The sequence below is a fragment of the Devosia sp. MDV22-iso42 genome (assembly GCF_058629155.1).
Window position 1 is genome coordinate 450,804 of the sequence record NZ_JBZVWR010000006.1, and the last position, 112,201, is coordinate 563,004.

The 112,201-nt window shown below is 64.2% G+C and carries 106 protein-coding genes and 1 pseudogene (1 of these 107 running past the window's edge); 40 read left to right on the plus strand and 67 right to left on the minus strand.

Features of this window, described 5'->3' with window-relative positions; genetic code table 11:
• Positions 1–56 precede the first annotated feature (56 nt).
• On the plus strand, positions 57–431 hold the full coding sequence (locus AC4NN3_RS03865; RefSeq protein ID WP_491925787.1) for a GFA family protein: 375 nt from the start codon (positions 57–59) through the stop codon (positions 429–431).
• A 179-nt stretch (positions 432–610) separates the two neighbouring features.
• On the opposite strand, the gene AC4NN3_RS03870 is transcribed toward AC4NN3_RS03865, so the two are convergent.
• From AC4NN3_RS03870 to AC4NN3_RS03890, 5 genes are all read right to left on the minus strand, one after another.
• Positions 611–943, minus strand: a complete 333-nt coding sequence (locus tag AC4NN3_RS03870) for an HNH endonuclease (protein WP_491925788.1) — start codon at positions 941–943, stop codon at positions 611–613.
• A 421-nt stretch (positions 944–1,364) separates the two neighbouring features.
• A complete protein-coding gene (locus AC4NN3_RS03875) occupies positions 1,365–2,471 on the minus strand; it encodes a nucleotidyltransferase-like protein (RefSeq protein ID WP_491925789.1) in 1,107 nt (368 codons plus the stop codon).
• Positions 2,464–3,093 (minus strand): Cap15 family cyclic dinucleotide receptor domain-containing protein, encoded by a 630-nt coding sequence (locus AC4NN3_RS03880; RefSeq protein WP_491925790.1) that lies wholly within the window; start codon positions 3,091–3,093, stop codon positions 2,464–2,466. The genes AC4NN3_RS03875 and AC4NN3_RS03880 overlap by 8 nt, the downstream gene beginning before the upstream one ends.
• Before the next feature lie 709 nt (positions 3,094–3,802).
• Positions 3,803–4,393, minus strand: coding sequence for an ImmA/IrrE family metallo-endopeptidase (locus AC4NN3_RS03885; protein ID WP_491925791.1), 591 nt, complete (start codon positions 4,391–4,393; stop codon positions 3,803–3,805).
• Between the two features lie 74 nt (positions 4,394–4,467).
• On the minus strand, positions 4,468–8,181 hold the full coding sequence (locus AC4NN3_RS03890; protein ID WP_491925792.1) for a vitamin B12-dependent ribonucleotide reductase: 3,714 nt from the start codon (positions 8,179–8,181) through the stop codon (positions 4,468–4,470).
• 752 nt (positions 8,182–8,933) lie between these two features.
• Here AC4NN3_RS03890 and AC4NN3_RS03895 point away from each other — a divergent pair.
• Complete coding sequence (locus AC4NN3_RS03895; protein ID WP_491925793.1) at positions 8,934–9,332, plus strand: NADH:ubiquinone oxidoreductase subunit NDUFA12; 399 nt, start codon at positions 8,934–8,936, stop codon at positions 9,330–9,332.
• Positions 9,310–9,774: a DUF2155 domain-containing protein gene (locus AC4NN3_RS03900; protein WP_491925794.1), complete on the plus strand. Its 465-nt coding sequence runs from the start codon at positions 9,310–9,312 to the stop codon at positions 9,772–9,774. Before AC4NN3_RS03895 ends, AC4NN3_RS03900 begins: the two co-directional genes overlap by 23 nt.
• Here AC4NN3_RS03900 and AC4NN3_RS03905 read toward each other — a convergent pair whose 3' ends face one another.
• The 9 genes from AC4NN3_RS03905 to AC4NN3_RS03945 all read right to left on the minus strand — a co-directional run bounded on the left by AC4NN3_RS03905 (position 9,775) and on the right by AC4NN3_RS03945 (position 18,964).
• Entirely contained in the window at positions 9,775–10,563 is a 789-nt protein-coding gene (locus AC4NN3_RS03905; protein WP_491925795.1) for a DUF4440 domain-containing protein, read from the minus strand.
• Positions 10,563–11,276 carry a transcriptional repressor LexA gene (lexA, locus tag AC4NN3_RS03910; protein ID WP_491925796.1) on the minus strand — a complete coding sequence of 238 codons (714 nt, stop codon included), beginning with the start codon at positions 11,274–11,276 and terminating at the stop codon, positions 10,563–10,565. The genes AC4NN3_RS03905 and lexA overlap by 1 nt, the downstream gene beginning before the upstream one ends.
• Positions 11,277–11,369: 93 nt before the next feature.
• Complete coding sequence (locus AC4NN3_RS03915; RefSeq protein WP_491925797.1) at positions 11,370–12,572, minus strand: molybdopterin molybdotransferase MoeA; 1,203 nt, start codon at positions 12,570–12,572, stop codon at positions 11,370–11,372.
• Positions 12,569–13,045 (minus strand): cyclic pyranopterin monophosphate synthase MoaC, encoded by a 477-nt coding sequence (gene moaC / locus AC4NN3_RS03920; protein WP_491925798.1) that lies wholly within the window; start codon positions 13,043–13,045, stop codon positions 12,569–12,571. The genes AC4NN3_RS03915 and moaC overlap by 4 nt, the downstream gene beginning before the upstream one ends.
• Positions 13,045–13,857: an indole-3-glycerol phosphate synthase TrpC gene (gene trpC, locus AC4NN3_RS03925; protein WP_491925799.1), complete on the minus strand. Its 813-nt coding sequence runs from the start codon at positions 13,855–13,857 to the stop codon at positions 13,045–13,047. Before trpC ends, moaC begins: the two co-directional genes overlap by 1 nt.
• Entirely contained in the window at positions 13,854–14,876 is a 1,023-nt protein-coding gene (gene trpD / locus AC4NN3_RS03930; RefSeq protein ID WP_491925800.1) for an anthranilate phosphoribosyltransferase, read from the minus strand. The genes trpC and trpD overlap by 4 nt, the downstream gene beginning before the upstream one ends.
• Positions 14,873–15,472 (minus strand): anthranilate synthase component II, encoded by a 600-nt coding sequence (locus AC4NN3_RS03935; RefSeq protein WP_491925801.1) that lies wholly within the window; start codon positions 15,470–15,472, stop codon positions 14,873–14,875. Before AC4NN3_RS03935 ends, trpD begins: the two co-directional genes overlap by 4 nt.
• Positions 15,473–15,553: 81 nt before the next feature.
• Entirely contained in the window at positions 15,554–17,059 is a 1,506-nt protein-coding gene (gene trpE / locus AC4NN3_RS03940; protein ID WP_491925802.1) for an anthranilate synthase component I, read from the minus strand.
• A 39-nt stretch (positions 17,060–17,098) separates the two neighbouring features.
• Positions 17,099–18,964 carry a peptidylprolyl isomerase gene (locus AC4NN3_RS03945; protein ID WP_491925803.1) on the minus strand — a complete coding sequence of 622 codons (1,866 nt, stop codon included), beginning with the start codon at positions 18,962–18,964 and terminating at the stop codon, positions 17,099–17,101.
• A gap of 122 nt (positions 18,965–19,086) precedes the next feature.
• Between AC4NN3_RS03945 and tpiA the strand changes: the two genes are divergently transcribed.
• From tpiA to AC4NN3_RS03975, 6 genes are all read left to right on the plus strand, one after another.
• Positions 19,087–19,842, plus strand: a complete 756-nt coding sequence (gene tpiA, locus AC4NN3_RS03950) for a triose-phosphate isomerase (protein WP_491925804.1) — start codon at positions 19,087–19,089, stop codon at positions 19,840–19,842.
• 109 nt (positions 19,843–19,951) lie between these two features.
• The gene (gene secG / locus AC4NN3_RS03955) at positions 19,952–20,449 is read left to right on the plus strand and encodes a preprotein translocase subunit SecG (RefSeq protein ID WP_491925805.1); all 498 of its coding nucleotides are present in this window, start codon (positions 19,952–19,954) and stop codon (positions 20,447–20,449) included.
• A 109-nt stretch (positions 20,450–20,558) separates the two neighbouring features.
• Positions 20,559–22,187 (plus strand): CTP synthase, encoded by a 1,629-nt coding sequence (pyrG, locus tag AC4NN3_RS03960; protein WP_193335938.1) that lies wholly within the window; start codon positions 20,559–20,561, stop codon positions 22,185–22,187.
• Positions 22,187–22,681: a GNAT family N-acetyltransferase gene (locus AC4NN3_RS03965; protein ID WP_491925806.1), complete on the plus strand. Its 495-nt coding sequence runs from the start codon at positions 22,187–22,189 to the stop codon at positions 22,679–22,681. Before pyrG ends, AC4NN3_RS03965 begins: the two co-directional genes overlap by 1 nt.
• A gap of 61 nt (positions 22,682–22,742) precedes the next feature.
• The gene (locus AC4NN3_RS03970; RefSeq protein ID WP_491925807.1) at positions 22,743–22,937 is read left to right on the plus strand and encodes a DUF4169 family protein; all 195 of its coding nucleotides are present in this window, start codon (positions 22,743–22,745) and stop codon (positions 22,935–22,937) included.
• Positions 22,934–23,905, plus strand: a complete 972-nt coding sequence (locus AC4NN3_RS03975; RefSeq protein WP_491925808.1) for an NAD-dependent epimerase/dehydratase family protein — start codon at positions 22,934–22,936, stop codon at positions 23,903–23,905. Before AC4NN3_RS03970 ends, AC4NN3_RS03975 begins: the two co-directional genes overlap by 4 nt.
• Here AC4NN3_RS03975 and AC4NN3_RS03980 read toward each other — a convergent pair.
• Positions 23,853–24,950 carry a serine hydrolase domain-containing protein gene (locus AC4NN3_RS03980; protein ID WP_491926458.1) on the minus strand — a complete coding sequence of 366 codons (1,098 nt, stop codon included), beginning with the start codon at positions 24,948–24,950 and terminating at the stop codon, positions 23,853–23,855. The genes AC4NN3_RS03975 and AC4NN3_RS03980 overlap by 53 nt on opposite strands.
• Before the next feature lie 223 nt (positions 24,951–25,173).
• Between AC4NN3_RS03980 and eno the strand changes: the two genes are divergently transcribed.
• Complete coding sequence (gene eno, locus AC4NN3_RS03985; protein WP_491925809.1) at positions 25,174–26,451, plus strand: phosphopyruvate hydratase; 1,278 nt, start codon at positions 25,174–25,176, stop codon at positions 26,449–26,451.
• 70 nt (positions 26,452–26,521) lie between these two features.
• Here the strand turns inward: eno and AC4NN3_RS03990 are convergent, their stop codons facing one another.
• Positions 26,522–28,012, minus strand: coding sequence for an AMP nucleosidase (locus AC4NN3_RS03990; protein WP_491925810.1), 1,491 nt, complete (start codon positions 28,010–28,012; stop codon positions 26,522–26,524).
• A gap of 319 nt (positions 28,013–28,331) precedes the next feature.
• Positions 28,332–28,766 carry a DUF1801 domain-containing protein gene (locus AC4NN3_RS03995; RefSeq protein ID WP_491925811.1) on the minus strand — a complete coding sequence of 145 codons (435 nt, stop codon included), beginning with the start codon at positions 28,764–28,766 and terminating at the stop codon, positions 28,332–28,334.
• 90 nt (positions 28,767–28,856) lie between these two features.
• Here AC4NN3_RS03995 and folD point away from each other — a divergent pair, with 90 nt between their 5' ends.
• Together folD and AC4NN3_RS04005 are read left to right on the plus strand one after the other, a co-directional pair.
• The gene (gene folD / locus AC4NN3_RS04000) at positions 28,857–29,759 is read left to right on the plus strand and encodes a bifunctional methylenetetrahydrofolate dehydrogenase/methenyltetrahydrofolate cyclohydrolase FolD (RefSeq protein WP_491925812.1); all 903 of its coding nucleotides are present in this window, start codon (positions 28,857–28,859) and stop codon (positions 29,757–29,759) included.
• A gap of 10 nt (positions 29,760–29,769) precedes the next feature.
• Positions 29,770–30,318: a DUF1643 domain-containing protein gene (locus AC4NN3_RS04005; RefSeq protein ID WP_491925813.1), complete on the plus strand. Its 549-nt coding sequence runs from the start codon at positions 29,770–29,772 to the stop codon at positions 30,316–30,318.
• 9 nt (positions 30,319–30,327) lie between these two features.
• On the opposite strand, the gene AC4NN3_RS04010 is transcribed toward AC4NN3_RS04005, so the two are convergent.
• Genes AC4NN3_RS04010 through metH form a run of 3 tightly spaced genes read right to left on the minus strand, consistent with a single transcriptional unit; the run spans position 30,328 to position 35,417 of the window.
• Complete coding sequence (locus AC4NN3_RS04010) at positions 30,328–31,251, minus strand: patatin-like phospholipase family protein (protein WP_491925814.1); 924 nt, start codon at positions 31,249–31,251, stop codon at positions 30,328–30,330.
• A gap of 50 nt (positions 31,252–31,301) precedes the next feature.
• Positions 31,302–31,652: a hypothetical protein gene (locus tag AC4NN3_RS04015; RefSeq protein ID WP_491925815.1), complete on the minus strand. Its 351-nt coding sequence runs from the start codon at positions 31,650–31,652 to the stop codon at positions 31,302–31,304.
• Between the two features lie 3 nt (positions 31,653–31,655).
• On the minus strand, positions 31,656–35,417 hold the full coding sequence (gene metH, locus AC4NN3_RS04020) for a methionine synthase (protein WP_491925816.1): 3,762 nt from the start codon (positions 35,415–35,417) through the stop codon (positions 31,656–31,658).
• A 239-nt stretch (positions 35,418–35,656) separates the two neighbouring features.
• Between metH and AC4NN3_RS04025 the strand changes: the two genes are divergently transcribed.
• From AC4NN3_RS04025 to AC4NN3_RS04055, 7 genes are all read left to right on the plus strand, one after another.
• A complete protein-coding gene (locus AC4NN3_RS04025) occupies positions 35,657–36,721 on the plus strand; it encodes a septal ring lytic transglycosylase RlpA family protein (RefSeq protein ID WP_491925817.1) in 1,065 nt (354 codons plus the stop codon).
• Positions 36,722–36,767: 46 nt separating this feature from the next.
• Positions 36,768–37,913, plus strand: coding sequence for a D-alanyl-D-alanine carboxypeptidase family protein (locus tag AC4NN3_RS04030; RefSeq protein WP_491925818.1), 1,146 nt, complete (start codon positions 36,768–36,770; stop codon positions 37,911–37,913).
• 121 nt (positions 37,914–38,034) lie between these two features.
• Positions 38,035–38,721 (plus strand): dTMP kinase, encoded by a 687-nt coding sequence (tmk, locus tag AC4NN3_RS04035; protein WP_491925819.1) that lies wholly within the window; start codon positions 38,035–38,037, stop codon positions 38,719–38,721.
• Positions 38,718–39,746, plus strand: a complete 1,029-nt coding sequence (locus tag AC4NN3_RS04040) for a DNA polymerase III delta subunit-related protein (protein WP_491925820.1) — start codon at positions 38,718–38,720, stop codon at positions 39,744–39,746. Before tmk ends, AC4NN3_RS04040 begins: the two co-directional genes overlap by 4 nt.
• Complete coding sequence (gene metG / locus AC4NN3_RS04045; RefSeq protein WP_491925821.1) at positions 39,743–41,293, plus strand: methionine--tRNA ligase; 1,551 nt, start codon at positions 39,743–39,745, stop codon at positions 41,291–41,293. The genes AC4NN3_RS04040 and metG overlap by 4 nt, the downstream gene beginning before the upstream one ends.
• Entirely contained in the window at positions 41,294–42,073 is a 780-nt protein-coding gene (locus AC4NN3_RS04050; RefSeq protein WP_491925822.1) for a TatD family hydrolase, read from the plus strand. It abuts the gene before it with no gap.
• A gap of 3 nt (positions 42,074–42,076) precedes the next feature.
• Positions 42,077–42,913, plus strand: a complete 837-nt coding sequence (locus tag AC4NN3_RS04055; RefSeq protein ID WP_491925823.1) for an MBL fold metallo-hydrolase — start codon at positions 42,077–42,079, stop codon at positions 42,911–42,913.
• A gap of 8 nt (positions 42,914–42,921) precedes the next feature.
• Here AC4NN3_RS04055 and AC4NN3_RS04060 read toward each other — a convergent pair whose 3' ends face one another.
• From AC4NN3_RS04060 to fgd, 6 genes are all read right to left on the minus strand, one after another.
• Entirely contained in the window at positions 42,922–43,923 is a 1,002-nt protein-coding gene (locus AC4NN3_RS04060) for a TIGR03842 family LLM class F420-dependent oxidoreductase (protein ID WP_491925824.1), read from the minus strand.
• 97 nt (positions 43,924–44,020) lie between these two features.
• Positions 44,021–44,809 (minus strand): ABC transporter ATP-binding protein, encoded by a 789-nt coding sequence (locus tag AC4NN3_RS04065; RefSeq protein WP_491925825.1) that lies wholly within the window; start codon positions 44,807–44,809, stop codon positions 44,021–44,023.
• Positions 44,806–45,819: a putative F420-0 ABC transporter permease subunit gene (locus AC4NN3_RS04070; protein ID WP_491925826.1), complete on the minus strand. Its 1,014-nt coding sequence runs from the start codon at positions 45,817–45,819 to the stop codon at positions 44,806–44,808. The genes AC4NN3_RS04065 and AC4NN3_RS04070 overlap by 4 nt, the downstream gene beginning before the upstream one ends.
• 2 nt (positions 45,820–45,821) lie before the next feature.
• Positions 45,822–46,769, minus strand: coding sequence for a putative F420-0 ABC transporter substrate-binding protein (locus tag AC4NN3_RS04075; protein WP_491925827.1), 948 nt, complete (start codon positions 46,767–46,769; stop codon positions 45,822–45,824).
• A gap of 3 nt (positions 46,770–46,772) precedes the next feature.
• On the minus strand, positions 46,773–47,615 hold the full coding sequence (cofE, locus tag AC4NN3_RS04080) for a coenzyme F420-0:L-glutamate ligase (RefSeq protein ID WP_491925828.1): 843 nt from the start codon (positions 47,613–47,615) through the stop codon (positions 46,773–46,775).
• Between the two features lie 27 nt (positions 47,616–47,642).
• A complete protein-coding gene (fgd, locus tag AC4NN3_RS04085) occupies positions 47,643–48,653 on the minus strand; it encodes a glucose-6-phosphate dehydrogenase (coenzyme-F420) (protein WP_491925829.1) in 1,011 nt (336 codons plus the stop codon).
• A gap of 184 nt (positions 48,654–48,837) precedes the next feature.
• Here fgd and AC4NN3_RS04090 point away from each other — a divergent pair.
• The 4 genes and pseudogenes from AC4NN3_RS04090 to mazG form a co-directional block, all read left to right on the plus strand.
• Positions 48,838–49,086, plus strand: a pseudogene (locus tag AC4NN3_RS04090) (hypothetical protein); the annotation flags it as partial.
• A 319-nt stretch (positions 49,087–49,405) separates the two neighbouring features.
• Positions 49,406–49,882, plus strand: a complete 477-nt coding sequence (locus tag AC4NN3_RS04095) for an Hsp20 family protein (RefSeq protein WP_491925830.1) — start codon at positions 49,406–49,408, stop codon at positions 49,880–49,882.
• Positions 49,883–49,955: 73 nt separating this feature from the next.
• Positions 49,956–50,477 (plus strand): Hsp20/alpha crystallin family protein, encoded by a 522-nt coding sequence (locus tag AC4NN3_RS04100; RefSeq protein ID WP_491925831.1) that lies wholly within the window; start codon positions 49,956–49,958, stop codon positions 50,475–50,477.
• A gap of 139 nt (positions 50,478–50,616) precedes the next feature.
• Positions 50,617–51,426: a nucleoside triphosphate pyrophosphohydrolase gene (mazG, locus tag AC4NN3_RS04105; RefSeq protein WP_491925832.1), complete on the plus strand. Its 810-nt coding sequence runs from the start codon at positions 50,617–50,619 to the stop codon at positions 51,424–51,426.
• Between the two features lie 63 nt (positions 51,427–51,489).
• Here mazG and hflX read toward each other — a convergent pair whose 3' ends face one another.
• The 4 genes from hflX to AC4NN3_RS04125 all read right to left on the minus strand — a co-directional run bounded on the left by hflX (position 51,490) and on the right by AC4NN3_RS04125 (position 57,017).
• Complete coding sequence (gene hflX, locus AC4NN3_RS04110; protein WP_491925833.1) at positions 51,490–52,866, minus strand: GTPase HflX; 1,377 nt, start codon at positions 52,864–52,866, stop codon at positions 51,490–51,492.
• Between the two features lie 9 nt (positions 52,867–52,875).
• Positions 52,876–53,127, minus strand: coding sequence for an RNA chaperone Hfq (gene hfq, locus AC4NN3_RS04115; protein WP_193335964.1), 252 nt, complete (start codon positions 53,125–53,127; stop codon positions 52,876–52,878).
• Positions 53,128–53,301: 174 nt separating this feature from the next.
• A complete protein-coding gene (gene ntrX / locus AC4NN3_RS04120; RefSeq protein ID WP_491925834.1) occupies positions 53,302–54,684 on the minus strand; it encodes a nitrogen assimilation response regulator NtrX in 1,383 nt (460 codons plus the stop codon).
• Complete coding sequence (locus AC4NN3_RS04125) at positions 54,684–57,017, minus strand: sensor histidine kinase NtrY-like (protein WP_491925835.1); 2,334 nt, start codon at positions 57,015–57,017, stop codon at positions 54,684–54,686. Before AC4NN3_RS04125 ends, ntrX begins: the two co-directional genes overlap by 1 nt.
• 425 nt (positions 57,018–57,442) lie before the next feature.
• Here AC4NN3_RS04125 and AC4NN3_RS04130 point away from each other — a divergent pair, with 425 nt between their 5' ends.
• On the plus strand, positions 57,443–58,339 hold the full coding sequence (locus AC4NN3_RS04130; protein WP_491925836.1) for a DMT family transporter: 897 nt from the start codon (positions 57,443–57,445) through the stop codon (positions 58,337–58,339).
• A 10-nt stretch (positions 58,340–58,349) separates the two neighbouring features.
• On the opposite strand, the gene ntrC is transcribed toward AC4NN3_RS04130, so the two are convergent.
• The 3 genes from ntrC to dusB are packed head-to-tail and all read right to left on the minus strand — an operon-like array spanning position 58,350 to position 61,887.
• On the minus strand, positions 58,350–59,795 hold the full coding sequence (ntrC, locus tag AC4NN3_RS04135) for a nitrogen regulation protein NR(I) (protein WP_491925837.1): 1,446 nt from the start codon (positions 59,793–59,795) through the stop codon (positions 58,350–58,352).
• On the minus strand, positions 59,792–60,928 hold the full coding sequence (locus AC4NN3_RS04140) for a two-component system sensor histidine kinase NtrB (RefSeq protein WP_491925838.1): 1,137 nt from the start codon (positions 60,926–60,928) through the stop codon (positions 59,792–59,794). The genes ntrC and AC4NN3_RS04140 overlap by 4 nt, the downstream gene beginning before the upstream one ends.
• Positions 60,925–61,887: a tRNA dihydrouridine synthase DusB gene (gene dusB / locus AC4NN3_RS04145; protein ID WP_491925839.1), complete on the minus strand. Its 963-nt coding sequence runs from the start codon at positions 61,885–61,887 to the stop codon at positions 60,925–60,927. Before dusB ends, AC4NN3_RS04140 begins: the two co-directional genes overlap by 4 nt.
• A 216-nt stretch (positions 61,888–62,103) precedes the next feature.
• On the opposite strand from dusB, the gene AC4NN3_RS04150 reads away from it, so the two are divergent.
• Both AC4NN3_RS04150 and AC4NN3_RS04155 read left to right on the plus strand, forming a co-directional pair.
• Positions 62,104–63,294 carry a bifunctional 2-C-methyl-D-erythritol 4-phosphate cytidylyltransferase/2-C-methyl-D-erythritol 2,4-cyclodiphosphate synthase gene (locus tag AC4NN3_RS04150; protein ID WP_491925840.1) on the plus strand — a complete coding sequence of 397 codons (1,191 nt, stop codon included), beginning with the start codon at positions 62,104–62,106 and terminating at the stop codon, positions 63,292–63,294.
• Positions 63,294–63,800, plus strand: coding sequence for a CinA family protein (locus AC4NN3_RS04155; RefSeq protein WP_491925841.1), 507 nt, complete (start codon positions 63,294–63,296; stop codon positions 63,798–63,800). Before AC4NN3_RS04150 ends, AC4NN3_RS04155 begins: the two co-directional genes overlap by 1 nt.
• Positions 63,801–63,898: 98 nt before the next feature.
• Here AC4NN3_RS04155 and AC4NN3_RS04160 read toward each other — a convergent pair whose 3' ends face one another.
• The 16 genes from AC4NN3_RS04160 to aspS form a co-directional block, all read right to left on the minus strand.
• A complete protein-coding gene (locus AC4NN3_RS04160) occupies positions 63,899–64,336 on the minus strand; it encodes a type II toxin-antitoxin system RatA family toxin (protein ID WP_491925842.1) in 438 nt (145 codons plus the stop codon).
• Complete coding sequence (gene lipA, locus AC4NN3_RS04165; RefSeq protein WP_491925843.1) at positions 64,336–65,289, minus strand: lipoyl synthase; 954 nt, start codon at positions 65,287–65,289, stop codon at positions 64,336–64,338. Before lipA ends, AC4NN3_RS04160 begins: the two co-directional genes overlap by 1 nt.
• Positions 65,290–65,376: 87 nt before the next feature.
• The gene (locus AC4NN3_RS04170) at positions 65,377–66,417 is read right to left on the minus strand and encodes a Gfo/Idh/MocA family protein (RefSeq protein WP_491925844.1); all 1,041 of its coding nucleotides are present in this window, start codon (positions 66,415–66,417) and stop codon (positions 65,377–65,379) included.
• A 49-nt stretch (positions 66,418–66,466) separates the two neighbouring features.
• Positions 66,467–67,906: a dihydrolipoyl dehydrogenase gene (gene lpdA, locus AC4NN3_RS04175; RefSeq protein ID WP_491925845.1), complete on the minus strand. Its 1,440-nt coding sequence runs from the start codon at positions 67,904–67,906 to the stop codon at positions 66,467–66,469.
• A gap of 42 nt (positions 67,907–67,948) precedes the next feature.
• A complete protein-coding gene (locus tag AC4NN3_RS04180; protein ID WP_491925846.1) occupies positions 67,949–68,596 on the minus strand; it encodes an SGNH/GDSL hydrolase family protein in 648 nt (215 codons plus the stop codon).
• A 14-nt stretch (positions 68,597–68,610) separates the two neighbouring features.
• Positions 68,611–69,996 carry a pyruvate dehydrogenase complex dihydrolipoamide acetyltransferase gene (locus AC4NN3_RS04185; protein WP_491925847.1) on the minus strand — a complete coding sequence of 462 codons (1,386 nt, stop codon included), beginning with the start codon at positions 69,994–69,996 and terminating at the stop codon, positions 68,611–68,613.
• An 11-nt stretch (positions 69,997–70,007) separates the two neighbouring features.
• Entirely contained in the window at positions 70,008–71,411 is a 1,404-nt protein-coding gene (locus tag AC4NN3_RS04190; protein ID WP_491925848.1) for a pyruvate dehydrogenase complex E1 component subunit beta, read from the minus strand.
• A 1-nt stretch (position 71,412) separates the two neighbouring features.
• Positions 71,413–71,808 (minus strand): hypothetical protein, encoded by a 396-nt coding sequence (locus AC4NN3_RS04195; protein ID WP_491925849.1) that lies wholly within the window; start codon positions 71,806–71,808, stop codon positions 71,413–71,415.
• A gap of 11 nt (positions 71,809–71,819) precedes the next feature.
• Entirely contained in the window at positions 71,820–72,839 is a 1,020-nt protein-coding gene (gene pdhA / locus AC4NN3_RS04200; protein ID WP_491925850.1) for a pyruvate dehydrogenase (acetyl-transferring) E1 component subunit alpha, read from the minus strand.
• 115 nt (positions 72,840–72,954) lie between these two features.
• A complete protein-coding gene (locus tag AC4NN3_RS04205) occupies positions 72,955–73,356 on the minus strand; it encodes an FtsB family cell division protein (protein WP_491925851.1) in 402 nt (133 codons plus the stop codon).
• Between the two features lie 109 nt (positions 73,357–73,465).
• Complete coding sequence (locus AC4NN3_RS04210) at positions 73,466–73,663, minus strand: hypothetical protein (RefSeq protein ID WP_491925852.1); 198 nt, start codon at positions 73,661–73,663, stop codon at positions 73,466–73,468.
• A 241-nt stretch (positions 73,664–73,904) separates the two neighbouring features.
• Complete coding sequence (locus AC4NN3_RS04215) at positions 73,905–74,102, minus strand: hypothetical protein (protein ID WP_491925853.1); 198 nt, start codon at positions 74,100–74,102, stop codon at positions 73,905–73,907.
• A gap of 107 nt (positions 74,103–74,209) precedes the next feature.
• Positions 74,210–74,500: a Dabb family protein gene (locus AC4NN3_RS04220; RefSeq protein WP_491925854.1), complete on the minus strand. Its 291-nt coding sequence runs from the start codon at positions 74,498–74,500 to the stop codon at positions 74,210–74,212.
• Positions 74,497–76,821, minus strand: coding sequence for an NADP-dependent malic enzyme (locus AC4NN3_RS04225; RefSeq protein ID WP_491925855.1), 2,325 nt, complete (start codon positions 76,819–76,821; stop codon positions 74,497–74,499). Before AC4NN3_RS04225 ends, AC4NN3_RS04220 begins: the two co-directional genes overlap by 4 nt.
• Positions 76,822–76,997: 176 nt before the next feature.
• Entirely contained in the window at positions 76,998–78,599 is a 1,602-nt protein-coding gene (locus AC4NN3_RS04230) for an EAL domain-containing protein (protein WP_491925856.1), read from the minus strand.
• Between the two features lie 151 nt (positions 78,600–78,750).
• Positions 78,751–80,547 (minus strand): aspartate--tRNA ligase, encoded by a 1,797-nt coding sequence (gene aspS / locus AC4NN3_RS04235; protein ID WP_491925857.1) that lies wholly within the window; start codon positions 80,545–80,547, stop codon positions 78,751–78,753.
• Positions 80,548–80,745: 198 nt separating this feature from the next.
• On the opposite strand from aspS, the gene rnd reads away from it, so the two are divergent.
• The gene (gene rnd, locus AC4NN3_RS04240; RefSeq protein WP_491925858.1) at positions 80,746–81,924 is read left to right on the plus strand and encodes a ribonuclease D; all 1,179 of its coding nucleotides are present in this window, start codon (positions 80,746–80,748) and stop codon (positions 81,922–81,924) included.
• 18 nt (positions 81,925–81,942) lie between these two features.
• Here the strand turns inward: rnd and AC4NN3_RS04245 are convergent, their stop codons facing one another.
• From AC4NN3_RS04245 to AC4NN3_RS04260, 4 genes are read right to left on the minus strand one after another with little or no spacing between them, the layout of a single operon-like run.
• Positions 81,943–83,478, minus strand: coding sequence for a Ppx/GppA phosphatase family protein (locus AC4NN3_RS04245; RefSeq protein WP_491925859.1), 1,536 nt, complete (start codon positions 83,476–83,478; stop codon positions 81,943–81,945).
• A 2-nt stretch (positions 83,479–83,480) separates the two neighbouring features.
• Positions 83,481–85,652 carry an RNA degradosome polyphosphate kinase gene (locus AC4NN3_RS04250; protein WP_491925860.1) on the minus strand — a complete coding sequence of 724 codons (2,172 nt, stop codon included), beginning with the start codon at positions 85,650–85,652 and terminating at the stop codon, positions 83,481–83,483.
• Positions 85,645–86,391: a P-loop NTPase family protein gene (locus tag AC4NN3_RS04255; protein WP_491925861.1), complete on the minus strand. Its 747-nt coding sequence runs from the start codon at positions 86,389–86,391 to the stop codon at positions 85,645–85,647. Before AC4NN3_RS04255 ends, AC4NN3_RS04250 begins: the two co-directional genes overlap by 8 nt.
• Complete coding sequence (locus AC4NN3_RS04260) at positions 86,369–87,487, minus strand: AI-2E family transporter (protein WP_491925862.1); 1,119 nt, start codon at positions 87,485–87,487, stop codon at positions 86,369–86,371. The genes AC4NN3_RS04255 and AC4NN3_RS04260 overlap by 23 nt, the downstream gene beginning before the upstream one ends.
• 134 nt (positions 87,488–87,621) lie before the next feature.
• On the opposite strand from AC4NN3_RS04260, the gene purM reads away from it, so the two are divergent.
• A complete protein-coding gene (gene purM / locus AC4NN3_RS04265) occupies positions 87,622–88,698 on the plus strand; it encodes a phosphoribosylformylglycinamidine cyclo-ligase (protein ID WP_491925863.1) in 1,077 nt (358 codons plus the stop codon).
• A 44-nt stretch (positions 88,699–88,742) separates the two neighbouring features.
• The gene (purN, locus tag AC4NN3_RS04270) at positions 88,743–89,285 is read left to right on the plus strand and encodes a phosphoribosylglycinamide formyltransferase (protein WP_491925864.1); all 543 of its coding nucleotides are present in this window, start codon (positions 88,743–88,745) and stop codon (positions 89,283–89,285) included.
• On the opposite strand, the gene AC4NN3_RS04275 is transcribed toward purN, so the two are convergent.
• Positions 89,286–89,678 carry a DUF1801 domain-containing protein gene (locus AC4NN3_RS04275; protein WP_491925865.1) on the minus strand — a complete coding sequence of 131 codons (393 nt, stop codon included), beginning with the start codon at positions 89,676–89,678 and terminating at the stop codon, positions 89,286–89,288.
• A 217-nt stretch (positions 89,679–89,895) separates the two neighbouring features.
• Here AC4NN3_RS04275 and AC4NN3_RS04280 point away from each other — a divergent pair, with 217 nt between their 5' ends.
• Complete coding sequence (locus tag AC4NN3_RS04280; RefSeq protein ID WP_491925866.1) at positions 89,896–90,786, plus strand: DMT family transporter; 891 nt, start codon at positions 89,896–89,898, stop codon at positions 90,784–90,786.
• Between the two features lie 143 nt (positions 90,787–90,929).
• On the plus strand, positions 90,930–91,148 hold the full coding sequence (locus AC4NN3_RS04285) for a hypothetical protein (protein ID WP_491925867.1): 219 nt from the start codon (positions 90,930–90,932) through the stop codon (positions 91,146–91,148).
• Between the two features lie 55 nt (positions 91,149–91,203).
• Here the strand turns inward: AC4NN3_RS04285 and gatB are convergent, their stop codons facing one another.
• The 3 genes from gatB to AC4NN3_RS04300 all read right to left on the minus strand — a co-directional run bounded on the left by gatB (position 91,204) and on the right by AC4NN3_RS04300 (position 93,624).
• Positions 91,204–92,703, minus strand: coding sequence for an Asp-tRNA(Asn)/Glu-tRNA(Gln) amidotransferase subunit GatB (gene gatB, locus AC4NN3_RS04290; RefSeq protein WP_491925868.1), 1,500 nt, complete (start codon positions 92,701–92,703; stop codon positions 91,204–91,206).
• Positions 92,704–92,788: 85 nt separating this feature from the next.
• Complete coding sequence (locus AC4NN3_RS04295; RefSeq protein WP_491925869.1) at positions 92,789–93,301, minus strand: GNAT family N-acetyltransferase; 513 nt, start codon at positions 93,299–93,301, stop codon at positions 92,789–92,791.
• Between the two features lie 11 nt (positions 93,302–93,312).
• Positions 93,313–93,624 carry a chorismate mutase gene (locus AC4NN3_RS04300; protein WP_491925870.1) on the minus strand — a complete coding sequence of 104 codons (312 nt, stop codon included), beginning with the start codon at positions 93,622–93,624 and terminating at the stop codon, positions 93,313–93,315.
• A 246-nt stretch (positions 93,625–93,870) separates the two neighbouring features.
• Here AC4NN3_RS04300 and AC4NN3_RS04305 point away from each other — a divergent pair, with 246 nt between their 5' ends.
• Both AC4NN3_RS04305 and AC4NN3_RS04310 read left to right on the plus strand, forming a co-directional pair.
• Positions 93,871–94,128 (plus strand): YjhX family toxin, encoded by a 258-nt coding sequence (locus AC4NN3_RS04305; protein ID WP_491925871.1) that lies wholly within the window; start codon positions 93,871–93,873, stop codon positions 94,126–94,128.
• A gap of 135 nt (positions 94,129–94,263) precedes the next feature.
• Positions 94,264–94,908, plus strand: coding sequence for a DUF998 domain-containing protein (locus AC4NN3_RS04310; RefSeq protein WP_491925872.1), 645 nt, complete (start codon positions 94,264–94,266; stop codon positions 94,906–94,908).
• Here the strand turns inward: AC4NN3_RS04310 and AC4NN3_RS04315 are convergent.
• From AC4NN3_RS04315 to AC4NN3_RS04350, 8 genes are all read right to left on the minus strand, one after another.
• Positions 94,895–95,212: a hypothetical protein gene (locus tag AC4NN3_RS04315; protein WP_491925873.1), complete on the minus strand. Its 318-nt coding sequence runs from the start codon at positions 95,210–95,212 to the stop codon at positions 94,895–94,897. The genes AC4NN3_RS04310 and AC4NN3_RS04315 overlap by 14 nt on opposite strands.
• Before the next feature lie 148 nt (positions 95,213–95,360).
• The gene (locus AC4NN3_RS04320) at positions 95,361–95,828 is read right to left on the minus strand and encodes a GyrI-like domain-containing protein (RefSeq protein ID WP_491925874.1); all 468 of its coding nucleotides are present in this window, start codon (positions 95,826–95,828) and stop codon (positions 95,361–95,363) included.
• 121 nt (positions 95,829–95,949) lie between these two features.
• Positions 95,950–97,434 (minus strand): Asp-tRNA(Asn)/Glu-tRNA(Gln) amidotransferase subunit GatA, encoded by a 1,485-nt coding sequence (gene gatA, locus AC4NN3_RS04325; RefSeq protein WP_491925875.1) that lies wholly within the window; start codon positions 97,432–97,434, stop codon positions 95,950–95,952.
• On the minus strand, positions 97,427–97,879 hold the full coding sequence (locus tag AC4NN3_RS04330; RefSeq protein WP_491925876.1) for a hypothetical protein: 453 nt from the start codon (positions 97,877–97,879) through the stop codon (positions 97,427–97,429). The genes gatA and AC4NN3_RS04330 overlap by 8 nt, the downstream gene beginning before the upstream one ends.
• Positions 97,876–98,379 (minus strand): hypothetical protein, encoded by a 504-nt coding sequence (locus AC4NN3_RS04335; RefSeq protein WP_491925877.1) that lies wholly within the window; start codon positions 98,377–98,379, stop codon positions 97,876–97,878. The genes AC4NN3_RS04330 and AC4NN3_RS04335 overlap by 4 nt, the downstream gene beginning before the upstream one ends.
• A complete protein-coding gene (locus tag AC4NN3_RS04340; protein ID WP_491925878.1) occupies positions 98,376–98,858 on the minus strand; it encodes a GNAT family N-acetyltransferase in 483 nt (160 codons plus the stop codon). The genes AC4NN3_RS04335 and AC4NN3_RS04340 overlap by 4 nt, the downstream gene beginning before the upstream one ends.
• On the minus strand, positions 98,858–99,145 hold the full coding sequence (gene gatC, locus AC4NN3_RS04345; RefSeq protein WP_491925879.1) for an Asp-tRNA(Asn)/Glu-tRNA(Gln) amidotransferase subunit GatC: 288 nt from the start codon (positions 99,143–99,145) through the stop codon (positions 98,858–98,860). Before gatC ends, AC4NN3_RS04340 begins: the two co-directional genes overlap by 1 nt.
• Before the next feature lie 97 nt (positions 99,146–99,242).
• Positions 99,243–99,776, minus strand: a complete 534-nt coding sequence (locus AC4NN3_RS04350) for a hypothetical protein (protein ID WP_491925880.1) — start codon at positions 99,774–99,776, stop codon at positions 99,243–99,245.
• Between the two features lie 70 nt (positions 99,777–99,846).
• On the opposite strand from AC4NN3_RS04350, the gene ruvX reads away from it, so the two are divergent.
• The 5 genes from ruvX to dprA all read left to right on the plus strand — a co-directional run bounded on the left by ruvX (position 99,847) and on the right by dprA (position 104,755).
• Positions 99,847–100,317 carry a Holliday junction resolvase RuvX gene (gene ruvX / locus AC4NN3_RS04355; RefSeq protein WP_491925881.1) on the plus strand — a complete coding sequence of 157 codons (471 nt, stop codon included), beginning with the start codon at positions 99,847–99,849 and terminating at the stop codon, positions 100,315–100,317.
• Between the two features lie 83 nt (positions 100,318–100,400).
• A complete protein-coding gene (locus AC4NN3_RS04360; protein WP_491925882.1) occupies positions 100,401–101,390 on the plus strand; it encodes an aspartate carbamoyltransferase catalytic subunit in 990 nt (329 codons plus the stop codon).
• Positions 101,387–102,679: a dihydroorotase gene (gene pyrC / locus AC4NN3_RS04365; protein WP_491925883.1), complete on the plus strand. Its 1,293-nt coding sequence runs from the start codon at positions 101,387–101,389 to the stop codon at positions 102,677–102,679. The genes AC4NN3_RS04360 and pyrC overlap by 4 nt, the downstream gene beginning before the upstream one ends.
• 339 nt (positions 102,680–103,018) lie before the next feature.
• Complete coding sequence (gene plsY, locus AC4NN3_RS04370) at positions 103,019–103,627, plus strand: glycerol-3-phosphate 1-O-acyltransferase PlsY (protein ID WP_491925884.1); 609 nt, start codon at positions 103,019–103,021, stop codon at positions 103,625–103,627.
• Positions 103,628–103,630: 3 nt separating this feature from the next.
• Complete coding sequence (gene dprA, locus AC4NN3_RS04375; protein WP_491925885.1) at positions 103,631–104,755, plus strand: DNA-processing protein DprA; 1,125 nt, start codon at positions 103,631–103,633, stop codon at positions 104,753–104,755.
• 61 nt (positions 104,756–104,816) lie between these two features.
• On the opposite strand, the gene AC4NN3_RS04380 is transcribed toward dprA, so the two are convergent.
• Positions 104,817–105,848 carry an aldo/keto reductase gene (locus tag AC4NN3_RS04380; protein ID WP_491925886.1) on the minus strand — a complete coding sequence of 344 codons (1,032 nt, stop codon included), beginning with the start codon at positions 105,846–105,848 and terminating at the stop codon, positions 104,817–104,819.
• 257 nt (positions 105,849–106,105) lie between these two features.
• On the opposite strand from AC4NN3_RS04380, the gene topA reads away from it, so the two are divergent.
• Positions 106,106–108,766 carry a type I DNA topoisomerase gene (topA, locus tag AC4NN3_RS04385; RefSeq protein ID WP_491925887.1) on the plus strand — a complete coding sequence of 887 codons (2,661 nt, stop codon included), beginning with the start codon at positions 106,106–106,108 and terminating at the stop codon, positions 108,764–108,766.
• Positions 108,767–108,808: 42 nt separating this feature from the next.
• On the opposite strand, the gene AC4NN3_RS04390 is transcribed toward topA, so the two are convergent.
• Positions 108,809–109,852: a dipeptidase gene (locus AC4NN3_RS04390; protein WP_491925888.1), complete on the minus strand. Its 1,044-nt coding sequence runs from the start codon at positions 109,850–109,852 to the stop codon at positions 108,809–108,811.
• 145 nt (positions 109,853–109,997) lie between these two features.
• On the opposite strand from AC4NN3_RS04390, the gene rnr reads away from it, so the two are divergent.
• On the plus strand, positions 109,998–112,201 hold the 5' portion of the coding sequence (gene rnr / locus AC4NN3_RS04395; RefSeq protein WP_491925889.1) for a ribonuclease R. 82 nt of this gene lie beyond the right edge of the window; the window shows 2,204 of its 2,286 coding nt (coding positions 1–2,204); the start codon lies at positions 109,998–110,000; its stop codon lies beyond the right edge, outside the window.

A 112,201-nucleotide genomic window follows, 5' to 3' on the forward strand; every position in this document is an offset into this window, starting at 1 on the left:
CTGCTTCAGCCCCGTGCCAGGCTGGCGGGAATGCCGGCGACAGGGGAGGAGAGGCCATGGATCAGGTGAGCGGCGGCTGCCGCTGCGGCGCGGTGCAGCTCGTGGCGCGGGGCGAGCCCCTTCGGGTCGGCATCTGCCATTGCCTGGATTGCCGCAAGCAGCACGGCGCGCTGTTCTTTGCCGCCGCCATTTTCCCGCAGAACGCGGTGACCATTACCGGGGAAACGCGGGACTATCTTGGCCGCCACTTCTGCCCGGTCTGCGGCTGCCCGGTCTTTGCCCGCTGGGAAGATGAGATTGAAGTCCATCTCGGCACGCTGGACGCGCCGGACCAGTTCACCCCGACCTATGAATGCTGGACGGCGCGGCGGGAAAAATGGCTGCCGGTGTTCGAGGGGATGACGGGGTTTGTGGGGGATCGGGAGGGGTAGGGCTGGGCCTGCTGGCCGCCGTATCTTGGTAGCAGCATAGCCCACCGGCCGTCACCCTCGGGCTTGACCCGAGGGCGTTGTACTTGCCGGACGCCCCGCCAGTACAGAGCCCTCGGGTCAAGCCCGAGGGAGACGCGCGGTGGGGGTGGAGGCGTCACCGGGTTTCCCCAGCCATCAGGTCACCCCGGCCGTCGCGTCGCGTCACGCCCGCCGGCAACGCCACCCTTGGGATTGAACCAGTTCCCCTTGGCGAGCCGGTGCCGCACGTAATCCTGGTAGGCTTGGGGGGACAGCGGGGTCTTTGACCTGTGCCGCTGCACGTTGCAGAACCAGCAGGCTGCGACGATGTTTTCCGCCACATCCTGGCCGCCGTCACATTGCGCCAGCAGGTGCTCGGCGGTGCGCCTGTTTGGCCGCTTGTCCGTCGCGGCGGTCATGCGGCGGCCACAATACCAGCACAGCCCGCTTTGGCGGTCAAAAGCCTCGTCACGGAGTTTGTTGAGTTTCGACATGGGTAACCTTCAAGATCAAGGATGATGATCCAGAAAGTTGCCGCACCCTTAGGGGCGCTCCTGCACTCGGCCGCTATGTGAGCGGGCAACGGACGGGGTGTAAGCCGACCCTGGTGTGCACGACCAGATTAGGGCAGCAGGTGCTGGTTCGCAATGCCCTGTGGCGGGCCGGAATTTAGAGGCCGTCCGGACGTAAAGCTTGCCCTGCCACTGGCGCCATTTCTCTCGGATTCTTCCCCGTTGGGAAGAGGAGGTGGAAGTCCATCTCTGCGCGCTTGACGCGCCGGACCAGTTCACTCCGACCTTTGAATGCTGGAGGACACGGCGGGAAAACTGGCTGTCGATGTTCAATAGGATCAGGGGGACGGAGGGGCAGGGGGGCGGCGCTGATGCCGCCCTTGGACCCTCAAGATCAGCTCTCTCATGACAGTTCAGGAACGTAGGAATCCCTAAGCGTTTTTAGAACTCTGTTTTGCTCGCCAAGTGTCACAGCACCGAGCTCTAAGGCAATTTGGCTAGCTATGGCGTTGAGTTCTGATAATAGAATTTCAAGGCACCTAAATTTATCAGCACTGTCCAAAATACATCTTGAGTCATCAGGCGTCCGTAACAATGCCGCAGCGGAGCGGTTCGCAATTAATATTTCGATATTGCTCTGGGCCACGGCAACTAAAGCAAGCTCGTTCCATATTTGAACCGAAAGCTCGTTGTCAGGGAAATGCCAGACAAGACTTGCAATATCATAGCTACTAAGTCGCTTGGCGTCGGCAATGTCCGCGTCAGCACTCACATTTTTTAGAAGGCGTATGACCTTCTTGGCGCCGCCGGCGCACAGGGAGTCTTTGGTGTGAATTCTGTGGATGTGAAGGAAAGGCATATTCAAAATCGACACACCATCCTTCGAATTCAGTATTTTTATGCCGCGGTCCTTTTTGTCCCCGCTGAACTGCCAAGCTAGAGTGTCATGCCAGTGGCACGGAATGACGTCGATATTCCGCCGCAGCGAGCCGCCGGACAAGGTGAGGCATTTGGCCCCACTGGCATCCACGGTAACTTCCGGAAACGCGCTCGTCAGGTGCCTCCGCGCGGCCGATCGAAGCGCAGATAAGCAGTTCACAGGATTGTCCCCGTGCCAGTCGCTATAGCTTTTTGGACCATTACGATCGATCGTGATAAAATCGGTTCGTAGAACCAACAAGTCTATGTCACTCACACCTTTTATGTGAACGTTTAGTGGGACGGACCCCTGATACTGAAACTCCGCGCGGTATTCAGCGGGAAGACGGCTGAAGAGTTGATTCTTCACCCGGTCCCCCTCTGTGTATGAGTTTTTGGTATATTCAGGATCGACCTCTTGCATCGCTCCCAGAGCATACTGAGACGCAGCATTATTCGATCGACGCTCATATGCCTCCGTGCGTGCGAAGGTATTTGCAAGGGCCTCATCAAGTTGCATATTCAGCGAAGTAGTCGATCCCTTGCGGCGGGCTTTTAGATTGTTGAGATTGTCGTAAATTGAACTAGCCACGCGATTTTCTCCTGGTCAGTTGCATACGTCCAAACGTTCCGCGGCCGCGTCCGTTGAAATAGCTTCCTTCGGCGGACATCATCGTCGGGTCAAATTGAAGCTCGGCGTAGCCAGAGTGCCTTTGCAACTCCACCTCGCCAATCTTTGGTTCATTCTGGTAGCTATAAAATAGCGTCCAAGACTTATCGGGCTCTGGCACGAAAGCGGCGATGATACTGTTCGATCCAGACGTTTCAGTTTTTAGATTGACGCGGATCTTTTCCCAGTTCTGAGAAATCGTCACGATCCCTGCCCAATTAAATCTAATGGACCCGTCTTCCGCCATTGTTTGACCTGAACACTCCCAGATTCCATTGATGTCCGGTATTTGTGAGAACCATGTGAGGGCCCTCCAGCCGTACCGGTTAAATAGAAAATGCACTATCCAGTAGGTCAGACCGGCGGACAGCGGGACAGCAAAGAGACCTTGGGCCCAAATTGGCAAACCGACAGAGCCGAACAAGTTCGAGATGCCAATTCCGGCGGCCGTTAATGCCGATACTACTACCGCCGCGACCGTACCTAGGTACCTACCTATGCTCGTTCGACTGTGTCCGACGATTGAATATTCGTGGTCCTGCATGTTCAATCCAAATTTGAACGAATAAGAGCAGCTGCTACCGCGTTAGCGACAGCATCAATTTGAGGATATTTTTGGAAATAGACAAAGGCGGCCGGACGTTTTTGCGCGTCCGGCCAACCCATAGGTCTACTTTTTAGTGTCGCCGTAACCTGGCTTGGGTACCCGTTCGACCGTGGTGGTCGCTGGTCGGCGTTCGGCCTGTTTTACCGGGATGAACTGGCCGGACTTCGAGTCCCTGCCAACGTCGAACGTCTTGCGTTCCTTAGACATGCATACTGCTCCTTTCTCTCGCATCACTTCGATGTCCGCGGCGTCTCGTCCGCTTGACATCCGTTGATCGGGAGAACAGCATGCCCACGCTTGTGAAAGCACATGGACGCAAGGGCGGCGAGTCCGCCTTGGCTGTTCTCAGGGGCGGTGTGGCTGGAACCACATCGCTCCTTATTTTTTGATCGTCTGCCCAACTCTCGTCCGAGTCCAGCAGGACGAAAATGTCCTTGTTATCCACACCCCCTTGCGCCGATACCAGAATCGGCGGTATTAAAGGGGTGTGCACTACATGCAGGCCTGATATTTGCTGCAGACCACTATAGATGGGGTGCAGACCGCATCAAGCCGAAATATACGATTCCTGTGGAATTTTATTTTTCAACAGGTTTGTCCACTTTATGGTGGTCGGCTATGGTCCTCGGACGTCGAGTTTTCTCCGTCACCGATTCCAGTTGAGAGCGTTGATTCGCATAGTGCTCATTGCATCCGCATAGGTGTCGGTATCTGGCTCAGTCTCTACTTGGCCAGAAGACCGAATGTAACGTTCCAGGTCCACCAGTCGTTTGTCTGCCTGGTCGGTGGGCAGCCCAAACTTTCCGATAAGAACAGCCACGGTTGTTGCCACCTTTGCGAATTTTAGTGGCGTGGCAAATGCCCGGGCGAATTCGTCGGCTTCAATTTCATCTGGTTCGACTGAGCGGCCAAACTGCTGCGCGGCAGCGGGCCGACGGTTGCGTGAGTTGTGTCCGAGGACAGCGTGCCCGATCTCATGAAATACGGTGAAGCGCGCGTCGGTATCGTCCGTGTCCTGCATTCGCAGCCATAACGCCGGAGACAGGAGGATTGATCGAGTTGGCGCCTCCCAGAAGGCGTCGCGGCCACTCATCAAATCTGCGTCGCCCGCCTTATAGTCCGCAATCACGCGCGAGAATTTTAGTCGGCGCAAGACATCAAGGGCACTGGGATTTTCATCGTCGGGAATACCAAGCTGCTCGCGCAGCCTGATAGCTATGTCTTCAATTCTCTTCACCGTAGTTCTCCGTACTTGCTTTGTTCGTAGAACGCCGAGGCCGCGGTGATTACTCACCGCGGCCCGATACTCGTTTAGCTACACCCAGTCGTCGTCCCACACGTATCGCACTTCAGGCACGTGCCGTTCCGGACCATGGTAAAATTATGGCACTCGGTGCACTGGTCGCCGGTATAGCCCTTCATCTGGGCTTCGGCGCGCAGGAGACCGGAGTCCTTGCTCGGCGGCGGGCTCGGGATCGGGTTGAGCTCGGCGGGGGCGAAGGCGGAAGGCGAGAGCTGGGTCTCGATCTTGAGGGCCGTGGTGGTCTTGAGCGCGGTGATGGTCGAGGTCTGCAGGGCCTGGACCGGGGCGAACTGGTGATCGCCCGAGACGATCATCAGGGACTTGTTGGTGACGCGGCCACGGGTCATGCCGCGCGAGACAAAGCGATCGGCCTGCATGGGGGCTGCCGGGGCAGGGGTGGAGCGGCCGCCCTTGCTCTCGTCATTGCCCTTGCCGAGCGAGGTCGGGCTTTCGGGATTGACGTGGGCCAGGTCGTCGCGGTCGAGATAGGACACGGCCAGTTCGCGGAACACATAGTCGAGGATGCTCGTGGCGTTCTTGATCCGGTCATTGCCCATCACCATTCCCGCTGGTTCAAAACGCGTGAAGGTGAAGGCCTCCACATATTCGTCCAGCGGCACGCCATATTGCAGGCCCAGCGAGATGGCGATGGCGAAGTTGTTCATCATGGCACGGAAGGCAGCGCCTTCCTTGTGCATGTCGATGAAGATCTCGCCGAGGCGGCCATCGTCATATTCGCCGGTGCGCAGATAGACCTTGTGGCCACCGACCACGGCCTTCTGGGTATAGCCCTTGCGGCGATCGGGCATTTTCTCACGGTCACGGATGACCGTTTCGACAATGCGCTCGACGATGCGTTCGGCGACATGGGGCACGCGGGCGGCAGCCGACAGGGCCGCCATTTCCTCGGCCTGGTCCTCGTCCTCATCGTCATCGGCCGCAGCCAGGACGGATGAGTTGAGCGGCTGGCTGAGCTTACTGCCATCGCGATAGAGCGCATTGGCCTTGAGGGCCAGGCGCCAGCTCAGCATATAGGCCTGCTTGGCGTCTTCCACAGTCGCATCATTGGGCATGTTGATGGTCTTGGAGATGGCGCCCGAGATGAAGGGCTGGGCGGCCGCCATCATCAGGATGTGGCTTTCGATCGAGAGCGAGCGCTTGCCGATCTTGCCGCAGGGCGCGGCGCAATCGAATACGGGCAGGTGCTCGGCCTTGAGGTGCGGGGCGCCTTCAAGCGTCATCGCGCCACAGACATGGATATTGGCGGCTTCGATGTCCTTCTTGCTGAAACCCAGGAAGGGCAGCAGGTCGAAGGTGAAGTCGCCGAGCTGCTCGTCGGTGACGCCGAGGCTCTTGAGGAAGTCCGCGCCCAGGGTCCACTGGTTGAAGATGAACTTGATGTCGAAGGCCGAGGCGGTCGCGGCATTGAGGGCGGCGATCTTCTCGTCGGTGAAGCCCTTGGCCTTCAATGTTGACGGGTTGACGCCGGGGGCCTGGTTGAGATTGCCATGGCCGACCGCATAGGCCTCCATCTCGGCAATGTCGGATTCCGAATAGCCCAGGGTGCGCAGAGCCGGCGGCACGGCGCGGTTGATGATCTTGAAGTAACCGCCACCGGCGAGCTTCTTGAACTTGACGAGGGCAAAGTCAGGCTCGATGCCGGTGGTGTCGCAATCCATGACCAGGCCGATGGTGCCGGTCGGGGCGATCACCGAGACCTGGGCATTGCGGTAGCCATGCTTTTCACCCAGCGCCAAGGCATTGTCCCAGGCGAGCTTGGCGCGTTCGCTCAGCGCCGCGTCGATCAGGCTGGCATGGTCGAGCGGCACCGGCATGATCGAGAGGTTTTCGTAGCCCTCGGCATGGCCATGGGCGGCATTGCGATGGTTGCGGATGACGCGCAGCATGTGCTTGGCATTGCGCTTGTAATCCTTGAACGGGCCGAGCTCCTTGGCCATTTCGGCCGAGGTCGCATAGGAGACGCCGGTCATGATGGCGGTGACGGCGCCGGCAATGGCGCGGCCTTCCTTGGAGTCATAGGGAATGCCCGAGGTCATCAGGAAGCCGCCGATATTGGCGTAGCCGATGCCCAGCGTGCGGTATTCGAAGCTTCGTTCGGCAATGGCACGCGACGGGAACTGGGCCATCATCACCGAGATTTCGAGCACGATGGTCCAGAGGCGCACGGTGTGCTCATAGGACGCGGTGTCGAAGGAGCCGTCCGTGTTGCGATAGGGCAGCAGGTTGACCGAGGCCAGGTTGCAGGCGGTGTCGTCGAGGAACATATATTCCGAGCAGGGGTTCGATGCATTGATCGGACCGGCTTCGGGGCTGGTGTGCCACTCGTTGATGGTGGTGTGATACTGGATGCCGGGATCGGCCGAGGCCCAGGCGGCGTAACCGACCTGTTCCCAGAGATCGCGGGCCTTGAGGGTTTTGGTGACCTTGCCGGACTGGCGGGCCTTGAGATCCCAGTCGCCATCGCCTTCGACGGCGCGCAGGAAGTCATCGGTGACGCGGACGGAATTGTTCGAGTTCTGGCCCGAGACGGTGAGATAGGCCTCGCTGTCCCAATCGGTGTCGTAGACCGGGAATTCGATATTGGTATAGCCCTGCTTGGCGAACTGGATGACGCGGAAGATGTAGTTCTCCGGCACCAGGGCCTTCTTGGCGGCGCGCACTTCGCGCTTGAGGGCAGGGTTCATGGAGACGTCAAAGCAGTCGTCGCCACTGCCTTCGCAGTTGACGGCAGCCTTCATGATCAGCTTGAGGTGCTTGGAGACAACCTTTGAGCCGGTGACCAGAGCGGCAACCTTCTGCTCCTCCTTGACCTTCCAGTTGATGTATTCCTCGACATCGGGGTGATCAATGTCCAGCACCACCATCTTGGCGGCGCGACGGGTGGTGCCACCCGACTTGATGGCGCCCGCTGCGCGGTCGCCGATCTTGAGGAAGCTCATCAGGCCGCTCGACTTGCCGCCGCCGGAGAGGCGTTCGCCCGAGCCGCGCAAAGCGGAGAAATTGGTGCCGGTGCCCGAACCATATTTGAACAGGCGTGCTTCGCGGACCCAGAGGTCCATGATGCCGTTTTCATTGACCAGGTCATCGCTGACCGACTGGATGAAGCAGGCATGCGGCTGGGGATGCTCGTAGGAGCTCTTGGAACTCACCAGCTTGTGGGTGAAGGGGTCGACATAGAAATGGCCCTGGCCGGGGCCATCAATGCCATAGGCCCAGAACAGGCCGGTATTGAACCACTGGGGAGAGTTCGGCGCGACGCGCTGGCTGGCCAGCATGAAGGCGAGCTCGTCAAAGAAGGTGCGGGCATCTTCCTCGGAGTCGAAATAGCCGCCCTTCCAGCCCCAATAGGTCCAGGTGCCGGCCAGGCGATCGAAGACCTGGCGGCTATCCATTTCCGAACCGTAGCGCTCATTCTCGGGCAGCTTGGCGAGCGCAGCTTCGTCGGGGACGGAGCGCCACAGCCAGGACGGGACGGAATTTTCCTCGACCTTCTTGAGCGCCTTGGCGACGCCGGCCTTGCGGAAATACTTCTGGGCAATGATATCGGCCGCCACCTGGCTCCAGGAAGCGGGCACGGCAATGTCTTCGAGCTTGAAAACGACAGAGCCATCGGGATTGCGAATCTCGCTCGTGGCCGAGCGGAAGTCGAGACCGGCATAGCGGTCCTGATTGGCAGTCGTGAACCGGCGTTCAATGCGCATAGTCGTCTTAGTCCCCAATGTGACGGGCACATGCCCGCGAGCCGAAAAACCCGGCTTCTAACCCAAATCTGTTTTGACGCGTCACCAACCGAGCCCGTGGCCGGGCCCGACAAACATGCCTGTGCCCCCGAATGGCGCCGGTCTGATGCCAGCGCTCCGAGCAGGGGACTTTGGCCCCCGGCAGTCGGTGCTGCGGGCCTCCTCCAAAACATCTGCCGATTCAAACCACGCGTCAACGCAAGAAATCACAAGGTCTAGTGGTGGAGTGGGCCACCAAGACAACCACTAGTAGGCTCAATATGTGGATAGCGGGGACAAAGTGCAAGATTTTCCGGCCCTTGCCCGGCTGTATTTACCCATCAAGCAGTGTCACATGAGGGCCGCAGACGTGAGGCCAGCAAGTCGCGCTAAAGCGCCGTGATTCCTCATGCTTCCGGGCTCTGTCATCAGTCAGTCATATCTGGTTAACCATAGCAGAAAAACCCAGAATCATGGGGGCTGAAATCCTGTCAAGCGGAGAAAATTTGCCCAAAAAACGTTGGCACGTGACACACCAGCGCTTGTGCCCATCGCCGCGCGCGGCCACCCAGATGCAGTATGCAGGGCAGGGGCGCGCCTACCGCATTGCCGGGTGGCAAATGAAGCGCCGGAACGGCAATTTGGCGCGCCGAAAAGGCCGCGCGAGACTAGGCCGCGTGCCGAACCCATGGTACACCCGGCCCAACGCAAAGCTCCGACGGCGGAATCGACAAGTGGCAAAATCGGGTATCAAGCAGTTCCTGAGTGAAATCTTCTCCTGGTGGGGTGGTCAGACCTGGGGCACCCGCCTGTGGATCTGGCGCTTCGGCGACTATGTCGGCAGCGACGAGTTCGGCAACCAGTACTATCAGGACAAGAAGGCCGACCGGCGCTATGTGACCTATGCCGGTCCCGCCGACGCCTCCACCATCGGCAATGGCTGGCATGGCTGGATGCATCACCGCACCGACGTGGTCCCCACCAAGGCCAATTACGTGGCCAAGAGCTGGGAACTGCCGCACCAGGAAAACCTGACCGGCACGGCGGCAGCCTATCGTCCCGATGGCAGCCTGCTCAACAAGGGCGAGCGCCCGCGCGTCACCGGGGATTATGACGCCTGGTCGCCTGAATAGAGCCGGCGCCTTGCGCCATCCCCGTTTTCTGCGCCGCACAATACTGGCGCTGCCGGTGCTGGCAGCGTCCGTTTCTGCTGGCCTGGTGGCTCCCGCCCAGGCACAGCCGATTGCCAATCCGGTGGCGGCCTTTGCCGGGCTCGACAAGATTACCGGCCGCATCACCCGCTTTGACGTCTATATCGACGAGACCGTGCTGTTCGGCGCGCTCGAGATCACCCCGCGCGCCTGTTACAGCCATCCGGTCACCGAAGCGCAGCGCGTTTCGGCCTTTCTCGAGGTCGACCAGCGCAGCCTGACCGGCACGTCCAAGCGCATCTTTACCGGCTGGATGTTTGCCGACAGCCCGGCGCTCAATGCCGTGGACCACGCCGTCTATGATGTGTGGCTGGTCGAGTGCAAGACCAGCACCGATATCCCGCCGCCCGACGCACGGGACTGATCAGCGCGCCGGGCTGAGGTGCTCGTGCACGATCTGCCATCGGCCTGCTTTGTTGGCCAGCACCGTGGTGCCTCGACCCGAGCCGGATTGGTACTCACCATCAATCATTGCCTGCCAGTGGAACGCATAGATGCAGCTGGCAGCGGTATCCCCCACAGCAATCCAGCGCAGCGACTCAATCCAGTACAGCTCATCGGCCAAGGCGCCCCAAGTTGCTTCGAAAGCGGCCTGAATTGCGGCAATACCGCGATGGGATCCATCGCTGAACCAGAAGACCGCATCTGCATCGATCAAAGGCGCGACGTCGGCAAATTGGTGCGTATTGATACGCTCGGCATAGTCCGCCATTACCATGGCCGCATCCGGCATGGGCGCAGCGTCGATATGGCGGACCACATCGAGGGCACGCACGAAGCTGGGATGCCAGTCCTCGCTCGGCACTGCGTCGAGGGACCACCAAAAGAAGTCAAACTTCTTCCCGCCATCATCCTGGGCAAAGAACGACCAGTGTTCCGGTAAATCGGGGCACTGCACTTGGACAAAATGCCAGAGCTGCCCGGCCATTATCGTCGAGCTGGAGCAGGCGAGGGCGCCTGAAACACTTTCCGCGACCCCGGACTCTTCGGCCAATTCGCGCAAGGCTCCAGCGACCGCTGTCTCTCCACGTTCCCGGGTGCCCTTGACCACCTGTATGCCGGCCTGCGGATGACGAAAAACCAGAACCTCCCGAGCCCCGGTCGCTCCCCGAAGAATGACCGGACAGAGCTTCTCGAGAAGGCGCTCAGCCATCAATATTTCCGCAGCAGGCCTACCAGGCGGCCCTGGATCTTGACGCGGTCAGGCGGGAAGATGCGGGTTTCATAGGCCGGGTTGGCGGCTTCGAGCGCTACCGTATTGCCCTTGCGGCGCAGGCGCTTGAGCGTGGCTTCTTCATCATCCACGAGAGCGACGATGATCTCGCCGGTGCTGGCTGCGTCCTGCTTCTTGATCAAGACGGTGTCGCCATCAAAAATGCCGGCATCGATCATGGAATCGCCACGCACTTCGAGCGCGTAGTGTTCACCGCTGCCCAGCATTTCAGGCGGGACCATGATGGTGTGGGAATGGTTCTGGATGGCCTCGATGGGCGTACCGGCCGCGATGCGGCCCATGACCGGAATGGCGATCGGCCTGGCATAGTCCTCGGCCGCCGACATGCGCGAGGGGGGACTGGCCACCTTGCCCAGATTGCCCTCGATGACCGAGGGCTCGAAGCGCGCCTTGCGACCGCCCAGCGAGGGGTTCATGGAATCGGGGAGCTTGACCACTTCGAGCGCCCGGGCCCGGTTGGGCAGGCGACGAATGAAGCCGCGCTCCTCAAGTGCGGTGATCAGGCGATGGATGCCCGATTTGGAGGCCAGATCCAGCGCATCCTTCATCTCGTCGAAGGAGGGCGGAATGCCGCTTTCCTTCATCCGTTCGTGGATGAACATCAACAGCTCGTGTTGTTTGCGCGTGAGCATGGGCCCCTCGGGATTAGAATCGGAACATAGACAGAACGACTATAGGTGTTCCGGTTGTGTTCTGCAATATCCCATGCGCGGCCCCGTCGGAACCTAGAAGGCGTCGATGCTGAGAGCCGTGGCCATGGTGCCGCTGGCCTGGCCGGGATCGTTTTCCGGCTGGATGATCAGCATGTCGGCATGGGCCAGCGAAGAGGTATGGCCGCTATCGGTCTGGGCGATCGGCAGCAGGAGCGGCCCGGTGGCGCTGTGGAGCAGTCGGGCCCGCATGAAGTGGCGGCGCGCCGTGTTGGCCGGGGTCGGGGCGGCCAAAGGCAGGCGCCAGTTGCCGGGTTCGGCATGGCCCAGCCAGGCGCGCAGGGCCGGCTTGATGAAGACGATGGCGGTGACCATGGCCGAGACGGGATTGCCCGGCAGGCCAAAGACCAGGGTCTTGCCGCGGGTGCCGAACATCAACGGCTTGCCTGGCCGCATGTTGATTTTCCAGAAGTCCAGCGTCACGCCGAGCTCAAGCAGGATTTCCTGGACGATATCATGATCGCCGACGCTGGCGCCGCCGGTGGTGATCAGGATGTCGGGTTCATCGGCAAAGACAGCAACAAGCTTTGCCCGCAGCTGATCCCGGTCGTCGCGGGCAATGCCGTGATCGGTGACGGTCTGGGCATAGGGGGCCAGGAGCGGCGCGAGGCCGAAGCTGTTGGAGGCGATGATCTGGTCGGGGGCCAGCACGGCGCCGGGCAGTTCAAGCTCATCGCCGGTGGCCAGCAGCGCCAGGCGCGGCCGCCGGGCGACGGTGAGGGCAGGGGCATTGGCCGCGGCGGCGACGGCCAGCTGCATTGGCGTCAGTCGCGTGCCGGGCTCGACCAGGGTCTGCCCATTAGCAAAATCATTGCCCTTGGCCCTTATGCTGCGGCCCGGCGGCGGCGTGCTGGAAAAGCGTACCAGATTGCCCTCGACCATGGCGTCTTCCTGCATGATCACCGCATCGGCGCCGGGTGGTACCGGGGCACCGGTAAAGATGCGGACGGTCTGGTCGGGACCGACCGAGCCGGCAAAGCCGGCGCCGGCCTGCGAGGTGCCGATGATGCTGAGGGCATGGCCCGGAACGATGTCGGCCGCGCGCACGGCATAGCCGTCCATGGCGCTGGCAGGAAAGGGCGGCTGGTCATGCGTCGCGACGATGGGCGCAAACAGCACCCGGCCGGCGGCTTCGGCCAAAGGCGCGCTCTCGCCAGTCGGTGCCGGTACGCGGGCCAGGATGGCGGCAATGGCGGCCTCGACCGGAAGCAGGCTCATGCGCGGACGAAGTCGCCGGAGGCACCGCCCGATTTCTCCAGCAGGCAGAGGTCGGTGACGACCATGGCGCGATCAATGGCCTTGGCCATGTCGTAGAGGGTCAGCGCCGCGGTCGAGGCGGCGATCAGCGCCTCCATTTCCACCCCGGTTGGGCCGGTGGTTTCGGCGCTAGCCAGAATCAGGATGGCGTCTTCGCCAAACTCGGAAATCTCGATGGCGACCTTGGTCAGGGCGATCGGGTGGCAGAGCGGGATCAGCTCGGACGTCTTCTTGGCGGCCATGATGCCGGCAATGCGGGCCACGGCCAGGGCGTCGCCCTTGTTGAGCCCGCCGGCCATGATGGTGGCAATGGTCTGGGGCTGGCCGACCAGCCTTGCCTGGGCCACGGCGCGCCGGCGCGTTGCCGGCTTGTCGCCGATATCGACGATATGGGCCTCGCCCCGGTCGTTGAGATGGGTGAGTTCGCTCGCCATCAGGCGGGGGCTCCGACGGTGCCATGGAGCAAGGCCCGGGTGGCGGCGGCGACATCGTCGTGCCGCATCAGGCTTTCGCCGACGAGGAAAGTGCCGATGCCGGCATCGTGGTTGAGCTTGACCAGGCTGGCGTGGTCGAGGATGCCGCTCTCGCTGACCAGAAAGGTGCCCTTGGGCACGCCCACGGCCAGGTTGACCGAGGTATCCAGCGTCGTCTCGAAGGTGCGCAGGTTGCGGTTGTTGATGCCGATGAAAGTGGCGCCCAGGGCCAAGGCGCGATCCAGTTCGAGCTGGTCATGCACCTCCACCAGCGCGTCCATCTTCCACTCCTCGGCGGCGTCGAGCAGGTAGCGCGCCACGTCGTCGCCGACGGCGGCCAGGATGATCAGGATACAGTCGGCGCCCCAGGCGCGGGCCTCGGCGACCTGATAGGTTTCGAACAAAAAGTCCTTGCGCAGCACCGGCAGGCTGACGGCAGCGCGGGCTTCGATGAGGAAGCGCGGCGAGCCCTGAAAGCTCGGCCGGTCGGTCAGCACGGAGAGGCAGGCCGCGCCGCCCTGCTCATAGGCGCGGGCAATGGCGGCTGGGTCGAAATCGGCGCGGATCAGGCCCTTGGACGGGCTGGCCTTCTTGACCTCGGCGATGAGGGCAAACTCGTCATTGGCCCGCTTGGCCTTGAGCGCGCGCAGAAAGCCGCGGGTCGGCGTCTGGTCATGCGCCTGGGCCACCACTTCGGCCCAGGGCCGCATGGCTTTGGCGGCGGCGATTTCCTCGCGCTTATAGATTTCGATCTGCTTGAGAATGTCGCTCATTGCTGCCGTCCGTTCGATACCGCCACGAGGCGGGCGAGTGTGTCTTTGGCCTTGCCGCTGTCGATGGCGTCGCGCGCCAGGGCAATGCCGTCCTCGATGCTGGTTACCTTGTCGGCGACCAGCAGGGCGGCGCCGGCATTGAGCAGCACGGTGTCGCGATAGGCGCCCGGGGCGCCGTCAAACAAAGCCAGCATGGCGGCGGCATTGTCGGCCGGGTCGCCACCCAGCAGATCCTTTGGATCGGTCAGCGACAGGCCCACCTGTTCGGGATGCAGCTCGAAGCTGCGCAGGTCGCCATTGGCGATCTGGGCCACGAAATTGGGGCCCGAGGTCGAGAGCTCGTCCAGTCCCTCGCTCGAGTGCACCACCCAGGCCTTGATGGCGCGGTTGGCCAGCAGAGCGGCGGCCACGGGTTCGACCCATTCCTGGGCGTAGACGCCCAGCAGATAGCGTCGCACGCCGGCCGGGTTTGACTGCGGCCCGAGCAGGTTGAATAGGGTGCGCACGCCCAGTTCGGCGCGGGCGGGACCGACATGGCGCATGGCGGGATGGTGGCTGGGGGCAAACATGAAGCCGATGCCGGCTTTGGCGATGGTGTTGCCGATTTGCTCGGGCGTCAGGTCGAGCTTGACGCCCAGGGCTTCGAGTACCTGCGAGGCGCCCGAACGCGAGGAGAGGGCCTTGTTGCCGTGCTTGGCCACCGGGACACCGGCGGCCGCGACGACCAGGGCCGTGCTGGTGGAGATATTAAGGCTGCCGAGCCCGTCGCCGCCGGTGCCGACAATGTCGATGGCGCCATCGGGGGCGATGACCGGCACCATTTTCTCGCGCAGGATGGAAACGGCGGCGGCGATTTCGCCGACGGTCTCGCCCTTGATGCGCATGCCCATCAGGAAGGCGCCGATCTGGCTGGGCGTGGCCTCACCGGCCATCAGGATGCGCATGACGTCGCGCATCTCTTCGCCGGTGAGGTCCTTGCCGTCGGCAATCTTGCTTAGTGCCTGCTTGATATCCATCACGCGGCTCGCTGCTGGTTGAAGTCGCGGGCGAGGTTGAGAAAGTTCTGCAGCAGAGCATGGCCATTCTCGGAGGCAATGCTTTCGGGGTGGAACTGCACGCCATGCAAAGGCAGGGTGCAATGCTGCATACCCATGATCAGGCCGTCATCGGTGGTGGCGGTGACTTCGAGCGTGGGGGGAAGGGTGTCCTGCTTGACGATCAGGGAGTGATAGCGCGTGGCCTCGAAATCATTGTTGAGGCCGCGGAACAGGCCCTTGCCAGTGTGGTGGATTTTTGAGGTCTTGCCATGCACCAGATGGGGCGCGCGGATGACGTCGCCGCCCATGGCCTGACCGATGGCCTGATGGCCCAGGCACACGCCCAGGATGGGGATCTCGGCCTGGAAGCGCTCGATCAGCGCCAGGCAAATGCCGGCCTCATTGGGCGTGCAGGGACCGGGCGACAGCACGATGGCCTGCGGCGCCATGGCGGCGATCTCATCAAGGGTAATCTTGTCGTTACGCATGACGGTGATGTCGGCGCCGAGTTCGCCCAGGAAATGGACGAGATTGTAGGTAAAGCTGTCGTAATTATCGATGACGAGGGTCTTGGTCATTGGGCCTGTCCCTGAAAGCTGGTTGGGGTGAACTGGTTCAGCACCAGCCCCGCCATCGCATTCCCACTGTGCCTCTGCGTGTCATTGCCCGATCCTCGCCTCGCCAGCATAGCGTAGCGCTTCCTCGGCGGCGCTGAAAAGGGCACGTGCTTTGTTTTCGCATTCCATCTGCTCGAGTTCGGGCACGCTGTCGGCGACAATGCCGGCGCCGGCCTGCACATGCAGCTTGCCATCCTTGATGATGGCGGTGCGCAGCACGATGCAGGTATCCATGGTGCCGTCGGCGCCGAAATAGCCGACGCAGCCGCCATAGATGCCGCGGCGCGAGCTCTCGAGCTCGTCGATGATCTCCATGGCCCGCACCTTTGGTGCGCCCGAGACGGTGCCGGCCGGGAAGCCGGCCGAGAGGGCGTCGACAAAGTCATATTGCGGATCAAGCACGCCCACCACATTGGAGACGATGTGCATGACGTGGGAATAGTATTCGAGGAAGAACTTGTCGGTCACCTTGACCGTACCGATCTTGGCGACGCGGCCGACATCGTTGCGGCCGAGGTCGAGCAGCATCAGGTGTTCGGCCAGTTCCTTGGGGTCCGATAGCAGTTCGGCGGCCAGCTCGGCATCGCGGGTCGGCGTGGCGCCGCGCTTGCGGGTGCCGGCAATGGGGCGAATGGTCACTTCGCCATCCTGCACCCGGACCAGGATTTCCGGGCTCGAGCCGGCAATGGCAAAGCCGCCGAAATCGAGGAAATACATATAGGGGCTGGGATTGGTGCGGCGCAGGGCGCGATAGAGCGCCGTCGGCGGCAGGCTGAAATCGGCCGAGAAGCGCTGGCTCAGCACGACCTGGAAGATATCGCCGGCGGTGATGTAGTCCTTGGCCCGGGCGACCATGGCGAAATAGGCGTCTTTGGACGTATTGCTGGTGACGGCGATGGTCTGCAGGTCGGGCAGAGCCGGGGTCGTCGGCATGGCCCGGCCCAAGCGGGCAATGGCGTCGTCGATGCGGCTGCGGGCGGCCTCATAGGCCTGGCGGGCCGAAACCCCGGTACGCACATAGACCGGGGCGGTGAGGTAAAGCTCGTCCTTGAGCGTGTCGAAAATGGCCAGCAGCGAGGGGCGCATCAGCACCGCCTCAGGGGTCTGCAGATGGTCCGGATTGCTGTTGGGCAGCACTTCCATGTAGCGGACCATGTCATAGCCGAGATAGCCGTAGACGCCGGCGGACTGGGGCGGCAGGCCGGCCGGGACCTCGATCTTGCTGTCGGCCACCAGCGCCCGCAGGGCATCGAGCGGCAGGGCCGTGACCGGCTCGAATCGGTTGTCGTCAAGCTGGGCCGAGCGGTTGATCGCGGCCGATCCGGCCTCGACCTTGAGGATCACGTCCGGCTGGGTGCCGATGATCGAATAGCGGCCGCGCACCGTGGCGTCCTGCACCGATTCGAGCAGGAAGGTGTTGCGACGGCCCTCGGCCAGCTTGAGATAGGTGCCGACCGGCGTTTCGAGATCGGCCACGATGCGCCGCCAGACGATCTGCGATTTCCCGGCCTCATAATGGTCAGAGAAGCGCTGAAAATCGTCGTCCATCGGGATCGTGTCCAGTTAGGTCTTCGTTGCGGAACGGCCCTAGAGGCCGGTGTCGAGGGTCTGCTGCAGGGCCTGCTGGTTGATACGCAGGCCGGCGTCGTCGCGGATGGCGGTGACGAATTCGCCGTAGAGCCCGACGCGGGCCTCGTTTTCGAGGCTGGCCTGTGCATCGGTGGCGAGCGACGTGGCGGCGGGCAGGATATCGACCACCTGGAAGACGATATGCTCGCCCGCCTGGTTCTGCACGGCGTCATGGTGCGTCTCGTCGCCGGCAAAGGCAGCACCGGCCACGACGTCGTCGATGCTGGAATCCGGCGCGCCGAAGCGGGTGAACGGGGCGCTGAGCTGGGGGAACACATTGTAGCCGGCGGCCACGTCGGCAATGGGCGTGCCGGCGTCGAGCTTGGCCAGGGCCGCGGCGCTGGCGGCCAGCAGGGCATCGTTGATGCGCTGGGCGGTCAGGTCTGCGGCGACCGCGTCGCGGACTTCCTCGAGCGTCTGATCGCGGGCCGGGGAGATGGCGGTGAGGTCGAAATAGAGATTGCCGCTGCCGGCCAGCGGGAGCGCTGCGGTCAGCTGGCCCTGCTCGGCGCGGAAGATGGCCTGGCTGACGCGGCTGGCGTCTTCGGGGGCCAGATCGGGCAGCACGCTCAGTTCGGCGCCACTGGCGCTGACATCGGCCTCGTAAAGGTCGAGACCGAAGCGCTCGGCGATTTCGGGCAGCGGCCGGAAGGCGGCGCGCAGCTCTTCGACCTGGTCCTGGACCTCAGCGATCTCGTTGCGGGCTTCAGCGCGGGCCAGGCTGTCGGCAATCTGCGCCCGGGCTTCTTCGAGGCTCGGCACGCCGCCGGCTTCGATGGCCGAGACGTGAACCGCACGCTTGCCGGCGACGCCGTCGATGATGGCGAAGTCGCCATTGGCGAGGGCGAAGGCGGCCGTGGCGAGATTGGCATCATTGATGTCGCTCTGGGCCAGATTGCCCAGATCGGTCGGGGTCAGCGCATTGTCGGCAAGCAGCGTTTCGAACGGGGTGCCGGCGGTCTTGCCCGCCTCGAAGGCGGCGACCTGGGCGTCGTTGAGCACGACCTGCTGGATGGTGCGGCGCTCCGGCTTGTTCAGGCTGGCCTTGGTGCGCTCATATTCGGCCGCAATGGCAGCGTCGTCGATGGTCTTGCTGGCGGCCAGATCGGCGGGCGACAGGCGCAGCATCTGGACGGTGCGCGTCTCGACGGTGCGGAACTCGGCCTGGTGCTCGGCCAGATAGGCGACCAGTTCGGCCTCGGTGGGTTCGGCGGGCGTTTCGATATTGGTCTCGCCCAGCACGAAATAATCGATGGTGCGCTGGTCGGCAACATAGCGGTTGATCAGCTCAGCGGCCGTGGCGGGCAGGGCGGTATCGGCGAACAGGCTCAGGATCAGCTGCTCGCGGCGCGCGGCATTGCCCTGGTCCTCGAAATATTCAGCTTCCGTCAGGCCGCTCTGGCGCAGCACCTGGGTGAAGGTGGAGGGATCAAAGGCGCCCAGCGTGCCCTGGAAGGACGGATCGGCGCGCAGCATCTCGCTCAGTTTCTGCTCGGAGACACCCAGGCCAAAGCGGTCGGCAAGTTGGTCGAGAGCGGCGTCCTGGGCCAGGTTTTGCAGCACCATGGAGGGAATGCCCAGATTGATGGCCTGCTCGGCGGTCGGCAGCGAGCCCAGTTGCTGGGCCACCTGGTTGATCTGTCCCTGATAGGCGCGCAGGAAGGTGCGCGAGCTGATCTCGGCATCGCCGACGCGGGCCACCGTGCTGGAGCCCAAATCGGTAATGACGTTGTTGATGCCGAATCCGGCTACACCAACCAGCAGGAACGCCCCCAGGATCTTGCCGGGCCAGGATTTCGCGAAAAGACGCAAACTATCGAGCATTTCAGACGTTCCGTTCAGAGACTTGCGCTTTACCGCATGTGCGGCCGAGCATTAGTAATCCATATCGACAGCCGGGGTTAGGGCAAAGCCCGTCCCGGTGCAAGAGGCAGGAGTAGCATAGAGTGACCACGACAATCTCGCCGCTGATCGCAGGCAACTGGAAAATGAACGGCACACGCTCGTCGCTCGATGAACTGGCGGCCCTGGCCGGGATGCTCACCACGGGCGAGGCGCCGCGCGCCATTGTTGTGGTCTGCCCTCCCGCCACGATGCTGGCCGCCGTGGCCCGCCAGGGCGCCACAGCCGGCATCCAGGCCGGCGGCCAGGACTGCCACGCCGCCGCTTCCGGCGCCCATACCGGCGATATTTCGGCCGGCATGCTGGCCGATGCCGGGGCACAATATGTCATTGTCGGCCATTCGGAACGCCGGGCCGACCACGGCGAGACCGACGAGCAGGTCCGCGCCAAGGCAGAGGCGGCCATTGGCGCCGGGCTCAAGCCGATCATCTGCGTCGGCGAAACCGAATCCCAGCGCGACAGCGGCGCGGCGGAGACTGTCGTGTCGGCACAGCTGGCCGCCTCGATCCCCGATGCCGCCGAGTTGCACGAGGTCATCGTCGCCTATGAGCCGATCTGGGCCATCGGCACCGGGCGTACCCCGACCGTGCAGGAAATCACTGAAATGCATGCCAGCATCCGGGCCCAGCTGGTCGCGCGCTTCGCCGACCGGGGCCCCGGCATCCGCATTCTCTATGGCGGCTCGCTGAAGCCACAGAATGCGCGCGAGATTCTCGAGGTGGAAAACGTCAATGGCGGGCTGGTTGGCGGCGCCAGCCTCTTGGCAAGAGACTTCTACACCATTATCTCGGCCGTATAGCGACGCCGATGGCCAAAGGCAGGACGGAAATTCCGCCCGGCCTCTGGCATTTGCGAAGCGGGGCGTGTATGACGCGCCATCTTTTGACAGACCAATAGACTGAGACACGATGGCGAACGTCCTGATTGTGGCCTATCTGCTGATCGTCCTCGCGCTGATTGCGGTGATCCTGCTGCAGCGCTCAGAGGGCGGCGCGCTGGGCATTGGTGGTGGCGGCGGCGGTGGCGGCCTGATGACGGCCCGCGGCTCGGCAAACCTGCTGACCCGTACCACGGCCATCCTGGCGACGCTGTTCTTTGCCACGGCCATTGGCCTGACGGTGCTGAGCGAACTCGATCGCGGCACTTCGAGCATCCTTGACCGGGCCGTGACCAGTGATGGCGAAGCGGCGCCGACAAGCGTGCTGGATGCGCTCAACTCGCTGCAGGGCGAGACGCCAAGCGATCTGCCGGTGCCGGTCCAGGCACCTGCCACCGATGCCGCGCCGGCTGCCGAAACGGCACCGGCTGCAACCGATGCGCCGGCCACCGAGGCTGCGCCCGCCAATGACAATCTGCCGGTGCCCGATGCACCCGCTGCAACGCCGGCTGCGCCGGCGAGCAACTAACCGCCGCAAGGCAGGATGATGGAGGGGATGGCAACATCCCCTTCTTCTTTTGTGTAGAGCCTCAAGCGGGCTCTGCGAATCGATGCTGAAATGATTAAGGTGAGCGCCCATGGCTCGGTACGTATTCATCACCGGAGGCGTGGTCTCCTCATTGGGTAAAGGTCTTGCATCGGCGGCGCTCGGCGCTGTCCTGCAGGCGCGCGGCTACAAGGTCCGCCTGCGCAAGCTCGACCCCTATCTCAATGTCGATCCGGGCACGATGTCGCCCACCCAGCACGGCGAGGTCTTCGTGACCGACGACGGGGCCGAGACCGATCTCGATCTGGGCCATTACGAGCGCTTCACCGGGCGCGCCGCCAACAAGCGCGACAATATCACCACCGGCCGCATCTATTCCGATATCCTGGCCAAGGAGCGCAAGGGCGAGTATCTGGGCGCCACCGTCCAGGTGATTCCCCACGTGACCGACGCCATCAAGAACTTCGTGCGCGAAGGCAATGACGACTTCGATTTCGTGTTGGTCGAGATCGGCGGCACGGTCGGCGATATCGAGGGGCTGCCGTTCTTCGAGGCGATCCGCCAATTGGGCAATGACCTGCCGCGCGGGGATACCTGTTACCTGCACCTGACGCTGATGCCCTATATTTCCTCGGCCGGCGAACTCAAGACCAAGCCGACCCAACATTCTGTCAAGGAGTTGCGCTCCATCGGTATCGCGCCGGACGTGCTGCTGGTGCGTTGCGACCGTCCGATTCCGGAAGGCGAGAAGAAGAAGCTCAGCCTGTTCTGCAATGTGCGCGAAAGCGCCGTCATCCAGGGCCTCGACGTCAGCTCGATCTATGACGTGCCGCTGGCCTATCACCATGAGGGCCTCGACCGCGAAGTGCTCGCCACCTTCGGCATTACCGATGCACCGGCGCCCGATCTGGCGGCCTGGCAGGAAGTGTCCAACCGGCTGCACAGCCCCGAGGGCGAGGTCAATATCGCCATTGTCGGCAAATATACCGGCCTCAAGGACGCCTATAAATCGCTCAGCGAAGCGCTGACCCATGGCGGCATCGCCAACAAGGTCAAGGTCAACCTGCAGTGGATCGATTCGGAAGTGTTCGAACGCGACGACCCTGCGCCGTATCTGGAACATGTGCATGGCATCCTGGTGCCCGGCGGCTTCGGTGAGCGCGGCTCGGCCGGCAAGATCGAGGCGGCCCGCTTTGCCCGCGTCAAGGACGTGCCCTATTTCGGCATCTGCTTTGGCATGCAGATGGCCTGCGTCGAGGCGGCCCGCAACACGGCCGGCATCAAGAATGCCTCGTCAACCGAGTTCGGCCCGACCAAGGAGCCGATCGTTGGCATGATGACCGAGTGGGTCAAGGACAACGATACTGAAAAGCGCGCCAATGACGGCGACCTGGGCGGCACCATGCGCCTGGGCGCCTATCCGGCCCAGCTGACTCGCGGCAGCCGCGTCGCCGACATCTATGGCACGACCCGCATTTCCGAACGCCATCGTCACCGCTATGAGGTGAACATGGATTATCGCAAGCTGCTGGAAAAGAACGGCCTGCTGTTCTCGGGCGTCTCGCCCGATGGCAAGCTGCCCGAGATCGTCGAGCGGACCGACCACCCGTGGTTCATCGGCGTGCAGTTCCATCCCGAGCTCAAATCCAAGCCCTTCGAGCCGCATCCGCTGTTTGCCAGCTTCATCGCGGCAGCCATGGACCAGAGCCGTCTGGTCTGATGCAGCTGCGTACGGCGCGCCTGCTGCTGCGCCGCCCCACAATGGATGATCTCGAAGCCTTCTTCGGGATCATGTCGCACCCGTCAGCCATGCGTTACTGGTCGACGCTGCCGCATGCGGATATCGACGTGACTCGCGTCTGGCTGGAGCGGATGGTGGCCCGCGAGGGTACCGGCGGCCAGCATTTTGCCATCGAACTGGACGGCGTGGTCATCGGCGAGGTCGGGGCAGGGCGCCTGCCCGAATTCGGCTTCATCCTGCATCCGGACCACTGGGGCCATGGCTATGCCACCGAGGCCTCGCATGCCGCAATCGACCATATTTTCTCGGCGACCGATGCGGCCGAGCTCAAGGCCGATGTCGACCCGCGCAATGCCGGCTCGCTGAGGACCCTGGGCAAGCTTGGCTTCGTGCAGACCGGCAGCGCCAGCAACACGTTCCTGCTCGGCGATGAGTGGTGCGACAGCGTCTATCTGGCGCTGCCACGGCCGTGATCGACTTGGCCGGCTTATGCCTGCCATGTTAGCCATGGAGCAGGAACCGCTGGAGCCCGCTATGGCCGAGATCATCAGCCTCAAAACCGTCCGCAAGCAGAAGGCCCGCGCGGCCAAGGAAGCCCATGCCGAGCAGAACCGCATCAGCTTTGGCCGGACCAAGGCGGAAAAGCAGCTGACGGCCGCGGAGAAGGCGCTGGCGGACAAGCGCATTGCCGGCCACCAGCGCGACGACAAGGATCAGGAAACGCCATGAGCAAAATCGTCGTCATCGGCGCCACCGGCCATATCGGCACTTTTCTGGTGCCGCGCCTGGTCATGGCCGGGCATGAGGTGGTCGCGGTCAGCCGGGGCAAGGCGCAGCCCTATCAGCTCGGCCCGGTCTGGAACCATGTGCAAAGCGTGTCGCTCGACCGCGACGCCGAGGAGGCGGCCGGCAGCTTTGGCAGCGCCATTGCCGCGCTGGGCGCCGATATCGTGGTCGACTGCATCTGCTTTACCCCGGCCAGCAACAATCAGCTGGTCGAGGCGCTGGCCGGCAAGGTCAGCCACTTCATCCATATCGGCACGATCTGGACGCATGGCACCTCTGCCGTAGTGCCGACGCTGGAATCGGCCGCCAAATACCCCTTCGGCGACTATGGCGTGCAGAAGGCGGCCATCGAGGCCGACCTTTTGGCGCGCGCCAGGGGTCAGAACTTTCCGGTGACCATCCTGCATCCGGGCCACATTGTCGGTCCGGGCTGGGCGCCGCTCAACCCGGCCGGGCATTTCAATCCGGCGGTGTTCAGCGCCATTGCCCGCAATGAAACGCTGCTGCTGCCCAATTTCGGCATGGAAACCGTGCATCACGTCCATGCCGACGATATTGCCCAGCTGGCGGTCCGCGCCATCGACCATCGCAGCGCGGCGCTGGGCGAAAGCTTCCACGCCGTGTCGGAAGCGGCGCTGACGCTGCGCGGCTATGCCGAGGCGATGTATCGCTGGTTCGGGCACCCGCCCAACCTGGTCTTTGCCGATTATGCCGACTGGGCCAAGGCGCAGGTGCCCGCAGAGGCCCAGGCGACCTGGGAACATGTCGCGCGCTCGCCCAATTGCTCGATCGAGAAGGGCCGGCGCCTGCTCGGCTATGCGCCGCGCTATAGTTCGCTCGAGGCGGTGCAGGAATCGGTCAGCTGGCTGGTGGCACAGGGTCAGGTGGAAGCGCCGCGTCCGCGCGACTAGGCGCGTCGGTCTGCCCGGTTGGTGGTGTGGCTGGCGCCTCTGTCGGCGCAGCGTCGTCGCGCACGGCGGTGATGATCTCGGCCAGCAGGGCGTGCAGGGCGTCTCGATAGCCATTGCCGGCCGAGGGTGAGTTCTCGTCGGAGGTCATCACCACGCTGAGTTCGAGCGCGGGAACGATATAGAGCATCTGCCCGCCATAACCCCAGGCATAGCGGACGTCTTCGCCGCCGATATGGCTGAGGAACCAGCCATAGCCATAGCCGTCGCCGGTATGGCGTGACCTGGTGCGCCTGACCCAGGACTGGTCGATCCAGTCCTGCGACAGGATGCGGCTGCCATCGGGGGCGAGGCCGCCGCTGCGGAACACCTCGCCAAAGGCGAGCAGCGAGCGCGGGCTCATGGCCATCTGGTTGCCGCCAAGATAGATGCCCTGCGGGTCGCGCTCCCAGCCGCCGATGGCAAAATCGTCGACCTTGGCAAACCAGTCCCGGGCATTGGCGAGGCTTGAGACGCCGGTGGCCTGGGTCAGGATGGCCGAGAGCAGATGCGTCGAGCCGGTGGAATAGAGCATGGGGCCGCCAGGGTCGGCGGTGAAGGGCTGGTCGAGCGCCGCGCGCACCCAATTGCGGCTGGCCACCCAGCGCCCGTAATTGGGGCCGGAGGTGGGGCGCAGGCCCGCCTGCATCGACAGCAGATTGCCCAGAGTGACCTCGGCCAGGCGCGGATCAGGGTCCGCCGGCAGGTCATCGGGGAGCAGGTCGACGAGCTTCTGCTCGACCCCGTCGAGCTCGCCGCGTTCGATGGCCATGCCGATCAGCGCCGACACCACGGTCTTGGAGGCCGATTTTATATTGGTCGGATCGGTGAGCTCATGGCCATCATAGCCGCGCTCGGCGAGGACATCGCCGTCGCGCGCCACGATCACCGTTTCCAGGGCGTCGAGCCCGGCGGCGGCGTCCAGGAGGGTGGCTAGGGCCGCTTCCTGGGCGAGGCTGGGGACCGTCAGGGAGAGGAGGGCGGCAAGTAGTAGCGGGCGCATGATCATGCCCCGTGCCTCGGCAAAACTTGCGGCGAAATCAAGGGCATGGAAGGCAGTTTCAACCACAAGCGCGTGAGGGAGCTGCATGAAGGCTCGCTGCGACAGTGCCCGCGGCGCCGCCCGGCCGTGCCGAAAGTCGGATTTTTTGCTGGTGCCCTCTTTTCCTTGTCATGGGGGGCGTCTAACAGAGAGCCAGCAATCGCGAGAACCGATACCGGAAGGGCTTTCCATGTCTTCAATCATCCATGTCACCGGCCGCCAGATCTATGACAGCCGCGGCAATCCCACGGTCGAAGTTGACGTGGTGCTGGACGACGGCAGTTTCGGCCGCGCGGCGGTGCCATCGGGCGCCTCGACCGGCGCGCATGAAGCCGTCGAACTGCGCGATGGCGGCAAGAAGTACAATGGCAAGGGCGTGACCCAGGCCGTCGAGAACGTCAATTCGGTGATCTTCGACGAGATCCAGGGCATGGACGCACTCGACCAGCTCGGCGTCGACCAGGCCATGATCGAGCTCGACGGCACCCCCAACAAGAGCCGTCTCGGCGCCAATGCCATTCTGGGCGTGTCGCTGGCCGTGGCCAAGGCCGCTGCCGAGTCGAGCGAACTGCCGTTCTACCGCTATATCGGCGGCCCCAATGCCCATGTGCTGCCCGTGCCGATGATGAACATCATCAATGGCGGCGAGCATGCCGACAACCCGATCGACATGCAGGAATTCATGATCCTGCCCGCCGGCGCGGAAAACCTGGCCGATGCCGTCCGCATCGGCTCGGAAATCTTCCATACGCTCAAGAAGAACCTGTCGGCGGAAGGCTTCAACACCTCCGTTGGCGATGAAGGTGGCTTTGCTCCCAATCTCAAGTCGGCCGACGAAGCGCTTGGCTTCATCATGCGCTCGATCGAGAAGGCCGGCTACAAGCCCGGTGAAGACGTGTTCCTCGGCCTCGACTGCGCTGCCACCGAGTATTTCAAGAACGGCAAATACGAGATGGTCGGCGAGGGCAAGTCGCTGTCTTCGGACGAAAACGTCGCCTTCCTCGCCGATCTGGCAGCCCGCTACCCGATCATCACCATCGAAGACGGCATGGGCGAGGACGACTGGGAAGGCTGGAAGGCGCTGACCGAGGCCATCGGCGACAAGGTGCAACTGGTGGGCGATGATCTGTTCGTCACCAATACGGCCCGCCTCGTGTCGGGCATCAAGATGGGCGTCGCCAATTCCATCCTGGTCAAGGTCAACCAGATCGGCTCGCTCAGCGAAACCCTCAATGCCGTCGATACCGCGCATCGCGCCGGCTACACCTCGGTGATGTCGCATCGCTCGGGCGAAACCGAAGATTCCACGATTGCCGACCTAGCCGTGGCGCTCAACTGCGGGCAGATCAAGACCGGCTCGCTCAGCCGCTCGGATCGCCTGGCCAAGTACAACCAGCTGATCCGCATCGAGGAGCAGCTGGGCTCGTCGGCCAAATATGCCGGCTATTCGGTGGTCAAGGGCCGCTGATCGCCGAAATGAATGCAAAAGCCCGGTGGTGACACCGGGCTTTTTGTTTTCTGAACGGAAATGACGAGCCCTACTGAAACGCCGTCTCGGCAAAGCTGCGCAGCTTGCGCGAGTGGAGCCGCTCGGGGGGCTGGTCGCGCAGGATTTCCATGGCGCGCAGGCCGATCAGCAGGTGCCGGTTGATCTGGGTGCGGTAGAAATCCGAGGCCATGCCGGGCAGCTTGAGCTCGCCATGCAGCGGCTTGTCGGAGACGCAGAGCAGCGTGCCATAGGGCACCCGGAAGCGGAAGCCATTGGCGGCGATGGTGGCGCTTTCCATGTCGAGCGCCACGGCGCGCGACTGGCTCAGCCGCTGGGTGATCTCGGTCTGGTCGCGCAGTTCCCAGTTGCGGTTGTCAAACGTCGCCACGGTGCCGGTGCGCATGATCTTCTTGGTCTCCAGACCTTGTGTCTGGGTAATCTCGTGCACGGCCTGTTCGAGGGCCACCTGCACCTCGGCCAGAGCCGGGATCGGCACCGAAAGCGGCAGGTCGGCGTCGAGCACGTGGTCCTCGCGCACATAGGCATGGGCCAGCACGTAATCGCCCAGTTCCTGGGAATTGCGCAGGCCGGCGCAGTGGCCCAGCATGATCCAGGCATGCGGGCGCAGCACGGCGATATGGTCGGTAATGGTCTTGGCGTTGGATGGACCGACGCCGATATTGACCATGGTGATGCCACGGCCATTGGGACCGGTCAGGTGATAGGCCGGCATCTGCGGCGCCCGGGCCGGCGAGGTGCCCGCCACCTTGCCACCGGCGAGCGCATTGTCGGTCACGACATTGCCAGGCTCGATGAAGCTTTCGTAATGGGCATGGCCATCGGCCAGGTACTGCTTGGCGACGCGACAGAACTCGTCGATGTAGAAGGCGTAATTGGTGAAGATCACGAAGTTCTGGAAATGGGCCGCATCCGTGCCAGTATAGTGGCTGAGGCGGAACAGCGAATAATCCACGCGCGGCGCGGTGAACGCGGCCAGCGGGTAGGGGCCACCGCGGGGCGGCACGAAGGTGCCATTGGCGATTTCGTCATCGGTATTGCCCAGGTCGGGCGCATCGAAGACGTCACGCAGCGGGATATTGAGGGCGTTGAGCGCCTCGCCATCGATCCGCTCATTGGCGGGGACCGCGAAGTGCAGCGGAATCGGGGTATCGGATTCGCCGATGTCGATGGTGCCGCCATGGTTCTTCAGGATGACGGTGAACTGCTCGATGAAGTAATTGCGGAACAGGTCGGGCGCGGTCACCGTGGTGCGATAGATGCCCGGGGTGTGCAGGAAACCGTAGGGCAGGGTGCTCTCGCTCCGGCTGTAGCTGGTGGAGCGCACCTCAATCTGCGGATAGCAGGCGCGCACCTGGCCGGCCGGGACGATGCCCTTGGTCAGGGCGGCCAGATGCCCGCGAATGAAGCCGGTATTGCGGTGATAGATTTCGGCCAGATAGGCCCATGCCTGCTCGGGATCGGTGAAGGATTGCGTCTCGGCGCGCGGCGGGCTGATCGGGGTCATTTCTTGCTCTTTCATGTCGCGGATTCCGGATTGAATCCGCCCTCGGCTGAATCGCGTTGCATATCCGGCAACGTCTAGCTCCTCCTGATGACAGCTTCTGTGCGGCGCTTCAACTGCGGGCCGATTTTCGCGCGTTTTCACATCGGAGTGATGGGCACTTTTATCGCCGCAATTGGCCACCATCTTCTTAGCCAGTTCACTGGCATCGCAAACGACCCCATGCAACCGGTGAGCGAGGAACGTCGTGCTGGCCGCTTGTCCCCCAAGCCCTCAACAGTGCGGTAGGCCGATGGTCCCGAGGGCTGCCAGGACAGAGATGTCCTGGCAGCCCTTTTTATTGGTCCGGCCAAGCGGCGCGCAGTTGCTGCACGGATAGCGCGGCCAGTTCGCCCAGGGGATCGAGGTCGATGTCGCTCAGGCGCTTGACGTAAAGACAACCCTTGCCCAGCCGGTGCTTGCCCAGGCGCGCCAGCAGGGGCTCGCGCTGTTCGGTCGCTTCGGGGAAGTCGCATCCCAGCAGATAGAGACTGAATGCGGCCTTGCGCGGCGCAAATCCGATAAGGAAGGCGTCACCTTCGTGGCCGCTGGCATAGCGGTAGTGATAGTGGCCAAAGCCGATCATGCTGCCCCAGAGCACCGGCATTTCTCCAGAAACCTGCTGCATCAGTGCCAGCAGCACCAGGCTGTCGGCGCGCCTGACGGGATCCTCCAACTGGTCGAGAAAAGCGTTGACGTCGCCGGTTCCGGCTCGGGTTTTCTGCGCATACATGGCTGACCTCCCCGTTATCGAGACGAAGACGGTAGACGAACCGCATGGTGTTTTCTATTGCTGTCCCGCCCATTGCATCAGGAGTTTCCCATGACCGCCCGCATCATCGACGGCAAGCGTTTCGCCGAGGGCCTGCGCGCCCGCATTGCGGGCCATGTCACGCGGCTCAAGGCCGAGCATGGCATCACGCCGGGCCTGGCCGTGGTCATTGTCGGCCATGATCCGGGCAGCCAGGTCTATGTGGCGCAAAAGGCCAAGCAGACCGTGGAAATGGGCATGCATTCGGAAAAATACGAACTGTCCGAGACCGCCAGTGAGGCCGAAGTGCTGGCCCTGGTGCAAAGGCTCAATGCCGATCCGGCCATTCACGGCATCCTGGTGCAATTGCCGGTGCCCGACCATATCGACTCCAAGAAGATCATCGAAACCATCGACCCGGCCAAGGATGTCGACTGCTTCACCCCGGCCAGCGTCGGCAAGCTGGTGATCGGCCTGCCGGGGCCGGTCTCCTGCACGCCGCTGGGCTGCCTGATGCTGCTGCGCGACACGCTGGGAGACCTCTCGGGCCTGCATGCCGTGGTCGTGGGGCGCTCCAACCTGGTCGGCAAGCCGATGGCCCAGCTGCTGCTGCGCGAGAACTGCACGGTCACCATGGCGCATTCACGCACCAAGGACCTGCCCGCCATGGTGCGCCAGGCCGATATCGTCATTGCCGCGGTCGGCCGGCCCGAAATGATCAAGGGCGACTGGATCAAGCCGGGCGCCACCGTCATCGATGTCGGCATCAACCGCATCGACGCGCCCGAGCGCGGCGAGGGCAAGACACGCCTTTTAGGCGATGTCGACTTCGCCTCAGCCAGCGCGGTCGCCGGCGCCATTACCCCGGTACCTGGCGGCGTCGGTCCCATGACCATTGCCTGCCTCCTGGCCAATACCGTCACGACGGCGAGCCTGATCAATGGCCTCGTGCCGCCCAGCGACCTGACGGCCTAGGACGGCCTTGATGAGCCCAGACGCCCATGACCCCGGCGGAAAGGTGCGCCTGGCGCTGATGCCGGGCGTCCGCGGCGATGCGACCTTCAGCGCGGATGGCCGCTATCGCCAGCTGATGCGGCGCTGGACCGGCGAGACGTTTCCCGGCCGCTACATTCTCTTCATCGGCATGAATCCGAGCACTGCGGATGCGTCGGTCAACGACCCGACCTGCGCCCGCGAATGGACCTTTGCCTGCCGCGAGGGGTTTTCCGGCATGGTCAAGGCCAATGTCGGGGACTATCGCGCCACCGACCCGAAAAATCTGCTGGCGCCGGGCATTGCGGCGGTGTCGCCGGACAATCTGCCGGCCATCCGAGCGGCCGCGGCCGGGGCGGACCGCGTGGTGCTATGCCATGGCAAGCTCAACAAGGCACTGGCGCCAGCCGGGCGCATGCTGGTCGAGGCCCTGCGGGCCGACGGCATTGTCCTGTGGTGCTTTGGCACCAATGGCGACGGCTCGCCCAAGCATCCGCTCTATCTGCGCGGCGACACGCCGCTGCAGCCGTTTCCCGGCTGAGGGCGACGTTCAGTCTGGCCTGATGCCCCGCAGGCGGGCTTCGATCACCGGCAGGGCCTGTTCTGCCGCCGCCCGGCCGGCGGCGATGGCCTCGGCGGCGCGGTGAAATTCCAGCAGGCCGATGCCGCTGACGGCGGGCAGGATCATGGCATGGGGCGGCTCACCGGCCAGGCGCGAGCGGGTGATGTGGTTCTGCATGATGTCGACCGAATTGGCCAGCACGTCGAAATAGCCCGGCGTCTGGCTGGCGCCAAAAAAGCTGAGCGATGACATCTGCGCCTGCACCGAGGCCGGGATCGAGCGGATCAGGTCGAGCAGGCTTTCCGGCCGGGGCGGCGCGGCGGGGGCCGGCTCAGCCGGGCTGACCAGGGGGCGTCCGGACAGTTCGTCATTGAGATTGATGGCAATGGTGAAGTCGGCGCCCATGGCGCGGCACAGCGAAACCGGCACCGGATTGACCAGACCACCGTCGGCGAGCCAGCGCCCGTCGATACTGGTGGGGCTGAACAGGCCCGGCATGCCGATCGAGGCCCGGACCGCCGCTGCCAGCGGGCCGGAACGCAGCCAGATCTCCCGGCCGCTGGTGATGTCGGTGGCGACGGCGGCGAAGGGCAAAGGCAGGTCCGCCATGGTGGCGGGCAGGCCCAGGCCGGTGAGCCAGTTGACGATATTGGTCCCATCGACGAGGCCGCCGGCCAGCACATTGACGTCGACCATGGCGGCCACGGCACGCCAGTCGGCGCCCATGGCCCAGTCGCGCAGCGCCTCGAGCCGGCCGCTGGCATGCACGGCGCCGACCAGTGCGCCCATGGAGGTGCCGCAGACGATGTCGGGCTTGATGCCGGCCTCGGTCAGCACGTCGATGACGCCGATATGGGACCAGCCCCGGGCGGCGCCGCTCCCCAGGGCCAGGGCAATCGTGGTCTTGGCCATACTCGGTCTCCCGCTGGTAACCGTAACCTGTTGGCTAGGCGGGAGGAAGTTTACGCTGCATCGGCCAGATAGAACAGCCGTGCCACGCTGTGGTCACGCAGGGCCTGCGCCGGCAGCTTGCCGGTCAGCGCCGCCACCACCACCGAGGGATCGGGCAGGGCGCTGGCATCGACGATCACCCGGGTGAAGGCCGGGCGCAGGCCGCGCTTGACCTCTTCGAGCAGGTCATAGAGCAGGGCCCGCACATCGGTACGCGTTGCGCAGGCCAGGCAGTGCTGGCCATCGGGGTGGCCGTGCCCGCTATTGGCCGGCAGGCGCAGCAGCACGGTGCCGGCGTCGAGCGCCAGCAGCTTGCCGGGCTCCGATACCAGCACCACGGGGATGGGTTCCACTTTGGCCATGGCTCACTCCGCCGCCGCGATGGCGGGACCGGGAATGTAGTTCAGGATCGGCCCGAGCCAGCGTTCCACTTCGGCCACGCTCATGCCCTTGCGCCCGGCATAGTCGAGCACCTGGTCGCGCTCCACCTTGGCCACGCCGAAATAATAGGCTTCGGGATGGGCATAATAGAAGCCCGAGACCGAAGAGCCGGGCCACATGGCAAAGCTCTCGGTCAGGGTTACCCCGGCATTCTTCTCGGCATCGAGCAGGCGGAACAGGGTGGTCTTTTCCGTATGGTCGGGCTGGGCCGGATAGCCGGGGGCCGGGCGGATGCCGCGATAGGTTTCGAGCGACAGCTCGGCCGGGCTCTGCGTCTCGTCACTGGCATAGCCCCAGAACTCGCGGCGTACCCGGGCATGCATCATCTCGGCCAGGGCCTCGGCGAAGCGGTCGGCCAGCGCCTTGACCAGGATGGACGAGTAGTCGTCATTCTGCTTTTCGAAACGTTCGGCGATGGCCACCTCTTCGAGGCCGGCTGTCACCACAAAGGCGCCGAGATAATCGGCCACGCCGCTTTCGACGGGCGCGACGAAATCGCTCAGCGCCATGTTCGGCTTGCCGTCGCGCTTGCTCAGCTGCTGGCGCAGGGTGAAGAGGGTTGCCAGTTCTTCCTGGCGGCCCTCGTCGGTATAGAGCCTGATGTCGTCGCCACTGGCATTGGCCGGCCAGAAGCCGACCACGGCGCGCGGCTTGAACCAGCTTTCGTCGATGATCAGTTTGAGCATGGCCTGGGCATCGCCGAAGAGCTGGCGCGCCGCCTCGCCCTGGCGTTCGTCCTCGAGAATGGCCGGGTAGCGACCCTTGAGCTCCCAGGTCTGGAAGAAGGGCGTCCAGTCGATATACTCGGCCAGAGCGGCCAGGTCGAAATCCTCGAACACTTTGGTGCCAGTAAAGCTCGGCTTGGGCGGCGCATAGGCGTTCCAGTCCGCCTTGAAGGCATTGGCGCGCGCCGTGGTCAGCGGCAGGCGCTTCTTGTCCTCTTCGGCGCGCAGATGGGCATTGGCGGCCTTGGCATATTCGGCCTTGATGTCGGCGATGAAGCTGACCTTGGTATCGGCGGACAGCAGATTGCCCACCACGCCGACGGCGCGGCTGGCGTCGTTGACATAGACGGTCTGGCCGCGCTCGTAGCGCGGATGGATCTTGACGGCCGTATGCACGCGACTGGTGGTCGCCCCGCCGATCAGCAGCGGAATGTCGAAGCCTTCGCGCTCCATCTCGGCGGCCACATGCACCATTTCGTCCAGCGAGGGCGTGATCAGGCCGGAGAGGCCGATGATGTCGACATTCTGTTCCCGCGCGGTCTGCAGGATCTTGGCCGTCGGCACCATGACGCCGAGGTCGATGATCTCGTAGTTATTGCAGGAGAGGACCACGCCGACGATGTTCTTGCCGATATCGTGCACGTCGCCCTTGACCGTGGCCATCAGCACCTTGCCGGCGCTCTGGCGGCCGGTGGCATTGCCGTCGGCATTCTTCTCGGCTTCCATATAGGGCAGCAGCAGCGCCACGGCCTGCTTCATCACCCGGGCGGATTTGACCACCTGCGGCAGGAACATCTTGCCCGAACCGAAGAGGTCGCCGACAATGCTCATGCCAGCCATCAGCGGGCCCTCGATGACATGCAGCGGCCGCGCCGCCTTGAGGCGCGCCTCGTCGGTATCGGCGTCGATATATTCGGTAATGCCGTTGACCAGAGCATGGGCGATGCGGTCCTCGACGGACTTTTCGCGCCAGCTCAGGTCCTTGGCGGCGGCTTCCTTGCCGGCCGTGCCGCGATAGCGCTCGGCGATCTCGAGCAGGCGATCGGTGCTGTCGTCGCGCCGGTTGAGGATCACGTCCTCGCAGGCGTCGCGCAATTCAGGGTCGATGCTCTCATAGACCGCGAGCTGGCCGGCATTGACGATGCCCATGTCCATGCCGTTCTGGATGGCATAGTACAAAAACACCGCATGCATGGCCTCGCGCACCGGCTCATTGCCGCGGAACGAGAAGCTGAGATTGGAGATGCCGCCCGAAACATGGACGTGGGGCAGGGTGTCGGTGATGATCTTGGTCGCCTCGATGAAGGCAACCCCGTAACCATTGTGTTCCTCAATGCCGGTGGCCACGGCGAACACATTGGGATCGAAAACAATGTCTTCGGGCGGAAAGCCGACTTCTTCGGTGAGGAGCTTGTAGGCGCGGCTGCAGATCGCCACCTTGCGCTCGAGCGTATCGGCCTGGCCCTGCTCGTCAAAGGCCATGACCACGACGGCGGCGCCATAGGCGCGCACCAGGCGGGCATATTTGAGGAAGGACTCCTCGCCCTCCTTCATGGAGATGGAATTGACCAGCGCCTTGCCCTGCACGCATTTCAGGCCCGCCTCGATCACGTCCCACTTGGACGAGTCGATCATCAACGGCACCTTGGCGATATCGGGCTCGGCGGCGAGCAGGTTGAGATAGTCGATCATCACCTGCTGGCTGTCGATCAGGCCCTCATCCATGTTGATGTCGATGATCTGGGCCCCGTTGGCCACCTGGTCGCGCGCCACGTCGAGCGCGGCATGGTAATCGCCCGCGGTGATCAGCTTGCGGAAGCGGGCCGAGCCGGTGACATTGGTGCGCTCGCCGATGTTGACGAAGGGGATTTCCGCCGTCAGCGTAAAGGCTTCGAGCCCGGACAGGCGCAGCTTGCGCTCGATCTCCGGCACGACGCGCGGGGCATATTTGCTGACCGTCTGGGCGATGGCGCGGATGTGGTCGGGTGTCGAGCCGCAGCAGCCGCCCACGATATTGAGCAGGCCTTCGCTGGCGAACTGCTCGAGCTGGCTGGCCATCAGCTCGGGCGTCTCGTCATAGCCGCCGAACTCGTTGGGCAGGCCGGCATTGGGATAGGCGCAGATCAGCGTATCGGCGACCGATGAGAGCTCGGCAATGTGTTCGCGCATCAGGTCGGCGCCCAGGGCGCAGTTGAGGCCGATGGTGAAGGGCTTGCCGTGGCGCAGCGAATACCAGAAGGCCGTCGGCGTCTGGCCCGACAGGGTGCGACCGCTGAGATCGGTGATGGTGCCCGAAATCATGATCGGCACATCGATTCCACGATCCTCAAAGAGCCGCTGGGCGGCAAAGATGCCGGCCTTGGTGTTGAGCGTGTCGGTGATGGTCTCGAACAGCAGCAGGTCGGCGCCGGCATCGACCAGGCCGCGAATGGCCTCGCCATAGGCGATGACCAGCTCGTCAAAGGTGATGGCGCGGTGACCCGGACTGTTGACGTCCGTCGACATGGACGAGGTCTTGTTGGTCGGCCCCAGCGCCCCGGCGACGAAGCGCCGGCGGCCGTCTGCCGCCTGCGCCCGTAAGGCGGCGCGGCGGGCCACGACCACGCCCTGGAAATTGATGTCATAGACGTCGCCTTCGCAGCCATAGTCGGCCTGGGCGACCGAGGTTGCCGAAAAGGTATTGGTCTCGGCAATGTCGGCGCCGGCCATGTAATATTCGAAATGTATGTCCTCGACGGCCTGCGGCTCGGTCAGCACCAGCAGGTCATTGTTGCCCTGCAGCGGCAGCGTCCAGTCCTTGAAGCGGGTACCGCGGAAATTCTCCTCGGTGAATTTCAGCCGCTGCAGCATGGTGCCCATGGCGCCGTCGAGGATCAGGATACGCTCCTGCGCGGCCTCAGCCAGCGCGGCGCGCACTTCGGTCCAGTCAGGGATAGCGGGCAGCTGCTCGGAAAGGCTCATCGCCATTCACCTCGGTTCATCAGTCATCTCAATTGACATAAAGATATCTTTATATCCGCTCGGGCGCAAGCTTTGCCCAATCCAGGGTGCCTGGCTGGAAAATGGCGCGCATTCGATCCAAATGCCACGGGCGGCGATAACAATCTGTTCGCCTTAACCTCCTCTAAACCAGAAATCTGTTCTTAGCGGGCGTCGGCCGGCCAATGCGTTACAATCGGCAGTCGCAGTTAGGTAAGCGTATGAGTATGAGTATCGTGACGACACCATGGCGCCGTGCCCTTAATTTCGTCGCCCTGGCGGCCCTGATCGCCCCGATGATCGCTGCCTGCGGCGGCGGCGGCCTGGGTGCCACGGTCAAGCGGTCGGCGTTCAGCTCCAAGGAATATGGCGTCACCTCGTCGCCGCGCGTTACCAACAATCCCAATCCGCCCAAGGGTGGCGGCCGCTATCAGGTCGGCAAGCCCTATACCGTGCGCGGCAATGTCTATGTGCCCAAGGAAGATCCCAACTACGTCGCCAGCGGCGACGCGTCCTGGTACGGCTCGGATTTCCATGGCCGCCGCACGGCCAATGGCGAGATCTTCTCGGCCAATGCCATTACCGGCGCGCATCCGACGCTGCCGCTGCCCAGCTATGTGCGCGTCACCAACCAGGCCAATGGCCGCTCGGTGGTGGTCCGGGTCAATGACCGCGGCCCCTATATGCCCGGCCGCATCATGGACCTGTCGCATCGCGCTGCCGAAATGCTGGGCTATGTGAACAATGGTCATACCCAGATCCAGGCCGAATATGTCGGCCCGGCTCCCCTGGAGGGCGACGATACCCGCATGCTGCTGGCCAGCTATTCCGGTCCGGCCGATTTCGGCGGCACAGGCAACAGCAATACCCGTTACGCCTCCAATGACGGCACCAACAGCATGGTCGACATGGCCGGCAATTTCTTTGGCAGCCTGTTCTCTTATGCCGATACAACGCCTGAGGAGCAGGACCTGGCCATTGGCAGCGCCCATGCGGCGGTGACGGCCATGGCGACCCGCTCGACCGCGCTCGATACCTGGGTGCAGTCGATGGATGCCGACGCCCGCTCGATCAAGCTGGGCCTGGGCGTGTTCTCGAACCAGGACAATGCCATTGCGCTGGTCGAAGAGTTCGCTTTGCTGGGCGCGGTCGACGAGGAACCGGTCACGGTCAACGGCAAGGCGGCAACCCGACTGACGCTGACGCAGCTCAAGCCAGGCGTGTCGCGGGTCGATGCGCTCGATCTGGCCCGCCAACTTGGCCTGAACGACATAATTCTCTATTAGTCATGTTTGCCGGCAGCAGTGCCGGCAAACAGGGGAGAAGCGGCGCGTGAAACGGCTCGGCACTATTCTGGCAGTCCTCGTAGCGCTGACGTTTCCGGCCTGGGCCCAGGCGGACTTCGACACCCAGGCCAAGTTCGCCATTCTGATGGATCAGGAGACCGGCACGGTCATCTTCCAGAAGGATGCCGATCTGCCCATGGAACCGGCCAGCATGGCCAAGCTGATGACCATTGCGGTGGTGTTCCACGAGCTGGCTGACGGCCGGCTCAAGATGAGCGACGAGTTTTTCGTCTCCGAACACGCCTGGCGCACCGGCGGCGCTTCGTCCGGCGGCTCGACCATGTTTGCCGAACTCAATTCCAAGATCTCGGTCGAAGACCTTGTCCGCTCCGTCATCATCCAGTCGGGCAATGATGCCGCCATCATCCTGGCCGAAGGCATTGCCGGCTCGGAGGCCAGCTTTGCCGCGATGATGAACGAGCTGGGCGAGGAGATCGGGCTGACCGATTCCAACTTCACCAATCCGACCGGGCTACCGGACCCGGACATGTATGTCACCGCGCGCGACCTGGCCGATCTGGGGCGCTATCTGATTGGCGAGTTTCCGCAATATTACCACTACTTCTCCGAGCCGGAGATGGAGTGGAACGGCATCAAGCAGCCCAACCGCAACTCGCTGATCGAAATGGGCATCGGCGTGGACGGGCTGAAGACCGGTCACACCGAGGCGGCCGGCTACGGCTCGGTGATCTCGACCGCGGAGGGCGGGCGGCGCCTGATCGCCGTGGTGCATGGCCTCACCTCCATGTCGCAGCGCGCCGAAGAGGGGCGCAAGCTGGTCACCTGGGGTGCAAGGGCATTCGAACGGGTGGCGGCCTATGCCGACAATGCCGTGGTGGCCTATGCCGATGTCTATGGCGGCGAAAGCGGCAGTGTTGGGCTGATCGGTAACGGCGAGATTGCGCTTTACCTGCCGCGCGGCTCGCGCAAATGCCTCAGCGCCGAGGTGCACTATACCGGGCCGCTGCTGCCGCCGGTGGTGGAGGGAGATCAGGTCGCCGAACTGCAGGTGTTCTGCGATGATCGCCTGGTGCAGGTGGCGCCGCTCTATGCTGCCCAGAGCGTCGACAAGGGCGGCATCGTCCGCCAGGCCACGGACGCGCTGCGGCAGCTGGCCCTGGGCTGGCTCTAGGCGTTTCAGCGTTTGCCGAAACGATGCAGGCACCTTAGCTCTTTGATTTGTCGCGTTTTCGCAGCGCATAAGTGGCGACACTTTTGCTGAAAACGCTCCAGGACTCGGATACAACGCTCCCATGCTCGATGCGTCCAAAGCCACCCATGCCCGCTTCATCACCTTCGAGGGTGGCGAAGGCGTCGGCAAATCCACCCAGGTCAAGCGCCTGCTGCAGAACCTGCAGCGGCACGACATTGCGGCCGTGCGCACGCGCGAGCCGGGCGGTACGCCCAAGGCCGAGGCCATCCGCTCCTTCATCCTGCAGGGGCGCTCGGAGAGCTGGGGGGCAGGCGCCGAGGCGGTGCTGTTCGCCGCCGCGCGGCTCGATCACGTCAACCAGCTGATCGCCCCCAACCTGGCCAATGGCACCTGGGTGCTGTCCGACCGCTTCCATGATTCCACCCGCGCCTATCAGGGGCTGACCGGCGGCGTCGACGACAAGCTGATCGATGCGCTCGAAACCCTGGCCCTGGACGGCCATACGCCGGACCTCACCATCATGCTCGACATGGACCCGGTGGCCGCCTTCAAGCGCGTGGCCGACCGGGCCGTCGAGGATGGGCTGGCCGTCACCGGCGACCGCTTCGAAAAGGAGGAGCTCGACTGGCATATCCGCCTGCGCGAGGGTTTCCTCGCCATTGCCCGCGACAATCCCGGCCGCTGTGTCGTCATTTCCGCCGCCCAGGACGAGGATACGCTCGAAGCGGCCATCTGGTCCGCAGTCAGCCGGCGCTTTCCCGAACTGCTGCGGGGGTCGCAGGCGTGATCGACCCCAATGCTCTTGACGGGGTGACAACGCCCGAACGGCGCCAGCGCGCCCGAGGCCATCAGGCGGCACGCGCCGCTATTGCCAGCCAGGTCGCCGAGCGCCGCCTGCCGGGCGCGATCCTGCTGCATGGGCCGATGGGTGTCGGCAAGGCCACCTTTGCCTTCGAGATGGCCGCCGCCATGCTGACGGCTACCGGCGACGAGGATGGGCACCGGGTCGAGGAGCAGGTTGCGGCGCTGTCGCATCCCAATATTTCCCTGCTGCGCCGCCGGCCCAAGGATGCCAAGGGCTATTACACCGTCATCCGCGTGGAGGATGTGCGGCAGCTGCGCGACAGCCTGCACCATACGCGCGGCAGGGCAGGGCACCGCGTCGCCATCATCGACAGCATTGACGACTGCAACCCCGCCGCGGCCAATGCCCTGCTCAAGACGCTCGAAGAGCCACCGGCGGACACCACCTTCCTGCTGGTCTCGCACCGGCCGGGCCAGTTGCTGCCCACCATCAAGTCGCGCTGCCACAACCTGGCTTTGCGGCCGATCGCGGCAGACGATGTGCGCGCCATCCTGCTCGAGCACGATACGGCGCTGGCCCCAGCCGAGCTCGACCGCGCCATTGCCCTGTCCGGCGGCCGGCCGCGCCGCGCCTTCGAGACCCTGGCGCTGGAAGCGGATTCGGCGCTGGGCGCGCTGCAGAACTGGCTTGCCGATCCGGGGCATCACCCGGCCGGGGTGGCGCTCAGGCTGGCCGAGGTGCTGGGCGCCGACAGCCAGAGCCCGGAACTGTCCTTTGCCCGCGAAATGCTCGACGACTGGATGGCCGACGAGGCGCGCAGTGCCGCCATGCAGCCGGGCGCGCGGATGCGTCTTGCCTCGGCCAACGAGCTATGGGACAAGGCGCACAGCCTTTTTGCCGATGCAGACGCTATCAATCTGGACATGAAACAGACCCTTGTCGCCATCTTCGACGCGATCAGGAAGCACGTATCGACAACCATCCCCGTTTCCGCCGAGACCCTATGACCGACAAGCCCTTTTACGTCACGACCGCGATTTCCTATCCCAATGGCGTTCCCCATATCGGCCACGCCTATGAGATGATTGCGACGGACGCGATCGCCCGCTTCAAGCGGCTCGAGGGGCGCGCGGTATATTTCCTCACCGGCACGGACGAGCATGGCATCAAGATGGTGCAGACGGCTGCCGCGCAGGGCGTGACGCCGCGCGAACTGGCCGATGCCAATGCCGCCCAGTTCAAGGCGCTGGCCGGCGCGCTCAACGTCTCCAATGATGATTTCATCCGCACCACCGAGCAGCGCCATTTCGAGTCCAGCCAGGCGATCTGGAAGAAGATGGAAGCCAACCACAATGGCGATATCTTCCAGTCCACCTATAAGGGCTGGTACTCGGTGCGCGACGAGGCCTATTTCGACGAGGAAGAACTCAGCGAAAAGGACGGCAAGCGCTTTGCCCCGTCAGGCGCCGAGGTCGAATGGGTGGAGGAGCCGACCTATTTCTTCCGCCTCTCGGCCTATCAGGACAAGCTGCTGGCGCTCTACGAGGCCAATCCCGATTTCATCGCCCCCAAGGAACGCCGCAACGAGGTGATTTCCTTCGTCAAGGGCGGGCTCAAGGATCTGTCGATCTCGCGCACCACCTTTGACTGGGGCATTCCGGTGCCCGATGCGCCGGGCCATGTGATGTATGTCTGGGTCGATGCGCTGACCAACTACATTTCCGGCCTGGGCTTTCCTGACGAGACGGCCGAACTGTTCACCAAATTCTGGCCGGCGGACCTGCATGTCATCGGCAAGGACATCATCCGCTTCCACACCGTCTATTGGCCCGCCTTCCTGATGAGCGCCGGCATTGCGGTGCCGCATCGCGTCTTCGCGCATGGCTTTCTCACGGTCGACGGCCAGAAGATGAGCAAGTCGCTGGGCAATGTCATCGACCCGTTTGCGCTGATCGAGGAATTTGGCGCCGATGCGCTGCGCTATTTCCTGTTGCGCGAGGTCTCCTTCGGCAATGACGGCGACTATAGCCGCGACAAGCTGGTCAACCGGGTCAATGCCGACCTCGCCAACAATCTGGGCAATCTGGCGCAGCGCTCGCTGTCGATGATCAACAAGAACTGCGAGGCCAAGGTGCCGGCTTTGGGTGCCCTGACCGAGGCCGACACGGCGATCATCGCCGAAGTGGGCGCGGCCATCGATGCTGCGCAGCAGGCCATGGACGAGCAGCTGGTGCATGAGGCCAGTGGCGCCATCATCGCGGCGCTGAGCTCGGCCAATAACTATTTCGCCGGCCAGGAGCCCTGGGCGCTCAAGAAGACCGATCCGGAGCGCATGGCCACCGTTCTTTACGTCACCGCCGATACGGTGCGGCGGCTGACCATTCCCATGCTGGCCTTCGTGCCCGCATCGGCGGCGCGCCTGCTCGACCAGCTGGTGGTGCCCGAAGGCGAGCGCACTCTGGCAGATGCCAAGACGGCCAACCGCCTCGTGGCCGGCACCGAACTGCCGGTGCCACAGGGCGTGTTTGCCCGCATCGAGCGCAAGGCCGAATAGATGCTGATCGACAGCCATTGCCACCTCGATTTCGAGGCGCTGGCCAATGATATCGACGGGGTGATGGCCCGCGCCGCCGCTGCCGGGGTGACCGGGATGGTGACGATATCCACACATGTGGAAAAGTTTTCCACATACACGGCCATTGCCGAGCGCTTCGACAATGTGTGGTGTTCGGTGGGCACGCATCCGCACCATGCCGACCAAGAGCTGCATATCACCACGGATGAGCTTGTCCGCCTAAGTGCCCATCCCCGTTGCGTTGCCATCGGCGAGGCGGGGCTGGATTATTTCTACGACAATGCGCCGCGCGAGGCCCAGGCCATCGGGTTGCGGCGGCATATCGCGGCCGCAAGGATCACCGGTCTTCCACTGGTTATCCACAGCCGCAAGTGTGATGACGACATGGCGGCGATCCTGACCGAAGAAGCCGGGCAGGGGAGCTTTCCATTCCTGCTGCACTGCTTCACCGCCACCCCGGCTCTGGCCCGCACGGCGCTCGATCTGGGCGGTTATATCTCGTTTTCGGGCATCATCACCTTCAAGAATGCCGAAGAGATCCGCGAGGTCGCGCGTTTCGTGCCGGCAGATCGTTACCTGGTCGAGACCGACGCGCCTTATCTGGCGCCGATCCCGCATCGCGGTGAATCCAATGAACCGAGCTTTGTGCGCCACACGGCCGAGAAGGTGGCTGAAGTGCGTGGCATCAGCCTCGAGCAGCTGGGCGCCGAGACCACAGCCAATTTCGCCCGCCTCTTTGCCAAGACCGGGTTGGCCTGATCCATGCCGGCGGCGCAGCGCATCATCGCCACCATTCTGGGATGTGGCTCGTCGGGCGGGGTGCCGCGCATCGGCAATGACTGGGGCGCCTGTGATCCGGCCGAGCCGCGCAACCGGCGCCGCCGCTGCGCGCTGCTGATCGAGGGCTGGAGCGCGGGCAGCGACCAGCCTACCCGCGTGCTGATCGATACCGGCGTCGACCTGCGCGAACAGCTGCTCGACGCCGAGGTCGATCGCGTCGACGCCGTGCTCTATACCCACGAACATGCCGATCATACGCATGGCATTGATGACCTGCGCGTGCTGGCGCTGCACAATCGGCAGCGCGTCGACGTGTATTTTGGCGCGGCAACAGAAACCCGGCTACGCGAGGCGTTCGGCTATTGCTTCGAGAGCCCGCCGGGCAGCGACTATCCGCCCATCCTCAATGGCCACAGGATTGCCGCCGGCGACCAACTCGACATCGTCGGGCCCGGCGGCTCGCTGCTCATTTCGGTGTTCGAGCAGGAGCATGGCAATATCAGCTCGCTGGGCTTTCGCCTGGGCGGGTTCGCCTATAGCTGTGACCTGTCGGGGTTTCCGCCAGCTTCGCATGCCGCCATATCCGGGCTCGACCTCTGGATCATCGACGCCCTGCGGATCACCCCGCATCCGAGCCATCTCAGCCTGGCCGAAACGCTGGACTGGATCGGCCGCTTTGCGCCCCGCCAGGCGGTGCTGACCGACATGCATGTCGACCTGGACTATGCCCGGGTGGAAGCGACAACGCCGGCGCATGTGACGCCGGCATTCGATGGCATGCGGATCGACGTGCTGACCGGGACGATCCTCAACAAGTAGCCGCAGGCTTACCGGAAAGCCGGGATCACGTGGCGGCCATAGCCGGCGATGATCTCTTCCTCGTCGCCGCTATCGAGATAGATGTTGAACTGGGTCACGCCGGCGGCCTTGAGCGCGTGCATCTTGGCGATGTGCTCGTCAGGCTCGCCCAGCACGCAGAAATTCTCCACCACATCGGGCGTGATGAAATCCAGGAACGGGTTATCCGCCTGGCCGTGCTTGGAATAATCGTAACCGCGGCGTTTCTCGATATAGCTGGTCAGGCTTGCCGGCACCTTGTCGCTGTCGGCGCCGTATTTCTCGACAATATCGGCCACGTGATTGCCCACCATGGCCGGGAACCACTTGGTGGCTTCGATGGCGCGGGCCTTGTCGCCGAAATAGGCGGGCGCCGCAGCCATGACGCGGAAGCCGGACATGTCCTTGCCAGCCGCGTTGCCGGCGTCGAGGCACTGGTCGGTGAACCATTTGCAGAGGCCCGGATCGGCCAGCTGCAGCACCACGCCATCGGCGTGTTCGCCGGCGGTCTTGAGCGCCAGCGGGCCATAGGCGGCAATCCAGCTGGGCATGTCATGGCCGACAGCCCAGGGGAATTTCACCGGGGCAGGAATTTCGCCGTAGGAGACTTCTTCGCCACGCACCATGGCCTGGGTCTTGGCGATGAAATCGGCGACGCGGGCCAGGGTCGCCGGCTTCTTGCCCATGACGCGCATCGAGCTGTCGCCGCGGCCGACGGCCAGATCGAAGCGCCCGCCGCTCTGCTTGGAGAGCGAGCCGAAGATTGAGGCCGCGACCGACCAGTCGCGCACGTCGGGATTGGTCACCAGCGGGCCGAAGCGCATCCTGGTGGTGTGCTCCATGCACATGGCAATGGCGGCGTAGCAATCGCGCCAGAGAATGTGGGAATCATAGAACCAGCAATAGCTGAAGCCGGCATATTCTGCGGCGCGCACCAGATAGCGCGCCCGTTCGGGTTCGATGAAACCCTTGAAGGTAATGCCGAATTCCATGGAGCCCTCCGCCTGTCACTCGGTCATAAATTTGACCAGTCGATCAAAATTCTGGTTCCGCGCCGCGCCAATGTCAATTGCCTTTCAGTGCCGAACGTCATTCGGAGGGCATGTCATAGGCGATCATCGGCCGGCCCGTGCCGGGATGGCGCAGCAGGCTGGCCCGCACGCCATAGACATCGTGCAGCAGAGCCGGGGTCAGCACGGCTTCCGGCGCACCCTGCGCCACCACGCGACCATGCTGCAGCACCACCAGTTCATCGCAGAACGCCGCGGCCAGGTTGAGGTCATGCAGTGCCAGCAGCACAGTAGCACCCGCGCGGGCCCGGCGTCGCAGCAGGTTCAGTATGCTCAACTGGGCCTGCACATCGAGATGATTGGTCGGTTCGTCGAGGATCAGCAGTTGCGGCGCCTGCGCCAGGGCACGGGCCACCTGCAGCCGCTGTTGTTCGCCCCCCGACAGCGTGTGATAGGCCCGCTCGGCAAAGCTTCCCATGCCCACATCCGCCAGGGCCGCGTCGACGGCCATATCGTCGGCGGGGGAGGGGGCTGCCTGCCAGATCGACTGGAAGGGAATGCGCCCCAGGGCAACGACCTCGCGGGCGGTCAACTGCACCTCTGCTGCGCCGCTCTGCTCGACAAAGGCGCTGAGTTGCGCCCGGACCCGCCGGTTCATCCCTGGCAGGTCGGCATTGTCAAAGGTGATGCGTCCTCGCTGCAATGGCAGCAGGCCCAGAGCGGCCCGCATCAGTGTGGACTTGCCGGCGCCATTGGGGCCGATCAGACCGGTCAGCCGGCCACTATGCGCCTGGCAACTAACGGCGTCGAGCAGCACGGCCAGACCGGCGCGCAGGGTGACGGCGTCGACCTGCAGGCCCGCGCTCATGTGGCCCGCCGGTAGCGCAGCAGGACCAGCAGGAAAATCGGCGCGCCCAGCAGCGCCGTGATGATGCCTACCGGCAGTTCGCGCGGCGCGAACAGACTGCGCGCCGCCGTATCGGTCCAGATCATGAAGCTGGCGCCCAGCAGCATGGCCACCGGCAGCAGCAGCCGGTGGCGCGAGCCGGTGCCCAACCGCACCACATGGGGAATGATCAGGCCGACAAAGCCGATGGCGCCGCCGACGGCAACCAGGGCGCCGGTCAGCAGCGCCGTCGCGCCCAGCAGCAGCCAGCGCAGCCGCACGACGTCGATGCCCAGCGTTGCGGCTGCATTGTCGCCAAAGGCAAAGGCGTCGAGCGCCCGTCCGGCCAGCAGCATGGGCAGGCCGAGCAGCAGCACCGCTGCTGTGACGATGCCCGCATCGGCCCAGGTGGTGCCGCTTAGCGAGCCCATCAGCCAGCTCAGGATTTCCCGATAGGAATCGCCCGTCGCCGACCAGAAGATCAGGAAGGATGTCGCCGCTGCCGCCAAGGAGGAGACGGCAATACCGGCCAGGATGGCGCGCGACGGCGTGGCGCCGCCCAGCAGCCGCGTCATCAGCAGGGTCAGCGCCATCGCCGCGCCGGCGCCGAGAAAGGCCCCGACCGGCATCAGCAGGGCGGCGCCGGCCAGCAGGAAGGTCACCGCGCCGAAGGAGGCGCCGGACGAGAGGCCCAGCAGATAGGGATCGGCCAGCGGGTTGCGGGTCAGCGCCTGCATGATGGCGCCGCACAGCGCCAGGCCCGCGCCAATGCCGGCGGCGACCAGCACGCGCGGCAGGCGCAGCTCCCAGACAATGGCATCGCGCAGCCGGGTGACCTCGGATTGCAGCGGCAGGCCGAGATGATGGGCGATGGTCTGCCAGACTTCATGCGGGGCAATGTCGGCGGGACCGAAGGTCACCGCCAGCACAATGGAGGCAGCCAGCAAAGCCCACAGGCCGACGCGCAGCGCGATCTGTGGGCCTCGCATCATGGTCACTGGTCGAAGGTCAGCGCCGCCAGTTGCGCCGCCATGTCCGCCGTGGCGCCGACATTGCGTATCCCGGCTTCGGAAGCGGGAAATGGCACGACCAGATAGCGCTCATGCAGGACAGCATCGAGCTGGCTGGTGATGGGGTTTTCGGCCAGCAGGGTCTTTTTCTGCGCCGCCGAATTCCAGGCGGCGTCGACCAGCACGATGACGTCGGGATTGGCGTCGACAATGGCTTCCCAGCTCGCCGAGATCCAGCCGTCATCGACGTCGCCCATGATATTGTCTAGACCGAGCGCTGCCATCATCATGGCCGGCGCATTGCTGCCGGCGCCGACATAGGGCGCCTTGGTGCCCGAGGAATACCAGACGGCGGTCAGGCCGCGGCTGTCTGAAGCGATGGTAGCCAGTTCTGCCTTCTGTTCGGCGACCAGTGCCTCGGCGGCCGGCCTGACATCAAAGATGGTGCCCATTTCGGCAATGTCGGCGAAGAGACCGTCAAAACTCAGCTTGACCGGTTTGATGGACCGACAGGCCGCTGGCGAGACATAGCTGGCAATGCCCAGTTCGGTAAGGCTTGCGCGTTCGCCGACGCCGTCAGCGGCAAAATTGCTCTCCCAGCCGCCATAGACGAAGTCCGGCTCGGCTTCGAGCACCACTTCCTGGGAGGGCAGCTTTTCCTCCAGGACCGGCAGGCCGGCGCCCGCCGCCGCCCAGGGCTCGGGCACCGGGCCATCCTGGAAGCCGACGCCGACAATGCGGTCGCCGAGGCCGAGCGCCAGCAGCATTTCGGTCGCGGTCGACTTGATGGTCACCACGCGCTGCGGCGCGGCCGGCAGGGTCAGGTCGACCCCGCAATTGGCGATGGTCAGGGGATAACTGGTCTGGGCCCAGGCCGGGGCGACGGACAGGGCCAGGCCGGCAAAAGCGACCAGATGGAAGGAGACACGCATGGATCAATCCTGCTGTTGTTTGACGCGGGGCGCGGCAGCGGCGATCTGGCCGCCATCGCGCGTTTCGGCAAGCGCGGCGTCATAGCCGAGCCGGTAGGCCTCGGCCGAGCCGAAGCGGAACATGTCGTCATCGACCGAGCGCACCAGCGAGCGGGCGCCGGGCGTGGCCTTGTCGGTGACGAGGCGCGCCAGGCCGCGCACCACGGCCACCGGGATGCCGCTGACCTTGCCCTTGACCAGGTCGGCAGCACCGGCAAGCTCGTCGGCCAGCACGGTAATGGTCACCTGCAGCGGCCTGCCATTGGCGTCGACGCCGCCGCGCATGTCGTCGGTGACGACGACGCCGGCCGCGCCGATGGCGACATCGGTCTGCCCGACGCGCCACGGCCGGCCGAGCGTATCAGTGATGATGATGCCCAGGCGCCGGCCAAGCCGCGCCTGCAGGCCGTCACACAGCGCCCGCGCCGAGGCATCGGGATCGACCGGCAGCCGCAGCGCCACGCCCTCGGGCACATTGGAGGTATCGATGCCTGCCGCCGCCATGATCAGGCCGTGCCTTGTCTCGACGATCTGCGTCACACCACCCGGATGCACCCGTTCGGCCACGACGCGCACGGTTTCCTGGGCGATCATCTGCTCGCGCTGGCTGGCGGGAAACTGCTGCCCCTCAGCCTTGGAGACGATCTTGCTGGTGACGACGAGAATGTCGCCATCGCGCAAAGCCGCCTCTGCATCGTCCCGGGCCTGCGCTGCAACGGCGTCAACGATCAGGCCGACCAGATCGTCGCCGGCGGCGACTTCGGGCAACCCCGGAATACCCCACACACTATATCGCGGCACATGCATGGCTCAGATCCGTATCAGGGGAGGGGGCTAGTGCCCGGCCGGCGCCAGGGCCCGCAGGCGCGGCAGGATTTCCTGGGCATAAAGCGCGAGAAACCGGCTCTGGTCGTCGCCCGGCGCGTGGAACACCAAGTGGTCGAAGCCGTAGTCCATATAGGTCTTGATCGCCGCCACATGCTCTTCGGGATCGCTCGAGACGATCCAGCGCTTGGCGATGCGCTCAATCGGCAGCTGCGCCGCCAGTCGTTCCATTTCGGCCGGGTCCTCGATCGAATGCTTTTCCTCGGCGCTCAGCGACAAGGCCGCCCAGCCGCGGGTATTGTTCAGCGCCGCTTCCGGATCGGTATCGAACGAGACTTTGACCTCGATCATGCGCTCGAAGGGCTTGTCCTTGAGCGGCGAGTCGGCGCGGCCCAGCGCCACATTGGGCAGCAGCTGGTCGACATAGAGCTCTGCGCCCTTGCCGGAGGTACAGATGAAGCCGTCGCCGGCGCGGCCGGCATATTTGGCGTTGAGCGGCCCGCCGGCGGCCAGATAGATCGGCACCATGTCGTCGGGCTTGTCATAGATGGTGGCGTTCTGCGTCCTGTAGAATTCGCCGTCGAAACTGACGCGATCCTCGCTCCAGAGCTGGCGGATCAGCGCCACGGCCTCGCGCAGCCGCGCCGAACGTTCCTTGAGCTCGGGCCAGACCATGCCGGTCGATGGCACTTCATTGAGCGATTCCCCGGTGCCGACACCCAGGATGACGCGGCCGGGAAACATCGCGCCCAGCGTGCCGAAGGCATGTGCCACCACCGACGGATGCAGCCGGAAGGTCGGTGTCAGCACGGATGTACCCAGCACGACGCGGTCGGTCTTGGCCAGCACCGCGGCCATCCAGGCCGGCGCGAATGGCGCATGGCCATCGGTATGTTTCCAGGGCTGGAAATGATCGCTGACAAAGACCGAATCGAAGCCGGCCTGCTCGGCCTCGATGGCAAATTTGAGCAGATTATTGGGTGAAAACTGTTCGGCCGAAGCCTTGTAGCCAAAGCGCACGTCTTCCTCCAAAGTCAGTGACAGGCTGGTCAGTCAGGTGAGTTTTGACCAAACGGTCAAATCTGTCCATCGGATTCTTGTGCCGGACGGCGGCAAGCTGGCAAAGGCGCGCGCGGCTGCGCTTTTGGGCCCTCTGGATTGAATGGATGGCGGGCTGCCCGCGACGGAGGCTGACCGGCGCCGCGTCGCCGAGCGCGTGGCACTGATCGACTGGGATGAGGCCCATGTCGACGTGGCCGATCTCGACCTGGTCCTGCCGCACAATGCTGCGGGTCTGGACGGTGCCAGCAATGACATCGCAGCGCAGGCTTCCGCCGCATGGGAGGCAGCCGTGTGCTGGAAAGACGACTATGCCGTGCAGCGGCTCGCCGAGGTTCGTGCTAGGTCGTACAGGCAAAACCCAGCTTTTCTGCCAGTTTCACGCATCCGATAGTTCCATAATATATATTATGCGAATTGCGGATATGGGTATTTGGGGGAGCGGTGAGTTGGATTGGTCTGCTGCCCACCGTCCCCTCATCTTGTTTTGCCTGGCCCGTTGTGCGGCGATCCGTCACCACCTGTTCGCGCCGGTGTTGAACGGCGTCTCCACCGACCACCGCCGTGACGATTTTTTGCGCGACCCCTCTTGAAACGGCCTGAGGCCCGCCAAAATCAAGTGTGCCGGTGGCCCGGATGGGCCCGGCGGTAAAACTGGGAGGCGCGAGTCCATCCCGCCTCTCAAATCCATGTTGCTCAAGGAGGATGTGGTTATGAGGACGAACCTCGATTTTTCACCCCTGTACCGGTCGAGCATCGGCTTTGACCGGCTGTTCAACCTGCTCGACAATGCCAGTCGTGTGCCGGTGGTCGATACCTGGCCGCCCTATGACATCGTCAAGCTCGGCGACGACGACTACCAGATCGTCATGGCGGTTGCCGGCTTTGCGCCGGACGAGCTGACGGTGACGCATGAGCCCAACCTGCTGATGGTCAGCGGGCAGAAATCCGGTGAGGACAGCGCGCAATATCTGCATCGCGGCCTGACCGGCCGCAGCTTCCAGCGCCGTTTCGAACTGGCCGACCATGTCAGGGTCGCCGGCGCCACGGCGATCAATGGCCTGCTGACCATCGATCTCAAGCGGGAGATCCCCGAGGCCAGCAAGCCGCGCCGTATCGAGATCGGCACAGCTGCGGCACGCACTGCCGCCAGCCCGCTCCAGCTCGCGCCCGAGCCACAGGCCGCTTAGACCCGCGTCGGGCCAGCATGACAACGGCGCCGGAGGATCGCTCCGGCAATTCCACGACAAAAGGAGAAATCAGATGAGTGTACGTGATCTTATTCCCTGGGGCCGCAACAGCAACCAGGCCCCCGCCCCCTATCGCGGCAGCGACGACAATCCTTTCCTGTCGCTGCATCGCGAGGTCAACCGGCTGTTTGACGATGTGTTCCGCGACTTCGACGCGCGGCTGCCCGGATTTGCCCCCATGGCAGCGTTCGGCGCGGCCTGGCCGAGCGTGGAGATCGCCGAGACCGGGAACCAGATCACGGTAACAGCCGAAATTGCCGGTCTGGAGGAGAAGGATATCGAGGTGCTGCTCGACGATGGCGTGCTGACGCTGCGCGGTGAGAAACGCGCCGAGAGCCAGGACCAGGCGCGGCAATTCTCCGAACGCTATTATGGCCGCTTCGAGCGCCGCATCCCGCTGCGCGTCGAGGTGGAAGAAGACAAGGTGGAGGCGGCGTTCAAGAACGGCGTGCTGACGGTGACCCTGCCGAAATCGGCAGATGCGCAGTCCAAGGTCCGCCGCATCGCCGTCAACGGCCAGAAGCAGATGCACTGACAAACCGGGAGCCGGGCCCCCTCGCCCGGCTCCGCCCCTGGGCTCCCCGAGTTCTCTGGAAAAGCCCGGCAATTGCGGGACGCGCGGCCACCGGGCCTGTTAGGCTGAGGGCATTACTTCTCCAGAACCCGAGCCCGTCATGCAGCCCTCACGCGACATTTCCCGCCTCATCGAGATCATGGCCGCCTTGCGCAATCCCGATGGCGGCTGTCCCTGGGATCTGGAGCAGGACTTTGCCTCCATCCGCCACTATACGATCGAGGAGGCTTATGAGGTGGCCGACGCCATCGAGCGCAACGACATGGGCGATCTCCGCGAGGAACTGGGCGATCTGCTGCTGCAGCCGATCTACCACGCGCAGATGGCCAGCGAGGCCGGCCATTTCGACATTGGCGACGTCATCTTCGGCATTACCCAGAAGCTGATCCGCCGCCATCCACACGTCTTTGGCGCCGATGCGGCCCAGAATGCCGAGATGGCCAAGGGGCGCTGGGAGGCCATCAAGGTCGAGGAACGCGCCGCCAAGGCCGCCCGACGGGGCGACGCCACCCCTTCCCTGCTCGACGATGTGCCTCAGGTGCTGCCGGCTCTGGCCCGGGCCGAAAAGCTGACCAAGCGTGCCGCCAAGGTCGGCTTCGACTGGCCCGATCTGGCCTCGGTCGTGGCCAAGGTGGAGGAAGAGCTGGGCGAGGTGGCCGAGGCCCATGCCAGTGGCGACCAGGCCGCCGTGCATGAGGAAATCGGCGACCTGCTGTTTGCCGTAGCCAATCTGGCGCGCAAGGCCGGTGTCGATGCCGAAGGCGCGCTGCGCGACGCCAACCTCAAGTTCACCCGGCGCTTCCACCATGTCGAGGCGCGCTGCCGCGAAGACAACATTGCCCCGGCCGAGGCCGGCCTCGAGCGGCTCGATGGCTATTGGAACGAGATCAGGGCGGCAGACAAGGTGTAATCAGACGGCATCACCCAGTAGACCTCGTGGTTATGAGGTCTACTGGGTGATTGATTGATGCCACTAGGCGTCCGAGCTGTCGATGCGGCCGTTGAAGCGTTCGAGGAAGGCCGTCTTGTGCCGCGGTTCGACCCGCACCTCAAAGCCGGTGCCCTGCTCGGTCGGTTCGTCGCGCGCGATCACCTCGGTATGCGAGTGCAGCCAGCCGATATCGCCGCCAGCCGAATGCGGCACATGCACGTGATAGGTGCGGCTTTTCTCGCCCAAAGCCGTCTCGATGGCCAGCAGCAGCTCATCCATGCCCTGCCCCGTCACCGCGGACACCGGCACCACCTTGGCCACCTTGCCGGCCGGGGTCACATTGGCCAGCGCATCTTCGAGCGCCAACGGCCCCTGCCCCAGCAGGTCGATCTTGTTCCATACTTCGATAATCGGCGTGGTTTCCGGTGAGACGCCCAGATCGGCCAGCACGCCGATGACGTCATGCGCCTGCGCCAGATGGTCGGGATTGGCGACGTCGCGGGCATGCAGGATCACGTCAGCATCCAGCACCTCTTCCAGCGTGGCGCGGAAGGCGGCCACCAGGTCGGTCGGCAGGTCGGCGACGAAGCCCACCGTATCGCTGAGCATGATCTCGCGGCCATGCGGCAGTGTCAGCTTGCGCACCGTGGTGTCGAGCGTGGCAAACAGCAGGTCCTTGGCGAAGACTTCGGAATGCGTCAAGGCATTGAAAATGCTGGATTTACCGGCATTGGTATAACCGACCAGCGCGACGATCGGCGTGCCGCTCCGCTGCGCCCGCTGCTGCATGCGGGTCTTCTTGACCTTTTCCAGCCGGTCTTCGAGCAAGACGATGCGATCCATGATCTGGCGTCGGTCGCTTTCGATCTGGGTTTCGCCGGGGCCGCCCATGAAGCCGCTGCCGCCACTGCCGCGCTGGCGCTCAAGGTGGGTCCAGGACCGCACCAGGCGGCCCTTCTGATAGTTCAGATGCGCCAGTTCGACCTGCAGCACGCCTTCACGGGTGGCGGCGCGGTCGCCGAAGATTTCCAGGATCAGCCCGGTGCGGTCGAGCACCTTGGCGCCGGTCTCGGTTTCAAGGTTGCGCTGCTGGATCGCGGTCAGCTGGCAATCGATCAGCAGCAGGTCGATCTTGTCTTCCTTGACCCGCGCCTTGAGCGTCTCGGTGTGGCCGCCGCCGATAAAGGTCGCCGGCTTGATCTCGCGCACCTTGACCACTTCGGAAAAGATCACATCGAGGGCAATGGCGGCGGCGAGGCCCTCGAACTCGGCCTGCCGGGCGTCGATGGCGTGGCGGGACTGCTGGCCGCGCGTGTCCGGCACAACGATGCCAACCCGGAACGGCTGGTCGCGCTGATCAATAAACGCCTGCGGGCCGCCCTTCTGGACGGCCCCGTCTTCGTCGTCGAATTCGTTCATGAAAACTCGTTAGTCGCTGTCTTGGTTCTGCTCGGGATCGAACAGCTGGATGGGGGCCCCTGGCATGATCGTGGAGATTGCATGCTTGTAGACCAGTTGCGACTGCGCATCGCGGCGCAGCAGCAGGCAGAAATTGTCAAACCAGGTAATCACGCCCTGCAGCTTGACGCCATTCACGAGGAAGATCGTGACCGGCACCTTCTGCTTGCGAACGTGATTGAGGAAGGAGTCCTGAAGGTTTTGTTGCTTTTCGTTCGCCATTTAGGCCTCTTTTTCGCGGCATTGTCTGTCGCTGTTGTCGTGGCGCCGGTGCGCCTGCGGACTGCCGCCCAGCCCGCCATGTGCATTCACCACACAATGTTGACTATTGCACACAACCCGTTTCGTGCCTACCCGCCCCGGCTGCATGGTAGATCGGTAATATTGTCCTTTCTTCTAGAGCCCAAGCGACTTTATCTTGCGATGCAGGGCGCTGCGCTCCATGCCGACAAATTCGGCGGTCTTGGAAATATTGCCGCCGAAGCGCTCGATCTGGGCCAACAGATATTGCCGCTCGAACACTTCGCGGGCGTCGCGCAGCGGCAGACTCATCAGATGGGCCGAGGCATCGGTGTCGCCCACGGTGGGCAGCACTTCACCGATATCGGAGGGCAGCATGGCGGCGGTGATGACGCCGTCCTCGGGCTGCTGATCCTTCATCAGGATCAGCAGGCGCTCGATGGAATTGCGCAATTGCCGCGCATTGCCAGGCCATTCCTGCGCCTGCAGCACCGCCATGGCATCCGAACCGACCGCCAGCCGCTGCAGATTGTGCATGCGGGCCACCTGCTCGATGAAGACCTGGACCAGAGGCGGCACGTCTTCGCGGCGTTCCTTGAGCGGGCTGAGCGGCAGCGGCACGATGGAGAGGCGATGAAACAGGTCCGAGCGGAATTCCCCACTCTCGACCTGTGCCGCCACGTTCTGCGAGCTGGAGGCGATGATGCGCACGTCGATGGGCACGGCCTGGGTGCCGCCGACGCGGTTGAAGCGGTTTTCCACCAAGGTGCGCAGCAGCACGGCCTGCGTCGCCGGCGGCAGTGTGGTCACCTCGGACAGGTAGAGCGTGCCACCATGGGCCTTTTCCAGCGCCCCGACCTCGACCTTGAGAATGCCGGTCTTTTCGCGAACTTCGCGGCCGAACAGCACCACCGAGACCTCCTCGGGGGCGTAGAGCGAGGCATTGATCTCGACAAAGGGCGAATCGGCGCGCGGACTGCGCTGATGGATCATCCGGGCGACGAGGCCCTTGCCAGCGCCCGAGGGGCCGGAAATGAAGATGCGCGAATTGGTCGGCGCCGATTTCTCGATGATGCCGCGGACGGTCTGCAGCGCGCCCGAGGTGCCGACCATGTCGATGTTCTTGCTGGCCGAGCGCTCGCGCAGTTCGGCGACTTCGTTGCGCAGCCGGGTGGCCTCCATGGCGCGCTGGGTGATGTGCAGCAGCCGGTCGATCTTGAAGGGCTTTTCGATATAGTCATAGGCGCCGCGCCGGATCGCCGAGACGGCGGTCTCGACATTGCCATGACCGGAAATCATCACCACCGGCATGTCCGGATGCTGGCTCTGCAGCACATCGAGCAGTTGCAGCCCGTCGAGGCGCGAGCCCTGCATCCAGATGTCGAGAAACACAAGGCTGGGCCGACGCCGGGCGATTTCGTTGAGTCCACTGTCGGCGTCATGCGCCTGGCGGGCTTCAAAGCCCTCATCTTCCAGGATGCCGGCAATCAGGTCGCGGATGTCGTCTTCGTCGTCGATAATGAGAATATCAAGAGCCATTACTTGTGAACCGCCGCTGCAACCAGCGGCTCCTTCTGTTGGGCGATTTGGACGGCCGGTTCGGCCGACGCCTCCGCCACTGATGGTTTGTTGGGAGCCTGCAAAGGCAGCGTGAAGGTGACGCAGGCGCCGATCCGCCCGCTGGCGTCCGGCTCGGCATCGACCAGTTCGACGATGCCGCCATGCTGTTCGATGATCCTGGCCACGATGGCCAGGCCCAGTCCGGTGCCCTTTTCGCGTGTGGTCATATAGGGTTCGAGCAGGCGCTGCCGGTTTTCCTTGGGCCAGCCCTTGCCATTGTCCGATACCGAAATGCGCGCATGATTGCCCTCGATATGGCCTTCAACGGTGATGCTGGGCTGCAGTTCCTCGCTGCGGTCGACCGTCTCGAAGGCCTCCACGGCGTTCTTGATCAGATTGGTCAGGGTCTGGGAGATCAGCCGTGTGTCGCACCAGGCCAGGATCGGCTCGTCCGGCAGGATGGTGGTGATGGCAATCTCGGGCAGCCGTACGCTTTCGAGGAACACCGCCTGGCGCACCGTGTCGGAGAGATCGGCGATTTCCGGCGCCGCCTCGGGCATGCGGGCAAAGGCGGAGAACTCGTCGACCATGCGGCCGATATCACCCACCTGCCGCACGATGGTATTGATGCATTTGTCGAAAATCTCGCGATCGTCCTCCAGCCGGCTGCCGTAGCGGCGGCGCAGGCGCTCGGCCGAGAGCTGGATCGGCGTCAGCGGGTTCTTGATCTCATGGGCGATGCGGCGCGCCACGTCGGCCCAGGCGCTGGTGCGCTGCGCCGATTCGAGGTCGGTAATGTCGTCAAAGGTCAGCACATAGCCCTTGGATTCGGTGATCGAGCCCTCGCGCGTCAACTGCACCTGATAGGTCCGGCGATCGGTCTCGTTGCCAAGGTGGATCTGGTCGCGCACCTGGCCGCGGCGGGCCGAACGGGCGCGTTCGAGAATGGGCGCCAGCTGCGGCATGACCACCTCGATGCGTTCGCCCATCAGCCCGATCTCATCGCGCTCCAGCATTTCGCAGGCGCGCGCATTGACCAGCGTCACCGTACCGAAGGGATCAAGCCCGATAATGCCCGCCGACACGCCCTCCACCACTGCCTCGGTGAACTGGCGGCGCTTTTCGTTCATTTCATTGGCGGCCAGCAAGGCTTCGCGCTGATGTTTAAGTTGCTGCGTCATCCGGTTGAAACCGTTAGACAAGTCACGCAGGTCGCCACGACCCTCCTGCACCGGCACCTGCACGTCGAGATCGCCGCCACGCACGCGGGTCGAGGCAATCATCAGGTTGCGGATGGGATCGACGAAGCGATTGGCCAAAGCGATGCCGATCCACAGGGCAGCCAGCAGCAGCACCACGGCGAGGCCGACATACATGATGGTGAAGGTGATCTGGAAGACCAGCCGATTGGAGGCATATTGGCGGTATTCGGTGATGTTCTCGTCGGTCAGCCGCATATATTCGAGCACTTCGGCTTCCACCGGCCGCGCCACGAAGAGATAGGTGTCGTCATAGCCGCGCAGCTTGATCACCGAGCCGACCAGGTTCACCCGTCCGGGCGCAATGGCGGCCGGCACGCCCTCCACCAGCCCGGTGGTAATGCCCTCGGGCAGCGCGGGATAGGCGCCCTGCACGGCGATCTGCGCCCGCATCAGGGTTTCGCCATCGGCCTTGACCAGCGAGGTGAAGGGCAGCGAGCGGGTTACCGCAAGGGCGGTGAGAATGCCCTGGAAGCGGGCCGGGTCGGTGTCATAGGTGGCCTTGGCCTGTTCGAGCTCGGTGGCGGTCCAGATGATGTCGTCGCGCAGCACCTGGGCGTGTTCGAGCATGTAGGAGCGGGCCACCAGGCGCGAACTCTCCACCATGGCCCTGGTGCGTTCGCTGAACCACTGGTCCAGCCCCTGGTTGAGCGCGATAGTGGCCACCACGGCGACGATGGCGGCCGGAATCGCGGCCACCAGGGCAAACATGGTCACCATGCGGATCTGCATGCCCGCGCCCGCCTGCTTGCGCATGCGAGCCTGGAAAAGCAGCATGGCCTCGGTCAGCACCAGGGCGATCATCAGCAGGACCAGCAGGCCGGTGACGATCCAGATCACCGTCCACATGGTGGTGGATGGTTCGATATTGGTGGTGCCCGACAGGATCAGGAAGGAGATCGAGGACATCAGCACCGAGGCGACGACCACGACAAAGCCGAGCACGCGCAGGGGAGCATTGCTGTGCATGCTGAACAGCGGTACGCGCGCAGGTTTGCCCGCATCGCCCTGCACCCGCATCGGCTCGTCTTCAATCGCTGTTACTTCACTCATCAATGCCCGAGGGCACTCCATCTCCGCCGCAGGCGGCGAGCCTGCCGTAATTCGGCGGACCCTTCAAGACAAATGTTGCCAAAATGTGACACTGATGACCGGCGCTCCGCGCCAAATCGCGCCGGTGGCGCGATTTTAGGTCGTCAGGCCCGAAGAGCTATGCTCGCAGGGCCCAGGTAGGTCACAGGCACAATCCATCCGCCGGCTGCGCCGCAAAAACGTGCCGGTGACGCGTTTTGACGGGTCGGACGCCCGAACAGCTACGTTCGAAGGGTTCCCGGCCATCGGGCTTAAACCACTCTGAGCGCTTAGGTTCAAGCTCTGGGGCCGAAGAAGCGAGATTGACCGCGTCGCCTGCCTATCCCCCTCGACAACGGCGCCGCCACCGGGCACATCTTGTGCGTCCTTCAGCACAGAGTCCCCCGGTGTCCGCCCCCGCCCCTGCCCGCGTCGAAGCTGCCAGCCTGGCCGGCATGACATTGGGTATCGCCGCCTATTCGCTGTTTGCCCTGCATGACGCCATGGTCAAGGCCGTGGTCTTCACCCTGCCCGCGCCGCAGATCCTGTTCTTCCGCAGCCTGGTCATCATCGCCATCTGCCTGGCCATCGGCCGACGACAGGTCGTGGTCGATCTCTTGCACTCGGGCAACCGCATGCTGGGGCGTGGGCTCATGACGATGTCGGCCTGGGTGATGTATTACAGCGCCGGCCGCCACCTGCAGCTGGCCGAGATGACGACGCTCTATTATCTCGCGCCGGTGCTGACCACCGTGCTGGCGGTGATCTTCCTGCGCGAACAGCTGACGCTGGCGCGGGTCGGGGGCGCCGCGATCGGCTTTTTCGGCATCATCGTGGCCGCCAATCCGAGCGGCTTTGCCATCGGCTGGCCGGTGCTGATGGTGCTGGCGGCCGCTCTGTGCTGGGCCGTGGCCATGATCCTGATGCGCACCATATCGCGCAGCGACCGCACCCTGGTGCAGGTGCTGGCGCAGAACGGCATCCATTTCGTGCTGATGGGCGCGATTTCTCTGCCGTTCTGGCAGGCCATGGGGCCGCGCGAGATCGCCCTCTGCATCGCCGCGGGCCTCGTGGGTGGCCTGGGCCAGTTCACCGTGGTCGAAGCGGCCCGCGCCGTGCCGGCAAGCGTGCTGGGCACGGTGGAATACGGCGCGCTGATGTGGAGCTTCGTCTTCGGCTATCTGTTCTGGGGCGAAATGCCGGCACCCACGGTCTATGTGGGCGCCTTCTTCGTGGTGGCCGCGGGCCTGATGCTGGCGCTGAGCGAGCGTCGCCGCCGGCGGGACATCATCGACGCCGCCTAAGGGGCGGGTGTCAGCTGCGCCGGCTGTGCTTGACGATCTCGATGCTGTGGGTGCGGATCTTCTTGCGCAGCGTATTGCGGTTGAGGCCGAGCAGGTCAGCTGCCTTGATCTGGTTGCCGCCACAGGCATTGAGCGCCATGGCGATCAGCGGGGCCTCAACCTTGTCGATCACCCGTTGATAGAGCCCCGGGGGCGGCAGGTTGGGCTCATATTCGCGCAGCACCTGCCCGACATGGGTTTCGACCGCCATGGAGACGTCTACCGGCCCGGTGGAGCCGTTGGAGGACGGCCGCTCGACGATGTTGAGCTCGTTCTGCACGATCTCGGCCGAGATGCTTTCGTCGGCATAGAGGGCCGACAGGCGCCGCACCAGGTTCTCCAGCTCGCGCACATTGCCCGGCCAGGAATAGTTCTGCATCAGCTTGATGGCTTCGGGCGAGATCGACTTGATCGCCTCGCCTTCGCGCTGCGCCACCTTGAGGAAATGCTGCGCCAGGTCGCCGACATCGTCGATGCGCTCGCGCAGCGGCGGCAGGCGGATCGGCACGACGTTGAGGCGGTAGTAGAGATCCTCCCGGAACAGGCCCTGGCGGATCATCTGGCTGAGGTCGCGATGGGTGGCGGCGACGATGCGCACATTGGTCTTGATCGAGGATCGCCCGCCGACCATGGTATATTCGCCCTCCTGCAGCACGCGCAGCAGGCGGGTCTGGGCATCCATGGGCATGTCGCCGATCTCGTCGAGGAACAGCGTGCCGCCCTCGGCCTGCTCGAAGCGGCCGGACGATCGGGTATTGGCGCCGGTAAAGGCCCCCTTTTCGTGGCCGAACAGCTCGGCCTCGATCAGGTCGCGCGGAATGGCGGCCATGTTGATGGCCACGAAAGGCCCGTTGCGGCGCTTGCCGAAGTCGTGCAGCGCCCGCGCCACCAGTTCCTTGCCGGTGCCGCTCTCGCCGGTGATCATCACCGTCAGGTCGGTCTGCATCAGCCGCGCCAGGGCGCGGTAGATGTCCTGCATGGCGGTCGAGCGGCCGACCAGCGGCATGGTCTCGCCCGGCTCTTCGGCCTGGCGGTCGGCATTGGTGGGCTTTTTGGCATCGGCCAGCGCGCGCGCCACCACCGAAAGCACCTCGGTAATGTCGAAGGGCTTGGGCAGATATTCATAGGCGCCCACTTCAGACGCCCGGATGGCCGTCATAAAGGTGTTCTGCGCGCTCATCACGATCATCGGCAGCTCGGGGCGCAGCTTCTTGATCTTGGGCATGACCTCGAAGGCATTGCCGTCGGGCATGGCCACGTCGGTGATCAGGATGTCACCTTCGCCACGGCTGACCCAGTTCCACATGGTGGAGATATTGCCGGTGGGGCGAACCTCATAGCCGGCGCGGGTCAGTGCCTGGTTGAGCACCATGCGGATGGCCGCATCATCATCGGCGAGCAGGACAACATGGCTCATTGTGCCATTCCCTCTTCTTCTGGAATTTGAAAGACCCCGCTCGCAACGGGAAGGAGTATGCGGAACTTGGTGCGGCCCGGCCGGCTGTCGCAATCGATGACGCCGCCATGGTCGCCGACGATCTTGGCCACCAGAGCCAGGCCGAGGCCCGAGCCGTTCTGTTTGGTGGTGACGAAGGGATCAAACAGGAAAGGCAGGATATCGGGCGGCACGCCCGGACCATTGTCCTCGATGGTGATCTCGAGCGGCAGCGAAATGCGCTCGGACACGCCCGTCACGGCAATGCGGATGCCCGGCCGGAAGGCAGTCGAGAACTTGATCTCGGGGTTCTGCGTCCGGTCCAGCGATTCCGAGGCATTCTTGACCAGGTTGAGAAAGACCTGGATCAGCTGGTCGCGGTTGCCATAGACCGGCGGCAGAGACGGATCATATTCCTCGGCAAAGGCAATGCCGCGGGCGACGCCATTGCGCGCCAGCAGTTTCACCCGGTCGAGGATGACGTGGATATTGATCGGCTCGCGCTCCATCGGGCGCTCGTCGCCGAACACTTCCACCCGGTCGATCAGGTGGACGATGCGGTCGGTTTCCTCGCGGATCAGCCGGGCCAGCGGCACCTCGTCGCTGGTGACGGTCTGCTCGAGCAACTGCGCCGCGCCGCGAATGCCCGAGAGCGGGTTCTTGATCTCGTGGGCCAGCATGGAGGCCAGGCCCGTTACCGAGCGGGCGGCGCCGCGCGACACCATCTGGCGGTCGATCTTGTCGGCCATGGTGCGCTCCTGGATCAGCAGGGCAATGCGGCCATCGCTGTCCGAGAGCGGACTGGCAAAGACGTCGGCGACCCGCTCGTCGCCGAAGCGGGACGAGCCGACCCGGACGCGATATTCGGTCATCGGCGCACGCCGCAGCGCCACGGTTTCCACCAGGCTGATGATGGGCGAGCCAAAGGCGATCAGGTCATCGAGCTTCTGGCGGACCAACACGCTCAGCGAGGCGCCGAAAAACGCCTCGGCCGCGTAGTTCACGAAAACGATCTGGCGGTCTTCGCCACAGACGATGATCGGCTGCGGCAGGGCCTGCAGCACGGCCGACGAGGCCACTTCCGACACGCCGCGCTTGGCCTGTTCCACACTCATGCTGCCGCTTTCCGGTCATCGGCAAAGATCGAGCGGATCATGCTCAGCACCTCGGCCGGGGTTTCACTGTTGAGAAGGGCCGTGCGTGCCGGCTTGTCGAGCCCGACGCCGGCTGCCTCGGCATACCAGCCCAGATGCTTGCGGGCGGCCCGCAGGCCGACGGCAATGCCATATTCGCCCAGCATGTCTTCGTAATGCTCGCAGATCAGCGCCACCAGCGCCGCGCCCTGCGGCGGCGGTGCCGCCAGCTGCCCGGCCAACCCGGCGCCGATCTGGCCGACCCGCCAGGGCTGGCCCTGGGCCCCGCGCCCGAGCATGACGGCGGCGGCACCGGACAGCAGCAGCGCCTCGCGCGCGGCCGCCAGGTCGGTGATGTCGCCATTGACCACGACGGGTACGTTGACGGCGTCCACCACGGCGCGCACCAGCTCCCAGCGGGCACTGCCCTTGTAGAATTGCTGGCGCGTGCGGCCATGCACGGAAATCATCTGCACGCCGGCATCGACGGCCCGGCGCGCCATATCGGCGGCATTGAGGCTGTCATCGTCCCAGCCGAGCCGCATCTTCACCGTTACCGGCAGCGGCGTCGCCGCGACCACGGCGTCGACCAGCCGCATGGCCTGGTCGGGCACGCGCATCAGCGCCGAACCGGCAAAGCCGTTGGTCACCCGCTTGGAGGGGCAGCCGAAATTGATATCGATGATGTCGGCGCCGGCGTCATAAGCCAGCTTGGCCCCGCGCGTCATCCACTCGGCCTCGCAGCCGGCCAGCTGCACCATATGCGGCAGCCGCGCGGGCTTGCCCAGCCGGCGGGTCATTTCCTTGTTGCCGGTGGCCAGGGCATTGCTGGCGATCATTTCTGATACAACCATGCCGGCGCCGTGCCGTTCGGCCTGCTTGCGGAAGGCCAGGTCGGTAATGCCAGCCATCGGGGCGAGGAAGGCGCTGTTATGCGCCACATGGCTTCCGATGCTTAACTTGCAGGCACCTTCAGACACAAAACTGCCCCAGAAATGGTCAACGACAAAAATATGCCCGCACAATAGTCAAAAGCGCTTCAGGCGCAATCCCCTTTATGGGCATTGTGCGCGTTCGGCAGCCCTGCACTTGCCGCATAAGTAAGCCAGCGCTAGACCAGCTTTATGTGACTGTTTCTTGTCCGAGTGCGCCGCTCCATGTCTGAAAAATCCATTGCCGTGATCATCGTGGCGGCCGGCAAGGGAGAGCGCGCCAGCGCGGATGCGTCGGCCGATCCCAAGCAGTATCGCCCGATTGGCGGCGTGCCCGTGCTGAGCCGCACCATCGGCGCCTTCCTGGCTCATCCCCAGGTCAGCTCCGTGCTGACCGTCATTCACCCTGACCACGGCCAACGCTATGCCGCGCTTGGGCTTGCCGATGCGCGCCTGCTGCCACCCATCGCCGGGGGTAGCGACCGGCAGGCTTCGGTGCTGGCGGGCCTGCAGGCACTGGCCCCGCGGCGCCCCGATCTGGTGCTGATCCAGGATGCGGCGCGGCCCTTTGCATCCCCAGCGGTGATCGACAATGTCATCGCCGCGCTTGAACACCATGATGGCGCCCTGCCCGTGGCGCCGGTCACCGATACCATCAAGCGCTCGCTCGATGGCCAGCGGGTCGCCACGACCGAGGATCGTGCCCAGCTCTTTGCTGCCCAGACGCCGCAGGGCTTCCGCTTCGGCCAGGTATTCTCGGCGCATATGCGCGCCTCGACCATCCGCCGTCAGTTCACCGACGATGCCGAGATCGCCGAATGGGCCGGCCTGCGCGTCGCCATGGTTGGCGGGCACCGCGACAATATCAAGATTACCCATCCCGAGGATTTCGCCCGGGCCGAACGCCTGCTGGCTGGAGACGTGACCATGGAGACCCGCATCGGCACCGGCTTTGACGTGCACTCCTTCGAGCCGGGCGACCATGTCTGGCTGGGCGGGGTGCGCATTCCCCATAAATTCAAGCTCAATGGCCATTCCGATTCCGACGTCGCCCTGCATGCGCTGACTGACGCGCTGTATGGCGCCATCGGCGCCGGCGATATCGGCGTGCACTTCCCGCCCAGCGATATGGAATGGAAAGGTGCGGCTTCCACCCTCTTTCTCAAGCATGCCGGCGAACTGGTCGCCCAGGCCGGTGGTCGCATCGTCAATCTGGACGTGACAATCGTCTGCGAAGGACCCAAGATTGCCCCGCACGTGCCGGCAATGCGGGGGATCATTGCGCAGACATTGGGCATTGCGCCTGCCCGCATCGCGGTCAAGGCGACAACAAGCGAGAAGCTCGGCTTCACCGGGCGCGAGGAGGGTATTGTGGCCATGGCGAGTGCAAGTATCGAAGTGCCGAGGGTCGATTGATGGCCCTCAAACCAGCGACTACAGACCAAACCGATCCCGCCCAGCAGGTGATCACCCTGCTCGGCGCGGCCGGCAAGACCATCGTTACCGCCGAAAGCTGCACCGGCGGCCTGATCGCCGCGGCGCTGACCGACATTCCCGGGTCATCCAAGGCGTTTTTCGGCGGCTATGTCACCTATGCCAATGAGGCCAAGTCGCGCATGATCCATGTGCAGGCCCGGCTGATCCGCGACTATGGCGCGGTCAGCAACCAAGTGGCCCGCGCCATGGCCGACGGCGCCCGCAATACCGCCCATGCCGATTACGCCGTGGCAGTCACCGGCATTGCCGGCCCGGATGGTGGCAGTGACAAGAAGCCGGTGGGACTGGTCTATGTGGCGGTCTCGACCGAACTGGCCACCGTGGTCATCGAGCACCAGTTCGGCGATATCGGGAGGGCGGAAATCCGCCAGGCCAGCGTCAAGGCAGCGCTTGATCTGGTGCTGCAGGTGCTGACCAGCGCCTAGAGCAGTTCACCGTTTGTCTGAAACGGTTCAATGGCTCTAGCTCTTTGGATTGTCGCGTTTTCGAACCGCAAAGTGGAGCCACTTGTGCTGAAAACGCTTTAGCCAAACCGCCGGTCGGCCTCGTCGCTGAAGGCCTGCATGATTTCTTCCTGCTTGGCGGCAAAGGCCGGCTCGGCAATGGCGGCGACGAAGGGGTTGGAGATCTTGAAGTCGATCTCGAAGCGCACCCGCGTGCCCATGCCCTCGGGCTCGAAGCGCCAGAGGCTGTCGAGATAGGCAAAGGGACCGTCCACGGCCTTGGCGGCAATGGTCAGCGCCTGCGCATCGGCCGTCACCCGGCTGGTATAGGCCTGGGTGATCGGGCCAAAGCTCAGGGTCATCCTGGCCAGCTGCGTCTTGCCGTCGGCGGCTGGATCGGGACGGACGTCCATCGCCTTGCAGTTGGCAATAAAGCGCGGATAGTCCTTGAGATCGGCGACGATCTCAAACATGCGCTGGGGCAGATGCGGCACGTGCCGCTCGAAAAACCGTTTCATCAGTGACCCAATTTGGCCAATCGAGCGGCCTTGAGCGCGGCGAAATCCTCGCCAGCATGGTGTGACGAGCGCGTCAGCGGGCTCGAGGAGACTAGCGAAAAGCCCTTGGCCGTGGCGACAGTGGCATAGGACTTGAACTCGTCGGGCGTGACGAACTCGATCAGCGGCGTGTGCTTCTTGGTCGGCTGCAGATACTGGCCGATGGTCAGGAAGTCGACATCGGCGGTGCGCAGATCGTCCATCAGCGCCAGCACTTCGTTACGCTTCTCGCCCAGGCCCACCATGATGCCGGACTTGGTGAACATGGTAGGGTCGAGTTCCTTGACCCGCTGCAGCAGCCGGATCGAGTGGAAGTAGCGGGCGCCGGGGCGCACCTTGAGATAGTTGGACGGCACGGTTTCGAGGTTGTGATTGAACACGTCCGGCTTGGCCGCCACGACGATTTCCAGCGCCCCCGGCTTGCGCAGGAAGTCGGGTGTCAGGATCTCGATGGTCGTGCGTGGATTGCGCGCCCGGATGGCCAGGATCACATCGGCAAAGTGCTGCGCCCCGCCATCGGCCAAATCATCGCGGTCGACCGAGGTGATCACCACATGCTGCAGGCCAAGCTTTTCGACGGCCAGAGCGACATTTTCGGGTTCGCGCGGGTCGAGAGGCCCCGGCATGCCGGTGCGCACATTGCAGAAGGCGCAGGCGCGGGTGCAGATCTCGCCCATGATCATCATGGTGGCGTGCTTCTTGCTCCAGCATTCCCCGATATTGGGGCAGCCGGCCTCCTCGCAGACGGTTACCAGGCCGTGCTCGCGCACAATGGCCTGGGTTTCCTTGTAGACCGGCGAGCCCGGCGCGCGGACGCGGATCCAGTCGGGCTTGCGCAGCACGACGCTGTCGGGCCGGTTGGCCTTTTCAGGGTGCCGGGGCTTGAGCGCGGAATTGTCTATGAGCGTAACCAATTGAGGTCCTGACTGGGCAGTGTGCCCGTTATATCGCTCCCGAGGGCGGCCAGTTCAACCCGGCCTTTTTGCTTAGAGTGCCTTCGCCTATTGCATGATCTCGGCGATTTCGACCCAGTCGCCGCCGCGCGAGGCCGACAGAATCGTCGCCTGGACCAGCGCCAGCGAATGCAGGTTGTCGGCGCCCGAGCTGAAGCGGGCCGGCACGGTGCCGGTCTCGATCACCTTGGCAATGGCGCCCAGCGTGCCCCGGCGGTCGGCCAGCCCGATCGGCGCGAGATCGGTGGGCAGCAGCGCCTGGCCGCGCTCGCGCAGCGCCAGCCGGTCCGGTCCGGCCACGCCCATGAAATGGTCGCGCGAGCTCCAGATGATCTCGCCCTCCGAGCAATCCATGGTCCATTCGCCGGCCCAGGGCGTCACCGGGCCAGAACTCATCCAGGAGCCGCGATAGGAGACGATGGTGCCCTTTTCGAATTCCAGCGTCGCCACCCCGATGGGGTGGAAGTTGAACGGGCTGCCGACCGGGTTCCAGGTGCGGCAGGAGACGCGCTTGGGCTCGTCGCCCAGCACCATGCGCATCAGGTCGAAATGGTGGATCGACATGTCCGCCAGCAGCGGATCGGGCATGTCCCAGTAGCGATAGCCCTGGCTGGGCGCGTGGCGACGGAAATCGATCGATACCAGGTTGACCGGGCCGAACTTGCCGGCCCCGACCAACTCGGCGGCCGCGATCGGCGCCGGCTGGAAGCGATAGTTCTGGCTGACCATCAGCACCCTGCCCCGTTCCCGCGCCAGAGCCACCAGTTCCTTGGCCTGGGCAATGGTTGAGGCAAAGGGTTTTTCGACGATGACGTTGAGCCCCAGCTCAAGGCACTGCTTGACCACCGGGTAATGCGCCTCGGTGCGCAGGGTACAGATGGCCAGGTCCGGCTCGACGGCCTGCATCGCAGCGTCCAGGCTCAGAAAGCACTTGGACTCGGCAATGCCGAGTTCGGCCTGGACCCGGGCCAGCGCCTCGGGGTTGGAATCCACATAGCCCACCATCTCAACAGTGGGAACATTGGGGATAACTTCCTTGGTCCAGCTGAATCCCCAGTGTCCCAGCCCAACCTGAATAGCTTTGACCATGTGGACAACTCCTTGAAAATCTGTGGAAGCAGTGTGGATAAACCGGCGACTACATGTTCAGCGCGCGGCCATAGGCGTCCAGCACGCTTTCCTTCATCGTCTCGCTGAGCGTTGGATGGGGGAAGATGGTGTGCATCAGCTCTTCCTCGGTGGTTTCGAGGTTCATGGCGATGACAAAGCCCTGGATCAGTTCGGTCACTTCGGCACCCACCATATGGGCGCCGAGCAGTTCACCGGTTTTCGCATCAAAGATGGTCTTGACCAGCCCGTCGGGCTCGCCCAGTGCAATGGCCTTGCCATTGCCGATGAAGGGGAAGCGGCCGACCTTGATCTCGCGCCCGGCCTCCTTGGCCTTGGCCTCGGTCAGGCCGACGCTGGCCACCTGCGGCTCGCAATAGGTGCAGCCGGGGACCAAAAGCTTGTTGAGCCCATGCACCTTCATGCCGGCGATCTTTTCGACGGTGATCACCGCCTCATGCTCGGCCTTGTGCGCCAGCATGGGCGGGCCGGCGACGTCGCCAATGGCCCAGATCCCGGCAACATTGGTCGCGCCATAGCCGTCGATGACGATGGCGCCGCGCTCGGTCTTGACGCCGACATTCTCAAGGCCAATGCCCTCGATATTGCACATCACGCCGACGGCCGAGATCAGCTTGTCGCCGGCGATCTGCTGCTTGCTGCCATCCTTGAGCACGACATGGGCCACGACGCCGGCGCCTGACTTGTCGACCTTTTCCACCTTGGTGTCGGTCAGGATCTTGATGCCGCGCTTTTCCAGCCGCTTGCGCGCCAGGGCGGAAATTTCCGCGTCTTCCACCGGCATGATCTGCGGCAGCAGCTCGATAATGGTCACCTCGGCGCCCATGGAGCGGTAGAAGGAGGCGAACTCGACGCCGATGGCGCCCGAGCCCATGACCACCAGGCTTTTGGGCATTTCGGCCGGCTTCATCGCCTCGAAATAGGTCCAGATCTTGTCGCCATCGGGCTCGATGCCGGGCAGCACGCGCGGCCGCGCGCCGGTGGCGATGATGATGTTCTTGGCCTTGTAGGTGCCCGCGCCCAGCGGGTTCTTCGGCACCGGGCCCTGCGGCTGCACAATAGCCTTCTTGGTCGGCGCGACGGTGACCTCACCCGGCTTGGTGATGACAGCCTCGCCCCAGATGATGTCGATCTTGTTCTTCTTCATCAGGAACTGCACGCCATTGTTCATCTGCGCCGCAATGGCGCGCGAACGCTTGACCACGCCGTCAATGTCGAAGCCGAACTTTTCCGCCGTCAGGCCATAGTCCTTGGCATGGGTCATGTGGCCATAGACTTCGGCCGAACGCAGCAGCGCCTTGGTCGGGATACAGCCCCAGTTGGAACAGATGCCGGCCATGTGCTCGCGCTCGATAATGCCTACCTTCATGCCCAGCTGCGCGCCACGAATGGCCGCAATATAGCCGCCGGGACCGGCGCCGATAACGAGAAGATCGTATTGGTCAGCCATTTGGGCCTCCAGAAAAGTCACAGGAATAATTGGTTGCGTAGGTCAAAGGCCCAGCATGGATGTGACGACAGGCACCAGGGCAACCCCGATCGCCCGGGTATTGCTGGCGTCAAGGTGGACGCCGTCTTCCGGATCGGCCTGGGCCACGGTGGAGGCGTCAAAGAAGCCGGTGTCCCACTCCTCGGCGCGGCGGGCATAATGGGCGGCGAACTGGCTCGACTGCTCGAGGCCATGGGCCAAGCCGCCAAAGTGGCCCATCATGTCAGTGTTCTCGCTCTGGCAGAGCAGCGGCGGGGCGATCAGCAGGATCCTGGGCGCCGTCTCGTCCTTGCCGGCATAGTGGCCGCGGATGATCTGCACCAGCCGGCGCATGCCGAACGAGGCCTCCAACGCCGAGCCGCAGATGGCCGGCTTGATGTCATTGGTCCCCAGCATGATGATGACGAGGTCGAGCGGGCTGTGGCTTTCGAGCAGCGTCGGCAGAATGCGGGCGCCATTGCGGTCGGCATTGGCATACCAGTCGTCCGACACCGTGGTGCGGCCGCCCAGCCCCTCGGCAATGACCCGCGCCTTGCCGGCGAGCCCGGCTTCGAGCGCGCTCGGCCAGCGATCTTCATAGGCGTGGCGCATGCCGCCGGTCGGATTGGCCCCAAAGGTCAGACTGTCGCCATAGGCCAGAATGGTTTTCATGGAGCCAGGCCCTCCTAGGCCAGCATCATCACGGGATTTTCGATCAGCCCCTTGAACACGCCGAGCACTTCGGCGCCCAGGGCGCCGTCGACGGCACGGTGATCGCAGCTGAGCGTCACGGTCATGAACTGACCGATCTTGATCTCGCCCTTGTCGGCGAAGACGCGTTCTTCACCCACGCCGACGGCCAGGATCGTGCCATGCGGCGGGTTGATCACCGCCGAGAAGCTGGTAATGCCGAACATGCCCAGATTGGAGACCGAGGAGGCCCCGCCCTGATATTCATGCGGCGCCAGCTTCTTGGACTTGGCGCGCGTCGCCAGGTCCTTCACGGCTTCGGAAATCTCGCGCAGGCTGAGCGTATCGCAGGCCTTGACCACGGGGGTGAAGAGGCCACCCGGCACGGCCACGGCAACCGCCACGTCACTGCGCTTGTGGTAGAGGATGCTGTCGCCGGCCCAGGTGGCATTGGCCAGCGGCACGCGCTGCAGGGCGACGGCCCAGGCCTTCATGACGAAGTCATTGACCGAGAGCTTGTAGCCCGGCTTGCCATCCTTGCCCTTGGGCGCGGCGGCATTGATCTGCTCGCGCGCCGCCATCAGGGCGTCGATGCGGCAATCGAGGTTGAGATAGAAATGCGGCACGGTCTGCTTGGATTCGGTGAGGCGTGCGGCCACCACCTTGCGCATGCCATCGTTCGGCACGAGGTCGTAGCTGCCCTCTTCATAGAGCGCCAAAACCTGCGCCTTGGTCATGCCGGTGGCGGCAGCACCACCCGATGCCGGAGCACTCGCAGCGGCGGCAGCGGCCTTGAGCGGGGTTGCGCCCGACTTGGCAGCAACCACGTCGGACTTGACGACGCGGCCCTTGGGACCGGTGCCGGAAATGGCGGCGACATCGATGCCGGCATCCTTGGCCATGCGCCGGGCTAGCGGCGAGGCAAACACCTTGCCACCCTCGGCCTTTGGCGCAGGCGCCGCAGCCGGCTTGGCCGGTGCAGGGTCAGCCTTGGCGGTCTGGGCCGTCTGCGTTGCCGCATTGGCTTCCTTGATCGCGCCAGCATCGGCCTTGGCCGGCTCGGCAGCTTTGGGCGCCTCAGCCTTGGGCGCTTCTGCGGCAGGCGCGGCCTTTGGGGCACCCATGTCGCCGGCGCTTTCGCCGTCCTGCAGCAGCACGGCGATCACGGCATTGACCTTCACATTCTCGGTGCCTTCGGGCACCACGATCTTGCCGATCTTGCCCTCGTCGACGGCCTCGACTTCCATCGTGGCCTTGTCGGTTTCGATTTCGGCGATCACGTCACCGGAGGAGACGGTGTCGCCCTCCTTGACGTGCCACTTGGCAAGCTTGCCCTCTTCCATCGTCGGAGAGAGCGCCGGCATGGTGATATCAATTGGCATCCCGGTTCTCCTTACGAGCGATAGGTCACGGCATTGACCGCGGCGATGACGTCATCGACATGCGGCAGCGCCAGCTTTTCGAGATTTGCCGCATAGGGCATGGGCACGTCCTTGCCGGTCACGCGCATCACCGGCGCATCGAGATAATCGAAGGCCTGTTCCATGACGCGGGCCGACAGTTCGGCACCAATGCCGCCCTGCGGCCAGCCCTCTTCCACCGTGACGAGGCGGCCGGTCTTCTTGACCGACTCGATCACCGTATCGCTGTCGAGTGGCCGCAATGTGCGCAGATCGATCAGTTCGACATCGACGCCGGCAGCGACCAACTTCTCGGTGGCCTGGGTGGCGTAGCGCATGCCCATCGAGAACGAGACGATGGTGACGTCGGCGCCCTTGCGGGCAATGCGCGCCTTGCCGATCGGCAGCAGGAAATCGTCCATCTTGGGGACGAGGCCGGTCGAGCCGTAGAGGATTTCGTTTTCGAGGAAGATGACGGGGTTGGGCGAGCGGATGGCTGCCTTGAGCAGGCCCTTGGCATCGGCCGCGCTATAGGGTGCGATCACGGTCAGGCCCGGAATGTGGCTGTACCAGGCCGAATAGTCCTGGCTGTGCTGGGCGCCGACGCGCGAGGCGACGCCATTGGGGCCGCGGAACACCATGGGTGCCGTTACCTGGCCGCCCGACATATAGAGCTGCTTGGCCGCCGAGTTGATGATCTGGTCGATAGCCTGCATGGCAAAGTTCCAGGTCATGAATTCCACGATCGGCTTGAGGCCAGCAAAGGCCGCGCCGACCGCCAGGCCGGCAAAACCGTGCTCGGTGATCGGGGTATCGATGATGCGCTCGGGGCCGAATTCCTGCAGCAGGTTCTGGGTGATCTTGTAGGCGCCCTGGTATTCGGCGACTTCCTCGCCGATGACGAAGACGTCCTTGTCGCGGCGCAGCTCTTCGGCCATGGCCTCGTTGAGCGCCTGGCGCACGGTCATCTCGACCATTTCGACGCCGGCGGGCAGGTCGGGATCGCTCTGCGCCACAAATTTGGGCGCTTCGGCAGCAGGCGCCTTGGCCTCGGCCGGCACGCTGGCGGCGGGAGCCTCTGCGGCAGCAGGCGACTCGGCGGCCGCGGCGCTGGTCGTCTGCTCGGCAACCTTGGGGGCGGTCTCGCCGGCCGTTTCGCCTTCGGCCAGGACCATGGCGATCGGGGTATTGACCTTGACGCCCTCGGAGCCCTCGGCCACCAGCAGTTCGGTGACCACGCCCTCGTCGACCGACTCGACTTCCATGGTCGCCTTATCGGTCTCGATTTCGGCCAGCACGTCACCGGACTTGACGGTATCGCCGACCTTGACGAGCCACTTGGAGAGTTTCCCCTCTTCCATCGTCGGCGACAGTGCGGGCATCAGGATTTGAGGCATATCAGCTCTCCACAAGAGGGGCGCCGGGCATAGCCACACGGCGAAGATGGGTATTGAAGGCAAGGTCGGCTGGCGCGCCGGCCGGATTGACGAGCAGCCCGGAGGTCACCGGTGCCGGTGGCATGGCGGCCTGGTTGACCGCCCAGCCGCTGAGCGTGACGCCCAGCACGATGAAGACGAGAAAGGCGATGGCAGCCCGCTGGTAGATCTGGACATGCTGTGCCGCCGCCGGACCCGCCTTGGCCGCAAGCCGGTGGAATTTCCACCAGCCCAGCAGCATGAAGGGGCCCAGCTCTTCGCGGGCGGGTGCCAGCTGCACCATCTTGACGGCCTGCATCACTGCCACGACCAGTGACAGCAAGGCAAAACCGGCAATGACCCCAAGCAACATGCTCATTATTGAGCCTCTCAGGCGCTGATGGTGATGTCAGTCCACAGCTCGGCCGGATCGGGCTCGGGCGCATTGGTGGCAAAATCGGCTGCTTCGGTGACGATAGCGCGGATTTCGTTTTCGATGGCCTTGAGCGATTCCTCGGTCTGGGCGCCGGATTCCAAGAGGCGCGCCTTGACCTGTTCGATGGGGTCGCGTTCCTGGCGGTACTTGGTCACTTCATCCTTGCTGCGATACTTGGCCGGGTCGGACATGGAGTGACCACGATAGCGATAGGTCAGCATTTCGAGGATGTAAGGCCCCTTGCCGGACCGGGCATGCTCGATGGCGCGCTGGGCGGCGTCATGCACCATGCGCACATCCATGCCGTCGACCTGTTCGCCGGGAATGTCGAAGGAGGCGCCGCGCATCGAGAAATCGGTGGTTGCCGAGGCGCGCTCGGTCGACGTGCCCATGGCGTATTTGTTGTTCTCGATGATGAACACAACCGGCAGCTTCCACAGCTTGGCCATGTTGAAGCTCTCATAGACCTGGCCCTGATTGGCCGCGCCGTCGCCGAAATAAGCCAGCGATACCGAGCCATCGCCGCGATATTTCGAGGCGAAGGCCAGGCCATTGCCCAGCGATACCTGGGCGCCGACAATGCCATTGCCGCCGTAGAAGCGGTGTTCATTGGAGAACATGTGCATCGAGCCGCCCTTGCCGCGGCTGAGGCCAGCCTCGCGACCGGTCAGTTCGGCCATGACGCCCTTGGGGTCGAGCCCCATGACCAGCATGTGGCCATGATCGCGATAGCCGGTGATCTGGGCGTCCTTGCCCTTCTCGCTGGCCATGGTAACGCCGGTGACCACGGCTTCCTGGCCGATATAGAGGTGGCAGAAGCCACCGATCAGGCCCATGCCATACATCTGGCCGGCCTTTTCCTCGAAACGCCGGATCAGCAGCATTTCGCGATAGGCCTCGAGCTCCTGCTCGGGCGTGAATTCGGGGATATTGGATTGCGTCTTGGCCTGGGTGGCCACAGCTTTACGCGCCATTAAGAACGCTCCGCATCGGATTGGAATTGCCGCTTCGGCCGGTTTGGCCACAGTCCGCTACCATAACCCCGGCGACTGGCGAAAAGCAATGCTCATTCAAACTGGAAGATAAGCTTTAAAGCGTTGAATCCGCTTCAATAATTGCACTTAACTCGTCTGTGGTTAATTCTTGAAATTTACTGGAAATAGGTTGACCGGTGGTCTTGTCGACCATGACGATGACGTCGTCGGCATTGGCCATGTTGAGCAGCGCGCGGGCCCGTTCGGTGACGATATCGGGGTCCAGACGACGCGGATCCATCAGCGTGGCGCGGTGGCGATAGTCATCGATCTCGGCCTGCAGCGCCGCCGATCTGGCCTTGAGCTGGTCGATGTCGAGCAGGATTTCAGTGCGGTTATCGATGCCGAACTGCCCGCCAATCGCGGAGAATCCCAGATAGCCCTGGAAGCCAAGCAACGCGACGGTCAATGCGAGAGGGCGCCAGATGGCAGGGCGTTTGAGACGGGTGGTGGGCATATGACTGGGCAAACCGGAACTTGACCGTTCCAGTGTGCCCGAAAGGACTTAACGTGGGGTTGCGATGCGCTCTGCCAACTGCCTGGCGCCAGAAGCCCCCTGCGCCCGCTCAACCGACCATCAGGGAATAGAGGGCGATAGCGAGTGCAAGCAAACCTGCCCAGCTGGCGGCCGCCAGCACAATTATTGTCAACAGCCGGTGCCTGCGCAGCCAGTCTATTGCCGGCTTGGGATAGCCCCAGGCCTCAATGCGCTTCAACAGGTTTTCCAGAACTGGATTCCTTGCGGTCCATTGCAGCTTTTTCACGAGGGCGTTGCCCCCAAGTCAAACCGGCACGGCCGAGTCAGTGGGGCCAGGCCAGGGACAGGCAAGGTCATCGCCTCGAACCAGACTCATCGTTTCTGGTAGCCGATTTCCAGGCGGCGCTCAACATTGGGGGCCTGGGGCCGCGCCGACGGTATCATGCAGCCCAGGCATGGCCGAGAATTCGGCAGCCACATGGCCAGGGACCCCAGAGCCATCTCGAGGATGCCAGCCCGCCGCACGCCTATCGGGCAGCGACACCACCGCCGAGGGGAAACCACAGCTGCGTGGCGATAGCGTGCAGACCCATGCCAATGGCGACAACGCTGACCCAGCTCAACAGCGCCAGCACGACAATGACGAGGAGACGCCGGTTGCGGAGCCAGTCGATCGCGGCAAGGGGACAGCCCCATGCCTCCAGTCTTCTATAGATTGTCTCCACCCGGCATGCTCCCCACCCTCACCTTAATATATGCTGGAGAAGAATTTGATGGAAAGCCGTGTTTGCAGTTCATTAGCCAATTTGGTTCGGCGTGGCATCCAGCTCGCTTAGAGGGCCTCGTAGTCGAGCTCCATGAAGCGGGTGACTTCGGGCACCCAGCGCTCGGCGACGAAACCGGCATGGAGCGGATGGGCATCATAGGCGGCATAGGCCGCCGCATCGGCAAAGGTCATCGAGAAACCGAAGGCAAAGTCGGTCTTGGGACTGACCTGACGGCGCTGTTCGAAGTGCTCGACGCCGGGTATCTCGGCCAGCACCATGGCACTGCGCAGGAAGTCGTGCTCTTCCGGCGATCCGGGCGCATGCTTGAGGCTGAAGGCCACGGTATGAATGATCATGCGTCGGTCCCCATCGCCTCGGTGGCGGCAATGGCGGCCATGTTGACAATGCCACGACTGGTGGTCGAGGGCGCTAGGATATGGGCCGGCGAGCTGGTGCCCATCAGGATCGGGCCAACGGAAAGCGCGTTGTTCATTTCCTTGAGCAGCGTCATCGACAGGTTGGCGGCGTCCAGATTGGGGAACAGCAGCAGGTTGGCTTCCCCGCCCAGCACCGAGTCGGGCACATAGCGCTCGCGTAGTTCCTGGTTGAGCGCCAGGTCGCCCTGCATCTCACCCTCGACGATCATCTCGGGGGCGACCAGCTTGAGCTTCTTGTACACTTCGCGCATCTTGTAGGCGCTGTCGCCGTCGCGTGAGCCGAAGTTGGAATAGCTCAACAGCGCCACCTTGGCCTCGATATTGAAGCGCTTGAGATGGTCGCGCGCCTGCAGCGCAATGCCGACAATCTCGTCGGGCGACGGGTCGATATTGACATAGGTGTCCGCCAGGAAGAAGGCGCCGCGCGGCATCAGCAGCAGCGACAGCGCCGAGACGTCCGCCACCCCATCCTGCAGGCCGATCACCGAGCGGATGTCGCGCACATGGCGGATGAACCGCCCCTGCAGCCCGCAGATCAGCCCGTCCGCCTCGCCGCGGCGCACGGCCAGAGCCCCAATCACCGTGGTATTGGTGCGCACCACCTGCCGGGCCGTATCGGGGGTCACCCCGTCGCGGCCCACCAGCGAATGGAAGAGGCTGACATAGTCGCGATAGCGCGGATCGTCCTCGGGATTGATCACCTCGAAATCGATGCCGGGGCGCAGGCTGAGGCCGAAGCGCTCGATGCGCGCCTCGATCACCGAGGGGCGACCGATCAGGATGGGCCGGGCAATGCGTTCCTCGAGCAGGACCTGGGTGGCGCGCAGCACGCGTTCATCCTCGCCATCGGCAAAGGCGATGCGCTTGTTCTGCCCCTGCGACCGGTCGATGATCGGCTTCATGACGAGGCCGGAGCGGAAGACGAAGCGGTTGAGCCCGTCCATATAGGCCGGCCAGTCGGTGATCGGATTCTTGGCGACGCCCGATTCCATGGCGGCGCGGGCGACGGCCGGCGCGATGCGCAGGATCAGCCGCTGGTCGAAGGGGTTGGGAATGATGTGGTCGGGCCCGAACACGGCCGGCGCGCCCGAGGGCGAGACTTCGAGGCCCGGCTCATGCGCCAGCTTGGCGATGGCCCGCACCGCAGCCAGCTTCATTTCCTCATTGATCGTGGTAGCGCCGACATCGAGCGCGCCGCGGAAGATGAAGGGGAAGCACAGGACATTGTTGACCTGGTTGGGGAAGTCCGAGCGCCCGGTACACACCATGGCGTCCGGCCGCGTGGCCTTGGCCAGTTCGGGCAGGATTTCCGGGTTGGGATTGGCCAGCGCCAGCACCAGAGGCTTTGGCGCCATCCTGGCCAGCATTTCCGGCTTCAGCGCCCCGGCGGCCGACAGGCCGAGGAAGATGTCGGCGCCGTCAATGACTTCGGCCAGTGTCGTCGCGTCGCTGACGCGGCGGAACTGGCCGCGCCACTTGTCATTGATGTCGTTGCGCTTGTGGGTGACCAGGCCATCCTTGTCGGCGACCCAGATATTCTCGTATTTGGCGCCGAGCGCCACGAGTACGTTGAGGCAGGCAATGGCCGCGGCCCCTGCCCCGGAGGCGCAGATCTTGACGTCCTCGATCTTCTTGCCCTTGAGCTCGAGACCGTTCAGCACGGCGGCGCCGACGATGATGGCGGTGCCATGCTGGTCGTCATGGAATACCGGAATGGGCATGCGCTCGCGCAGCGTTTCCTCGATCTCGAAACAGTCGGGTGCGCGGATATCTTCGAGGTTGATGCCGCCAAAGGTCGGCCAGAGCGGCGCCACGGCGTCGATGAACTTTTGCGGGTCGATCTCGTCGATTTCGAGGTCGAACACGTCGATGCCGGCGAACTTCTTGAACAGGACAGCCTTGCCTTCCATCACCGGCTTGGAGGCCAGCGCGCCGATATTGCCCAGGCCGAGCACGGCCGTGCCGTTGGAGATCACGCCGACCAGGTTCTGCCGCGAGGTATAGCGGGACACCGCCTCGGGATTGGCGGCGATTTCCTCACAGGGGGCGGCGACGCCAGGCGAATAGGCCAGCGCCAGGTCACGCTGGTTGCCCAGAGGCTTGGTGGCCTGGATCTCGAGCTTGCCGGGCTTGGGGAACTCGTGGAAATGCAGCGCGGCGTCGCGCAGGGCTTTCCGCTGTTCATTGACGTCAGTGGACACCTGGTTCTCCTCTGCAACACGCGCTCGCAACGAGCCCATGCACCGGTATGGGTCCGCGTTCGTGCCACCAATTGCCGGCCTTGAAAAGGGGCTAGCGGCCGCGGGCAAACATCCATGGGCGGTTTTCCGCCATGCGGATGCAGCGGTCGCGCCGCAGAGACCGGCCTGCCCCCTCCAGGGGCAGGCTTGGACCAGCCGAAAAGCGCCCGCAGCCCCTAGGCGGCGCTGGCGACAACGGCAGCAATCGTGGTCGGCTCGGCCTGATTGGCGTGCAGGGCCAGAGCCAGCTCCTTGAAGGCGCCATGCTTGAGCGCGGGGGCAAAGATGAAGCCCTGCGCCTGCACCACGCCGCGCGCCCGCAGATAAAGCGCCTGAGTCTCGGTCTCGACGCCCTCGGCGACGATCTCGCAGTCGAGGTCCTTGGCCATGGCGATCAGCCCGTCGAGCACCGGCACCTGGGTGGTCCCCGGTTTGATCATGTCGACGAAAATCCGGTCGATCTTGATGATGTCGATGCCCAGAGTGCCCAGATAGGCCAGGTTTGAATGGCCGGTGCCGGCGTCATCCATGGCGAGGCGACAGCCCAGCGCATGCAGGCCGGCGATCACGCTATTGGCCACGGCCGAATTGGCCAGCGGGTGCCGCTCGGTGATTTCAAACACGAGCTGACGGAAATTGACCGGCGAACCGCCAAAGATGGCCTGCACGTCCTCGACGATGCTGTCGTCGCGGAAATGCCCCTCGAACAGGTTGATGGCCACCTTCATCTCGGGCATCAGCAGGCACAGGTCGCTGAGGTCGAACTTGACCTGCTGCATCAGCGACAGCGTCATCGGGATGGCCAGACCGGTCACCTCGGCATAGTCGATGAAGGCGCCGGGCGGCACGATCTCGCCATTCTTCTTTTCCCAGCGGCACAGCACTTCGCAACCCACCAGTTCGCCGGTGCGCAGGTTGATGATGGGCTGGTAATACGGCTTGATCTCGCCGCGCGCGATGCCGCGCTCCAGATCGAAGGCCGGCACGCGGGAGCGCCGTACATAGTTCAGCGCCAGCACCAGGAAGGCTGCGCTCATCAGGCAGGCGACGATGGTGAAACTGACGTCGAGGTCGGCATAGCCGGCCCGCGCCACGGCAAAGGGCATGGCATATTCGACCTTGAGCGGCAGCTCGCCGGCAAAGGCCTGCCCATAGACGAATTCGGTCGACTCGGCGCGGCGGTCAAAACTGGCGGCGTCACCGATGGTCATGATCGAGGTGCCGTCAGTGAGCAACACGCGCAGCATGGAGCCAGGAGCGATGCCTTCGCTCAGCGTGCCCTTGGTCTGGCCGAGGATCGGCACGAAGGCCGAGACCCGACGCAATTCCCCAAAAGCCTGGGTGATCTTGAGCGCCGGCATGTCCATGCCGGCGAACTGCACCAGGGTGATGGTTTCGATATGACCGGGCACCGGCAGTTCGCGCGACAGCGGCGAATAGCTGACATTGCGCCCGAAGGCATCGCAGTATTGAACACCATCGGCGTTCTCGACCAGCACCTGCTTGAGGTTGAGGCTGGATTCGATGGCCACCTGCACATTGGCCACGAAAGTGGGCGTGCAGAGCGAGGGACTGTCGGCCAGGATGCGCCGCAGGGCGGCTATGGCATCGTTGGAGCCGATCGAGATCTGCGAGGTAATGGTTCTAACATATTGCTGAGAAATGTCTTTCTCTCGCACCCGGATATAGGCGTCGAGCAGATAATCCACCGCCACGATGGGGACGAACGCCAGAATGGCGCCCAGCAACATCAGGATATTGGAGTATCGGGTCTTCAATGGACGAATCCGAAACGGCGAACGACACCATCATCGGTAACAACCAGCCTTTAACGGATCATTAACGCTGGTTAATTTCCAGCAAACTCCCGGCCAATACAGTGACGGCCCCCGCTTGCGGGGGCCGTCTATGCTCGGTTTCGGCAGCGGCCTATTTCTTGTCCTGCACGTTCAGGCGGATGCTCAGCTCGCGCAGCTGCGCGGCCGAGGCCTGGCTGGGGGCGCCCATCAGCAGGTCTTCGGCCTGCTGGTTCATCGGGAAGGCGGTGATCTCGCGCAGGTTCTGCACACCGCAGAGCAGCATCACCACGCGGTCGACGCCAAAGGCAGCGCCGCCATGTGGCGGGGCGCCATACTGGAAGGCGCGGTAGAGGCCGCCGAACTGCTCCTCGACCTCGTCCCTGCTCTTGCCGGTCAGCTCGAAGGCCTTGACCATGGTCTCGGGCAGCTGGTTGCGGATCGAGCCGGAGGCGATCTCATAGCCATTGCAGACCGCATCATATTGATAGGCCTTGATGGTCAACGGGTCCTGGCTGTTGAGCGCCTCGATCCCGCCCTGCGGCATGGAGAAGGGGTTGTGCGCGAAGTCGACCCGCTTGTTCTCTTCGTCCCATTCGTAGAACGGGAAGTCGACGATCCAGCACAGCGCGAACTGCTCGGTGTCGATGACACCCAGATCGGTGCCGACCTTGGTGCGGGCGTCGCCGGCAAATTTGTAGAACTTGCCCGGGCGGCCGCAGACGAAGAAGACGGCGTCGCCATCCTCGAGCCCGAGCTCGGCCTTGATTGCGGCCGTGCGTTCTTCACCGATATTCTTGGCGATCGGGCCGGAGCCCTGCCCTTCCTTGAAGAAGATATAGCCCAGGCCCGGCTGGCCCTCGCCCTGCGCCCAGGCATTCATGCGATCGCAGAAGGCCCGGCCAATCGGCTCGGCGCCGGCCTTGTTCCTTGCGGGAATGGCCCAGACCTCGACCTTGTCGTCGGCCTCGATCTGATTGGCAAAGACCTTGAAGCCGGAGCCGGCAAAGTGCGCGGTCACGGCCGACATCTCGATGGGGTTGCGCAGGTCGGGCTTGTCAGAACCATATTTGCGGATCGCCGTGTCATAGGGAATGCGCGGCCAATCCTTGGTGACGCGCTTGCCCTCGGCGAATTCCTCGAAGATGGCTGTCATGATCGGCGTCATGGTGTTCCAGACGTCTTCCTGGGTGACAAAGCTCATTTCCAGGTCGAGCTGGTAGAACTCGCCCGGCAGGCGATCGGCGCGCGGATCCTCGTCGCGGAAACAGGGTGCGATCTGGAAATAGCGATCAAAGCCAGCCACCATCAGCAGCTGCTTGTACTGCTGGGGTGCCTGCGGCAGGGCAAAGAACTTGCCGGGATGAATGCGGCTGGGCACGAGGAAGTCACGTGCGCCTTCCGGCGAGGACGCGGTCAGGATCGGGGTGGAATATTCACCGAACCCGGCTTCACCCATGCGGTTGCGCATCGAGGTGATCACCTTGGTGCGCTTGACGATATTGGCGTGCAGTTTTTCGCGGCGCAGATCGATGAAGCGGTACTTAAGGCGGACATCCTCTGGGTAGTCCTGCTCGCCAAATACCGGCAGCGGCAGTTCCTTGGCGGCCGAGAGCACCTCGATCTCGCGGATGAAGACCTCGATCGTGCCGGTCGGCAGGTTTGGATTGACCACCGAGGCGTCGCGCAGCTTGACCTCGCCATCGATGCGGATGACCCATTCCGAGCGGACCTGTTCGGCGGCAGCAAAGGCCGGCGAATCGGGGTCGACCACGGCCTGGGTCAGGCCGTAATGGTCGCGCAGGTCGATGAACAGCAGCCCGCCATGGTCGCGGATACGGTGGGCCCAGCCACTGAGGCGGACGGTTTTACCAGCGTCAGCGGCGGTCAGGGCCCCGCAGGTGTGCGAGCGGTAGCGATGTAGCGTCATGGTGAAAAGCTCTGCAAAAGGCCGGAATCTTGGGGCGGAAAAGCGCATGGGAGCCCCCAATTGTCAAGGCGAACACCCAGCCGCGGCCGGATTGCCCCTGCCCGCGGCTAAGGCCTTGCTGCCGGGGCAAATCCGGTCTGGAGTGGGCCTGCCGCACCTGCTAGTAACAATCTTGACGATTTTGAGACGGGCGCTCGTATGGACCTGATAGTTTCCACAGACGTTCTCGCTGCCTTTTGCGAGCGCGCTGCAAAGTTCGATTTTGTAACGGTCGATACCGAGTTCCTTCGGGAAACCACCTACTGGCCCAAGCTCTGCCTGGTGCAGGTGGCCACCGATGACGAGGCGGTACTGATCGATCCGCTGGTGCCCGGTTTCGACCTCGACCCGTTCTACGAACTGCTGGCCAACCAGGCCGTCACCAAGGTGTTCCACGCCGCCCGGCAGGATATCGAGATCTTCGTCAAGGCCACCGGGCAGGTGCCCGAGAACATCTATGACACCCAGGTCGCTGCCAGCGTGTGCGGCTTTGGCGACAGCGTCTCTTACGACAACCTGGTGCGCGCCGTCACCAATGTCGAACTCGACAAGTCGAGCCGCTTCACCGACTGGTCGGCGCGGCCGCTGTCGGAAAAGCAGCGCCTCTACGCCATCGCCGACGTCACCCATCTGCGCGACATCTATCGCGAACTGGTCAAGCAGGTTGCCGCCACGCGGCGCGGCGATTGGGTCGAGGATGAAATGGCCATCCTGCGCAGCGTCGATACCTATGTGGTGCAGCCCGAACAGGCCTGGGAACGCCTCAAGATGAAGATCAGCCGGCCACGCGACCTGGCGGCCCTCAAGCAGCTGGCAGCCTGGCGCGAACAGCGCGCGCAGGACAGTGACCAGCCGCGCAGCCGCGTGCTCAAGGATGACGTGCTGTTCGAGCTGGCCATGCAGCGCCCGCTGACCGCGGATGCCTTCGAGCGTCTGCGGGCCGTGCCGCGCGGCTTCGGCCGCAGCTCGGCTGCCGCCGAGATCATGGCCCTGCTCAAGGATGTCGAGTCGCTCGGCAAGGCCGAGTTGCCCATCATGCCCGAGCGCTATCGCGGTCCCTCGCCCAAGGGCGCCGTCGGCGACCTGGTGCGGGTTCTGCTCAAATCGGTGGCCGAGCAGCATGGCGTGGCCGCCCGCATCATTGCCACTTCCGACGAGATCGATGCCCTGGTGCTCGATGACGCGGCCGAGGTGCCCGCCCTCAAGGGCTGGCGGCGCAAGCTGTTCGGCGAAAAGGCCCTGGCCATCAAGCATGGCCGCATCGGCCTTGTCGCCACGCGCAAGGGTATTGTCGAATTTGCCATCAAGGATCACGAGGACGTGGCCGCCGCCGAATAGCGGCGCGGCGCCCTGGGTCTAGAGCACGCGGACCGTGGCGGTCTTGTAACCGACGATGCCGGCAAAGGTCTCGAGCCGGTTCTGCAGGTGCTCGCCGTCGAGAAAGGCCAGCTCGCTGGGCAGGACCAGCGACAGGCCGTCACCCACCAGCTCGAAATGGATGCGCGGCAGCACGCCGGGCATGGCCGCCGTCATCGGATAGGCGACGCGGAACAGCGCCCCGATCACCCGCGCCCGCTGCGTCAGCGCCGCATTGCCCAGCGAGACCAGCGAGGCCGCCGCCTTGCTCTTGGGGCCGTCATAACGAATGGCGATGACCTGCGCGAGGAAGGCCCGGCCGGGATGATCAACGCCGCTGAGCGAGCCATAGGCGACGGCGTCAATGCTCTGGGAGCCGCGATAGTCCGGATGGGTGCGCCAGCCGATATCGGAGAGCAGGCACGCCACGGTGCGCAACCGGGCCTCGTCAGCGCTTTCCGCGACGCCAGCAACGGCGAGGAATTGGCCGGTAAAGGCGATCAGGTCATTGGCATGGGCCGGCGAGCGCGACCGCAGCACCGAGAGTTCCTCGGCGCCCTGGATCAGCGGGTCGATGGCCTGTTCGCGCGGATCGAGCATGCCGTAGAGGAAGCCCTCGCGCACGCCCAGGGCGGAAAATACCACTTCCTTGAACCGCCCGGCCTTGAGCACCTCGCCCAGCACCGCGGCGCCATAAGGCACCAGCTCGCGCCGGGAGGAGCTGACCTGGTCAGCGCCGTCATAGCCCTTGGGGGAATTGGCGGCGACGATGCCGGCGCAGAAGGCGATCATTTCCTCGGCCGGCACCACATAATGCTGCACCATGTGCAGCGGATATTTCGTGACGATCTGGTGCAGCTTGGCCAGAGCGCGCCATGTGCCGCCAATGGCGGCAAAGGCGCTGCCCTGGTCGGCGCTGGCCAGAATGGACTGGGCCAGGCGCGCGCCGACGATCTCGGCGGCCTTGCTGGGCGAGCCATTGCTGTCATCCTGCAGCCGGATCACGCCAAGCTCGAACGACTGCCCGTCGGTATCGCTGCCATTGGAGATGCTGGAGAGTTCAAGGCTGCCGCCGCCCAGGTCACCCACCAGGCCGTTAAAGCCCAGAATGCCGGCAACCGCACCGAGCGCGGCGTAATGGGCCTCCTGCTCGCCGCTGAGCACCTGTACGCTGCTTTGCATCAGCGCTTCGACCGCGCCGACGAACTCGTCGCGATTGGCCGCGTCGCGGACGGCCGAGGTAGCGAGGATGAAGACCTTGCCCACCCGCATCATCCGGCTCACCAGGGCAAAGCGTTTGATGGCGTTGAGCGCCTGGGCCATATTGGCCTCGGCGAGGCGGCCGGTCTGGCCGACCCCGCGCCCCAGGGCGCAGGCGGATTTCTCGTTGTAGAGCGGCGTCAGCGCGCGGGCATGCCGCTCATAGACCACCAGACGCACCGAGTTGGAGCCGATATCGAGCACGGCCACGGGCTTGGCGCCCTTGATGCGGCCCTGGGCCGTCGGATCGGCGTCAACGCCCCAGAACTTGTTCAAGCCTAGTCCTCGTCTGCTTCGACCGGGCCGGCGCTGCCGCGGCCCGACAGCGATGGATTGGTCATGAAGTAGTCATGCGCATTGAACGGCTCTTCGCCGTCGGCGACCCGCATACGATGTGAACTGCCATCCGGCAAGACTTCCCAGCTCTGCTGGTTGTCACGCAGATAGGCAACCAGAATCCGGTCGAGGATCTGCTTATGCACGGTGTTGTTGAGAATGGGCACCATGACCTCGACCCGCCCGTCCAGGTTGCGGCCCATCAGGTCGGCCGAGGAAATATAGACCTTGGCGCGACTGTTGGGCATGGCCTGGCCATTGCCGAAGCAGTAGATGCGGCTGTGCTCGAGGAAGCGGCCAACCACCGACTTGACCCGGATATTGTCCGAGAAGCCGGGGATGCCGGGGCGCAGGCAGCAGATGCCGCGCACGATCAGGTCCACCTTCACGCCGGCCTGGCTGGCATCATAGAGCGCATCGATGATGGGTGGATCGACCAGCGAGTTCATCTTGAGCAGGATGCTGGCGGGCTGGCCATTGCGGGCAAACTCGATCTCGCGATCGATATCGTCGAGCAGTTGCTGGCGCAGGTTGACCGGGGAGACGGCGATGGATTCCAGCTCGGTGGGGCGAGCATAGCCAGTGATGAAATTGAACACCCGTGCCACGTCGCGCGTGATGGCGGGGTCGATGGTGAAGTAGCTCAGGTCGGTATAGATCTTGGCGGTGATCGGGTGGTAATTGCCGGTGCCGATATGGCAGTAGCTGACCAGTTTGCCCTTTTCGCGCCGCACCACCTGGCTGAGCTTGGCATGGGTCTTGAGCTCGATGAATCCGAATACCACCTGCGCCCCGGCCCGCTCCAGGTCGCGGGCCCAGCGGATATTGGCCTCCTCATCGAAGCGCGCCTTGAGCTCGACCAGACACGTCACCGACTTGCCCGCTTCGGCCGCCAGCACCAGCGCCTTGATGATCGGGCTGTCAGCGGAGGTGCGATAGAGCGTCTGCTTGATGGCCACCACGTCGGGATCGCGGGCGGCCTGCATCAGGAACTGCGCCACCACGTCGAAGCTCTCGAAGGGGTGGTGCACCAGGATATCCTTGGCGCGGATGGCGGCAAAGCTGTCGCCGTTATAGTCGCGGATGCGCTCGGGGAAGCGCGCGTGATAAGGGGTGAACTTGAGGTCCGGGCGGTCGACATCGCAGACCTTGCTGGCATCGGCGAGACCGAGGAAACCGTGCACTTCGAACACGTCGGCGTCCTTGACGCCCATCTGCTCGCCGATCTGCCGCTTGAGGGCGCGTGGCATCGAGCTTTCGATCTCGAGCCGGATCACCTGGCCGCGGCGGCGCTGGCGCAGGGCGCTTTCGAACTCCACCACCAGGTCGGCGGCCTCGTCGTCGATTTCGATTTCGCTGTCGCGGATCACCCGGAAGGCGCCCGAACCGGCCACTGAATGGCCGGGAAACATCTTGTGGAAGAAAATCTTGACCAGCGTGTCGATGGTGACGACCTCGCTGCGGCCTTCAGAGACCAGCGCATTGGGCAGGTTGATGAAGCGGTCCAGATTGCCCGGGATGCGCACCAGCGCGGTCAGCGGCAGGTCGCTGTCGGGGCGCTTGAGCTCGAAGGCGAGCGCCAGGCCCAGATTGGGAATGAAGGGAAACGGGTGCGCCGGATCGACCGCGATCGGCGTCAGCACCGGGAAGATTTCCTCGCGGAACAGCTTTTCCAGATACCCCACCTGATCGGGGGTCAGGTCGTCCTGTTCGTGGATCACCACGTTCTGGGCGAACAGTTCCTCGCGCAGGTCCTGCCAGTGATCCTGCTGCTCGAGCTGCAGGTGCTGGGCAAGCGTGGCGATTTCCTCAAGCTGCTCGGCCGGCGTCAGGCCGTCAGCGCTCTGCTTGGAGAGGCCGGCGCGCAGCTGGCCCTTGAGGCCGGCCACGCGGACCATGAAGAATTCATCGAGATTGTTGGCCGAAATCGAGACGAAGCGCAGGCGCTCCAGCAGCGGGTGATGCACATTGCCGGCCTCTTCGAGCACCCGCATGTTGAACTGCAGCCAGCTGACCTCGCGATTGACGAAGCGGGCCGGGCTGGTGCGCAGCGCCTGGCTGTCCGGAACGGCGGCATCGGCGTCGGTTTCGGAAAACTCGCTCATGTCATTCATCGGCTAGACCATCCCCATCCTGTTCATCGCGCGCTTCTCCCCGGTCGATGCGGCGGCGATCGAGCGCATCGGCAGCAATGGTGCGGGTAATGGCACTACCCTTGGCCAGAGCCAGTCTATCCATCAGATCGGCAAGAAGCACGGCCTCTTCCGTCGAGCGCTCCATGCGGGCCACCAGATAGGCGATGATGCGCGGATCGACCTTGATCTGCCGGTCGCCGAACAACTTCACGAACATCTGTGACAATTGAATGTCGTCGGTCAGCTCCAGGGCAAAGGCCGTGGCCCGGCGGGCCCGCGAGCGCACATCATCGGTCAGCAGCGGCCAGCTCGCAATGTCCTCGCGCGCCGTCAGCAGGATCGGCCGCTGCTCGCGCAGCGACTGGTTGAGCAGGTGGAACAGCCCGGCCTCGTCATAGCCCAGCCTGTCGACATCCTCGACGATCAGGGGCAGCCGGCCGCCCTGGGTCGCCAGAGCAGCCAACTCATCGACCCGCGCCAGCCGCGCTTGGCTGCGGTCGGCAAAGATGCGCGCCAGGTGCGATTTGCCGGACTTGGCCGGCCCGACCAGCAGGGTTACCGGTTCGGACCAGTGCGGAAAGGCCATGATGCGGGCATGGGCCAGGGCATTGCCCTCGCCGACGAGGAAATCGGCTTCGCCCTGCGCCGGCGTGTGGTCGAGCTCGAGCGCCAGCTGCCGTGTGGTTCCCAGATCTTCAGGGGGCACGGAGTAGGTCATTGCTCGCATCAGGCTGGGTGGTCGCGACCGCCTCGCCGCCATAACCCTGGTACAGGCTGCTGGCCTTGTACTTGCTCACCCCATAACGCACCAGCACGCCGACAATGGCCGCCAGCGGCACGGCCAGCAGCAGGCCGACAAAGCCGAACAGGGCGCCAAAGGCCAGCAAAGCAAACATCAGCCAGACCGGGTTGATGTTGATGCTGGAGCCCACCAGCTTGGGATAAAGGATATTGCCCTCGATGAACTGCCAGCCGAGGAAAATCCCGGCAACCGCCACGACCATCCAGTAATTGGGCCAGAACTGCACCAGAGCGATACCGATCGACAGGCAGAAGCCGAAGGCAAAGCCCATGAAGGGCACAAAGCTCAGCAGGCCGCTGATCAGGCCGACGGCCAGGCCGAAATTGAGGCCAACCAGGCTCAGCGCCGTGGCGTAGAACACCGCATCGATCAGCAGCACGCCGCCCTGCCCGCGGATCACCCCGGCCATGGACTTGTCGATATCGCCCAGAATGCCGTTGATCTCGGTCTTGTGGTCGCGCGGCAGCAGGCCCTGCAACCCGCGCACCATGCCTTCCCAGTCGAGCAGCAGATAAAAGGCCACCACCGGCGTCAGCACGGTCAGGCCGATCACGGCTGCCCCGGTATAGCCGATATTGACCAGTTCGGCCGGCAGCGTGGCGATGAAACCGAGCACCTGGCGCGTCAGATCGTTGATCGAGGTCTGGAACTGCGCCGCCCGCTCGGGGCCGAGCCACTCATAGAAAGATGGCGACCATTCGGTGACCAGCCCCTGCAGGTCCGACACCAGGCGCGGCAGGCGCTGGATCAGCTCGATGAGCTGCTGGCCCACCATGGGCACGAAGAGAAAGAACATGCCGACAAAGATGGTGATGACGCTGAGCAGCACCACGGCGGTGGCCCAGCCGCGGCTGAAGCGCCAGCGCTGCAGCTGGTTGACCAGCGGGTTGAGCAAATAGGCCAAAGCCGCGCCGATCACGAAAGGCAGCAGTACGCCGCGAAACAGCCAGAGCATCAGGACCAGGACCACCAGGAACGCGATCCAGATCAGCACTTGATTTCGCAGCGTCATGGTGGCGGGCGGCCCTTGCATGGATGAAGTGGAGAAGCTATCAGGCCCTCTAGCTTCCGGCCCTGGAATTGGCAACTGCCTTGCTCTCCCGGTGACGGCTTTACCCACGCTTTCCCCATCGAGGTTCTAGGCCCATGTCCGACCCGCAAAACCTGACATCAAACGGCCTGTCATACAAGCAGGCTGGTGTCGACATCGATGCCGGCAATGCCCTGGTGGAAGCGATCAAGCCAGCGGTCAAGTCCACCCGCCGGCCTGGCGCCGATGGCGAGATCGGCGGCTTTGGCGGCCTGTTCGATCTCAAAGCCGCCGGTTTTGTCGATCCGGTGCTGGTGGCGGCCAATGACGGGGTCGGCACCAAGCTCAAGATCGCCATCGACACCGGCAATCACAGCACCATCGGGCAGGACCTGGTGGCCATGTGCGTCAACGACATTATCGTGCAGGGCGCCGAGCCACTGTTCTTTCTCGATTACTTCGCCACCGGCAAGCTCGATGTCGAACAGGGCACCGCCATCGTCACCGGCATTGCCGAGGGCTGCCGGATTGCCGGCTGCGCCCTGATCGGCGGCGAGACCGCTGAAATGCCGGGCATGTATCACGGCAAGGATTATGACCTGGCCGGCTTCGCCGTGGGCGCCGCCGAGCGCGGTACCCTGCTGCCCCGCCCCGATATCGCCGCCGGCGACACGCTGGTGGCCATCGCCTCCTCGGGCGTGCATTCCAATGGCTATTCGCTGGTGCGCAAGATCGTCGAGCTCTCCGGCCTCGACTGGTCGGCCGATGCGCCCTTCGCGCCGGGCACACCTTTGTCGGCGGCCCTGCTGACCCCGACCCGCATCTATGTGAAACCGCTGCTGGCCGCACTCAAGGCGGGCCTGGCCATCAAGGCGCTGGCCCATATCACCGGCGGCGGCTTCATCGACAATATTCCGCGCGTCCTGCCCGACCACCTGGCTGCCCATGTCGATCTTGATGCCGTGACCGTGCCCAAGGTCTTCGGCTGGCTCAGCCGCACCGGTGGCGTCGACCAGCATGAAATGCTGCGCACCTTCAACTGCGGCGTCGGCATGCTGGTGGCCGTCGCCCCCGCCGATGCGCAGGCCCTGGTCGATCACCTCAATGCAGCCGGTGAAATCGCCGCCATTGTCGGCAGTCTCACCGAGCGTACGGGCGAGGCCGTCACCTTTGCCGGCAAGCTGGCGCTGTGAGTCGCAAGCGCGTCGGTATCCTGATTTCAGGCCGCGGTTCGAACATGTCGGCATTGATCGCGGCCGCAAAGGCGCCCGATTATCCGGCCGAGATCGTCGGCGTGCTGTCCAACCGGGCTGCCGCGCCGGGCCTCGAGGTCGCCGCCAGCCACGGCATTGCCACAGCCTCGCTGGCGCAAAGCAGGTTCCTCAGCCGCGACATGTTCGAAGACGTCATGACGCAGATGCTGGAAAGCTGGGCGGTCGACATTGTTTGCCTCGCCGGCTTCATGCGCATCCTGGGCGATGATTTCGTCGACCACTGGGCCGGCAGGATGATCAATATCCACCCGTCCCTGCTGCCGCTCTACAAGGGCCTGCACCCGCACCAGCAGGCGCTGGACGCCGGCGCGACCGAGCATGGCTGCTCGGTGCATTTCGTCACCCGTGGCATGGATGAAGGTCCGGTGATCGCCCAGGCCAGGGTGCCGATCGTGCCGGGCGACACGGCCGAGAGCCTGGCCGCCCGCACCCTGGTCGCCGAACACCAGCTCTATCCCGAAGCCCTGCGCCTGCTGGCTTTGGAACAGGTCACCGCGCCGGTCTGATCAGCCGCTCTTTTTGGCATTCTTCTTGAGCTTGGTCTGATTGTGCACGATCGCCGTGCGCACCAGCGCCGTCAGTTCGGGGCCCCGCACCGGGTCACCCTCGAGATAGTCGATCACCCGCCGTGCATTGCCTTCGAAGCCGGCATTGAACAGCCTGTCCGGATCGGCCAGCTGCGCGCCATGGGCAAAGGTCAGCTTGACCTTGGCCTTGTGCGCATTGCCGACGGCGATCATGCCGTCGCGCGACCAGACCGGGCTGCCCATCCATTTCCACTCCTCGACAATGGCCGGATCGGCGGCGAGAATCGCGGCGCGCACGGCAGCCAGAGTGGCGCCGCGCCAGTCGGTCGTCTCGGCAATCAGCTGGTCGATGCGGTCGGATGCCTCTGACATGTCGCCAATCCTGGAGTTCGGTTTCGAGGCTGGCGCGTGGTCATGCCGCCTGCTGGGGCGGATCCGCCAGGGACCTGATGGTGACGGCAAATTTAGCCCGGCAGCGGCGGCGGCGTCCAGTCCAGGCATCACCAATATTGATCCGGCCCATTGTCAAAATCGGTTCGACCTTTGTTCTACAGAGGCCTAGTTTCCCCCTCTTGAAAAGGAGTCCCGCATGGTTCGCCGCGACTGGTTCTGGATTATTCTGCTCGGCGCCATTTGGGGCTGCTCGTTCATTTTCAACGCTGTGCTGATCCGCGAAATCGGCCCGCTCTGGGTCACCTCCTTCCGCGTCGGCATTGGCGCGCTGGGCTGCTGGGCCGTGCTGGTGGCTTTGCGCAAGCCGGTGCCGCGCGACCCCGTGCTGTGGTTCAAGCTCGGCGCACTGGGCGTGCTGGCCTATGCCATTCCCTTCGCGCTGTTCCCTCTGGCCCAGGCCAACCTGGCCAGCGGCGTCGCGGCCATCATCAATGCGCTGACCCCGCTGATGACCGTCATCGTCAGCCATTTCTGGCTCGGCGGCGAAAAGGCCAGCCGCATCAAGGTCGCCGGTGTTGCCGTGGGCTTTGTCGGCGCCTTCATCCTGGCCTGGCCGGCGCTGTCGAGCGGCGGCGATTCCCATCTCTGGGCCATCGGCGCCTGCCTTCTGGCCACGCTCTGCTATGCGCTCTCGCTCAACATCACCCGCAGCTTCAAGGCCATCGAGCCGACGGCACTGGCCGCCATTGCCCTGACCGGCGCTGCCGTGGTGTCCATTCCCATCGCCCTGCTCGCCGAGGGCGTGCCGGTCATGGTGCGGCCCGAGACCTGGATGGCGGCCCTGGCCATCGGCCTGATCTCCACGGCCTTCACCTTCCAGATCATGTACCGCATCCTGCCGCGCGTCGGCCCGACCAACTTTGCCACCACCACTTTCATCGCGCCGATCTCGGCGGTGTTCCTGGGCGTCACGCTGCTGCGCGAAACCGTGCTGCCGATCCAGATCCTGGGCATGCTGGTCATCTTTGCCGGCCTGCTGCTGATCGATGGCCGCATCGGCAAGCTGTGGCGCCGCGTCGCGGTCTGAGCGTTTTCAGCGAAAATGGCTTAATTTTGCGGTACGACGACGCGACAATCCAGTTCACGGGGCGTATCACCGTTTCAGCGGGGCAATGCCCCGGCGGAACAAGCCCGGCGCTGGGACGTTCCTGTAAGCAAAGGAGCGTCCCCATGTCCGTATCGATCACCGAACCCGGCCCCGATATCAATCCGGTGGCCCCGCCAGAGATCATTCCCCAGCCCGAGCCGGCGCCGCCCCAGCCGGTCGATCCGGTGCCACCCGGCCCCTCCGAACTGCCCGATGTGCCGCCGCCGGTAGAAGATCCCACCCCCGGCCAGCCGGCACCCACGCCCGGCCCTGGCGGCGACCAGCCGCCGACCTGGAGCTAAACAAAAAAGAACGGCGCCCGCGGGCGCCGTTCTTTTTGATTTTGATCGGCGCGGCCTACTCGATGCCGAGCTTTTGCTTCATCAGGTCGTTCAGCGCCTGCGGATTGGCCTTGCCGCCCGAGGCCTTCATGGCCTGGCCGACAAACCAGCCGATCATGGTCGGCTTGGCCAGGACCTTGGCTACCTGGTCGGGATTGGCGGCGATGATCTCGTCGACAATAGCCTCGATGGCGCCCATATCGGTCACCTGGGCCATGCCGCGGCGTTCGACGATCTCGGCCGGCTCGCCCTCGGGCTCCTCGGCAATGATCACCTGCAGCAGATCCTTGGCGCCCTTGGACGAAATCGTCCCGGCGGCCACGAGATCGACGATCCCGGCCACCTGGCGCGGCTGCAAATGGGTCTGCCAGATGGCCAGGCCCTGGCTATTGGCAAAGGCGGCGACGTCGGCATTGAGCATATTGGCCACGGCCTTGCCATCGCGCTTGACCCCGCCAAAGCCCACGACAGCCTCGAAATAGTCCGCCGTCTCGCGGTCCAGCGTCAGCACCATGGCGTCATAGGGCGTCACGCCGAAATCGGCGATGAAGCGGGCGGTCTTTTCGTCGGGCAGTTCGGGCAGACCGGCAAGCAGTTCGGCCACAAAGGCATCGTCGAATTCGAGCGGCAGCAGGTCTGGATCGGGGAAATAGCGATAGTCCTGCGCATCTTCCTTGGAGCGCATCGAGCGCGTCTCGCCGGCCTTGGGATCATACAGCCGGGTTTCCTGCTCGATGGACCCACCGTCCTCAAGAATATCGATCTGGCGCCGGGCTTCGAATTCGATGGCCTGGCCGGCAAAGCGGATCGAGTTCACATTCTTGATCTCGCACCGCGTGCCGAATTCGCCGCCCGGGCGACGTACCGAGACATTGACGTCGGCGCGCATCGAGCCCTGCTCCATATTGCCGTCGCAGGTGCCCAGATAGCGCAGGATGGAGCGCAGCTTGGCGAGGTAAGCCTTGGCCTCGTCGGACGAGCGCAGGTCGGGCTTGCTGACGATCTCCATCAGCGCCACGCCGGCACGATTGAGATCGACAAAGCTCATGTTCGGGTGCTGGTCATGCAGCAGCTTGCCCGCATCGGTTTCCAGATGCAGCCGTTCGATGCCGATCTCGACATGGTCGCCATTGACGTCGAGCGCCACAACGCCTTCCCCGACGATCGGGTCCTTGTACTGGGAGATCTGGTAGCCCGGCGGCTGGTCGGGATAGAAGTAGTTCTTGCGGTCAAAGACGCTGCGCTTGTTGATCTTGGCCTTCAGGCCCAGCCCTGTCCGCACAGCCTGGCGCACGCATTCCACGTTGATGGTGGGCAGCATGCCGGGCATGCCGGCGTCGACAAAGGACACATTGGCATTGGCCGGATTGCCGAAGGCCGTCGACGAGCCCGAGAACAGCTTGCTCTCACTGGTCACCTGCGCATGCACTTCCATGCCAATGACGATTTCCCAGTCACCGGTGGAACCGGCGATGAAGCTTTTCGGATTGGGCGTGCGCGTATCGATAAGGGTCACTGGAGCATCCTGCGAGGCAAGGCGAAATGATGCCAAACGCATAGAGCGAAGGGCTGGACGATGCAATGGTTTGAGCAGCTAGCGCCTAATCCTCGTGGCCGATATCGCCGGCGAAGGGCATCAGCCGTTTTTCCAGGTGCACGCTCATGAAGGGTTGCGCCGCGTCGCGGCCGTCGGGGCGCAGGGCCAGTATGCGATAGCCCTGCTTTTCATAGAAGCGCACCGCCGGCACATTGTCAGCAGGCGTCTCGAGAAATACCCGTTCGGCGCCGGCCAGTTCGAGCATGGATTCCATGCGCCGCAGCAGGATCGAGCCGAGGCCGTTGCGCTGCAGTTCGGGCATGACGAAGAGGTAGGGGATATAGGCGCGCCGCGCCGCCCGCGAGCACCAGCCCACCACGATGCCGTCGACTTCGGCCACGATGATGCGGCTGAGGGTTTCGGCCACCACCTGGGTCAGCCGGTAGCGCTCGGCCTCGCGCAGGCCGGGTCGCGGGGTCAGCAGTGGGTAGATACCGTGTTCCCAGGCACTATAGGCAATCACGGCCAGCCGCCGTGCATCGGCACTTTCCGCCTTGCGAATGGTGATGCATGGCATGTTGACCTCCGCTATTCGCGGCGCCGCGCCGCGATGATGCCCTTCTCGTAATTGATGTTCCAGTCGATCAGGGTCCGCCACACAAGTTCGGCCTGATCTTCGTCAAGATCAAGAGCCAAACTGCGGTCGCGGACCTTGTTGATCACGGCCTCGATGCGTACCGGATCGCGCGCCTCGTGCGGATCGGTTTTGATCTGCGCCATGCGCGTCACATAGCGGTGCCGCTGGGCGAACAGAGCCAGCAGTTCGGCGTCAAGCCGATCGATTTCGGCGCGGACATCGTCCTTGGTCTGGCAGTCGGCGGGGGTCTTGATGGCGGTCACTTCAGCTTCCAGTCAGCAGGTCATGTTGCAGGTTTGCACCGGGTGGCGCGCGATTTCAACCGCCCGGCTTGCCCAAATGTGCGCAGCTGCGCTATCAATTGCCCATGTTGAGCCAGCCGGAAACCGCCTGACGCCTCGTCCAACTGCGACGAGGCATGAATGAACCATCGGCCGCCCTGCGTCTGCGGGCCGCCGGTCTTGTTTGTTCGCGGGCTCGTGCCCGCCGCTCAGGCTTTCGACATTTCCATGGACATTTCACGCGACGAACAGCGTGTGCTGCACGCCCTCGCCCAGGGCGGCCGCATCGCGCTCATCCGCAACCCGGCCGGCAAGGTCACCGACCTTGAATTTTTCAACCGCGACGGCTGGCTTACGCCTGGCTGCACCCTGCTGCTCTTCCGCAAGCTCAAGGCGAAGAAGGCCATCAAATCGGCCAATGGCCAGCCTTATCGCATCACGCGTCGCGGGCTCGAGCTGGTGCGCAGCGAGTATGACAACCGGTAACCGGGCACTGACGTATAATGCCGGGCCGCCATGCTTCCGCCCGTCGGGGAGCATGGCGGCCCCCCGGTCGCGCCCGCCTCGTGATTTGACAAAGCAGGCCCGGCCCCGCCCATTCCTGCCATTGGGGAACCATCGATGACCAAGCAGATTCGCATGGGCGCCATCTTCTGGGTGCTGACTGCCGAATTCTTTCTCGCCCAGTTCCTCGCCCAGGCGGCCTGGCCGGGCTATTCCATGGCCGTGGAAGACATCAGCCTGCTGGGCGTCACCAGTTGCGGCGCCTATATCAATCCGGCGCCGGGCGGCATCATGCCGGTCTGTTCACCGCTGAGCCTGGCCTTCAATATCGGCATGACCCTCAACGGCGTGCTGGTTGTGCTGGGCGTCTGGTTCACCCGCGATCTCTGGCCGCAGACGCGGCTCAAGGTGGCCGCGCTGTGGCTGCTGGCCCTGGGTGGCGACGGCACCATGCTGGCCGGGATTTTTCCGCTTGATACCAATCCAGTGCTGCACCTCATCGGCGCGGTGCTGGCGCTGGGGCTCTCCTGCTTTGGCTTTATCGCCCTGGCCCGCGTGGTCTGGCACAGCCATCGCGGCTTTGCCGTTTATAGCCTCGCCACGGGTGTCCTGGCCCTTACCGGCTTCGTGCTCTACGCGGCGGAAATTTATCTGGGCGGGCGCGGCACCGTCGAGCGGCTTGCCGCCTGGCCGCAGACGCTGTGGTATGTGGTGACGGGCGTGCTGATCCTGCGCGGGCACTTCAAGCCTAGTGCTTGGTAATGCCGCTCAGGGCCGCCGCGATATGTTCCCACTCGCTGGCCACGCTGGCCGTGGCGCGCTTCTTGCCGGCGCGGCGATACCAGTAATCGGCATTGCCCATATCGGCCTCGATCCAGTGCATCAGCGCGTGCACCCAGTCAAAGGCCTGCACGCCCTCCATGGCCTGGACGATGTTGTGCGCCTGCTCCCATTCGGGCCCGACGCGCATTTCGCCCTTCTTGAGCCACCACAGTGCCTGCAGCGGCATGCTCATGTCCTTGGGCGGCTCGGACCAGTCCTGGGTGGTGAAAATATCAGTGGCCATGGGAGATACTCTAGTCGGCCCGGACGCCGCCCGCGGCGACGTCACAACCAGTTTCAACTTGTGCATGCCCGCCAAATAAGGCGGATCGCCGCCGCGATCAAGTGGTGAGCACGATGCCGCGACCATATCACCCTGACCGCCGGCATGCCTACTTCAGTGCGGAATAGACATCCGTCAGCAATTCGGCTTCCGTTACCTGGTCGGGGTCGTTGAGATAGACCTCCCAGGTCGGCGCCCCGATCTCGCGGCCAAGCGTGGCGATATGCGCCATCATCAGCCCGTAATCGTCGCGCAGGCTGGCATAGGAGCCCTTGTGCTGGAAGTAGATGACCTCCGCGATGGGAGTCGTGTCAGCCTTGACCTCGCCCTCGGCTTTGGCAGCGTCCCGCGGCGCGATGATGAAGCCGGCCCGGAAGGTCATCTTGTCAGGACTGTAGTCATAGTAGACCGACAGTGCACCGCCCGCCGGCTGGATGGAATTGGCCTGCATGAAGGCCCAGACCTCTTGGAAGGCGGTACCCATATTGCGCGAAATGTCCTGCGGATCCATCGAACAGGTCCGCGTGACATAAAGGTAGGTCGTGGCTGGCGCCTGGACGAGCTTGAAATCGGTCATGCCATTCTCCTCTCAGTGAACAGCACCGGGATAGCGGATGGCGGCAGATTGCACTTTGATCGCGATCAAGCAGGCAGGAGCAGCCGGCAGCGGCAGCGCCTGTGGCGCCGCCGCCCTGCCTTTACCACCAGGGCTTGGGCGAGAAGTCCATATTGGCGCTGCGCTCGATGACGCGGGCGGCGGCAAACAGCGTCTCTTCGTCGAACGGCTTGCCGATCAGCTGCAGCCCCAGCGGCAGGTTCTGCCCGTCCTTGCCGGCCGGCACGGCGATACCGGGCAGGCCCGCCATGTTGACCGTGACGGTGAAGACGTCCTGCAGATACATGGCCACCGGATCAGCGGCTAGAGCCTCGTCGCCGATGCCGAAGGCAGCCGAGGGCGTGGCCGGGGTCAGGATGGCGTCGACGCCGGCATGGAAGGCGTCCTCGAAATCCTTCTTGATCAGCGTGCGCACCTGCTGGGCCTTGACGTAATAGGCGTCAAAGTAACCGGCAGACAGCACGTATGTCCCGATCATGATGCGGCGCTTGACCTCGCGGCCGAACCCGGCGGCGCGGGTCAGCTCATACATGTCGGTAATGTCCTTGCCGGTGACGCGCAGCCCATATTTGACGCCGTCATAACGCGCCAGGTTTGACGAGGCCTCGGCTGGCGCCACGATGTAATAGGCCGGCAGCGCATATTTGGTGTGCGGCAGGCTGATATCGCGCACCGTGGCGCCCTCGGCCTTGAGCCATTCCAGCCCCTGGGCCCAGAGCTTTTCGATCTCCGCGGGCATGCCGTCCTGGCGATATTCGCGCGGCACGCCAATGGTCAGACCCTTGACCCCGCGTTCGACCGCGGCGGCAAAATCGGGCACCGCCACGTCGACGCTGGTGGAATCCTTGACGTCAAAGCCCGACATCGAGGTCAGCATCAACGCCGCGTCTTCCACCGTGCGGGCGATCGGCCCGGCCTGGTCGAGCGAGGAGGCAAAGGCCACCGTGCCCCAGCGCGAGCAGCGACCATAGGTGGGCTTGATGCCCACCGTGCCGGTCAGTGCCGCCGGCTGGCGGATCGAGCCGCCGGTATCGGTCGCCGTTGCCGCAGCGCAGAGCCAGGCCGACACGGCTGCGGCCGAACCACCCGACGAGCCGCCCGGCACGAGGTTGGCATTGCTGCCCTCGGCGCGGAACGGGCTGATCACCGGACCATAATAGGAGGTCTCGTTGGACGAGCCCATGGCGAATTCGTCCATGTTGAGCTTGCCCAGCATGACCGCGCCGTCGCGCCAGAGATTGGCGGTGACGGTGGATTCGTATTCGGGCTTGAAGCCGTCAAGGATATGGCTGGCCGCCTGGGTATGGACGCCCTTGGTGGCGAACAGGTCCTTGATGCCCAGCGGAATGCCTTCCAGCGTCCCACCCTGCCCGCTGGCAAGCCTCTCGTCGCTGGCCTTGGCCATGCTCAGCGCCTGCTCACCGGTCACCGCCACATAGGCGTTGAGACTCGGATTGGCCTTGTCGATGGCGCCCAGATAGGCCCCGGTCAATTCGCTGGCGGTAAAGCTCTTGTCGGCAAGGCCCTTGCGGGCGGCGGCCAGGCTCAGTTTGGTCAGGTCAGTCAACGGGGATCTCGCTCAGATTATCGCAGCGGTGATAGAGGGTCGTTCCCACGGGATTGTCCGAGGGTGGCGCGTCGCTGCTGGCCAGGGCCAGCGTCGTGTCGGCGCCGGAGACGACAAGGATGGAATCTGGGCCATTGGGGGCAATGGCCAGGATATCGGGGTAGAGCGCGCCGGGAAATTCGCAGACGGCATCGACGAACAGCAGCGGCGTATTGGGGCGGCTCTTGATATCATAGAAGTTGCAGTGGAATTCCATGGACTGGATGCCGCTGGTAAAGCTCAGGCTGAGAAAGTCCAGGTCCAGCCAGGCATCGACCCCCTGCTGTTCCAACGCCTGGCAGGCCGATGGCTCGGTCACATAGAGCTTGCTCTGGTCGATGGCCATGTCTTCCTGCGCCAAGACGGGCGTCGCCATTATCGCAATGGCCAGCGCCAGGCGCCTCATGGAATGAAATCCTCGGCCGTCAGCGCCTCGCACAGCGTATAGATGCCGTCATAGCCGTCAGCGGCGGCCAGATCCTCGCCGCCGAGATCGGCGCGCATGGAGATGATTTCAACCGTCGGGGGAATCGGCTGGTCGGCATCGCCATAATGCAGGTTGATGTTCTGGCTGACATTGGTGATGACCAGATGGTCCAGATAATCCTCATAGGGTGCGTAGCAGCGGGCCGTGGCGAGGATTTCGGTATCGGCGGGATCCCAGTGCATGGCCGAGGGCATTGTGCGCACATCCACCAGATCGCAGCTCATTTCGCCACCCACCCAGATCGCCTGGCGCGGCGACGCCGCCGCCGCCTGCAGCTCGAACAGCACCAGGTTCATATCGGCTTCGCCGGCCCGCGCGCAGACCGCCGGATCGGAAACATAGAGGGCGTCATAGGCATCGGCCGCCATGGCGGAACCGATCGAGGCCAGCATGATCACCGTCGCCAGAGCAAGTTTCATGCGGTCTGCTCCACGCGCAGTGGCATTTCGAAGAATGCCGACCACTGGCTGTCAGGATAGTCCAGAAACGGCCCGCGCCCCACAAAGCCGGCATTGGCATAAAGCCGGTGCGCTTCAGGCATGTCGGCGCTGCCGCCGGTTTCCAGCATCAACATGGGCAGATTTCTATCACGCGCCAGCGCCACGATGGCTGCCAGCAGCGCCGAGCCCACGCGCTGCCCGCGTACTTCGGGCAGGGTGAACATGCGCTTGACCTCGCCCAGCTCGGCAAAGTGCACCTTGAGCGCCCCCATGCCGACGGCGCGGCCGGTGTCATCGCGCGCGACGAAGACCGTGGTGTCGTCGCCGGCCATCTGCTCGACGGTCATCTTGAACTGGAATTCGGGAGGCGACAGCGGCAGCAGATGCGCGTTGAGCTGCTCGACGAGGAAGCGCACGTCGTCCTGCAAAGCCGTCTCGATGGCGATGCTGACGCCCATTATTCGATCACCTTGGGCACCATGAAGAAATTGTCCTCGCTCAGCGGCGCATTGGCGACGATCTGGGCGGGATAGTCACCATCGCTGACCACGTCGTCGCGCAGCCGCAGCGTCATCGGCATGACCGAGGTCATCGGCACCACGCCGGTGACGTCGACCTCGCCCAGCTGCTCGATGAAACCCAGAATCGCATTGAGCTCTTCCTGGTAGCCGGCAACCTCGTGCTCCTCGATGCGAATGCGTGCCAGGCTCCCGATGCGCTTAACGGTCTTGGCGTCGACGGACATGGGTAACTCCACAAAGATCGGCTGAAAGGTTGGTTATTGGCCGCTTCATTAGCAATTGCAGCCCGCAAAAGACAATAAAAAGCTCTGATGCGCCCGATCAGATTTCCAGCGCCAGCCCGGCCTCGAGCGCGACGAGGCTCGTGCCATCCAGTCCGTCGCGCAGGATGGCGATCGCCACATCGACCGCCGTCTCGTCGCCGGCCAGCGCCAGCAGCCGCGGCGCCCGCTGCGCCAGCGCCGCCAGGCCGATCGCCGCCAGCCCGGCGCCATCGCCGAACAGCACCACCACGGCCCCCTCGGCCCAGCGCCCCAGTGCCGGCACGGTGCCGCGCACCAGCAGCAGCGGCGCCTCGCCCATGGCATCCACCAGCACGGCGTCGGCGCCCGCCGACCAGCAGTTTACCACCGGCGCGTCGCCATCATCGTCCAAGGGTCGCGCCGGCTTTTGCGGCTTCCAGCTCGCCGTCTCGACAGCCGGCAGGCCGGCGCCAAAACCGGCGACAACGCTGTCGGCGCCGGCGACCAGTTCGGCCGCATCGATTCCCGCCGGCGCCCCGCCCGGGTCGAGCACCACGATCATGCCGCCGATATAGATGCGCAGCGTCGTGCCGCCGAACCAGGTCAGTTTCATGCCAAGCTTTCCAGTCGCCAAATCCTGCCGCACCCTATAGGACGGCTCCATTGTGGCAAGCGAGCAACCCATGACTGAAGAAACGGAAGACTTCGCCAATCCGCTGGCCGGCATTCCCGCCACCGGGCGCATCATGGGGCTCGACCTGGGCACCAAGACCATTGGCGTCGCCATTTCCGACGGCATGCGCTATTCGGCTACCCCGCTAGAAACCATCAAGCGCACCAAGTTCACCGCCGACGCCGTGCGCCTCGACGAGCTGATCGCGCAAAACGCCATCGTCGCCGTCATCCTGGGCCTGCCGCTCAATATGGATGGCTCGGAAGGCCCGCGGGTGCAGTCCACCCGGGCCTTTGCCCGGAGCCTGGCCCAACGCATCACCCTGCCCATCGCCTTCTGGGACGAACGTCTGTCCACCAGCGCGGTCACCCGCATGATGATCCAGGCGGACATGCGCCGCGACCGCCGCGCCGAGGTCGTCGACAAGCTGGCCGCCAGCTATATCCTGCAGGGTGCGCTCGACCGCCTGCGCCACGCCTGAACTACGGCGTGGAAAATTCAACAAGATGTTGAATGGCTGGCCCCCCTCCGCTACACCGCTGCAAACTTAGGGAATGGGAGCGCATGGCCCAAGCTCGCGCCAGCACAGCCTCGACTTCGCCCGCCGGCTCCTCCGGCGATTATCCCCCGTTCAATCAGCGCCATCTGCTCTCGATAGCCGATCTCCAGCAACATGAGATCGTGGATCTGCTCGATCGCGCCGAAGCCATGGTGCCGGTGAGCCGGCAGGAGCGCAAAAGCCTGCCCACCCTCAGCGGCAAGACCCAGATCAACCTGTTCTTCGAGCCCTCCACCCGCACCCAGGGCTCGTTCGAGATTGCCGGCAAGCGCCTGGGCGCGTTGGTGATGAACATGTCGGTCAAGACCAGCTCGGTCTCCAAGGGCGAAACCCTGATCGACACCGCCGCGACGCTCAACGCCATGCGCCCCGACGTGATCGTGGTGCGCCATTCGGCGGCTGGCGCCGTGGAACTGCTGAGCCAGAAGGTTGGCTGCGCGGTCATCAATGCCGGCGATGGCGCCCACGAGCACCCGACCCAGGCCTTGCTCGACGCCCTCACCATCCGCCGCCACAAGGGCCGCATTTCCGGGCTGACCGTCGCCATCTGCGGCGACATCGCCAATTCGCGCGTCGTCCGCTCCAATCTCCTGCTGCTCGGCGCGCTCAATGTGCGCACCCGGGTCATCGCCCCGCGCAATCTGCTGCCCGCCGGCATCGAAAACCTCGCCACCGAGGTCTTCACCGACATGCACGAGGGCCTCAAGGGCGCCGACGTGGTGATGATGCTGCGCCTGCAGCACGAGCGCGCCCAGGGCCGCATGATCCCCTCGGTGCGCGAATATTACCGCTTCTATGGCCTCGACGCCGAAAAGCTCGCCTATGCCAAGCCCGACGCCATTGTCATGCATCCCGGTCCGATGAACCGCGGCGTCGAGATCGATCCGGCCATTGCCGATGGCGTGCAGTCGGTCATCAACGAGCAGGTGGAAATGGGCGTCGCCGTCCGCATGGCCGTGCTTGATGCCCTGCTGCCGACGAGGAACGAGGCATGACCGCCCCCCTGCTGATTGAAAATGCCCGCATCGTCGACCCGGCCTCGGGCACGGACGCGATTGGCGCCGTGCTGGTCGAGAATGGCCTCATCGCCGAGATCGCCATCGGCCGGCCCATCGGCGTGCCCGACGGCGCCGAGGTGATCAATGCGCATGGGCTGATGCTGGCGCCGGGCCTGATCGACATGCGCGTCTTTACCGGCGAGCCGGGCAAGGAATATCGCGAGACCCTCGCCTCGGCCGGCGAGGCCGCCGCTGCCGGCGGGATCACCAGCTTCGTCATGATGCCCGATACCACCCCGGTGGTTGACGATGGCGCCCTGGTGGATTTCCTGATCCGGCGCGCCAAGGCGACGTCCAAGGTCAATGTGCTGCCCGCCGGCGCCATTACCAAGGGCCTCAACGGCACGGAAATGACCGAGTATGGCCTGCTGCAGGAGGCCGGCGCGGTCTGCCTCACCGATGGCCGCCATTCCATCCAGTCCACCTCCATGCTGCGCACGGCGATGAGCTATGCCGCCAATTTCGGCCTCACCTTCGTTCACCATGTCGTCGATACCGACCTGGCCGGCCCCGGCGTGATGAATGAGGGTCTGTTCGCCACCATTCTGGGCCTCAAGGGCATTCCGCGCGAAGCAGAGACCATTCCGCTGGCGCGCGACCTGCAACTGGCCGCCCTCACCGGCGTCAAATACCACGCCGCCCAGATTTCCTGCGCCGCCTCGGTCGAGCTCGTCGCCGCCGCCAAAAAGCGTAACACGTCAGTTACCGCAGGGGTTTCCATCAATAACCTCGCGCTCAACGAGAACGACATCGGCCGCTACCGCACCTTCTTCAAGCTCTCGACGCCCCTGCGCTCGGAAGATGATCGCCAGGCCATGATCGAGGGCCTGCGCAGCGGGGCCATTGACACCATCCATTCCGACCACGATCCGCAGGATACTGAGGTCAAGCGCCAGCCCTTCGCCGAAGCCTCGGACGGCGCCATCGGCCTTGAAACCCTGCTCGCCGCCGCCCTGCGCCTGGTCCATTCCGGCGATGTCGATATCCTCACCGTGCTGCGCGCCATGACCAGCCGCCCCGCCGAAATCCTCGGCCTCCCATCCGGCCGCATTGCCGCGGGCGCGCCGGCCGACCTGATCCTGGTCGATCTCGACTATCCCTGGCAGGTCGACGAAACCGCGCTGCGCTCCCGCTCGCGCAATACCAGCTTCGAGGGCGCGCGCCTGGCCGGCAAGGTCATGCGCACCATTGTCGGCGGCGAAACGGTCTACGTACACGCGGACTGAAGTTCACGCTCTTCATCCTCTCCCGTTCACGGGAGAGGGGGACCACGCTTCGCGTGGTGGAGAGGGGAGCCCCACACGCCAGCCATCGCCTGTCCACCCTGTCGGACCGTTATCCTCGTGGATGCTGCCCCCCTCCACCGCCTGACGGCGGGCCTTTCGAGCTTAGCTCTCAAGGCCTCCTCACCTAAAATCGCTCCACCGGAGCGATTTTGCCTTCGGCCGGCTCGAAGCCCCTCCCCCGCAAGCGGTGGAGGATAGGCGGCGGCTCGACACTCCCCCCTTGCGGTGCAACAGGGCGTCGGGGTATTTTCTTCCCATGCCCGCAAAGGATTGCCCGTCATGCCGTTCGACTTTCTCCCCCTGCTCTACGCCACCGTCCTGGGCTATCTTTGTGGCTCGGTCCCGTTCGGGCTGCTGCTGACACAGGCCGCCGGCCTGGGCGATATCCGGGCTATCGGCTCGGGCAATATCGGCGCTACCAATGTGCTGCGCACCGGCAATCGCTGGCTTGCCGCCGCGACCCTCGTGCTCGACGCCGCCAAGGCCGCCATGCCGGTGCTGCTGGCGCGCGGGCTCTGGGGCGAGGAAGCCGCCATGCTGGCGGGCCTGGGCGCCTTTGTCGGCCATTGCTTTCCGGTCTGGCTCGGCTTCAAGGGCGGCAAGGGTGTTGCGGTCTTTATCGGTTCGCTGCTGGCGCTGAGCTGGCCGGTCGGGCTGATCTTCTGCGCCGTCTGGCTGTTCATCGCCTTTGCCCGCAAGTTCTCCTCGCTGGCCGCGCTCACCGCCGGCGCCACGGCGCCGATCTTTGCCTATGTCGTGGTCGATGAGCGCCTCGCCGCAACGGCCGCTCTCATGGCCCTCTTGCTGTTCTTCCAGCACCGCGAGAACATTGTCCGCCTCATCGCCGGGACCGAACCGACGATCGGCGGCGGCAAGAAAACCGCCTAAGCGATGGCGCCTGACCCGGGTGCCACAATCCTGTCTCCGGCGCAGCGCCTCTGCTGGCTGCGCCTGATCCGCACCGAAAATGTCGGTCCGGCCACGTTCAACCAGCTGCTCAGCCGCTTCGGCTCGGCCGAGGCCGCTCTTGATGCCCTGCCCGCGCTGACGCGCCGCGCTGGCAAGCCCGTCCGCATCACCACAAAGGCCGAAGCCGAGGACGAAATGGCCGGCCTTGCCCGCTATGGCGCCCGCCTCGTTGCCCGCAGCGATGCCGATTACCCGCCGCTGCTGCGCTTCATCGCCGGCGCCCCGCCACTGCTGACCCTGGCCGGCGGCGATGCACTCGATTGGCAGCGCACCGTGGCCATTGTGGGTGCCCGCAATGCCTCCTCGGCGGGCATCAAGATGACCCGCCTGTTGGCCAGTGATCTGGGCGGCGCTGGCTATACCATTGTCTCGGGCCTGGCCCGTGGCATCGACGCCGCCGCCCACGCCGCCAGTCTCAGCACCGGCACCGTTGCCGTCCTCGCAGGCGGCTTCGACAAGATCTATCCCGAGCAGAATATCGGCCTGGCCCATGACATTCTTGACGCTGGCGGGGCGCTGCTCAGCGAAATGCCGCTCGGCTGGGAGCCCCGCGCCCGCGACTTTCCGCGCCGCAATAGGCTGGTCTCGGGACTTTCATTGGGAGTGGTGGTGGTCGAAGCGGCGCAGCGCAGCGGGTCGCTGATCACCGCCCGCCTGGCGCTGGAGCAGGATCGCGACGTCTTTGCCGTGCCCGGCTCGCCGCTCGATCCGCGCGCCGAAGGCGGGAATCTGCTGATCCAGCAGGGCGCCAGGCTCGTCATCAGTGCCGCCGACATCATCGAGACCCTGGGCAGCGCCGACCCGGCCCGGACGAGTCTGTTTGAAGGCGACTGGCAGCCCGACCTCGCCGCCGACGTCTCGCCGCCCAGCGACAGCGACAAGTCCCGGCTGCTGTCGGCGCTCAGCGCCACGCCGATCGACGTCGACGAACTGATCCGCCAGTCCGGCCTCTCTGCGGCCGCCATGCAGATGCTGCTGCTTGAGCTCGACCTGGCCGGACAGATCGAATGGTCGAGCGGGCAGTTGGTGGCGCTTCGATACGCCTAGCAAGCAACGCAATACCGCGTAGAAAGATCAGGTGGGGGCTTACCCCCACCTGTTGTTAGCCCTACCGCCCGCCCCCGATGTTCCGGTTGCGCTGGCCGATGCCGCCGGGGCCATAGGGATAGTCGCTCATTTCAGGCTTGCTGACATCGGTCAGCGCGGCGATCTCCTCGGCGCTCAGCACCAGGTCGGCCGCGCCGAGATTGTCCTTGAGCTGGTCGGTCGTCCGCGCGCCCAGGATCACCGAGGTTACGGCTGGCTGCGCCGCGACCCAGGCCAGGGCCACCTGCGCCATGCTGGCGCCGCGTGCCTTGGCCAGGTCTTCCACGGCCCCGATCACATCCCAGGTGATCGATTTGCTGTTCCGCTTGTCGAAGGCCTCCATGCCGCGCTTGGGGTCTTCGCCCAGCCGCGTCGCCCCAGTGGGCATCTGATCGCGCTTGTACTTGCCAGAGAGCCAGCCGCCTCCCAAAGGCGACCAGGGCAGCAGGCCAATTTCGGCATCGAGCGCCGCCGGCACGATCTCGTGCTCGATGTCGCGCACCAGCAGGTTATATTGTGGCTGCAGCGTCACCGGCGGGGCAAAGCCTTTGGCCTTGGCGGTCCAGACCGCCTTGGTCAGTTGCCAGCCGAGGAAGTTGGAAAAGCCGTAATAGGCAATCTTGCCGCTGGTAATGGCGTCGTCGAGAAAGCGCAGCGTCTCCTCGATCGGCGTCAGCGCGTCCCAGGCATGCATCTGGTAGAGGTCGATATGCTCGACGCCCAGCCGCTTGAGCGAGGCGTCCAGCGCCTCGCGCAGGTTCTTGGCCGAGAGGCCGAGATGGTTGGGCCCCTGCCCCATGGGAAAGCGACCCTTGGTGGTGATCACCAGGTCGCGCAGCACGCCAGGCTTGTTCTTGAGCCAGCGGCCGACGATCTCCTCGGACACGCCGGCGCTATAGACATTGGCGGTGTCGATGAAATTGCCGCCGGCCGCGACATAATCGTCCATCAGCTGAAATGAGGTGGCTTCGTCCGATTCCGCACCAAAGGTCATGGTGCCCAGGGCATAGGCCGAAACGACGGTACCGCTGTTACCGAGCTTGCGGTATTGCATGGTCAATATCTCCTCTTGATCGACCCGGCGCGCGAGCCGACACCGCGCCAGGGGCGCAGGCAATCGAGGTCGGTCGCGATGGCATTGGGTCCGGCGCAGAAATGCGCGCCGGCCAAGTCTGCACCGGCTCTATCTTGTATGCAAGATTTCTCTCCCCTTTGGGGAGCCGGCGGCGGTCACAATGTGCCCGTTGACACTTTGTTCTGGCTTGACCATGTTGCGCCACTTCTCACAAAGCGGTTGCAGACAGGTATTCCATGAAGGTCGTTGTCGTTGAAAGTCCGGCCAAAGCCAAGACAATCAACAAATATCTGGGCTCGGACTACCATGTCCTGGCCAGCTTCGGCCATGTCCGCGACCTGCCGGCCAAGGATGGCTCGGTCCGTCCCGATGAAGATTTCGCCATGTCCTGGGAGGTCGATACCGCCTCCAGGAAGCGCATTGCCGACATTGCCGCAGCCCTCAAGGGCGCCGATGAACTGATCCTGGCAACCGATCCGGATCGCGAAGGCGAGGCCATTTCCTGGCACGTGCTCGACGTGCTGCGGCAGAAAAAAGTCATCAAGAAGGACATGATTGTCCGCCGCGTGCTGTTCAACGCCATCACCAAGGACGCCATCCTGGCGGCCATGCAGGTGCCGCGCGAGATCGACATGCCGCTGGTCGATGCCTATCTGGCCCGCCGGGCGCTCGATTACCTCGTCGGCTTCACCCTCTCGCCCATTCTCTGGCGCAAGCTGCCCGGCTCGCGTTCGGCCGGCCGCGTGCAGTCGGTGGCCTTGCGCCTGGTCTCGGATCGCGAAACCGAGATCGAAAAGTTCAAGCCCGATGAATACTGGTCGGTCGAGGCCAAGCTGGCCCAGGCCGGCAAGAGCTTCCTGGCGCGTCTGCTGTCTGTGGATGGCAAGAAGACCGACAAGCTGGCGATCAAGGACGGCGAAAACGCCGCCGAGCTGAAAAAGCTCATCGAAGCCGGCCAGTTCAATGTCTCGGCCGTCGACAAGAAGCCCACCAAGCGCAACCCTTATGCGCCCTTCACCACCTCCTCGCTGCAGCAGGACGCATCCTCGCGCCTGGGCCTCTCGCCCAACCGCACCATGCAGATCGCCCAGCGCCTCTACGAAGACGGCCTCATCACCTATATGCGTACCGACGCCGTGCAGATGGCGCCCGAGGGCATTGCCATGGCCCGTTCGGTGATCGAAAAGTATTTCGGCGAGGAATACCTCCCCGACAAGCCGCGCATCTACCAGACCAAGGCCAAGAACGCCCAGGAGGCGCACGAGGCCATCCGGCCCACCGACATGTTCAAGCGTCCGGAAAGCCTGAGCCTTGATGCCGACCAGGCCAAGCTCTATGGCCTGATCTGGCGCCGGACCCTGGCCAGCCAGATGCGCTCGGCCGAGATCGACCGCACCACGGTCGATATTGCCGTCAATGTCCCCGGCCGCCATGTCGAACTGCGCGCCGTCGGCTCGGTCGTGACGTTCTCTGGCTTCCTCAAGCTCTATGGCGTCGAGGTCAAGTCCGACGAGCCCGATGACGAGGACGAGGAAAGCCGCGAACTGCCGCCCATCGCCGTCGGCGACAAGCCGGCGCTCCAGGCTGTCGATATCGAGCAGCATTTCACCCAGCCGCCCAGCCGCTATACCGAAGCCAGCCTGATCAAGAAGATGGAAGAGCTCGGCATCGGCCGGCCCTCCACCTATGCCGCGACCCTGACCACGCTCAAGGACCGCGACTATGTGCGGCTTGAGGGCAAGGCCCTCCACCCCGAGGATCGCGGCCGCATCGTCACGGCGTTTCTGGAAAACTTCTTCAGCCGCTATGTCGAATATGGCTTCACCGCCGGCCTCGAGGAACAGCTCGACGAGATTTCGGCCGGGACGCTGGACTACAAGCAGGTGCTGCGCGATTTCTGGAAGGATTTCTTCGCCGCCACCACCGAGATCAAGGACCTGCGGGTCTCCGAAGTCCTCGACGTGCTAAACGAATCGCTGGCCAGCCGCATCTTCCCGCCCAAGGAAGATGGCTCCGACCCGCGCCGCTGCCCCACCTGCGGCACCGGCCAGCTCTCGCTCAAGCTGGGCAAGTTCGGCGCCTTTATCGGCTGCTCGAACTATCCCGAATGCAAGCACACCATGCAGCTGTCGGACGCGGCCACCGGCCAGTCTTCCGAGGCGGCGCCGGGCGATGGCGTCCTCGGCACCGATCCGGAATCGGGCGAGGAGGTCTTCCTCAAGACCGGCCGCTTCGGCCCCTATGTGCAACTGGGCGATGCCGGCGGCAAGGAGGCCAAGCGCAGCTCCATCCCCAAGGGCTGGGATGCCGCCACCATCAATCTCGAGGGGGCGCTCAAGCTGCTGTCGCTGCCGCGCGATGTCGGCCTGCATCCAGAAACCGGCCTGCCGATAACCGCGGGCCTGGGCCGCTATGGCCCCTTCATCCTCAGCGACGGCAAATATGCCAACCTGCCCGACGTGGAAGAGGTCTTTACCGTCGGCCTCAACCGGGCCGTCGACCTGCTGGCCGAAAAGGCCAAGGGCGGCTTCAAGCGCGCCGGCAGCGTCGCCGCCATCCAGACGTTCGAGCATGACAATGGGCCGATCACCGTGCGCGGCGGCAAGTATGGCCCCTATGTCAACCAGGGCAAGATCAACGCCACCATCCCCAAGGATGTGCAGCCCGAGGCCGTGACGCTGGAACAGGCCCTGGGCTGGATCGCCGCCCGCGCCGAAGTCACCGGCACCAAGATCAAGAAGGCCCCGGCCAAGAAGGCCGCCGCGAAAAAGCCGGCCGCCAAGAAGCCTGCCGCCGCCAAGGCGACAGCGACCAAGGCGACCGCTGCCAAAAAGCCGGCAGCGAAAAAGCCCGCCGCCAAAAAGACTGTCGTCGCCGACGAAGACGTGCCGTTCTAGGCACCTACCCTGCCCACCTTCTCCCCCGGGGGAAGGTGGACCTTACCCGATCGTCTGCTCGATCATGCCCAGCCAATTGCCATAGGCAATTTTGCCCACGAGCTCATCCCCATAGCCCTTGTCGAGCAGCGCCTGCAGCAGCTTGGGCACGCCTGTGACGTCGCCGATCTCGGCCGGCAGCATGGCCCCGTCGAAGTCGCTGCCCAGCGCCACGCCATCCTCGCCCAATGCCGCGACCAGCGCATCGACATGGCGCACCACCACGTCCATCGGCGTATCCTTGAGCCACTGCCCGTCCGGCCGCAGGAAGCCGGCGGCAAAGTTGACCCCGACGATCCCGCCGCTCTCGGCGATGGCCGCCAGCTGCCAGTCCACCAAGTTGCGCGAATTGGCGCAGATGCCATGCACATTGGAATGGGTCGCCACCAGCGGCTTGTCGCTGAGCGCCGCCACGTCGCGGAACCCGGCAGCGTTGAGATGGCTGAGGTCGATCATGATGCCGCGGCCATTGCATTCGCGTACCAGCGCCTTGCCCGCGTCGCTGAGCCCCGGGCCGATTTCGGCATCGGAGGGAAAGCGGAACGGCACGCCGCTGGCATAGGCATTGGCGCGGCTCCAGACCAGGCCGATCGAGCGCAGCCCGGCGGCATAGAGCACCTCCAGCGCGTCGAAGCGGGTATCGATGGCCTCGGCCCCCTCGATATGCAGCACCGCTGCCAGTGTGCCGGCGGCGACTGCTGCGCGAATTTCCGCCGCGCTGCGGCAGATCGCCATGCCGCCGGCACGCTCGATCTGCAGCGCAATCGCCGTCATCGCCAGCGTCGAGGCCTGCGCATCGGCCAGGCCCAGTTCGGGCGGCAATTCGCCCTTGGCATTGCCGGCGCCGGCCACCACCGATCCCAGATTGCCCTTGAGCGGCGGCGGGAACATCGCAAAGAACCCGCCCGCCATGCCCGCCGCTTTGGCCCGAGGCAGGTCGATATCGGCCGCCGGCATACCCTCGATGAACAGCCGCGCCTTGTCCCCCTCGGCCTCCAGCAGCTTGAGCAGGGTATCGTTGTGGCCGTCGAAGAAGGAATTGGTCATGGCAGGGAATCGCTTTCTGTTGGCCTGATAGCAGCACGAAGCAGGCGCGCTTGCGACCGGCTTTGGTTGCCGCATGGCCATCCTGGCGATGTGCAGCCGGACGGCATTTGGCAAACTGGCCGCCATCACCTACATGTCTTGCAACATGACAGTCAAAAAACCCACAAAACCAAAAAACCTCTCCGGTCCCCGCCGCCCCACGGCGCCGCGCGCCGATGCCTTGCCCAGCCGCGAAGCGCTGCTCGCCGCGCTGGCCGAGCAGACCGATATCAAGGGCAAGCGCGATCTGGCAAAGGTGTTCGGCATTCGCGGCGACATGCGTCGCCCGTTCAAGGCCATGCTGGCCGAGCTCGAGGGCGAGGGTGTCATCACCCGCACCCGCAAGGCGCTGCGCCGTACCGCCGCCCTGCCCCATGTCACCGTGCTCGACATCCCCGCCGATGCCGATCCGGAAGACATGCATGCCTTTCCCGCACAGTGGAATGACGAGGAAGGTGAAAAGCCGCGCGTCACCGTGCTGAGCGGTCGTGATGCCCGCGTCGCCCCGGCGCCGGGCGACCGCATCCTGGCGCGCATCGATGCCGGCGAGGCCGACATTCCGGTCTATACTGCCAAGGCGATGAAGATCCTCGACAAGCCGCGGCGCGGCCAGATCGGCATTGTCCGCATGGACGACGACGGCGCCCGACTCATTCCGGTCGATCGCAAGCAGAAGGAAATGCGCATTCCGCTGGGCGACCTGCTCAATGCCGGCGACGGCGACCTCGTCGAGGTCGAGGTCAAGCTGTCCGGCCGCCTGATGATCCCCCGCGCCAAGGTGGTGGCCGTCATCGGCAATCCGATGTCGGAGGGTGCGGTCAGCCTGATAGCCATCCACAACCTCGAAATCCCCTATCGCTTCCCCGCCTCGGTGATCCGGGAGGCTGACGAAGCCACCGAGATTGGGCTCAAGGGGCGCGAGGACTGGCGCGACGTGCCGCTGATCACCATCGATCCGGCCGACGCCAAGGACCATGACGACGCCGTCTATGCGCAACCCGATACTGACCCCGCCAATACGGGCGGCCATATTGTCATCGTCGCCATTGCCGACGTCGCCGCCTATGTCCGTCCCGGCACGGCGCTTGATCGCGAGGCCTATACCCGCGGCAATTCGGTCTATTTCCCCGATCGCGTCGTGCCCATGCTGCCCGAGCGCATTTCCAATGAGCTGTGCTCGCTGAAACAGGGCGTGCCGCGCGCTGCCCTGGCCGTGCGCATGATCATCGGTGCCGATGGCAAGAAGCGCAGCCACAGCTTCCATCGCATTCTGATGCGCTCGGCCGCCAAACTCTCTTACCAGCAGGCCCAGGCGGCCATTGACGGCAAGGCTGACGAGCAGACCGGCCCGCTGCTCGGCCCCGTCCTCGGCCCGCTCTACGCGGCCTATGACGCCATGGCGCATGCCCGCGACCATCGCGGCCCGCTGGCGCTTGACCTACCCGAGCGCAAGATCCTGCTCGACGACAAGGGCATGGTCAAAGAGATCCACATTCCCGACCGCCTCGAGGCGCATCGTCTGATCGAGGAAATGATGATCGCGGCCAATGTGGCGGCCGCCGAAACACTCGAGCAGAAGAAATCGTCGCTGCTCTACCGGGTGCATGACGAGCCCAGCTCGGAGAAGCTGCAGGCCCTGCGCGACTTTCTCGGCTCGCTCGATATTGCCATCAAGAAGTCCGACAGCGTGCGGGCCAGCGATTTCAACGGCATCCTGGCGCAGTCGCGCAAGGCGGGCAATGTCGAGCAGGTCAGCGAAATGGTGCTGCGCAGCCAGGCGCAGGCCGAGTACAATGCCGACAATTACGGTCATTTCGGCCTCAATCTCGACCGCTATGCCCATTTCACCTCGCCCATCCGCCGCTATGCCGATCTCATCGTGCATCGCGCGCTGATCAAGGCGCTCGATCTTGGCGATGATGGCCTCAGCGAAACCGAGCTGCTGCACCTGCCCGGCATCGCCCAGCACATTTCGGCCACCGAGCGCCGGGCCATGCGGGCGGAACGCGAAACTGCCGACCGGCTGCTGGCGCAGTTTCTCGCCACCAAGATCGGCGCCCGCTTCGAGGGGCGCATATCCGGCGTCACCCGCTCGGGCCTGTTCGTGCGCCTGCTCGAAACCGGTGCCGACGGCTTCATCCCCGCCTCAAGCCTGGGTCAGGACTTTTACCGCTATGTCGAGGAGCGTCAGTCGATGATCGGCGACCGCGGCGGCGAGAAGTTCACCCTGGGCGATCGCGTCACCGTCCGGTTACTGGAAGCCGCGCCGGTGGCCGGGGCGCTGCGGTTCGAGCTGCTGTCGGAGGGCGA

What these genes read in the sequence shown, in the direction of transcription:
- AC4NN3_RS03945 (WP_491925803.1), bottom strand. Translation starts at nt 18,964, where the DNA reads ATGCTCGATAGTTTGCGTCTTTTCGCGAAATCCTGGCCCGGCAAGATC.
- AC4NN3_RS04380 (WP_491925886.1), bottom strand. Translation starts at nt 105,848, where the DNA reads ATGCAATACCGCAAGCTCGGTAACAGCGGTACCGTCGTTTCGGCCTAT.
- AC4NN3_RS04275 (WP_491925865.1), bottom strand. Translation starts at nt 89,678, where the DNA reads ATGTCAGAGGCATCCGACCGCATCGACCAGCTGATTGCCGAGACGACC.
- AC4NN3_RS04125 (WP_491925835.1), bottom strand. Translation starts at nt 57,017, where the DNA reads ATGAGTGAAGTAACAGCGATTGAAGACGAGCCGATGCGGGTGCAGGGC.
- AC4NN3_RS04025 (WP_491925817.1), top strand. Translation starts at nt 35,657, where the DNA reads ATGAGTATGAGTATCGTGACGACACCATGGCGCCGTGCCCTTAATTTC.
- AC4NN3_RS03935 (WP_491925801.1), bottom strand. Translation starts at nt 15,472, where the DNA reads ATGACCAAGACCCTCGTCATCGATAATTACGACAGCTTTACCTACAAT.
- AC4NN3_RS03870 (WP_491925788.1), bottom strand. Translation starts at nt 943, where the DNA reads ATGTCGAAACTCAACAAACTCCGTGACGAGGCTTTTGACCGCCAAAGC.
- AC4NN3_RS04180 (WP_491925846.1), bottom strand. Translation starts at nt 68,596, where the DNA reads ATGAAAACCATTCTGGCCTATGGCGACAGTCTGACCTTTGGGGCCAAT.
- pyrG (WP_193335938.1), top strand. Translation starts at nt 20,559, where the DNA reads ATGGCTCGGTACGTATTCATCACCGGAGGCGTGGTCTCCTCATTGGGT.
- metH (WP_491925816.1), bottom strand. Translation starts at nt 35,417, where the DNA reads ATGAGCCTTTCCGAGCAGCTGCCCGCTATCCCTGACTGGACCGAAGTG.
- AC4NN3_RS04190 (WP_491925848.1), bottom strand. Translation starts at nt 71,411, where the DNA reads ATGCCTCAAATCCTGATGCCCGCACTGTCGCCGACGATGGAAGAGGGG.
- AC4NN3_RS04170 (WP_491925844.1), bottom strand. Translation starts at nt 66,417, where the DNA reads ATGGTCAAAGCTATTCAGGTTGGGCTGGGACACTGGGGATTCAGCTGG.
- purM (WP_491925863.1), top strand. Translation starts at nt 87,622, where the DNA reads ATGTCCGACCCGCAAAACCTGACATCAAACGGCCTGTCATACAAGCAG.
- AC4NN3_RS04070 (WP_491925826.1), bottom strand. Translation starts at nt 45,819, where the DNA reads ATGATGCGAGGCCCACAGATCGCGCTGCGCGTCGGCCTGTGGGCTTTG.
- AC4NN3_RS04160 (WP_491925842.1), bottom strand. Translation starts at nt 64,336, where the DNA reads ATGAAACGGTTTTTCGAGCGGCACGTGCCGCATCTGCCCCAGCGCATG.
- AC4NN3_RS03980 (WP_491926458.1), bottom strand. Translation starts at nt 24,950, where the DNA reads ATGATCATGCGCCCGCTACTACTTGCCGCCCTCCTCTCCCTGACGGTC.
- AC4NN3_RS04330 (WP_491925876.1), bottom strand. Translation starts at nt 97,879, where the DNA reads ATGAGGCGCCTGGCGCTGGCCATTGCGATAATGGCGACGCCCGTCTTG.
- pyrC (WP_491925883.1), top strand. Translation starts at nt 101,387, where the DNA reads ATGACCGCCCCCCTGCTGATTGAAAATGCCCGCATCGTCGACCCGGCC.
- hfq (WP_193335964.1), bottom strand. Translation starts at nt 53,127, where the DNA reads ATGGCGAACGAAAAGCAACAAAACCTTCAGGACTCCTTCCTCAATCAC.
- AC4NN3_RS04320 (WP_491925874.1), bottom strand. Translation starts at nt 95,828, where the DNA reads ATGACCGATTTCAAGCTCGTCCAGGCGCCAGCCACGACCTACCTTTAT.
- secG (WP_491925805.1), top strand. Translation starts at nt 19,952, where the DNA reads ATGGCGAACGTCCTGATTGTGGCCTATCTGCTGATCGTCCTCGCGCTG.
- aspS (WP_491925857.1), bottom strand. Translation starts at nt 80,547, where the DNA reads ATGACGCTACATCGCTACCGCTCGCACACCTGCGGGGCCCTGACCGCC.
- AC4NN3_RS04095 (WP_491925830.1), top strand. Translation starts at nt 49,406, where the DNA reads ATGAGGACGAACCTCGATTTTTCACCCCTGTACCGGTCGAGCATCGGC.
- AC4NN3_RS03995 (WP_491925811.1), bottom strand. Translation starts at nt 28,766, where the DNA reads ATGTATGCGCAGAAAACCCGAGCCGGAACCGGCGACGTCAACGCTTTT.
- AC4NN3_RS04100 (WP_491925831.1), top strand. Translation starts at nt 49,956, where the DNA reads ATGAGTGTACGTGATCTTATTCCCTGGGGCCGCAACAGCAACCAGGCC.
- AC4NN3_RS03890 (WP_491925792.1), bottom strand. Translation starts at nt 8,181, where the DNA reads ATGCGCATTGAACGCCGGTTCACGACTGCCAATCAGGACCGCTATGCC.
- pdhA (WP_491925850.1), bottom strand. Translation starts at nt 72,839, where the DNA reads ATGGCGCGTAAAGCTGTGGCCACCCAGGCCAAGACGCAATCCAATATC.
- AC4NN3_RS04205 (WP_491925851.1), bottom strand. Translation starts at nt 73,356, where the DNA reads ATGCCCACCACCCGTCTCAAACGCCCTGCCATCTGGCGCCCTCTCGCA.
- topA (WP_491925887.1), top strand. Translation starts at nt 106,106, where the DNA reads ATGAAGGTCGTTGTCGTTGAAAGTCCGGCCAAAGCCAAGACAATCAAC.
- AC4NN3_RS04310 (WP_491925872.1), top strand. Translation starts at nt 94,264, where the DNA reads ATGACCAAGCAGATTCGCATGGGCGCCATCTTCTGGGTGCTGACTGCC.
- AC4NN3_RS04005 (WP_491925813.1), top strand. Translation starts at nt 29,770, where the DNA reads ATGAGCCCAGACGCCCATGACCCCGGCGGAAAGGTGCGCCTGGCGCTG.
- AC4NN3_RS04185 (WP_491925847.1), bottom strand. Translation starts at nt 69,996, where the DNA reads ATGCCAATTGATATCACCATGCCGGCGCTCTCTCCGACGATGGAAGAG.
- rnd (WP_491925858.1), top strand. Translation starts at nt 80,746, where the DNA reads ATGGACCTGATAGTTTCCACAGACGTTCTCGCTGCCTTTTGCGAGCGC.
- moaC (WP_491925798.1), bottom strand. Translation starts at nt 13,045, where the DNA reads ATGGCGAGCGAACTCACCCATCTCAACGACCGGGGCGAGGCCCATATC.
- AC4NN3_RS04060 (WP_491925824.1), bottom strand. Translation starts at nt 43,923, where the DNA reads ATGGAATTCGGCATTACCTTCAAGGGTTTCATCGAACCCGAACGGGCG.
- AC4NN3_RS04065 (WP_491925825.1), bottom strand. Translation starts at nt 44,809, where the DNA reads ATGAGCGCGGGCCTGCAGGTCGACGCCGTCACCCTGCGCGCCGGTCTG.
- AC4NN3_RS03865 (WP_491925787.1), top strand. Translation starts at nt 57, where the DNA reads ATGGATCAGGTGAGCGGCGGCTGCCGCTGCGGCGCGGTGCAGCTCGTG.
- AC4NN3_RS04015 (WP_491925815.1), bottom strand. Translation starts at nt 31,652, where the DNA reads ATGGCCAAAGTGGAACCCATCCCCGTGGTGCTGGTATCGGAGCCCGGC.
- AC4NN3_RS04315 (WP_491925873.1), bottom strand. Translation starts at nt 95,212, where the DNA reads ATGGCCACTGATATTTTCACCACCCAGGACTGGTCCGAGCCGCCCAAG.
- purN (WP_491925864.1), top strand. Translation starts at nt 88,743, where the DNA reads ATGTCGGCATTGATCGCGGCCGCAAAGGCGCCCGATTATCCGGCCGAG.
- ruvX (WP_491925881.1), top strand. Translation starts at nt 99,847, where the DNA reads ATGACTGAAGAAACGGAAGACTTCGCCAATCCGCTGGCCGGCATTCCC.
- lexA (WP_491925796.1), bottom strand. Translation starts at nt 11,276, where the DNA reads ATGCTCACGCGCAAACAACACGAGCTGTTGATGTTCATCCACGAACGG.
- AC4NN3_RS04295 (WP_491925869.1), bottom strand. Translation starts at nt 93,301, where the DNA reads ATGCCATGCATCACCATTCGCAAGGCGGAAAGTGCCGATGCACGGCGG.
- tmk (WP_491925819.1), top strand. Translation starts at nt 38,035, where the DNA reads ATGCTCGATGCGTCCAAAGCCACCCATGCCCGCTTCATCACCTTCGAG.
- AC4NN3_RS03915 (WP_491925797.1), bottom strand. Translation starts at nt 12,572, where the DNA reads ATGAGCCTGCTTCCGGTCGAGGCCGCCATTGCCGCCATCCTGGCCCGC.
- hflX (WP_491925833.1), bottom strand. Translation starts at nt 52,866, where the DNA reads ATGAACGAATTCGACGACGAAGACGGGGCCGTCCAGAAGGGCGGCCCG.
- AC4NN3_RS04390 (WP_491925888.1), bottom strand. Translation starts at nt 109,852, where the DNA reads ATGACCAATTCCTTCTTCGACGGCCACAACGATACCCTGCTCAAGCTG.
- folD (WP_491925812.1), top strand. Translation starts at nt 28,857, where the DNA reads ATGACCGCCCGCATCATCGACGGCAAGCGTTTCGCCGAGGGCCTGCGC.
- gatC (WP_491925879.1), bottom strand. Translation starts at nt 99,145, where the DNA reads ATGTCCGTCGACGCCAAGACCGTTAAGCGCATCGGGAGCCTGGCACGC.
- AC4NN3_RS04225 (WP_491925855.1), bottom strand. Translation starts at nt 76,821, where the DNA reads ATGGGCTCGTTGCGAGCGCGTGTTGCAGAGGAGAACCAGGTGTCCACT.
- AC4NN3_RS03905 (WP_491925795.1), bottom strand. Translation starts at nt 10,563, where the DNA reads ATGGCTGAGCGCCTTCTCGAGAAGCTCTGTCCGGTCATTCTTCGGGGA.
- AC4NN3_RS04340 (WP_491925878.1), bottom strand. Translation starts at nt 98,858, where the DNA reads ATGGGCGTCAGCATCGCCATCGAGACGGCTTTGCAGGACGACGTGCGC.
- AC4NN3_RS04150 (WP_491925840.1), top strand. Translation starts at nt 62,104, where the DNA reads ATGTCTGAAAAATCCATTGCCGTGATCATCGTGGCGGCCGGCAAGGGA.
- AC4NN3_RS04010 (WP_491925814.1), bottom strand. Translation starts at nt 31,251, where the DNA reads ATGGCCAAGACCACGATTGCCCTGGCCCTGGGGAGCGGCGCCGCCCGG.
- AC4NN3_RS04140 (WP_491925838.1), bottom strand. Translation starts at nt 60,928, where the DNA reads ATGAGTGTGGAACAGGCCAAGCGCGGCGTGTCGGAAGTGGCCTCGTCG.
- AC4NN3_RS04155 (WP_491925841.1), top strand. Translation starts at nt 63,294, where the DNA reads ATGGCCCTCAAACCAGCGACTACAGACCAAACCGATCCCGCCCAGCAG.
- AC4NN3_RS03965 (WP_491925806.1), top strand. Translation starts at nt 22,187, where the DNA reads ATGCAGCTGCGTACGGCGCGCCTGCTGCTGCGCCGCCCCACAATGGAT.
- metG (WP_491925821.1), top strand. Translation starts at nt 39,743, where the DNA reads ATGACCGACAAGCCCTTTTACGTCACGACCGCGATTTCCTATCCCAAT.
- AC4NN3_RS03990 (WP_491925810.1), bottom strand. Translation starts at nt 28,012, where the DNA reads ATGAAAGAGCAAGAAATGACCCCGATCAGCCCGCCGCGCGCCGAGACG.
- AC4NN3_RS04195 (WP_491925849.1), bottom strand. Translation starts at nt 71,808, where the DNA reads ATGAGCATGTTGCTTGGGGTCATTGCCGGTTTTGCCTTGCTGTCACTG.
- trpC (WP_491925799.1), bottom strand. Translation starts at nt 13,857, where the DNA reads ATGAGCGACATTCTCAAGCAGATCGAAATCTATAAGCGCGAGGAAATC.
- AC4NN3_RS04305 (WP_491925871.1), top strand. Translation starts at nt 93,871, where the DNA reads ATGGACATTTCACGCGACGAACAGCGTGTGCTGCACGCCCTCGCCCAG.
- AC4NN3_RS04050 (WP_491925822.1), top strand. Translation starts at nt 41,294, where the DNA reads ATGCTGATCGACAGCCATTGCCACCTCGATTTCGAGGCGCTGGCCAAT.
- AC4NN3_RS03880 (WP_491925790.1), bottom strand. Translation starts at nt 3,093, where the DNA reads ATGCAGGACCACGAATATTCAATCGTCGGACACAGTCGAACGAGCATA.
- AC4NN3_RS03900 (WP_491925794.1), top strand. Translation starts at nt 9,310, where the DNA reads ATGACGCCTGGTCGCCTGAATAGAGCCGGCGCCTTGCGCCATCCCCGT.
- AC4NN3_RS04055 (WP_491925823.1), top strand. Translation starts at nt 42,077, where the DNA reads ATGCCGGCGGCGCAGCGCATCATCGCCACCATTCTGGGATGTGGCTCG.
- AC4NN3_RS04285 (WP_491925867.1), top strand. Translation starts at nt 90,930, where the DNA reads ATGTCCGTATCGATCACCGAACCCGGCCCCGATATCAATCCGGTGGCC.
- AC4NN3_RS04360 (WP_491925882.1), top strand. Translation starts at nt 100,401, where the DNA reads ATGGCCCAAGCTCGCGCCAGCACAGCCTCGACTTCGCCCGCCGGCTCC.
- AC4NN3_RS04350 (WP_491925880.1), bottom strand. Translation starts at nt 99,776, where the DNA reads ATGAAACTGACCTGGTTCGGCGGCACGACGCTGCGCATCTATATCGGC.
- AC4NN3_RS04075 (WP_491925827.1), bottom strand. Translation starts at nt 46,769, where the DNA reads ATGCGTGTCTCCTTCCATCTGGTCGCTTTTGCCGGCCTGGCCCTGTCC.
- cofE (WP_491925828.1), bottom strand. Translation starts at nt 47,615, where the DNA reads ATGCATGTGCCGCGATATAGTGTGTGGGGTATTCCGGGGTTGCCCGAA.
- AC4NN3_RS03970 (WP_491925807.1), top strand. Translation starts at nt 22,743, where the DNA reads ATGGCCGAGATCATCAGCCTCAAAACCGTCCGCAAGCAGAAGGCCCGC.
- ntrX (WP_491925834.1), bottom strand. Translation starts at nt 54,684, where the DNA reads ATGGCTCTTGATATTCTCATTATCGACGACGAAGACGACATCCGCGAC.
- dprA (WP_491925885.1), top strand. Translation starts at nt 103,631, where the DNA reads ATGGCGCCTGACCCGGGTGCCACAATCCTGTCTCCGGCGCAGCGCCTC.
- AC4NN3_RS04335 (WP_491925877.1), bottom strand. Translation starts at nt 98,379, where the DNA reads ATGAAACTTGCTCTGGCGACGGTGATCATGCTGGCCTCGATCGGTTCC.
- AC4NN3_RS04260 (WP_491925862.1), bottom strand. Translation starts at nt 87,487, where the DNA reads ATGACGCTGCGAAATCAAGTGCTGATCTGGATCGCGTTCCTGGTGGTC.
- eno (WP_491925809.1), top strand. Translation starts at nt 25,174, where the DNA reads ATGTCTTCAATCATCCATGTCACCGGCCGCCAGATCTATGACAGCCGC.
- AC4NN3_RS04255 (WP_491925861.1), bottom strand. Translation starts at nt 86,391, where the DNA reads ATGACCTACTCCGTGCCCCCTGAAGATCTGGGAACCACACGGCAGCTG.
- AC4NN3_RS03975 (WP_491925808.1), top strand. Translation starts at nt 22,934, where the DNA reads ATGAGCAAAATCGTCGTCATCGGCGCCACCGGCCATATCGGCACTTTT.
- trpE (WP_491925802.1), bottom strand. Translation starts at nt 17,059, where the DNA reads ATGGACGACGATTTTCAGCGCTTCTCTGACCATTATGAGGCCGGGAAA.
- AC4NN3_RS04280 (WP_491925866.1), top strand. Translation starts at nt 89,896, where the DNA reads ATGGTTCGCCGCGACTGGTTCTGGATTATTCTGCTCGGCGCCATTTGG.
- lpdA (WP_491925845.1), bottom strand. Translation starts at nt 67,906, where the DNA reads ATGGCTGACCAATACGATCTTCTCGTTATCGGCGCCGGTCCCGGCGGC.
- plsY (WP_491925884.1), top strand. Translation starts at nt 103,019, where the DNA reads ATGCCGTTCGACTTTCTCCCCCTGCTCTACGCCACCGTCCTGGGCTAT.
- ntrC (WP_491925837.1), bottom strand. Translation starts at nt 59,795, where the DNA reads ATGAGCCATGTTGTCCTGCTCGCCGATGATGATGCGGCCATCCGCATG.
- mazG (WP_491925832.1), top strand. Translation starts at nt 50,617, where the DNA reads ATGCAGCCCTCACGCGACATTTCCCGCCTCATCGAGATCATGGCCGCC.
- AC4NN3_RS04220 (WP_491925854.1), bottom strand. Translation starts at nt 74,500, where the DNA reads ATGATCATTCATACCGTGGCCTTCAGCCTCAAGCATGCGCCCGGATCG.
- AC4NN3_RS04250 (WP_491925860.1), bottom strand. Translation starts at nt 85,652, where the DNA reads ATGAATGACATGAGCGAGTTTTCCGAAACCGACGCCGATGCCGCCGTT.